Below are 87,468 nucleotides of genomic sequence, written 5' to 3'. Positions count from 1 at the left end.
ACTATATTTCCTACATTTTCTTTCTTCACTTGCGGCGATACTATATTTCCTACATTTTCTTTCTTCACTTGCGGCGATACTATATTTCCTACATTTTCTTTCTTCACTTGCGGCGATACTATATTGTTTTTTTTCGTTTGCGGAGAAATGATATTGTTAGGTTTCATTTTACTAATTTGAGGAGCAATTAACTCGCTTCCTTTTTTTATTACATCTGAAATTTTATATTCTTTTTTCGGTTTTATTGGTGGTTGTGGTGGCTGTGGCAATACATTTACCGAAAACTTCGTGTTTTCTTTTTCCGCCGGTTTTTGTTTTTCTATCACAGGTGGTTTTTGAATAACAGACGGTTTTTCAACTGGTTTCTCTTTTTGAATTGGCTGTTCTTTTTGCACCTCTTTTTGCGGTTTCACCTGTACTTCTTTTTGCGGCTTTACCTGCATTTCCTTCTGCGGTTTTACCTGCACTTCTTTTTGTGTTTGTTGCATAGCTGGCTGCTGTGTAATTGGTGCTGATTGATACGTAACTTCTTCTTCATCTTCTATTCCAAGCGGAGTTGGTGTTGCTGCAAATTCTTTTTGCTGCACTTCTTTTACGTATTGCTTTGGATGCGCTGAGCCTGCCCCAGCCTGTTGTTTCATGTGAACACTCTTGGATGGCACTTTAATTTTCATACCTGGCATAATTAAATCTGGATTACTAAGTTGTGTATTTGTTTTTTTCAACGTATCAAAATCCACTCCGTACTTTTTCGCAATTTTCCAAAGGGTATCCCCTTTTTGCACGATATGAATTTTCAAATTTTCCCCCTCCTGTATAACTTATCTATAAGTAACAAATCTCATGAAGTAACTCTTTCTAAATAACATTAACTTCTTTTCACTTTTAGCACTTCTTCGATTTTCAATATCATTCGAAGTGGAATAAGCATAAAGAACCACAATGATTTCTTCAAAACAATGTATGCCCATTTTGTTCTCGTTATGATTATATGTATGAAAAAAAGCAACGGGAATACCGTTGCTTTACACACGCTCTAACATACGATTTAAGGCAAGAACCGCTTCTGCCGTTACTTGTTTATCTACGCTAATAACGTTAATTTCTGCTCCTCTTTCTATCGTTTCAAGTACCCATAATAAGTGAGGCAGATCAATTCGGTTCATCGTTAAGCATGGACACATAAATGGATTAAGTGAAACAATTTCTTTATCTGGATGTTGCTGAATAATTCGGTTCACTAAATTCATTTCTGTACCAATCGCCCATTTGCTACCAGATGGCGCTGATTCAATCATATCAATAATATACTTCGTTGAGCCTGCATAATCTGAAGCAGCTACCACTTCATAGCAACATTCTGGATGTACAATAATATTCATATCAGGATGATTTTTTCGTACGCTCTCAATGTTCTTCACTGTAAAATTTTGATGAACAGAACAATGCCCTTTCCATAAAATCACTTGAATTTCTTCTATATCCCCATCGTACTCTAATGAATCTGTGTGTGGGTCCCATACTGCCATTTTATCTAACGGGATACCTAAATCGTACGCTGTATTTCTTCCTAAATGTTGGTCTGGTAAAAAGACGAGACGTTCTTTTTGAGTAAACGCCCAAGATACCATTTGCTTTGCATTAGAAGAAGTTACTGTTGCTCCTCCGTTACGACCACAAAACGCTTTAATTGCAGCTGTAGAGTTCACATATGTTAACGGAATCATCGTATCTCCAAATAATTTCTTTAGCTCTTTCCATGCTCTTTCTGTTTGTTCAATATCTGCCATATCCGCCATCGAACAACCTGCACGCATATCTGGTAAGATGACAACTTGATCATCTGTCGTTAACATATCTGCTGTTTCCGCCATAAAGTGCACCCCGCAAAACACAATATATTTTGCGTCTTTATTGCTCGCTGCAACTTGCGCAAGCTGAAGTGAATCCCCTGCTGCATCTGAAAATTGTACCACTTCATCTTTTTGATAATGATGCCCTGGAATGAATAACATTTTCCCCATCTTCTCTTTAATTTCACGAACACGCTTTTCCATATCTTCCGTTGACATCGTGTAATAACGCTCTGGTAACATCGTTTCAATTGGCTGTACTTGTTCTAAAATACTCATATACGTTTCTCCCCCTCTAAGCCACTTTCCTTACCCTTCAATATTGAAACTAATATCAAGTGCTTTCACTGAATGTGTTAACGCTCCAAGTGAAATATAATCTACCCCTGTTTTTCCGTATTTCGATAAATCTTCAATTGTGATGCCCCCTGAAGCTTCTGTAACGATAGCGCTCGGTACAATTTTCGAAAACTCCCGGATTTCATCTGGCGTACGATTATCGAACATAATAATATCCGCACCAGCAGCAACAGCCTCTCTCACCTGTTCCTCAGTTTCTGTTTCTACTTCTACTTTCACCATATGTCCTAACTTTTCTTTCACTGATGTAACAGCTTTTGTAATAGAACCAGCAAACGCAATATGATTGTCTTTAATCATGACACCATCATATAAACCGAAACGATGATTAAATCCACCACCACACACGACCGCATACTTATCAAACATACGTAGTCCTGGCATCGTTTTTCGCGTATCACAAATACGAGTATGGCTACTATCTAAAGCAAGAACCGCTTTACGCGTCATCGTCGCTATTCCGCTCATACGCTGAATAACGTTTAATATAACGCGCTCTGCTGTTAATAACGATGCAATTGGCCCTTGCACAGTGGCAATGATTTCGCCTTTTTCTACAAGATCCCCATCTTTTTTATGAAGCTCTACTTCAATTCTCTCATCAATTAATTTAAATCCTGATTCAATTACTAAACGTCCTGCAAAGACCCCTGTATCCTTCGCAAGAAACGTTCCTTTCGAAAGTAAGTTATCTGGAAAAATAAGCTGAGATGTTACATCTCTTTCTCCTATATCTTCTAAAAAAAATCTATTTAATGCTTCTTTAACTTTTATCGTGTTCATAAAGCCCCTCTTCCCCTCATCACACAAGTTGTAGTTTTCTCTTTACTCGAACAATCTCTTTCTTTCCTATATTTCTATCTGGATAATCACTTCGGTAATGCCCGCCAATACTTTCTTCTCTTTGCAGGGCTGACACAACTATAAGCTCACAAACTGTTAACATATTAATAAGCGTTATCTCTTCATTCGTAAGAACATCATGTTGTAATATCATATTTCGAACACCGTACTTACTAAGCCATCTCTTCGCATAAGATAAACTTTGCTCTGTTCGCACAATCCCAACATATTTCATCATGCATTTTTGTATTTCTTCTTTCGTCGGTAAATGATTCAGAACGATAAACTTTGCTTCTTTTTCGGCTAGCATGTTCACCTTTTCTTTTGTCTCTCTAGATAAAATGTGTCTTCCGATTCTTCCTCCAAACACAAGACCTTCTAATAATGAATTACTCGCTAATCTATTTGCACCATGAACCCCATTACAAGCTACTTCCCCGACTGCGTATAGGTTCGGAATAGACGTCTCTCCATCACAGTTCGTTTTCACGCCACCCATGTGAAAATGAGTACCGGGCACGACTGGAATAAGGTTTTTATTTATATCGACTCCATTCGTTTTACATATCAATGACACGGTCGGAAAGCGTTGTTCAAAGTTTTGAATCATTTCGATGTTTAAGTACACTTTTTCACCCGCAAGTAGCTGTTCATGAATAGCCCTTGCGACTACATCACGAGGCGCTAAATCCTGTTCGGAATGTATATCCATCATAAAACGCTGCCCTTTGCCATTTATAAGGACAGCTCCTTCTCCGCGAACAGCTTCGGACACGAGGCCGGAACAACGCCCACCCGCGTATAACATCGTCGGATGAAATTGTATAAACTCTAAATCTACAAGCTCTCCGCCTGCACGGTACACCATTGCAAGTCCATCGCCTGTAATTGTCTCATCATTAGAAGTAAAGGCGTATAAACCGCCAATACCGCCTGAAGCTAACACCGTATAATCTGCATTGTAACGTTTCAGTTCTCCTTTATTGTTGCGAGTTAAAGCCCCAACACATTTATCTTTTTCTATAATAAAATCGAGCACCATTTCCTGTTCCACTACCGTAACGTTTGGAGCTACTTCTTGAATAAGATGCTCTAATAAATTCTTTCCTGTTGCATCGCCACCTGCATGTAAAATACGACGTTTTCGATGCGCTCCTTCTTTTCCAAGATGAGGACCTGTTTCATCTCCATCAAATTTCATTCCATTTTCAATAAGGTTATTAATTTCTTTCGGTCCTTCCTCGACTAAATAACGGACCACTTCTTCATTGTTATAATGACACCCTGCTACTAACGTATCTTCAAAATGATCATTAGGATTGTCATATGTAGCTACCGCTGCGGCAATTCCACCTTGAGCTAAATGTGTATTATTATTACGTTCCGTCTCCTTTGTGATAATAATCACATTCTTTTCGTGACAAATCTCTTTTGCAACACGAAGTGCCGCAACGCCACTTCCAATAATTAAGACATCTGCACTTGGCATAATTGTTGCCTCCTACTTTACACTTTTCAACTGTCTTGACACCTATATTTACATAGTTTTAAAATAATGACAAGAGTTTTTTTATAATTTATTTTCACTACCATTTAAAAAGTAAAAGAAATGTAACTCTTACGAGAGAGAGGAACTTACATGATGATATATCTTGACTATGCAGCTACTACACCTATGAGCGAGGAAGCGTTACAAACATATATGAAAGCAGCGTCGCAATACTTCGGAAATGAACAAAGTTTACATGATATTGGAGGAACGGCTTCTTCTTTATTACAAGTTTGCCGAAAAACATTTGCGGAAATGATTGGAGGCAAAGAACAAGGAGTATTTTTCACAAGCGGTGGATCGGAATCGAACTATCTTGCGATTCAATCACTTCTAAATGCCCGAAATAAGAAGCATATTATTACGACACCTATGGAACATGCATCCATTCGAAGTTATTTTCAATCTCTAAAATCAAAAGGCTATACGATCACTGAAATTCCTATTGATAAAAGTGGACTCATTTGTTTAGTAGATTTAGAGGCAGCTATTACAGAAGATACTGTGCTAGCAAGCATACAGCACGGAAACTCTGAAATTGGAACCGTTCAAAACATTGCAGAAATCGGGGCACTGTTAAAAAAATATAACGTTTTATTTCATTCGGATTGTGTGCAAACATTTGGTAAACTTCCTATCAATGTTTTTGAGATGGGAATTGATAGTCTTTCTGTTTCAGCACATAAAATATACGGACCAAAAGGTGTCGGCGCTTGCTATATAAATCCGCAAGTTCGCTGGGCACAAATATTCCCGGGAACTTCTCACGAAAAAGGGTTTCGCCCAGGTACAGTAAACGTTCCTGGCATCGCATCTTTTTTAACAGCTGCTGAGAATATATTAAACTATCAACAGGAAGAAAGCTTACGTTGTAAAGAGTTACGATCCTACTTTTTAGAGCGATTACAAACACTTTCTCTAGAAATTCAAATAGAAGGTCATTCTACTTCTTGTTTACCACATATTATTGGGGTTACAATAAAAGGAATAGAAGGTCAATATACAATGCTAGAATGTAATCGCCATGGTATTGCCATTTCCACCGGAAGTGCTTGCCAAGTCGGTAAACAAGAACCTTCGAAAACAATGCTTGCAATTGGAAAAACGTATGAAGAGGCGAAACAATATGTCCGCTTCTCTTTCGGGCAACAAACAACGAAAGATCAAATTGATACTACTATTCATGCACTACACACAATTGGAAATCAATTTTATAGAGGTGTTAAATCATAATGAAACAAAATGAACAAAAAAAGATTTTAGGCGAAGAAAGACGACAGCTTATCCTTCAGTGGCTTCTTGCTGCAAATGAACCGTTATCTGGGAATGAACTATCGAAAAAAACAAACGTAAGTCGACAAGTGATCGTGCAAGACATTTCCTTACTTAAAGCACGAAACGAACCGATTATTGCAACTGCTCAAGGATATTTATATTTAAAACCACAAGAGAAACAACAAGCTTTCGAACGCGTAATCGTATGCCAACATAAACCAGCGGAAGTACGTCAGGAACTTACAATGCTTGTTGACCACGGCGTTACGATTAAAGATGTAAAAGTTGAGCATCCTGTATACGGTGACTTAACAGCATCCATTATGGTAAGCAATCGCTTTGATGTAGAGCAATATTTACAAAAAATCGAAAACACAAATGCTTCCTATCTTTCACAACTAACAGATGGTATTCACTTACATACAATCGAGGCAGATTCTAAAGAAAAATTAGATGCTGCTTGTGAGGCACTGGATAAAGCAGGATTTCTCGTTTATTAATGTAAAGCACAGAGTTTTTATAATTCTCTGTGCTTTTTTAATGCTATAATATTGTAATCAATCGTAAAGGAGATCACATATGGGAATTGAACTCGTTCACTTTAGTACTGGTAAACCGAAACAAATGAAATATGGCGAAGATAAAGAAATGATAACAGGTATATGTAAAGATCCTACAAAAGAGGCCTTTCTCTCAAAAGACGGATTCCTTGGTGATGACGTAGCGGATTTAAAACATCACGGGGGACCTGATCGCGCTGTTTGTGTGTACCCACACGAGCATTACGCACTATGGGAAGAGGAATTTCAAACTACGCTTCCAGCTTCCACATTTGGCGAAAACATTACCGTAACAAATATGTTAGAGCGTGATGTTTGCATCGGAGATACATATCAACTAGGTGAAGCAATCATTCAAGTGACACAAGCTCGCGTTCCTTGTAGCACAATTTCAAAACGTCTTGGCATCCCTGGCATACTGCCGCGCATTGTAGCAACTGGATTTACTGGCTACCTATGCCGTGTTCTTCAAGAAGGTACTGTACGTAAAGATTCTAAAATTACATTACTAGAACGTCAACCGAGCAATGTTTCTGTTTTGTTCTCTAACGAAATTTATTTTCATAATAGAAAAGATAAAGATGGCATTGAAAAAATTCTTGCTGTCCCAGAACTAGCTGATATTTGGCGTGGTCAGTTAGAAGATCGTCTTGCGAAGTTAAAATAAAATGAAACTTTAATCAGTGGGGGTTTTGTTAATTCCCCACTGATTATCAGCCCTCACCAATCGGGCTTTTATGGGCAGCCCGATTCCCACTTAACTTCTTCGCTTTCGCTGAGTTTTGAGGTGGGGATCTTACTGCCCGGCAAATAGCGGGATAAAGAATCCCACCTTTTGCAGGTGAGATTTTATTAATCTATCCAAAAATACACTAGACACTGAAATGATATTGACGATTAGACAAATACCAATATTCCATCTACATCTTACAACCAATAAGAAGAATAACTCCCCAGCACTGTAACAGAAAAACCGAGCGCTTCAAGTTCCATCGTTACACCTGGCAATAATACGTCATCGTACGCTTTATCGACATCGATTAAGAAAAAATAATTTCCAAGACCTGTTTTCATCGGACGCGATTCGATTTTTGATAAGTTTAATTTTCTCCATGCGAAAGCTGATAACACTTGATATAGGGCACCTGCATAATCAGCAGGTAACGTTATCATAAGCGTCGTTTTCTCTCCGCGGTTTTCTCCGTTATTCGGGAGTATTGCTTTCTTTTTCTTATGGAGAATGAGGAAGCGTGTATGGTTATTTTTATGCGTATGAATGCTACGTCTTACAATTGTTAATCCGTATTTTTCTGCAGCTGCTTCATTTGCAATAGCGGCAATTTTTTCTTCAGGATGTTCTTTCACATATTGCGCAGCGGCACTTGTGGATGTCATATCTCGAACAGTTACTCCTTTTAATTCTTCATTTAAAAACTTATGGCACTGTGCAATGGCATGCGGATGAGAATGCACCGCATATACTTCATCCCACACTTCTGCATACTGCGGATGTACAAGTAAATGCTGCTGAATTGGTACTGTAATTTCTCCTACAATGGAAAGTGGCTGCTCATGTACAAGATAATCAACCGTTATATTCACTGAACCTTCTATTGCATTTTCTAACGGTACGACTGCAAAGTCTACATTTTCATTTGCAGCTGCATCTATACAATCTGGAATCGTTCGATACGGTACATGATCTGCTTCCGGAAAAAAACGACTCACCGCCATATTTGTAAATGTTGCTTCTGGTCCTAAATATCCTACTCGAATCATCGTCTTTTCCCCTCTTTTTCGTTTTCTTACTGTTATACCATACTTTTTTATATTCTTCTATGTAAATTTCGAATATTAAAAAAAGACTAGCATTTGCTAGTCTAAATGTTTCTTATATTCTCTTTGAGCGAAGAAGAAATAAATGATACATGCTACGATATAAAACAGAATGAACAAGCCTACTTTTTTTAATGATCCATCCATAAAGAAAGTATTATGAAACGTATATAACGCAACTGCACTATGCATACTCCCTACTATAATTGGCGCAAAAAATAGCATACATAATTGCCAACGAGAAATTTTCCATACTTCTTCCTTCGTCATTCCAAGTTTAGAGAGTGCACCATACTGCTTTCGGTCCGATGCAATATTATGGAACCATTTAAAATACACGATACTACATGAAGTAAGAAAGAATAATATACTAATAAACGAGCCTACAAATAGAGTAATATCGCCGCCTTCTTTCATACTTACATATAACTCCATATTACTTCGAAATGCATTATTATTATCTTGTTTCATATGTTTCCGTAAATCTTCATTCAATTTCTTCGTCTTTTCGATATTTGATAATGTGTAGCCTCTATATATCATCTTTTCAGAATCAGGAACCTTATCTGCTATATTGTCAAAGTCTTCATCATTCATAACGAAGAACAGACCATTAATGTACGAAGGGTGATAGTTAAATTGAACCCCTTCTTTCTGACCGTTAAATACGAATTGATATGGTTGATTCATTACTTGCAATTGAATCTCTTTTTGATTATATACATTCGAATTATTGTATTTATTATAATAAACGAGTGTCACTGTACCTTTTTTAGGATGATATGTTTTCTGTTTTTGTTTCCTCGCTTCTTGGTTATAATCACTTTCTTTTATAAGCGGTGCTATTGTTGTTTCTCCTTTATTAGACTGAAAGGATGCATACACTCCAACAAAACTCATATATTGAAAATCATCATACCCATATTGATTCAGTAATTTTTCAACCGCACCTTCTTCAAAGACTTCATAAGTAGAAATACCTTTTTCTATGTACGAAAACGAGTGTACCCCTCCAGTTCGCCACATATCCTGCATGCTAGAAAAATACAAGAACACCGTACCTGTTGCCGTAACTACAAATGTCGTTGCCATAGACATCAGAAAGAAAAAGCGACCATTTTCCTTCATTCGATGTGACAATTGATTCACTATAAATAAATACGGATATGTATACATAATCTTTTTATTTCGTTTAATCATTTCTAACAATTGGATTGTACCGTGTGTAAAAGAAAAGTACGTTCCGAAAAAGACAAGTATAGACACAGGGAAAAAGCATATTGCTATCGTAGCCATCGTCACTTGTAGCGCCAACGCATACCCGCCCACTAAACAAGCAAAACCGAATAAACAAAGCCACTTTGATGTTTTCTTCTCTTTTTTATCTGTTCGAAATTCTTTCAATAACCGAATGATTTTTATATTCCATATACGTAAAGCACTTATAAAAGATAACAGAATAAAAACGACCATATATGTAATAAATGTTACACCAATCGCACTTACGTCAAATATAACAGGGAGTTCTTTCGGAAGCCCCAGTAACATACTAAACACCATGAAGAAGAGCTTTAAAAAGATCATGCCCAGCCCTATACCGAAAATATTAGCAAAAATTCCAATTAATATTTGCTCGGTCATAATTACTCCTATTACGTTAGACTTCGTTGCTCCCATTAACATATATAGTCCTAATTCTTTCTTACGTGCTTCTATGAAAATAGAAGTAGAGTACAAAATAAATATGACGAAAAAAGAAATAATTATAATGTTACATATGATAAGTCCCCAGCGTACGTTTTGATACCACATCGTCTCTTGCATATACGGATGTACAATAACAGACATATATGCAAAAGATGCAAATATTGCAAAACAACTACTTAAGAAAAACACTTTATAATTACGCCAATTTCCTTTTATATTTTGCAGCGCTAGTTGCCGAATGTTCATCTATCGTCCTCCTGTAACTTACTACATAGGCAAAAAGCTAGAGGTTCCCCTAGCTTTTTACGTGTTTTAAATATCCTCTTTGCGCGATCATAAAGTAAATGGCAGAAGCTAAAATGTATGCTCCAATTACAAGCGCACCTGATTTCCACAAATCAATATAAAGCATTTTCCCTAACGTATGAAGAGCAAATCCACTATGAATGGAACCGATTAAAATTGGTATAAAGAAGATAACTCCCATTTGTCGAATCGCAATTTTGCGAATTTCTTTATCTGTCATACCGATTCTCTTTAACGATTTAAATTGAATACGATCTTGTTCTTTATCGTTAAACCATTTAAAGTATGTCATACTACAAGCGAAGAAGAAGAACAGTACCGCTACGAAGAAACCGATGAACATTGTAATTGCTCCACCTTCTCTTATATCCTTATACGCAAACACTGAATTTCTCAATTCTCCTTGCTTTTCTGGTGCAATTTCATTTTTCAAATCTAATACAAGATCTTCTGTACTTTTCCAATCCTCAATATAATAACCGTAATATTTCGTCTTTTCTTCATCTGGTACGAGTTTTGCATATTTCTCAAAATCTTGATCATTTAAAACGAGATATTCATTATCATTAAAAACAGAATACTGCGTTGGATTATTTAATTGAACAGACTGCTTTTGTCCGTTAATTGTAAATTCATACGGTTTCGTGCGGTCTATCTTCATCAGTTCATTTGACATATCAACCATAACCATTGTTGCACTACCTGGTGCATTATGAACTTCTGTAGGTTGCTCTCTCTTTTGTTTGCGCACTTCCGTATTATATTCTTTTTCTGAAATAATCGTCATCGGTACTTCATGTTCACTATTAAACAACGTTATTTTCTGTGTTGCCGGTAGTTTAACGTAGGTTACTTTTCGTGCATCTTCAAACCCACGTCTCTTCACAAGCTCCTGTACCTTTTCTTCATTAATAAGGCTATGCGTATTTAACCCCTTTTCCTCATATGAAATAGCGTGTGGTGTAAGTTCTACCGTTTTCGCACTCAAATTTTCAAAATATACGTAAAGCGTGCCAACTGCCGAGGATACAACCGCCGTAATAATAGAAATTACAAATAGAAAACGAGCATTATCTTTCATTTTATAAATAAGGTTACTAAGGACGAACATATTTGGGTATGTATAAAAAGATTTTTTTCTTTTTTGCAATGCTTTTAATACGACTGTACTACCTTGTGTAAATAGCAAATAAGTTCCGCCTATCGTCAGCCCTACAATCGGTAAAAACAGAATGATAAAATTCATAAATGTTACTTGGAAGCTAAGTACATACGCAGCAATAATACATCCTATACCAACTACACATAACCATGTAAATGCAAACGGCTCTACTTTTTGCTTTCTTGCTTCTCTTAATAAATCAATAATTTGCAAGCGTCCGACTGTCCAAACACTAAACAACGATAGGATTAAAAATAGAATAAAGTATACACCAGCTGTAATAAGAATTGCTTTACTATTCCAAACGAGTGGAAGTGTCTTATCTATTTTCAATAATACGCTTAACGCTTGGAAAAATAATTTTGAACAAAGCATTCCAGCCCCAATACCAACTACAATTGCAATACTACCTAACATCAGTTGCTCTAATATAATCATTCGGCCGAGCTGCGATTTCGTTCCGCCTATTAATGTTAGTAGACCAAACTCTTTTTTTCTTGCTCGTAAAAACGTTGAATTTGCATATAAAATAAAGAGTGCCGAGAAGATGACCACAATATAATTCATCGATTCTAATCCTTTTGTAATCATCGTCCTCATACTAATATTACCGCTTACGACATCTGGATGATAAATAAAAGAAGCATACATGAAAAATACGACAATCGATAAACAACTACTTATAAGAAACGCTTTATAGTTACGCCAATTTCCTTTTACGTTATTAAGCGCGAGCTGGCGAAAGTTCATGATACTCTCCTCCTAGCATCGCAAGTACGTCCAGAATTTCTTGGAAAAAGGCTTGTTTCGTTCTTCCTTTATGTATTTCCGAGAAAATTTCTCCATCTCGTATGAAAAGGATACGTTCACAATAACTAGCCGCTACTGGATCGTGCGTAACCATTGCAATCGTTACTTTCTTTTGCTCGTGTAAATCTTGCAGAGCGCCCATTAGCGATTTCGCTGACTTTGAGTCTAAGTTTCCAGTTGGCTCATCTGCTAAAATTAATGTCGGTTCATGAATGATTGCTCTCGCTGCTGCTGCACGTTGTTGTTGTCCCCCAGATACTTCGTATACTTTTTTATTTAAAATTTCTTCGATGTTTAAAAACTTCGCAATCTCAAGCACTTTCGCATCGATTTCATTTACAGATTTCTTCGCCATTACAAGCGGTAAAATGATGTTTTCTTTAATGGATAACGTATCAAGTAAGTTAAAATCTTGGAAGATGAATCCTAAATGTGTACGGCGAAACTCTGCTAATTTTGCAGCACGCATTTGATTAATTTCTTCTCCATTTACAAGCACATGACCTGAAGTTTGCTTATCGATTGTTGCTAATAAATTTAAAAGCGTTGTTTTCCCGCTTCCTGAAGGACCCATAATCCCTACAAATTCGCCTTCTTCTATTTTAAAATTTATATCATTTAAAGCAGTCGTCGCTACTGAACCTTTCGATTGATACACCTTTGTTAATCCTTTTACTTCAAGAACACTCATTTCTAATCCCCCTATGCGTTTTCTTCTTACATTTACTATAAGAAAAATAAGAAAAAGAAACGAGTGATTTCCCTTACAAAACGTTTTGTTATCTTACAGTTTTGTCATTTTTCTCATTAATGTATGATATTCTTCATCTTTTGCAAATTGGAACGTGAATGTTGTCCCTTCTCCTTCAGCCGATTGAACACACATTCCATGATGTAAATTATCGCAAATTTCCTTCGTAATATATAAGCCCATCCCAGTCGCTTCTCTCGTTTTACGTCCATTTATTCCCGTAAAGAATGGATCAAATATGCGCTTTACGTCTTGCTCTGGAATACCAATTCCATTGTCCTTAATATGTAATAACACCTTTTGATTTTTCTCTTCAATTTGAAATTGAATTTCTTTTTTCTCTGCCGCTGAAATTTTTGTATACTTGATTGCGTTTACAACAATTTGACCTATAGCAATACTCAGCCATTTTCTATCAGATGCAACCATACAAGTATCTTCTTCAAACATCACTTTCGGAAATACAGACGATTGAATGAAGGATTTTCGATTTTCATTAATAATACCTCGCACGACATCTATAACATTTACTACTTCTACTTTATAATCCTTCGCGAACTGCTCTAGCCTTGCCATATGTAACGCTAAATCTAAACCATTTAGTATACGGTTATTTTCTTCACGAATACTTTCAACTGTTGCTCTTGCCTCACGATGCTCCTTGCCAAACTTCTGCAACAATAATTCAATAACAGATACTGGTGTTTTCATTTGGTGAATCCATTGGTTCATAAATATCATTTGCTGTTGCTCTTTCGCATGCTGTTTATGAACTTCATTCATATATTGCTGTCTTAATAACGTAAAAGATTCAACGACCATTTCTTGCTCTAATGTATAAGATTCATCAATAAGTAAAGAGTCATGTAATGTATTTCCGCCATTAACATACTTTTGGATCCTCTTTAAAAACACACTCCGTTTTCGATAATCGTAAATGAGGTATACAGTAAACACAACTGTTCCTAACAAAAGTCCATATAACCACGTACTCCAATCAATGGATTTCTTTTCTAAAAGACTTTGCAACTGCAAAACGAGCCCAAATAAACAAAGGCTAACAATATAAGAAAGAATTAAAGAAAAGCGGTCCATAAGGTAATTTTTAACCTTCATGCCCTTCGCCCCACTCTGTAAGAAGCGCATAACCATATCCACGTTTCGTTACAATTGCATTTTTAATGCCTAGCTCCTCTAGCTTCTTCCTTACACGTTTTACATTTACGGTTAATGTATTATCATCCACAAATGCTACTTCATCCCATAGGGCTTCTAACAGTTCTTCGCGCGTTACATATTGATTCACCTGTTTCATTAAACACTCTAATAAGTAAAACTCATTTTTTGTCAGTTCAGTTTGTTGTCCCTGCCACTCAACAATATGCTGGGACGGGAATAACAACAGTCCATTTACACCTAAACAATCACTCTCAGCAGCAGAAGCATACTCTCCATAACCACGGCGAAGTGCACTCTTCACCTTTGCCATTACGATATCTAAATGGAATGGCTTCGTAATATAATCATCCCCGCCATTTTCAATCGCCATTACTTGATCCATTTCCCCTGTTCTTGCAGAAACAAAAATAATCGGCGCATTCGATACAGTACGAATTTGACGACACCAATAAAAACCGTCAAAGTACGGTAAATTAATATCAAGTAACACGAGATGAGGATTTACTTTTACAAACTCATCTTTTATATGACGTAAATCACTTGCTCTAAATAATTGATAGCCATACCTTTCTAAATGCTCTTCTAATATTCCCGCGATTTTCTCATCATCTTCTACAATTAATATTTTATACATGTTCGTTTTCTCCCCATAAAAGAATTCTTCTAAAACCACTCCCCTTTTTATTATAAATTGAAAATTTAATTAGTGGGGATTTTTTCCTATATAAATCTGATTTTTACGATATAAAAAAAAGACTGCCCTATTTCGGCAGTCTTAGTCGATAAATTCAAATTCATATTCAAGAATTTTTACAATATCTCCGTCTTTTGCACCACGTGCACGAAGCGCTTCATCAATACCCATTCCACGCATTTGGCGAGCGAAACGACGTATAGACTCATCACGTGAGAAGTCTGTCATTTTGAATGTCTTCTCGATATCGTAACCAGAAATAACAAACGTGCCGTCACTTTCACGTGTAATTTCAAATTTAAGACTTTCAGCATCAAATTTATACATTACACTTGCTTCAGACTCTTCGACAACATCGTACATTGGGAATTCTGGTGTTGTTTCTAATAAGTTCGCTACTTCAAATAGTAAATCACGAACACCTTGTTTCGTTACAGCTGAGATTGGGAAGATTTTTACTTCGTCTCCCACTTTCTCTTTAAATGCTTGTAAGTTCTCTTCTGCATCTGGCATATCCATTTTGTTTGCTACAACAACTTGTGGACGCTCTGTTAAACGCATATTGTATTCTTTTAATTCATTATTGATTGTAACATAATCTTCATATGGCTCACGGCCTTCTAAACCAGACATATCAATAACATGTACAATTACACGTGTACGCTCGATATGACGTAAGAATTGGTGTCCAAGTCCAACGCCAGCATGTGCGCCTTCAATTAGTCCAGGAAGGTCAGCCATCACGAAGCTGCGGTTATCACCAGTTTCAACAACACCAAGATTCGGAACGATTGTTGTAAAGTGATACTCTGCAATTTTCGGACGTGCTGATGATACAACAGATAATAATGTAGATTTACCTACACTTGGGAATCCAACAAGTCCAACATCTGCTAGTACTTTAAGTTCTAGAATGACATCACGTTCTTGACCTGGTTCTCCGTTCTCAGCGATTTCTGGTGCTGGGTTCGTAGCTGTTGCGAAACGTGAGTTACCACGGCCACCTCGGCCACCTCTTGCGATTACAGCAGTTTGTTCATGCGTTACTAAATCGGCAAGAATTTGACCAGTTTTTTCATCTTTTACTATTGTTCCTGGTGGAACCTTTACGATTAAATCTTCAGATTTACGTCCGTGCTGACCTTTACTCATTCCGTGCTGACCGCGATCAGCTTTGAAATGACGTTGGTAGCGGAAGTCCATTAATGTACGTAAGCCTTCCTCAACTACGAAAACAACATCTGCACCTTTACCGCCGTCGCCACCTGCTGGGCCACCTTTAGGAACATACTTCTCACGACGATACGCAACCATACCGTTACCACCGTCGCCGCCTTTTACATATATCTTGACCTGATCTACAAACATTATTTCACCACACTTTTTTCAATTGGTTGTAATATAACTGAGACTTCTTCGTCTCGCACTGTATAAGAAATGGAATACCATTTATTGTTTTGGGTCGCAAGCCAATTCTGTAGTTCTTCTACACTCGTTAGCTTACCACGAAAATCAAAAAAGAAACGAGCATTCTCCGCGTCACATTCAATTGTGATACAAACATAATTTTCAACATATACGTCTAAACTATGCTGAAGCATTGAGAAAAATTGATTCGTCCATGTACATACAGTCTCATCTAAGTGAGATAAGTTATGTAATTTCCCTAATACTTCGTACTCCAATAAGCACGGCTGCTGTTTCCAATTATATGTTAAAATCCACTCTGAAAATAAAGGCATTGATAACCCCATCAGATTGGATTCTTGTCTCGCTTCTTGGACAAAACGATCGATGAGACTATGAATTTCTTCCACTTTTCCAAGTGAAAGGTTTCCTTTCACCATCTGCATACGATTGAGCCAATCATGTCTTGAATGGCGCAATGCATCTATAATTGTCCATTTTTCATTCATTTAGATACCCCTTAATATAGAAAAACTCTAACCTGCACTCAGGTTAGAGTTTTCCGTGAGTTCTTATGCTTCTTGAGCAACAGGATATACGCTCACTTGTTTGCGGTCACGGCCAAGACGCTCAAAGCGTACTACGCCGTCAACTTTCGCGTATAAAGTGTCATCGCCACCACGACCAACGTTAACACCTGGATAAATTTTTGTACCGCGTTGACGGTAAAGAATTGAACCACCTGAAACCGTTTGACCATCTGCGCGTTTAGCACCAAGACGTTTTGACTGAGAGTCACGACCGTTCTTTGTACTACCTACACCTTTCTTAGATGCGAAAAACTGAAGATCTAATCTTAACATACGTTACACCTCCTGCACTTTTTCTATTAAACGGATATACTTTCCGTAATCAAGTTCGATCGTCTTAAGCGAAACAACCAATCCTTCTAAAAGTATCTGTGCTTTTTCTGCTGCATGAACGTCTAAATCATTAGGCAATTCATACGTTAAGAATCCGCCATCACTTCCGAGTTCAATAGTTGCCTGCACATTACAAAGTTCTTCCACTGCATTTATAGAACCAAACACAACCGCTGTAGTTCCAGCACAGACAAGGTCTTGTCCATGTGGCGCATAATCGGCATGTCCAGTCATTTTAAATGATTGGATACTTCCTAATTTCGTGCGACTTATCGTAATTTTAATCATGTTAACCAGAATTAAGCGTTGATAGCTTCAACAACTAGCTTAGTGTAAGGTTGACGATGACCTTGTTTCTTACGATTGTTCTTTTTCGCTTTGTATTTGAAAACGATGATTTTCTTAGCGCGACCTTGTTTTTCAACTTTCGCAGTAACTGTTGCACCTTCTACAACTGGGCTACCAACTTTAACGTTTTCGCCACCAACGAAAAGAACTTTGTCAAAAGTAACAGTTTCACCAGCTTCAACATCTAATTTTTCAATGTAGATTGCTTGACCAGCTTCAACTTTAATTTGTTTTCCACCTGTTTCGATAATTGCGTACATACTTGCACCTCCTCTTAATTACTAAGACTCGCCAAAAACGAGGTAGACATAAATGCCTTTAGGGAACCTGTCTTGTGCGGTTGTAGCATATAGCCGTTTAGGTGCTATAAACTATAACATAAAGATGTTACCATAATTCATTGAGTATTGTCAATGAATCTTCTACTAACTATTTTTTCCGTTCTACAATTTCTTTTTTACTTCCAAAACGGATAATAGCGTACTTTTCGATAATATCATCTTTGAAATAAATTTCAAATGGAATATTTTTTTGTAATTCTTTTTGCAAAAATTGTTTTTGCAGTTCTTTAGGCGCAGCGATTAATACTGCCTCATCCTCTATGTTGCCATATGTGATTAATTCTCTCTCTAGCTCATACGCAATTGTTTCATACGACATTACATAACCCGTCGCTTTGCAAGATACACACTCTTCTAGTAATACGTCACGTAAAGAATGTTTTTTACGTTTTCGTGTCATCTCCAAAATTCCTAACTCAGTAAATCCAAGCACTCTTGTATAAGTACGATCATCTTTCATAGCAGCTATGAGACATTCTCTTACCTTTTCTTTATCTTCTCTTTTTTTCATATTAATAAAATCAATTAATATCATACCACCAATATCACGAAGTCTTAATTGGCGTGCAATTTCTTCAGCTGCCATCTCATTTGTGCGAAGTACTGTATCTTGTAAATTTTGTTTTCCAGTAAACTTGCCCGTATTCACATCAATTACAGTCATCGTCTCCATTTGCTCTACAATTAAATAAGCACCATTTGGAAGCCACACAATTTTTTGGAGTGCTTTCTCAATTTCACGCTCTATTCCAAAATGGTTAAACATCGAAGACTTTTCATTATAAAAAGATACTTTTTCTTTTCCAACTTTGTCTTCTAATTCTTTTACTATACTTCTTGTATCTACAACTACTTTTTCAATTGTTTCAATTGGGTTCTCTTGAAATACACGATCTAAAAAGGTCGCCGGTCGATGAAGTAATAACGGCGCCTTTCCTTGATCCTCTTTTCTTTTTAACTCTTCATACAACTGTTGTAACCCTTGCATTTCAGCTTGTATTTCTTCAATTTCCCCTTTTTCAGAGGCAGAGCGGAAAATGTAACCTCCCGTTCCTTCTACTTCAATTTCAAGTAACTGTTGTCTTCTTTTATTATTTTTTATTTTCCGAGAAACAGCTCGCATCTCATCAAACGGCATATAAACGACATATTTCCCGGTAAATTCTATATTCGCTGTCAATTTAGGCCCTTTCGTATCAATTGCCTCTTTCACAACTTGTATGAGTATCGCTTGCCCTTCATGTATACGATAAGAAGCTGGTACATCATCGTATGAAAGATACGCATGTTTTTCTAAACCGATGTTTACAAAAGCTGCGTTCATTCCAGCAATTGTTCTTACGATACGTCCAACATAAATATGCCCAACAATTTCTTGCTCTTCATTACGTTTCCATAAAAACTCAACAATCTTGTTCTTCTCTTCAATTGCAACGCGCTTTTCCGAACCAGCGTAATTCACATATAACGTTTTCAAAATTATTTCCTCACTTTATAATCTTCTTTGCTTTTACAATAATAAAAGGTTAGTGCTATCGTCAACACTAACCGATTAATTCTTCAACTGATGAAGTTGTTCGTTTTTCAGTAAAATATGCATAGAGCAATTCATTTTCATCCAATGTGTAATGCTCTTTATATTTTCCACGGACGATAATAGAATGCTTATATCCTCTACGAAATTTTGTGAATATCTTATATAAATGATCTTCTGATTGCACTTCAATAGGTGCAATCTTTTCAATCCCTCTTTTATTTCCATAATAACGTTCTAATAAAAAACGCATAAATGCATACCGTCTTTGTTTCCACTCTTGATATAACGACACTGCCAAAAATATGAGTAGTACCCACATCATAATATTGTTACTATTCCAGAGCAACTGCCATCCTAATATTACACCAAAAAAAACACATGACAATTTCATCATCTTTTCATGTGCTTGTAAATAAGGAAAACGATATGATAGTATATTAAACAATACTTTCCCGCCATCTAACGGCCAAATAGGGAGTAAATTAAACGCTAAAATAATTATATTATTCCACATAAAGAAATAATATAAATCTGCATTCAGCCAACCGGCTTCAAACAACATATAACCTACCAGCATCATCCAAACATGTTGAATCGGTCCTGCAATTACGACAACAAGTTCCTCTTTCAATGACTTATTACCATGTTCCTCAAGCTCGGCGACACCACCAAACGGCAAAAGCTGAATTCTTTTTATACGCCAATTATAGTGTGCTGCTGCAAAAGCATGCCCAAGTTCATGAATAAGAACGATACAAAATAACAGTAGTAATTCTTTAAAACGTGCAGTAAAAATACCAATGACAATAATAACCCAAAATAATGGATGCACGGAAATTTTCGTTAAAACGTCCCTATATTTAATCAAATGATATCACCTGGATCGGATCAATAAATTTTTCATTCTTTTTTATCGCAAAATAAAACTTTCCATTTTTATCATTTGTATCATTACTCACCGTTCCAATTTTTTGTTTTTTTGAAACGTAATCATATAATTTCACTGACATATCGTTTAAGTTTGCATACCATGACTCCGTACCATCTGCATGTTGAATTTGAACTGTATTTCCAAGTTCCTCTTTCTTACCCGCAAAAACAACTAATCCTTCATTCACTGACTCAACTGTTGCATTTGTAGCTGTTTGGACAAATACACCTTGGCCATTTTTTTGAAACCCTTGCATTACCTTTCCAGAAGCAGGAATTGCATAATCTTTTTGCTGAATACTTCCTTCTTTTTTCTCGTTCGGCGAATAGAATACGAGCGGTTTTCCAAATTGCTTTTCGTACCATTTCGCTACAGTAGCAAACTGAAATTCCTCTTTCATCACTTTTTCTGTAACAGCTTTAGCTCCATTGAATGAAGAAGGAGCATTCTTATATAAAATAGCAACCGAAAGAACTAATATTACTGATAATAAAACTTTGAAGAAAAAGACTTCCTTTCGAAATAAAGGATGCATTTCCTTTTCTCCATCTTCAATAAATACTGTTTCGCTATCAAAATTCCCTCCGGTAAAATACTGCTCTTCCTCCATCCTTTCTTGCTCGGCCTTCCTTTTTGCAATCCGCTTTTTAATTTCTTCTACACGTCTATTCTTCATACTGTCTCCTTTCTTTCGTTAAGCTAATTTCAATAGAAACAGTTGTATACAGTTTGTACATATGTATGAGCTAAGAAAGAAAGATATTCGTGTGAAGAAAAAAGAAAGCACTTCGCATATGTGCGAAGTGCTCTTAACGGATTCCAAAGAAGTTTTTCACCTTTGCAAATACCGATACCTTTTCTTGTTCAAATGCTTGTAATGGTACATTCTCACCTAACAAGCGTCTTGCAATATTACGATAAGCCAACGCTGCTTTTCCGCTTGGTTGCAACGCCACAGGTTCACCTGTATTTGTAGCTCGAATAACTTCATCGTCATCTTCGACAACACCAAGAAGCTCGATTGACAATGTACGTACAATTTCATCAACATCTAACATATCCTGTTCATGAAGCATATGACTACGTACACGGTTAATAACAAGTTTCGGTGGTTCAATATCCTCTTTTTCTAAAAGCCCAATAATACGATCCGCATCGCGCATTGAGGATACTTCTGGCGTCGTAACAACGATTGCTTTATCCGCACCAGCTACCGCATTTTTAAATCCCTGCTCAATCCCCGCAGGACAATCAATTAATATGTAATCATAATCTTGACGTAATACTTGTATTAATTCATCCATTTGTTCAGGTGTTACCGCTGATTTATCACTCGTTTGTGCTGCAGGTAATAAATAAAGATCATCAAAACGTTTATCTTTAATAAGAGCCTGAGGTAAACGGCAACGCCCTTCAACGACATCAACAAGATCAAATACAATACGATTTTCCAGCCCCATTACTACGTCTAAATTTCGAAGACCGATATCTGTGTCAATTAAGCACACTTTCTTTCCAGATAACGCTAGGGCCGTACCAATGTTCGCAGACGTTGTAGTTTTACCTACTCCGCCTTTTCCAGATGTAATTACTATTGCCTCTCCCACAGCTATACAATTCCCCTTTCTAACTTTGTTAAATTAGGTCTAAGATGAGTGAGAAGTTGCAGGCGATCGACAACAATGTGATTGTTCTCATTAATATACGCACATTCTGCCGCCTCCGCTCCGTCTTCTTTCTCTTCCGGAGCCCGCATTGCCACATCACTAATTCGAAGTTGCATCGGGTTCATAACAGATGCAGCGATTACAGCATCCGAATCCCCATAATACCCAGCATGCGCAATTCCTCTTAATGATCCTACAACAAAAATATTCCCCCCAGCGATAACCGTTCCGCCTGGATTAACATCTCCAATTAACAACAAATTTCCTTTTACATGTAAAACTTGTCCAGAGCGAACAATTTTGGAAATAGGGACAATTTCTGTTTCTTCTTTCCAAGCTATTGCTTCTGCTTTAGTGATAACATCACTTTCAATTGAATCCACAACAAGATTCTTTTTATTACGAATTAACGTACGAATCTCTTCTTGTTGGACTTCTGTTAAATAACGATTTCCTACTTTCACATGCACTTCAATTAAAGAGCGCCCATCACCATCGTAGTAATGTGTAGAAAGTTTTTCGTCTAATTCCATCAATAATTCTGAGAATGAACAACAATCATCTAAATGAAGCGTTATCCCATCTTTTGTCCCTTTTATCGTTACATTTTGTTGCTTTTTTTCTTCCACTAAAGTTCACCCCACCGATTCAATTCGACATAAAATTAGAAAATCCTTTTTTCTTTTTCTTCCATCGCTTTTGAAAGACGCACTATATATCGTCTCAGTGGGAAACAAACTATCAATAAGAAAATAGCATTTAACAATAAAGTAGAAAGGAGACGATCTGTGAAAAAGACATGCGCTGGCATATGAGTACGTCCTAACAAAGTTAAGAATCCATACACATAATACTCTAGTGCTACAATGCTAGCTAATATGATAGAAACAACAATAAATAAATTCAATTGTAATACTTTCATCACACTATAAACTAAATAAGCTAAAATCGGATAAGCAAAAATATATATCCCGACAAGTTCTGTGTATACGGTATCAAATAAGAAGCCAAATAATAGTCCGTAATAAATCCCTTGGACCGGACTATAATACACTGTAATAAAACATAAGACGATTATAAAGAAATGCGGTGCTGCTATACTGTCTTTCCAAAACACATCCGTTGGAACAACAGTAGCAAACATATTTTCAAATAGAAACACAAAAAGGAGCAAAAGAGGAAGAGCTGCTCTTTTTAATATCTTCATCATCTCTTCTTCTCCTCCTATTCTAATGGCGCTGAAGGTGTTGCACGTTTAGCAACCGTAATATGCTCTACGTCATTTAAATCAGCGGCAGGTTTTACATAAGCTGTTTTTGTTAAGCCATATGCATCCGGCTGAACATCAACGATTTTTCCAATTACAAGACCTTTCGGGAAAATATCACCAAGTCCAGATGTTACAACTAGTTGATCTTTTGCTACCGGTGCATCAGAGCCAATCTTTGTGAAAAGAAGTAATTGTTTTTCTTTGTCATAACCTTCAATCAAACCAAAGATTTTCTCTTGCCCTTGTACAATAGCAGAAACGCGATTTGTTCGGCTCATAGAACTTAGTAATTCTACTGATGATGTAAACTGAGATACACTTTTCACTCTTCCAACTAACCCTTGTGAAGTTACTACAGCCATATCTTTTTTAATTCCTTGCTGTGCCCCTTTATCAATTCCAATTAAATCGTACCATTTATCTGGATTACGAGAAACAACAGTAGCTGGAATTTCAGTATACCCGCTATTTAACTCTTTCTTACCAGTTAGCTCTTGTAGCTTCTTGTTATCATCTTCTAATTGTTTTACTTTCCCTGATAGACCTGCATAATTATCTAATTTTGCTTTTAATTCTTTATTCTCTTCATACGTGCGCTTTACATCCTCTACATTTTCGAAGAATCCAGCTACGTATTTCGCTGGCTTTTGGAATACACGTTCTACAACACCGACAGTGTCTTTAACAAACTGCTCTGGCCATGTTAAACTGTTCCGTTCTTTCAATGAGATTCCAATCAATGCCACGAGAAGAATAATACTAACCAACAAAACAATTAATCTTTTGTTTAAGAAAAACTGTGGCACGTTCACACCCTCTTAATTTCACTGATTTTTATTTTGCAATATTATCGAGCAGCAGTTTTGAAAAGATCGATATTGTCTAATGCTTTACCCGTTCCAATTGCTACGCAATCTAATGGATCTTCTGCAACAAGAACTGGCATTTTTGTTTCTTCACTAATTACTTTATCTAAGTTACGTAGTAATGCCCCGCCACCTGTTAATACGATACCGCGGTCCATAATATCAGCCGCTAATTCCGGTGGAGTTTTTTCTAACGTATTTTTAACTGATTCTACAATCGCATCTACTGTATCTTTTAATGCATCCGCAATTTCTTCTGGCTGAATTAGTACTGTTTTTGGTAAACCACTTACTAAATCACGACCGCGAATTTCCATAGGCTCGATACCTTCTGGCTCGCCTGCAGAACCAATTTCTAATTTTAATGCTTCAGCTGTTCTTTCACCAATCATTAAGTTATAGCTTTTCTTAATGTACTGAATGATTGAATCGTCCATATCATCACCAGCAACACGAACTGATTGGCTTGTTACAATACCACCTAAAGAAATAATTGCAACTTCTGTTGTACCACCACCGATATCAACAACCATACTACCAGTTGGTTCCCAAACAGGTAAGTTTGCACCAATTGCTGCTGCAAATGGTTCTTCGATAGGATAAGCATCACGAGCACCCGCTTGACGAGTCGCATCGATTACTGCACGTCTTTCTACAGCTGTAATACCAGATGGTACACATACCATTACATACGGCTTACGTGAAAAGAAACCGTTTGATTTTTGAGCTTGTTGAATGTAATATTTCATCATTGTTGCAGTTGTTTCATAATCAGCAATTACACCGTCTTTCATCGGGCGAAGTGCCACAACGTTCCCTGGTGTACGACCAATCATTTGTTTTGCGTCGCTACCTACAGCAACGATTTGTTTCGTATCAGTTTGTAACGCAACTACTGAAGGTTCACGTAAAACTACACCTTTTCCTTTTACATATACAAGCGTGTTCGCAGTTCCTAAGTCTATTCCAAGATCGCGAGTAAATCCACCAAATCCAAACATATTATTTATCTTCCTTTCTTGTTTTCACGGACTCATTTTTTCTTACTTTATATTATAAAAACAGTACGTTTTTTATATCTTTATCCTTTTTGTAGATAAATTTCTACAAAAAACTCATAAATCACATTATAAAACAAAATAAGTAAAAAGCATAGTCTTAAATATGACCTTTTTCCTTTAAACTCACGAATTTATGGTCACCTATTATAATATGATCAAGCACTTCAATTCCGATAATCTGGCCACATTCTACTAAGCGTTTTGTTACTTCAATATCTTCACGGCTCGGCGTGGGGTCTCCTGAGGGATGGTTATGGAGACATATGATAGAGGCTGCTGCACGACGGAAGGCTTCTTTAAAAACTTCCCTTGGGTGTACAATTGACGTGTTTAAACTTCCAATAAAGATCGTTTGCCTATGTATAACTTGATTTTTTGTATTTAAATATAAACAAACAAAATGCTCTTGTTGTAAAAAACGCATTTCTTCCATCATGTATTTCGCACAATCTTCTGGACTTCGAATACTATATCTATTTTGATATTCTAAACGTACCATTCTTCTACCTAGTTCAAAGGCCGCCATAAGTTGCGATGCCTTTGAAATCCCAACACCATGTATACTAATTAGCTCTTCTAATGTTGCATCTTTCAACATACGCAAGCCATCAAATTGGTGTAAAATTTTATCCGACAACTTTAAAACTGTTTCTTCTTTAGAACCTGTTCTGAGTAACACTGCGAGAAGCTCTCGATTTGATAAACTTCCAGCACCTTCTAACAATAAACGCTCCCGTGGTTGTTCTTCTCTTACAACATCACGAATACCGTTCATCTCTCCACCCCTTTATTTGTTCTCTCAAAGAAAACCCCATGCAATTTTACGCATGGGTTACATCAATATCAAATTGTTTTAATTCCCGAACGAGACGTGCAATTGGTAAGCCAACTACACTATAGTAGTCCCCTTGAATATGTTGAACGAAAATAGACCCTTTACCTTGAATCCCATAACTACCTGCTTTATCAAGAGGTTCTTTCGACGCGACGTATGTATCAATTTCCTCTTCTGTTAATTCCCAAAACGTAACTTCTGTACGCTCATAAAAAGTAACCGTTTTTTCTTTTGATATAATCGCAACACCTGTATACACTTCATGTGTTTTCCCTGATAGTAATTGTAACATCTCTTTCGCCTCATCCTCATTAGAAGGCTTACCAAGAATACGCGACTCATATGTAACAATTGTATCTGCACCTAACACAATGTGATCACTATTATTTTCTGCAACCGCTGATGCTTTTTGCAAGGCAAGCGACATTACAATATCAGAAGGCGATGAATATGCACCAATTGTTTCCTCTACTTCACTTACAACGATTTCAAATGGTACGCTAGCTAACTCAAGCAATTCCTTCCTCCGAGGTGACCCTGAAGCTAAAATTATTTTTTTCATATTTTCTCCTTCCTTTCTCACATGAAGCAGAACAATTTATATCAATCGTATCAAAGGAATAGTTTGCCCACAAATGAAAGAAATATTAATTTCTCTAACTAAAAATAACACTTCTTTATTGCATACGATTATATTCCTGTCATAGAGAAAGCACTTTGCTCTAAATTCAAAAGAAAAGAAAGAAGTACATGTACTTCTTTCTTACTCATTTTATTATCCTATCATTTCACTTTCTACGAAACAATTTTTTCATACGAGAGTAAGCCATCAATAATAACTTGATTTAATTTCGCCAAAGATTCCTTATCCATTTTCCCATCTTTTACTGTTTGTACAGCTACCGACGTATACATATACAGTTTCTTTGCTTCTTCTCGCTTCATACTTTTCCCTTCTTTTTCAATCACTTTCCATTCTTTTTCAATCGCTTCTATATCTTTTGCGCTGCTTTTTCCACCAACTTGTACGCTAGAAGCATATTTTGCTAAATGAGTGTATAATGGCTGCACTTTTGTTAAAAATGTTCCTACTTCTTTATCATCTTTCAGCAATGCTTTATCTGTTATATCCCAGTTCTTCTTTAAAACGGAGACACCATCATTTTTATACTTAGTCATTAATTGATTTATAGCCTGTTCATCGCTAGCAATACCAACAACTATTGCATACTTATCCCCGCTCGGTCTCAAAGCACCAATGCCCCCATTGCCTTTCCATTCTTCAAGAGCTGCCTGTCCTTTTTCTTCAGAAGAATAAAGCCCCCCTTGAACAAAAAATAATTTCATCGGATCCAATGACGTTCCTGCCTGCGCCTTTTGTTTTTCTTCTTTCGGTGCTGGTGTTTGTTCTGCCGTTCCACCCACCTTTGATTCTCCATTTCCAGTCGGCCTTGAAGCAGTTACTTCACTTCCTCCTGTTGTTCCTTGTCCAGTAAGTAAATGAAGCATCCCCATTCCAAACGCCGTACCGATAATAATTGCGGTTGCAACGATTGCAATTAATGTATTACTCCACTTCTTTCGGTATTTTTCCACAGACATTGATTTCGCTTTTTGAAACGGAACAACATTTTTCGGTCGTTCACTTTCTACTACCATCCATTCAAATTCATCTTTCTTCTTTTCCTCATACTTCGCTTCTGTTCCATTCACTTTCACTGAGATCGTTCGTGATTGCTTGTCCATACACTCACACCTCACCTCTTATCGTTGTCCGCATCATATCATATTCATTTCACAAAAAAACGAGATATTTGTCAGAGGAATTCGCCAAATAACCCTATATATTTATCTTATATGTATGCATTTGACTTCATTTGTAGAACAAAAAAACTAGATAGCAAAGACTATCTAGTTTTTCTCTCGAATATATTTTCGAACTTCAGAAATGAAATAAAGAGAACCTGTTATGATAAAAACATCATTTTTCCCTATCATTTCAACTTTTGTATCAATTGCCTCTTTCCAATTTTCAAAAACTAGTTTTGATTCTTTTTGCGAATATGATGCAAGCTTGTCGGCAGAAATAGCACGATCAAAGGCGAATGTTGTAAAAATAATTTCATCTGCAATGGTTTCTAATTGGCCTACCATGTTATGCAATTGTTTATCACCAAGGGCAGTAAATAAAACTATTACATTTTTATCTTTATAATGCGCTTCTACTGTTTTCACAAGGCTTTCAATACCTTCTGGATTATGAGCACCATCTATAATAATATCCGGGTTACTTTGTAGCTTTTCAAAGCGCCCAATCCAATACGCTTCCCGTAATCCCGTTCTTATTACCTCTTCCTCAATTAAAAATGATAAATATGTTTTTACATACATTACTGCCATAAGTGCTAGCGCTGCATTTCCTACTTGATGAAGGCCTTTCATTGAGATTTGCAAATCTTCAAATGCGGAAAAAGGACAAGTAAAATCAAACTGTTCCCCATCTTCGTTAGACTGTTTATGTAACACTGTAAAATGATTGCCAAGTTCGTATAAGTTTGCATGATTTTCCTTTGCAACATTTTGAATGACTTGCAAAGCTTCTTCATCTTGTACACCAGTAATTACCGGCACGCCAGACTTAATAATCCCCGCCTTTTCATATGCAATTTCTCCTAGTGTATTCCCTAAAATATGCATATGATCGTGACCGATATTCGTAATAATCGTGAGAACAGGGTGTATAACATTGGTAGAATCAAAACGTCCACCAAGCCCTGTTTCAAATAAAACAACATCACAGAAATTGACTTTACCGAAATAGCAAATTGCCATAACAGTAATAATTTCAAACTCAGTCGCTTCCCCTAAATCTGTCTCATCTAGCTTTTCAACGACTGGCTTTACCATCTTTACGAGTTCAGTAATCTCTTCATCTGCAATTGGTGTTCCATTCACACTAATGCGCTCATTAAATGTTTCGATGTAAGGAGAGGTAAACGTTCCTACCTTATATTTCGCGCCTTCTAACATATAGCGCATATATGTTAACGTTGAACCTTTTCCATTTGTACCAGCAAGATGAACACATTTTATATGACGCTCTGGATTTCCGAGCTCTTCTAGCATCCAACTCATTCTTTCTAATCCTGGTTTAATACCAAATTTCAACCGGGTATGAATCCACCCTATCGCTTCTTCGTATGTATGTATCACGTATGCTTTTCCCCTTTCAAAAGACAACTTTCATAGTTCTATTATACGCAAAGAAAAGAGACTCACCAATATAGTGAGTCTCTAAAAACATTTTTACTTTTCAAGATCTGCTAGACGTTGACGAACTGCTTCGCGTTTTTCTAGGTAATCTTGCTCTTTCGCACGCTCTCCTTCAATAACCGCTGCAGGAGCTTTCGCTACGAAACCTTGGTTAGAAAGTTTCTTCTGTACACGTTCTACTTCTTTATCAAACTTCTCAAGTTCTTTCTCAAGACGAGCTCTCTCTTCATCAAGATTGATAAGATCAGCTAACGGTAAGAATAACTCCGCACCTGATACGATTGCAGTCATCGCTTTTTCTGGCGCTTGTAAATCCGTTTGAATTGTTAATTCACTTGGGTTACAGAAACGCTCAATGTAAGAGCTATTTTTCGTAAGTTGAGCAAGTACAGCCTCATCTTTTGCTTTAATTTGCATTTGAACTTTTTTGCTCATTGGCGTATTAACTTCTGCACGGATGTTACGAACAGAACGAATGATATCAACTAGAAGGTGCATTTCTGCTGCCGCTTCCGTATCTTGTAAATCTTCGCGAACTGTTGGCCACGCAGCTACTGTAATAGATTCGCCTTCATGCGGTAAATGTTGCCAAATTTTCTCTGTTACGAATGGCATGAATGGGTGTAATAGACGCATTGTTTGATCTAATACATAAGCTAAAATAGAACGAGTTGTTTTCTTAGCTGCTTCATCTTCACCGTATAGTGGAAGTTTCGCCATTTCAATGTACCAGTCACAGAAATCGTCCCAAATGAAGTTGTATAATGAACGACCAGCTTCACCGAACTCATATTTATCCATGTTACGTGTTACACTCTCGATCGTTTCGTTTAAGCGAGTTAAGATCCACTTATCTGCAACTGATTTTTCACCAGTTAAATCGATTTCTTCATACTTCATGTCATCCATGTTCATTAATACGAAACGTGATGCGTTCCAAATTTTATTAATGAAGTTCCAAGTAGATTCTACTTTTTCCATGCTGAAACGTAAATCTTGACCTGGTGCACTTCCTGTTGATAAGAAATAGCGCATTGCATCTGCACCGTACTTCTCGATAACATCCATTGGGTCAATACCGTTACCAAGAGATTTACTCATCTTACGACCTTGCTCATCACGAACTAAACCGTGAATTAATACATCTTTAAATGGACGCTCGCCTGTAAACTCTAAACCTTGGAAAATCATACGAGATACCCAGAAGAAGATGATGTCATAACCAGTTACTAGTGCATCTGTTGAATAGTAACGTTTGAAGTCTGCTGAATCTTCATTTGGCCAACCAAGTGTTGAGAATGGCCATAACGCTGAACTGAACCATGTATCAAGTACGTCGTTATCTTGATTCCAGTTTTCAATATCTGCTGGTGCTTCTGTACCTACGTATACTTCACCAGTTTCTTTATGATACCAAGCTGGGATGCGGTGTCCCCACCATAATTGACGAGAAATACACCAGTCATGAATGTTTTCCATCCAGCGTAAGTATGTGTTTTCAAAACGCTCTGGTACGAACGTTACTTTTTCTTCTTCTTTTTGTTGAAGTGCTACTGCTTTTTCTGCAAGTGGAGCCATTTTTACGAACCATTGTGTTGATAAGTAAGGCTCAACTACTGCACCGCTACGCTCACTATGACCTACTGAATGCATATGAGGCTCGATTTCTACTAATACGCCAGCTTCTTGTAAGTCTTTCACTAATTCTTTACGGCATTCGAAACGATCCATACCGTTATACTTACCAGCTTTTTCGTTCATCGATCCATCTTCGTTCATTACTAAGATGCGTGGTAAGTCATGACGGTTACCCACTTCAAAGTCGTTCGGGTCATGAGCTGGTGTAATTTTTACAACGCCTGTTCCGAAGTCTTTTTCTACGTACTCATCAGCAATAATCGGAATCTCACGGCCTACGATTGGAAGTGTAACTGTTTTTCCGATTAAATGTTTGTAACGATCATCTTCTGGATGAACTGCTACCGCTGTATCACCAAGCATCGTTTCTGGACGAGTAGTAGCAAGGCGAATGTGACCTGAACCGTCTGTTAACGGATAGTTCATATGGTAGAATGCACCTTGAACTTCTTTATGAATTACTTCAATATCAGAAAGAGCTGTGCGTGTTGCTGGATCCCAGTTGATAATATATTCACCGCGATAAATTAAGCCTTTTTCGTATAATTGAACGAATACTTTATTAACCGCATCAGATAAACCTTCGTCTAATGTGAAACGTTCGCGAGAATAGTCTAGTCCTAAACCAACTTTCCCCCATTGTTGACGAATGTGAGAAGCGTACTCTTCTTTCCACTCCCAAGCTTTTTCAAGGAATTTCTCACGGCCAAGATCGTAACGTGAAATACCTTCTTCACGAAGTTTTCCTTCTACTTTCGCTTGTGTTGCGATACCAGCATGGTCCATTCCTGGAAGCCATAACACATCGTATCCTTGCATACGCTTCGTACGAGTTAAAATATCTTGAAGAGTTGTATCCCAAGCATGACCTAAGTGTAACTTACCAGTTACGTTCGGAGGTGGAATTACAATTGTATACGGTTGTTTCTTCTCGTCTCCTGTTGCTTCAAAATACTTGCCTTCAAGCCACCATTGATAAAGGCCTTCTTCAACGGACATATGATCATATTTAGTTGGTAAATTCTTTTCCGTGTTTGACATTATTTTCCCTCCTTAAAATAAAAAATGTCCCTCATCCAAAAAGGACGAGGGACATCGCGGTACCACCTTTATTTACAAACAAATTCATAATTTGCTTATACTCTTAATTTGATAACGGACAAATCCGTCTTTTCCTAATGAGAACTATTCCGTTCAGAAAAGATGCTCCAGGGCTACCTTCTAACATAACTATCTAGAGAATCTCCCAGCTAATGATTCTCCTCTCTGAAGACGTTTCATGTTATACTCTTCCCCTTCAAGGCATTTATATGATTGTTAATTATTATATACAATAGTGTAAAAAACGAAACCTTATTCGTCAAGATAAATTTAAAACTATGGCTTTTCGGGTGAATACAAAAAAGATAAGTAGCATTCTCTACTTATCTTCTTTATCCCGCTATTTGCGGGCAGTAAGACCCCCACCTCAAAATTCAACTGAAGCAAAGAAGTTAGATGGGAGCCACCCACTGATTAAAGTTTCACTTTACCCGTTCCCTTGCTGGGCAGCTTGTAATTGTGACAGGAAATATTCTATATTGCTAACGAGCCAATGCGATTGTTGCAAACTCTTTACTTCGCGCAGTTCATTTTCCTCGCTGCGATTATCTTTTCTTTTCCTATAAGACCCGATTTGTCGAATAAATTGTGATGGATACGTCATATAAGCAAACATGAGAAGTTGCTCTTCTTTCGTAAATGGAAAATTTTTTTGATACATTTGATACCATTCAAACCGATCACTTCTTGCGATTGGATATGTGTTTAAAGACCGCGAATAAAAACCTACTATATCTTGCACAGGCGTTGCAAACTTCGATTTTTCCAAACTAATAAAATAGCCATTCCGCTCATAGTCAAATAAAAAATGATTAAGCGACACGTTACCATGCACAAAAGTAATACGTGTTTTCTCTTTTTCTTTCATCGCATCGTTCCACTCATTTAATTGCTTCGTTGCAAATTCACGCGCTCTCATTACATGATGATAGTACGTACAATATTGTAATTCAAACGGAGACATATACCATTTCGATTCAGATTCTACGAGAAACTCTTCTAACATCTCACCATCATTTTCCCAGCGATCGGATATAGTTGTATAATGTTTTTCTAAATCTTCTTCCGTATATGTTTCTTCCTTCACAGTTTTTTGATGCAACGTTCCGAGTGTCTGAAACATTTTATGGTATTGATCATTGTCTTCGCCGTTTCCTTCTGCACGTTCTAACCAAGGCATTAAATAATAATTATACGTCCCGTCACTTAAAATATAATTTCCATCCGTCGCATGGTATATAGGTACATAATTTGAAAAACCTTTCTCCTTCAAATATTGAATATGATGCAGAAAATTATTCCGCTCTAACTTTCTGCCTTCTATTTTCTTGAGTGCATATGGACCTTGATTCGTATAAATTTTCATTACACTTCCGTGCTCTTCCATATGCTGCGTATCCAATCTATATTGCCTCACGATAGGTTCATAGTGATTTCGTAATTCAATATCCATACGAATAACCCTTTCTATTCAAAACATAGCCTCTAAGAAAAGAAGCGAGTGAAAACACTCACTTCCTTATTTCGCCTTTACCCTTGAAACGGGAATATAAATAATTTGCCCCGTATTTAAAAATATATCTTCTGTTTGATTGACACGGTACACATTTTGTACAGACGTTTCATAACGTTCTGCAATAGATTCAATTGTATCCCCTTCTTGCACGAAATACATTCTTAACTTTGTAAATTCTTCTTCCGGTTCTTTCGTAAATAGTTTTGTTAAATAAAGCGCATTTTCATCTCGCTGTGAGTACTCTTCTTCTTGTTCTGCCTGCTTTTTCGCTTTTTCTTTCTTGAAATCTTTTCGCCCAAACAATTCAAATTGCGGCGTTGTTTCTTGCTCCGCTTCACGCTCCACAAATTCATGTTCTTCTATTTTCTCTTCTTCTAATTCCTGTTCTTTTCTTTCCTCTAACTGGAACGGTTCAAATGCGTAATCTTCCCACTCATCTGATTCCTTATATGTTGGTTCTTCTACATGCGGCGCCGGTCTATTTTCATCCTCTTGCGCTGAATCTTCTTCTAATTCCGCATACACCGTCTCTTCCTCTTCAGCTTCATCCTCGCTTCTCTCTTCATCACATAAACCGGTAATAGATATATCCGCTAATAATTGTAAGCAACCATTTTCCTTTAATTCATAATCAAATTCCTCAATTGATACATATAGTTCTTCAATTACTTTCACTCGATTTCTCGGAATTGATATTTCAAGCGGAAAGGAATGAACAAGTTCATTAACCCCATCTTCCCTTGTTTCTACATAATCAATTGACTTTGCTGGCGATAGTTCTCTTAATGAATACGCCGAATCATCTTTTCGTGCAACATACTCTCCCGTTAAATCTAATTGCCCTCTCACAATTACTTCATGATCAAGCTCTTCTATCTCAACGTCTGGATCTAACGAAATTGACAAAAGTTCATCGACTTCCTGTCCCTTTTGGAACCAAACAGATTCTTTTAATGAAAATCGTAACGAATGATCTGCAGCCACTTCTTTTCCCCCTCCCAAACTATATGTCATTACAGATTTATGTAGGGAAAGCTTACTTTATGAATAAAAAAAATCGCTCCCCTTATGGAGAGCGATTTTTCTCTAATACATTATTTTAATTTTGACATTGCAATTTCAGCTGCTGCAATCGTCGCCTCAATATCTGCGTCACTATGTGCTGTCGATAAGAATAAACCTTCGAATTGAGATGGCGGTAAGAATACACCTTGTTCTACCATTTCACGATAGTAAGCCGCAAAGAATTCTAAGTTTGAAGATTTTGCTGCATCGTAATTAATAACGAGCTCATCTGTAAAGAAAATACCAATCATAGAACCTGCACGGTTAATATGATGCGGAATGCCATGTTTTTCAGCTGCTTTACGTAATCCAGCTTCTAACATTTCAGCTTTACGCTCAAATTCTACATATGATTCTGGCGTTAACTGTACTAACGTTTCATAACCTGCTGCCATTGCAAGTGGGTTACCTGATAAAGTACCAGCTTGGTAAATCGGTCCGCTTGGCGCAACTTGGCGCATAATTTCTGCTTTACCACCGTACGCTCCTACTGGTAAGCCACCACCGATTACTTTACCTAAACAAGTTAAATCAGGTGTTACACCGTAGTAACCTTGTCCACAGTTATAAGCAACACGGAACCCTGTCATTACTTCATCAAAAATAAGCAGTGCACCGTTTTGTTCTGTTACTTCACGAAGCCCCTCTAAAAATCCTGGTTGCGGAGGAACTACACCCATATTCCCTGCCACTGGTTCTACAATTACACAAGCAATATCATCACCGAATTGTTCAAAAGCGTATTTCACACTTTCTAAATCATTATAAGCTACTGTAATCGTATTTTTCGCTACACCTTCTGGTACACCAGGGCTATCTGGTAAACCTAAAGTCGCCACACCAGAACCAGCTTTAATTAATAACGAATCACCATGACCGTGGTAACAACCGATAAATTTCAAGATTTTATTTCGACCTGTATAACCACGAGCTAGACGTAGTGCACTCATTGTCGCTTCCGTTCCAGAGTTAACCATACGCACAATCTCAATTGATGGTACGCGCTCAATAACAAGTTTCGCTAATTTATTTTCAATTTCTGTTGGTGCACCGAAGCTTGTACCTCTTTCAGCAACTGATTTTAACGCTTCTACCACACGATCATTTGCATGCCCATGAATTAAAGGTCCCCATGATAATACGTAGTCGATGTATTCATTCCCATCAATATCATATACTTTAGAGCCTTTTCCACGCTCCATAAACAACGGATTCATCCCAACAGATTTAAAAGCACGAACCGGGCTATTTACGCCACCAGGCATTAAGTCTTGTGCCTCTTCAAACGCCGCAATCGACTTATCAAACTTTTTCATTATTTAGCGCCTCCTTCTTGTAACCATTTTGCTGCATCTTTCGCATGATACGTAATAATTAAGTCTGCTCCTGCACGTTTCATACTAATTAATTTTTCAAGAACAACTTCTTTTTCATTAATCCAGCCATTTTGCGCTGCCGCTTTAATCATCGAATATTCACCACTTACGTTGTAAGCAACGATTGGTAAATTGAAGTTATTTTTCACATCACGAATGATATCTAAGTAAGAAAGAGCTGGCTTTACAATTAAGAAATCAGCACCTTCCATTACATCTGATTCTGCTTCACGGAATGCTTCCATACGGTTCGCTGGGTCCATTTGATATGTTTTACGGTCACCAAATTGCGGTGCACCGTGCGCAGCATCACGGAATGGCCCATAAAATGCTGATGAATATTTCACAGCGTACGACATAACTGGCACGTGTCCAAAACCATTTTCATCTAATGCATGGCGAATTGCTGTTACGAAGCCGTCCATCATGTTTGATGGCGCAATAATGTCCGCTCCTGCTTTCGCTTGACTTACAGCTGTTTTCGCAAGAACTGCAAGAGACTCGTCATTTAAAATAATACCATCTTCAATTACACCGCAATGACCATGGCTTGTAAATTGACATAAACATGTATCCGCAACTACTACTAGCTCAGGGAAATCACCTTTAATTTGTTGAATAGCACGTTGTACAATTCCATGATCACAATATGCTGATGATCCAACTTCATCCTTTTCAGCAGGTAAACCAAATACAATAACAGAACGAATACCTAAATCAACAACTTCTTGCATTTCAGCTTGCAATAAATCTAAAGACATTTGATATACGCCTGGCATAGAAGGAACTTCATTACGAACATTTTCACCTTCTAATACAAAAATAGGGTAAATAAAATCTTCCGTATGTAAAAACGTTTCACGTACAAGCGCACGCATGCCCCCGCTTTGTCTTAAACGACGATGACGATTAAATTGTAAAGAGCTCATAGATTTCTGTCCCCATTCTTTCATTTTATAGATTCACAAACACATTGTAGCAATGCTTCTACAGTGTACTCTTTCGGCACAATAACAGACGGAAAATAACGAATTGCCTCTTTTTCCGTAATAGGTCCTATACAAGCAATTGTACATTTTTTTGTCCATTCTCTCCAGTTTGTACCCTCAAGTAAACGAACAAAACTAGTAACAGTTGAAGGGCTCGTAAATGTAATAATGTCTACTTCTCCTAACTTCAACGCTGCTATAAGCTCTTGCTTTTTTTCTATATTCACTTTCGTACCGTATACGATTAACTCATCTAGAGAAACACCAATTTCCCGAAGTTTAACTGGTATTACATCTCTTGCTAAATTTCCTTTTGGAAATAAAATACGTTCATTTCCACTTAATTCTTTTAGAAACTCTTCTGCAAATGCTTCTGCAACAAATGAAGTTGGAACAAAATGAACTTGATAGCCCCTTTTTTCTAACTCTAATTTTGTTTTCACACCTACCGCAGCGATTTTAATGGTTAGTGGTAGTTTCTTTTTCAAACTATCTAGAAAAAAAGCTACACCATTTCTGCTCGTAAAAATAACCCAGTCATACGAATGTAGCTGCCCTTCAATATGTTGAATTTGCCTATGAGACATACCTTCCATACGCAAAAGCGGAATTTCCAATGGAATTCCGCTCTTTTCTTTCACTGCTACACTCATTTGTTTCGCTTGATGCTGGGCACGTGTAATCAATACCGTTTTTCCAGCGAGAGCGTTCATATTTATTGTTGCTCCTTATTTGCAGCAAGAATGAGTTCTTTGGCGCCTTGTTTAATTAAACGGTCCGCGGCCTCTAACCCTACTTCTTCAGGATTAGTACCCACTACTGTTTCTTTTAATAAAACAGAACCATCCATAGAGCCGACAAGAGCTGTTAATTCGATTGCATCGTTTTCTGTAAGGGTTGCATATCCAGCGATTGGAACTTGGCATCCACCTTCAAGTTTATGAAGAAATACTCGCTCCGCTGCCACTGTTCTTTCTGTTATCGCATCATTAATATGCGCTAACAACTGCAATAAATCCTTATCATCCTCACGACATTCAATCGCTAATGCACCTTGTCCTACAGCAGGTACACATAACGTTTCATCTAAATGTTCTGTAATAACTTCATCATCCCAGCCCATTCTTTGTAATCCAGCTGTCGCTAAAATAATCGCATCGTAATCCTCTTCTTTTAATTTACGTAAACGTGTATCGATATTTCCGCGAATCCACTTCACTTGTAAATCTGGTCTCGCAGCGAGTAGCTGTGCACTACGTCTTAAACTACTCGTACCTAAAATAGCACCTTCCGCTAACTCTTTAAACGATGCTCCATTTTTTGAGATAAAAGCATCACGAGGGTCAACACGCTTTGGTGTACAGCCAATCATTAACCCTTCTGGAAGTACGGCTGGCATATCTTTCATACTATGTACAGCCATATCGATTTCTTTCGTAAGTAACGCATGCTCAATTTCTTTAACGAACAAACCTTTTCCGCCTACTTTTGAAAGAGTAACATCTAAAATCACATCACCTTTAGTGACAATTTCTTTCACTTCAAATTCATATGGTAAGCCAAGTGCTTTTAACTGATCAATAAACCAGTTTGTTTGCGTTAATGCTAGCTTACTCTTTCGTGAACCTACAATAATTTTGCGCATAATTCTCTCTCCTCATTATAAATACCAAAAGTGGAAATTAGATAAACTACTTAATAGAAAAATGTTAACTAACATTACGAGAAAGGCCCCTACATTCCACAGTACTATTTTCTTCCCTTGCAACACATCAGCCGCTCTTAAATACAAGCCCGCACAATATACAAATAGAACGACAAACGAACCAATTACTTTCGTATCATACCAATGAAAATTATCCAATTTTGTATATCCCCATATGCACCCTAATAAAATTGCTAGTAAGAAAAATGGAACAGAAAATAAATTTAATCCGTAAGACGTAGATTCAAGCTTCGGTAAATTCCCTAACCTTCTTAATCTCGCATTCCACTTTTTCTTTTTTAATAGGCGATATTGCAGTAAATACATAATAGAAAAAATAAACGATACCGTAAACGTTGCATAAGAAATAATCGCCATTCCAACATGCACGTATACAAGTTCTGAAACTAATTGCTCTGCAAGTACTGGCGACATCTTTCCGAGCGGTGTAAAAATAGAAAAAGCGCTTACGCCAAATGCAACAACATTTGTAAAGAAGACTAAAAAGTCAACGCGCATAAATCGATTTATGACTAACGACATCGTAATCAATAACCAAACATAAAAATAAATCCCTGATAATAAAGTTAAAATGGGATTCGTTTCTGAATCTGTCGCCCTAAGCAACATAAAAATAGACTGCAATACCCACACAATCGAAAGTAACCAAAAAGCAAATCGGTTCGCCTTTCGGTTACTTTGGAAATAATCTATAAAATATAAACTAATGCTACAAGCATATAAAATAATTGCAATATGATAAATAATACTGTTATTTAAAAAACTCATCCGATCATCCTTCCAAATTATAAAGATGGAACGGATGGTGTCCACACTCTTTTATGTTCTACTTCTTCCGCACGACTCTCTACTTCTTCCGTTTCTAAATCGAAAATCTTCGCAAATAACGCTAATTTTTCGCTCGCTCCCTCTTCAGCAGCTATTTCTTTCGCTACTAAAATTGGGTCTTTTAATAATTGATTAATAATACTTTTCGTATGCTTACTAATGACTTTTTTCTCACGATCACTAAGGTTTGGTATTTTTCGTTCAAGACTTTCCATCGTTTCGCTTTGGATTACAAGTGCCTTATCACGAAGAGCTGCTATTAACGGAACAACACCAAGTGTACTTAACCACGTTTTAAATAGAACAATTTCCTCTTCAATCATAAATTGAATTTTCTCTGCTTCTTTCAAACGCTCAGCACGATTTGCTTCCACTACTCCTTGCAGATCATCAATGTCATATAAGAAAGAACCTTCTAACTCATCAATCGCTGGATCAATATCACGTGGTACTGCAATATCAACCATAAATAAAGGACGACCAGAGCGCATTTTCTCTACCTTTGTCATCATCTCTTTCGTAATGACATACTCTGATGCACCAGTTGAACTAATTAAAATATCTGCTTCTAATAATGCACATTGTAGTTCGCTTAACGATTTTGCATGTCCCATATATTTCTCAGCCATTACTTCTGCTTTCGAAAGCGTCCTATTCATAACTGTTACTTTACGAGCACCACTTCCATATAAGTTTTGCAATGCAAGTTCGCCCATTTTACCAGCACCAAGAATAAGCACGTGACAATCCGTTAACTCGCCAAATATTTTCTTTCCAAGCTCAACAGCAGCATAACTAACAGACATCGCACTTTCACCAATTGTTGTTTCTGAGTGGGCACGTTTTGCTAATGTAATGACTTGCTTAAACAATTCATTAAAAATTGTGCCTGTTGCTTTAACTTGTTGTGCTTCTAAAAAGCTATCTTTTATTTGGCCTAAAATCTGTGTTTCTCCAACTACCATAGAATCTAAACCGCACGTTACGCGGAATAAATGGTCTATTGCACCATCTTGTTCAAAAATAGTTAAATATGGTGCGACTTCTTCTATTTCAAGCTGAAACCAATCAGCTAAAAATTTCTTAATATAATACCGTCCCGTGTGTAATTGATCGACAACAGCATAAATCTCAGTGCGATTACAAGTTGATACAATGACATTCTCTAACACGCTCTTTTGATTTTGTAATGTAGTCATCGCTCGCTCTAGCTCTGCTGCCTGAAATGTGAGTTTCTCACGAAATTCTACAGGGGCTGTTCGATAATTTACACTAACAACAAGAATATGCACGCAGCATGTCCCCCTTCACCCGTTTTATCACTTTATCTACTATCATAATACAACTTTCCTCTTATGAATCTGACAATCGTGTGAACAACCGATTATTTTTTAATTATTCTCCGTATGTAATAAAGGAGATTCAGCAAACTAATAAAAAAAATCCTACTTTATAATGATTATAAATTAACAACTCTATTTGTACGTTACCAAAAAAAGTCCTCATAATCAAGTGATGGAAACTATTCCATATAAATTATAACATCATCTTTCCTATCTTCTTTCATCATGAAGGAAAATATGTATGATTGTTCCAAAATGTAGCAAACACTTTCTCAATACAATGTATTTGACATTTTATTTCTTTTTCGTTATATTGATTTTACAAAATTAAATTGTGCACAACTCAATCAGAAGGGAGTTATGTATGACAGAGGACTCTTTGCATCTAGATAACCAACTTTGTTTTTCTATTTACGCCTGTTCTAGAGAGGTTACTCGTTTTTATCGACCTTATTTAGAAGAAATGGGTATTACGTATCCCCAGTACATTACTTTACTCGTACTATGGGAGCAAGATGGACTAACAGTAAAAGAAATTGGAGAACGTCTATTTTTAGATTCCGGTACGTTAACACCTATGTTAAAACGAATGGAATCATTAACACTTGTAAAACGTGTTCGTTCCAAAGAAGACGAGCGAAAAGTTTGTATTGAATTAACAGAACAAGGCAAAAATTTAAAGGAAAAGGCTTGTTCATTACCGACAACAATGGCTACAAACTTAGGAATTACAGAACAAGAATATCGCTCTTTATTAATTCAACTAAATAAACTAATTGAAACAATGAAAACAATTAATGATGGAAAAGGGGAATAAATATGGATAAATTATATACTGCTTCAGTAACAGCAACAGGTGGAAGAAATGGGAAAGTAGTTTCAGATGATGGCATATTAAATCTTGATGTGAAAATGCCGAAAGCACTAGGTGGTGCAGGCGGAGAAGCAACAAATCCAGAACAACTATTTGCAGCTGGTTATGCAGCTTGTTTCGATAGTGCATTACAACTTGTCATTCGTACAAAACGTGTGAAAGTAGAAAGTACAGAAGTAACTGCTCACGTTTCTATCGGAAAAGATACAGACGGTGGTTTTGGCCTATCTGCCGTGCTTGATGTACATGTCGCTGGCGTTTCACATAGCGAAGCACAAGAACTTGTAGAAGCGGCTCACGGTGTATGTCCTTACTCTAAAGCAACACGAGGTAATATTGAAGTTACATTAAACGTACGTTAACAGCTTATATAAAGAAAAAAACGCGCGACATTCGTCACGCGTTTTTTGTTTTTGTCATTTTATGAATTGCCTTCCACGCTTCTTCTTTTCCAAGTCCTGTTTCAGAAGAGAATAGAACGATTTCATCGCCAATTTCAACAGCAAGCGTTTCTTTTACAACTTTTAAATGCTTTTGCCATTTCCCTTTCGGGATTTTATCAGCTTTCGTCGCAATAATAATTGTTGGGATTTCATAATGCTTTAAGAAATCATACATCATCACGTCATCACTTGTTGGTTGGTGACGTAAATCAACTACTAATACAGCTGCGTCTAATTGCTTACGCGTTGTAAAGTACGTTTCAATCATTTTCCCCCATGCCGCGCGCTCCGACTTAGACACTTTCGCATATCCATAACCTGGAACGTCAACAAAATGCATCATCTCATTGATTAAGAAAAAGTTCAGCGTTTGCGTTTTTCCTGGTTTAGAAGAAATACGCACTAACTTTTTACGATTTAAAATTTTATTAATAAAGGAAGACTTCCCGACATTTGAACGACCTGCTAATGCAATTTCTGGTAAATCACTGTCTGGATATTGTTCTGGTTTAACAGCACTAATTACAATATCTGCTTTTGTTACTTTCATTGTTTCACTCCTACTAATGCGTGCTCCAATACTTCATCTAAATGAGATGCAAGCACAAACGTAAGGTTTTCTTTTACGCTCTCTGGAATATCATCTAAATCTTTCTCGTTTTCTGCTGGCAAAATAATTTTTGTTAAGCCTGCGCGGTGAGCACTTAATGTTTTTTCTTTTAAGCCACCAATTGGTAATACACGACCACGAAGTGTAATTTCACCTGTCATACCTACTTCTTTACTTACAGGAATACCTGTTAGTGCAGAAATAAGTGCCGTTGCCATCGTAATACCTGCTGACGGTCCATCTTTCGGAACTGCTCCTTCTGGAACATGAATATGAATATCATTTTTCTCATGGAAATTCGGATCAATCTGAAGCTCTTCTGCACGAGAACGTATATAACTAAACGCAGCTTGTGCTGATTCTTTCATAACATCCCCAAGTTTCCCTGTTAAAATTAGTTTCCCTTTTCCTGGCGCTACAGAAACTTCAATTGCAAGTGTATCGCCGCCTGCTGCTGTGTAAGCTAGACCTGTTGCCATACCAACTTGGTCTGTTTTTTCAGCTTGCCCATAACGGAATATGTGTTTACCAAGTAAATCAACAATCTTTTTCTCTGTCACAACGATACGTTTACGTTCTGCTGTAACGATAATTTTCGCTACTTTACGGCAAACTTTTGCAATTTGGCGTTCTAGCGTACGAACACCAGCCTCACGTGTATAATAACGAATAATTTCAAGAAGTGCTTCATCGCGCACTTGTAAATTACCTTTTCGTAAGCCATGCTCTTTTAATTGTTTCGGCAGTAAATGCTCGCGAGCAATGTGTACTTTTTCAAGTTCTGTATAGCCAGCAATCGAAATGATTTCCATACGGTCAAGTAATGGACCTGGAATACTTGAAAGTGTATTAGCAGTTGCTACAAACATAACTTTCGATAGATCATATGGTTCTTCAATGTAATGATCACTGAAGTTATGGTTTTGTTCTGGATCTAATACTTCAAGTAATGCTGCTGATGGATCTCCACGGAAATCGTTAGACATTTTATCAATCTCATCTAATAAGAAGACTGGATTAACTGTTTTCGCCTTTTTCATACCTTGAATAATGCGTCCTGGCATTGCTCCAACATATGTACGGCGGTGACCACGAACTTCAGATTCATCACGCACACCACCAAGAGATACACGGACAAAGTTACGATTCAATGATGTTGCAATTGAACGTGCTAACGAAGTTTTTCCGACCCCAGGAGGGCCTACTAAACAAAGGATAGGTCCTTTTAATGAATTCGTTAACTTCTGTACAGCTAAATATTCAAGTACACGCTCTTTCACTTTTTCAAGACCGTAATGATCGTTATTTAAAATCTCTTCCGAATGAGCAAGATCAATTATATCTTCTGTTGCCTCTGTCCACGGAAGCGCTAATAACCAATCGATATAATTGCGAATAACACCACTCTCCGCAGAACTTGCTGGTAACTTTTCATAACGATCTAATTCTTTCTGCGCAGCCTTCATTGTTTCTTCAGGCATTCCTGACTGTTCAATTTTTTCACGAAGTTCTTCTACTTCTCCGCCCTTACCTTCTTTGTCGCCAAGTTCAGTTTGAATCGCCTTCATTTGCTCACGTAAGAAATATTCTTTTTGCGTGCGCTCCATTGAACGTTTCACTTGTTGCCCAATTTTCTTTTCTAGGCTAAGTAACTCTTGTTCATCTTGAATAATTGAAATAAGTGTATGTAATCGTTCTTTTACAGATACAATCTCTAGAATCTCTTGTTTCTGCTTCGTTTTAATCGGCAAGTGAGAAGCAATTAAATCAGCTAATCTCCCTGGTTCCTCTACATCAGCTACCGTTGCAAATGTTTCATTTGAAACTTTTTTCGAAACTTTAATATATTGTTCGAAATGCTCCAGTAACGTACGCATAAGAGCTTTCTCTTCTAAATCATCTTCTACTTCTTCAGTTACCGTTTTAATAGACACTTGTACTACATTTTCTTCTTCGATAAACTCTATTACTTCTGCTCTATGTAAACCTTCCACAAGGACACGAAGCGTACCGTTCGGCAATTTTAGCATTTGCTTTACTTTCGCCACTGTACCTACACTATATATGTCATCTTCTTTCGGATCATCGATATTCATTTCTTTTTGCATTGCTAAAAAGATGATATTTTCATCCATTGCCGCCTGCTCTAGTGCTTGTATCGATTTATCACGTCCTACATCAAGATGCAAAACCATCGTTGGATATACGAGAACGCCTCTTAATGGTAGGAGGGGCACGATTCTTTCGTTCGTATTCATACTAGACATAGCACCTCCATAATAAATTAAACTCCTGTTCAACTATTTTATATTACAATACACCTAGATGCAATTGCTGAGATTCCTCGCAATTGTAAATAGCTTGTTTTTCTATCTCACGAAAAGAAAAAAGACTCCGATTAAGCATACAAACTTAAACGAAGTCTGGCAAATTTTATTATTGTTTATTTTTACATAGATTGTGCATCTGTTTCGTCTACGTTAGTACGTACATCTAGCTCTCTATGCATATTTTCTTGCATAAACGTTAACTCAAATACTTCTTTTAACTTACGGACAGGAATAATTTCAATTCCCTTTATCGTATACAAAAATGGTTGCATATTTTCAGCAGGAATAATGACTTTCTTAGCTCCCGCTTTTTTCGCAGCTTTTATTTTTGCGTACACGCCACCAATAGGCTTTACTTCTCCGTGTATACTTATTTCACCTGTCATCGCTACTTCATTATTTACATATGTGCGATGCACCGCAGAATATACACCTGTTGCCATAGCGATTCCTGCAGAAGGTCCATCAATTGGGATACCACCTGGAAAATTAATATGTATATCGTATCCTTCTGGCAACACATCTAAAGAACGAAGTACTGTTAATACATTATCAACAGAGCCTTTTGCCATACTTTTACGGCGAATCGATTTCGTTTGACTACCAATACTTTCTTCTTCTACAATTCCGGTAACATTTACCGATCCTTTATCTTTCGCCGGAATTGCTGTTACTTCAATTTCTAATAACGCACCTGTATTTGGTCCGTATACAGCAAGACCATTTACAAGACCAATCCTTGGAATCGGATAAATGTGCTTTTCGTATTTCGGTGTAAGCTGACTTGAGTGAACAACCCACTCTATATCTTCATCTTTAATGAAAGAACGTTCTTCATTTATCGCCATACCAGCAGAGATTTGCACAAGATTAATCGCTTCTCGTCCATTTCTTGCATACATCCCAATCATTTCAATACCATTTTCACCTATTTGCATTTCTACTTTTTCCGCGGCATTTTTCGCTACTTTTTGAATTTCTTCCGTATCTAATTCACGGAAAAATACTTCTAAGCAACGTGACCGAATAGCAGGAGGAATTTCCTCTGGCGAACGTGTCGTTGCTCCAACTAAGCGAAAATCTGCCGGTAAGCCTTTTTGAAAAATATCATGTATATATGTTGGGATCATCGTATTTTCTTCACTATAGTACGCACTTTCTAAAAATACTTTTCGATCTTCTAACACCTTTAACATTTTGTTCATTTGAATCGGATGGAGTTCGCCAATCTCATCAATAAACAAAATACCACCATGCGCATCTGTTACAGCACCTTTTTTCGGTTGCGGAATACCTGCTTGCCCCATCGCCCCAGCACCTTGATAAATCGGATCATGCACCGAACCAATTAAAGGGTCTGCGATACCACGTTCATCAAACCGAGCTGTCGTCGCATCAAGTTCAATAAATGTTGCATTCGTACGAAATGGAGATTTAGGATTTCGTTTCGCTTCTTCTAATACAAGACGTGCTGCCGCTGTTTTCCCAACACCTGGCGGGCCATATATGATTACATGTTGCGGATTCGGACCACAAAGAGCCGCTTTTAACGACTTAATCCCGTCCTCTTGCCCTACAATATCTAAAAAGGATGTAGGACGCACCTTTTCTGCTAGCGGCTCTGTTAAAGAAATCTCACGCATTTTACGAAGCTGTTCTAATTCTTTTTTCGATTCTCGATCAATTGAAACTTTTTGTGTTCGTTGATTTCGAAGTAAATGCCAGAAATACAATCCGACAATTACACCAAAAACAAGTTGAACAACTAAAAATATATTTGTCCAGCTCATTATTTATTTCCTCCCGCAATATTTTATCTCTTAGTATTTCCGCGGAGGAACATAGCTAAACATAAAGAAAAACAGCAATTATAAAAATTGCTGTTTCCCTTTCGCATTATGCAGATGTTTTTGTATCAAGTACAGTACCGTCTTGTAACACCAATTTTGGCGGCTCATTATCAGCTACTGTTTCTTTTGTAAGAATACACTTCTCGATATCTTTACGAGATGGAAGTTCGAACATTACATCAAGCATTAAGCCTTCAATAATAGAACGAAGTCCACGAGCACCCGTTTTACGTTCAATTGCTTTTTTCGCAATTTCGATTAGTGCACCTTCTTCAAACTCTAACTCAACATCGTCAAGCTCCAATAGTTTTTGGAATTGCTTAACAAGTGCATTTTTCGGTTTCGTTAAAATATCAACAAGAGCATCTTCATCAAGTGGCTCTAGGTTCGCAATAACTGGAAGACGACCGATAAACTCTGGAATTAAACCAAATCTTAAAAGATCTTCTGGTAATACGTGAGATAAAACATGCTTCTCATTTACATCAGCATTTTTCTTCTCAGAACCAAATCCAATTACTTTTTCACCAAGACGACGTTTAATAATCGGCTCAATGCCATCAAACGCTCCACCACAAATGAATAAGATGTTCGTTGTATCAATTTGAATAAACTCTTGGTGCGGATGCTTACGACCACCTTGAGGTGGAACGCTTGCTACAGTACCTTCTAAAATTTTCAGAAGTGCCTGCTGCACACCTTCACCAGATACATCACGTGTAATTGATGGATTTTCGGACTTACGTGCCACTTTATCAATCTCATCAATATAAATGATTCCTTTTTCCGCTTTCTCTACATCATAATCAGCTGCTTGAATTAATTTTAGTAAGATATTTTCTACATCTTCCCCAACATATCCAGCTTCTGTTAAAGATGTTGCGTCCGCGATTGCAAATGGAACATTTAAAATACGCGCTAACGTTTGTGCCAGTAATGTTTTACCACTACCTGTTGGCCCGATAAGTGCGATATTACTCTTCGCTAATTCTACATCATCAATTTTGCTGTTAGAATTAATGCGTTTGTAATGGTTATATACCGCTACCGCTAGTGCTTTTTTCGCGCTATCTTGCCCGATGACATACTCATCTAAGATTTCACGAATTTCTACCGGTTTCGGTACATCTTTGAATTCTACTTCTTCGTCCTTCGCAAGCTCCTCTTGTACAATTTCAGTACAAAGTTCGATACACTCGTCACAAATGTAAACACCTGGACCTGCCACTAACTTTCGAACTTGCGTTTGTGTTTTACCACAGAAAGAACATTTTAATTGCCCTTTTTCATCATTAAATTTAAACATATTTTCACACCCCTTACAAAGTGCTAACCTCTTGCCTTCGTATGTACACGATAAATGTATCGTATGTAAATACATATTATGTCACTACGTGGCGAGAAATACAAATAATATGACTAGTTATGTACAAATAAAAAAATTTAAAACTTTTGAAATATGTATATTCGACTTGTAAAGGAACTTTTCCTTCTCCATCGAAAAGTTTTATAAATATATTTCTATATTTATAAAACAAGGCACGATTAAAATCGTGCCTTGTTATTTTATTATGCAGCGTTTTCTACTAAGAAGTCTACAGCTTTACGTACTTTAAGATCTTCAGCTAAAGCGTCTACGCTTCCAAGAGCTTGCTTGATAGCGTCTACTGGCATACCGTACATTTCAGCCATTTTTTCAACTTCTGCAGTTACTTCTTCTTCAGTAACTTCGATGTTTTCAGCTTCAATGATAGCTTCAAGAACAAGATTGATTCTTACACGTTTTTGTGCATCTTCTTTCATTTGCTCTTTTAATTTGTCAGCGTCAGTACCTGTGAATTGGTAGTAAAGCTCAAGGTTCATACCTTGTTGGCTTAAACGTTGCTCGAATTCACGAACCATACGATCTAACTCAGTGTTGATCATAGCTTCTGGAATTTCGATTTCAGCGTTAGCAGCAGCTAATTCTACTACTTCGTCACGTACTTTGTGCTCAGCTTCGTGCTTTTTGCCTTCTTCTAAGTTTGTGCGAAGTTTTGCTTTTAATTCATCAAGAGTTGCAACTTCTTCGTCAGCTTCTTTAGCGAACTCGTCGTTTAACTCAGGAAGTTCTTTTGTTTTGATTTCGTGAATTGTTACTTTGAATGTTGCTGGTTTGCCAGCTAATTCAGCAGCATGGTACTCTTCTGGGAATGATACTTCAACGTCTTTAGACTCACCAGATTTAAGACCGATTACTTGCTCTTCGAAACCTGGGATGAATGTACCAGAACCGATTGCTAGAGAGTAGTTTTCGCCTTTTCCGCCTTCAAATGCTTCGCCATCAACGAAACCTTCGAAGTCGATTACAGCTGTATCACCGTTTCCAACAGTTCCTTCTTCTTTAACAACTAGTTCAGCTTGACGCTCTTGTAAAGATTTTAATTCGTTCTCTACATCTTCGTCAGTTACAGTTGTTTCAACTTTTTCTACTGCTAAACCTTTGTACTCACCTAATTTAACTTCAGGTTTCACTGTAACTTTTGCAGTGAAGATAAGGTTAGTATTTTTTTCGAACTTCTCGATGTCGATTTCAGGATGATCAACTGGGAAGATACCAGCTTCTTCAATCGCTTCACCGTATGCTTTTGGTAAAATGATATCTAAAGCATCTTGGTATAAAGATTCAATACCAAAGCGTTGTTCGAATAATGGACGAGGCATTTTTCCTTTACGGAAACCTGGTACGTTAATTGTTTTTACTACTTTTTTGAACGCAGCGTCGATAGAGTTGTTTACTTCTTTAGCATCAACTTCGATTGTTAAAACGCCAACGTTACCTTCTAATTTTTCCCATTTTGTAGACATTTATTCTTTCCCTCCAACTATAATAATGTATGCACATACCTCTATAGATTAAGATCTTCATTATCTCTTTTTTGAAATAACAAATACACAAATAATCCTCTAGCAAAAGCTTTCAGATATAATGTTCCAATCTACTAATTGCCCAGAAGACAACTACGGTATATTTTGTTCGAGAATAATATGAAACATATTAAGTAAGAGAATTACACTTCTCTTCTCTTACAAACAGGCAGATTTCTGCCTTTTGCAACCCTTACATTATAACATAGAATATGCTCGTTTCAAGAACTGAACGATTCTTTTTCATAATTATACGGGCAAATATCCTTCTCTTTCAACACGTAATAACCATTGATAGGCAATATGAAACTCTTCCAATTCGATATTATATGCTGCCATAAGCTCTTCTTCATCTATAGCCAATCCGAAACGCTTTCTTCCAATTCTCTCTAAAACAGCTGACCAAATCTCTTCTTTATCCATTAATAGAGCGAATGGGAAAATGCTAATTTGCAACTCTTTCCAATATGTAACCATTGCTTCAAATATATCGGGATAATTTTGCTCTAATCGGCTTGATAATTTATGTATAATGTTATTGGATTGCTCCTCATTATGACCTGTAAATGCTGGAATCACCTTAATCGTATTTCCAAACTTTTCTACCTCTATTTCTTCTTCTACCTGACTTTCTATCATTTTATACAAAATAGAAGTTTTCAAATAGGGGTGCTGCTCTTCGTCTATTAAAAATTTCTTTAAAACAGGTAATGCAAGATCTAAGTCTTTTAACGAAAGTCGCTGAATCGCTCTTAGCTTCTGTCCAAAGTTTTCTCCAAAAATTTCATTAGTAAACTCTTCCAATTCAAAATTTGAATCCACTAGCGATGCGTCTCCCTCATTTAGCATACCTTCTGCAAATAAAGCAAGCTGCGCTAATTTTTCCTTTTGATCAGGCATTATATCTTTCGTTTGTAAAACCTTTTCAACAGTTTCAATAACACCTTCATAATCATTTGTTTGAACTAAAATAGTTACGTACGTTTCAAGAATATCACCAAATAAGACAACTCCTGTTTTAAGCAACTGTTCACATTTGTCTTTCGCTTCTTCCATACGTTTTAATTCGAGTAAACAAATAACTGAAGCTAATTCCGTTTGTTCCGTTTCCGCATTATACTGACGTAATATTTCAAAGCAACGCAATGCATCTTCGAATTCCCGCTCTTTCAGCGCTAAAAAACCTTCATCAATATAGCGCTCTGATAGTTGCGGAAACAATACGACCGTATTTTCTTTTTTATCCATACGTCCGCCTCTTTTTCTTGATTTTAATTATGTTCAAAGTAAATATATCAAATGCGTAATGAGAACACAACATCCCTAAATCATTTGTTTGAAATATGAAAATATTTAATTTTTACATTCCAATACGAATAAATTTCTATTAAAAATTAAAATTGTACAAATAAAAATCCCCAGCAACAAGCGCAGAGGATTCATCATTAATGGAAAGCTTTTATAATTGTGGGGTATATTACAAGGGTAATAATTTGGAGAACAATAATTGCCATAACAATCATGCTAAAATAGAAGATTGGTTTACTTCGCTTCATTAAAAACATAATAATAAGCATCGTACAAGCAAACAAACTTAAGAAGAACAAACTTGTTGTCGAACTAAGTATACCACTTGGGACAAAGAACAATAACACTACACTACAAGTACCTATAATTCCAAATAACCATTCCATTCATTCACTCATTCCCTTTCCCTCTCATAGCTGTTTTCTCTAAGCGATCAAATGTTTCACAACATCAACTACATACGTTAATTTCTCATACGCTACAAATCCAAAAGCAACCGTTAAGCCCGTTACAACTAATCCTTTCATCATTTCTTCCTCCTCGTTTTATCGTTGTTATCTTCATTATAAAAGATTAGCAGTTTCTTACCATCGAACTACCTTACAGTTACCTTACAGAATTGTAAGATTTCAAAAAGAGATTTAAAAACACCTCATATCGCTTGAGGTGCTTTCACGGAATTCCTCTATAATCACTTGTAAAATTAACTTTTTTCTCTTAGTTATTTTTCGGCGAATCGATTCTTAAACTAATAGATTTACTAAATAATTTAGGATCAAAATAATTATTCATTACTTTTCTTAACTTACCTTCAGATATTTTCGTATTACAAGAAAACAAAGGATGAAAATCATGTTAATATATTTTTGTACAATTAAGAATTTAATTTACAAGGGGGATTATATATGTTTAAAAAAATGGCGGCAGATGTATTAGGACTAAGCGATGTAGGTTCTGTCATTACACCTAAAGACTATGATAAGGTCGATGCTGATGATTATGTGATGCATGAAGATGGGGAGAAAATTTATTTTCTAATTAAATCGAAATCAGATGAATATTGCTTTACAAACAAAGGGTTAATTCACTTAGACGGTACAAGCGCAACAAGCAAAAAACGTACACTGCGCCGCTATAGCTATAGTAAATATCAAATTAAAAACGTAGCACTTGAAACTGCAGGAACGATTGATTTAGATGTAGAAATTAAGTTTCAAATGGGCGATGAGTATTACTCAATTGATGTTCATAAAAAACATATTCAAGAATTAAAAGATTTATATAAAGCTTTACTTAAAATCGAAGAAATTTCATACGACAACGACATTACATTACAATATGCACATAAAAGTTTAGATATGGCATCTAATGCTTTTAGCCGTATTTCAAATGCACAAGTAAACTTAGCAGAACAATTTAAAGAGATTAACGAGATCGCCTTTAACTGGCTTGTTGATACGAAGAAACAATATAATGTGAAAGATTATGGTTTTGTATTTGAGAAGTTTATTAATAACTAAACAAAAAACCTTGTTATCAACAAGATAACAAGGTTTTCTTACCGTCCCAGGAGAGGTTCGAACTCCCGCTCCGCCCATTTCCGTACTATTTTATATATTTTGATCGCAGTCTTAATATATCTTCTCCTTCGCGAATGCCTGCTGATCCCTTCCTCACATTTTTTACAACAGTCCAATTCGGGTTAGTTTCATCACCGATGTTCTGTACTGTAAAGTTGCCGTCACCATATTTCCGTTGACCTTCTGCCAATTTCTCCGTTAAATTATTCTCGTTTGATCTCGCCATCTTTGCGCCATCTCCCTTTTTATACAACCTTCTTAAACTGTCCAATCAATCACACGTCCAGTCAATTGGAGATCCTCGCTTTCCACTTCGGTTAATTGTAACACACCGTCGGAGATAAGTTCCGATAACTGCTGTTCAATCGTACTAGAATGGTAAAAACTTTTATAACATTGTAAGTGAACAATTAGGAGAATCTGGCTGTTGATTTGAGTTCCACCATAAGCCTATTGATTCTTTAAATTAAATATGAGGAACAGGGCGCATAAAGTGAAACTTTAATCAGCCCTCACCAATCGGGCTGCCCGCTAATGCGGGATAAACAGCGCTCTTTTTATTTAAGAAAAAGAAGTACATATGCAACTGCTTAATATCGAAAGAAAGGTCGCAGATATTAAGAATGAACTACACTTATAACCCAAACATCAATTTTTAGACAAACAAAAAACCTTGTTATCAAAAGATAACAAGGTTTTGTTAGCGTCCCAGGAGAGATTCGAACTCCCGACCGTACGCTTAGAAGGCGTATGCTCTATCCGGCTGAGCTACTGGGACATGGAGCGGGTGAAGAGAATCGAACTCTCGACCAGAGCTTGGAAGGCTCTTGTTTTACCACTAAACTACACCCGCATATGTTATTTTATTTTCTCTTCGTTAGCGCCGTTGCCCTATCGACAATATTTATTATATGTATAACCACACATAAAGTCAACACCTTTTTTAAAAGAGGATAATTTGTCTTATCCTCTTTTAAAAACTGCTTGTTCAACTAGCTGTCCGTCTAGTGTTTCAAAACGAACTTCCATTTGATTTTCATCCATTTCTAATAAAGCAAATGTCTTCTCTACACGCTGACGTGGTAATAAAATACTGCCTGGATTAATAAATAAAACGCCGTCGATTAATTCCGCACCTAATACGTGAGAATGTCCGAAGCATGCAACTTGCGCTCCCACTTCTTCAGCATGGTACGCTAGCGTTTGTAATGTCATTTTCACATTATGACGATGTCCATGCGCAACTAAGAAGCGAATTCCATCTACATCAGTTACAATTTCATCTTGAAAGTTAGTATAATCACAGTTTCCTTTTACAACATGGAAACCTTGCAGTTCTTCATGAGCAGGCGTTAGCTCTGAATCACCGCAATGAATCATGATGTCTACTTCCCCTTCATATTTCTCTTTCAACTGCTGTAATTCCTTCACAGAGCTATGACTATCGCTTACGATTAAAGCTTTCATCATTCTCTCTCCCTTATTCTCCTAAAAACCATTCCGGAATTTTTTCTTCTAACTTACGAAGAGCGCGGCCACGGTGGCTAATAGCATTTTTCTCATCTGAACTTAATTCCGCCATTGCTTTTTTGTATTCTTCCACATAAAAGATCGGATCGTATCCAAAACCATTTTCTCCTCGGCGTTGTTCTAAAATAAATCCTTCACATGTCCCATTTACAATGACAGGCTTTTTATCACCTTCAGGGAAAGCAACTGCTAATGCACAATAGAAACGCGCTTTACGCTTTTCAAAGTCCACACCATTTAATTCTTGTAACACTTTATCGATATTTGCTTGATCATTTTTCGGTTCACCAGCAAAACGCGCTGAATACACTCCTGGTTTTCCATTTAAAGCATCTACAATAAGACCCGAATCATCCGCAATTACGATAGAATTCAACTGTCTACTCAAACTATCCGCTTTTAAGATCGCATTTTCTTCAAATGTTTCACCAGTTTCTTCGACTTCTTCAATATGAGGAAAATCGTGTAATGATTTCACTTCTAAATCAAATCGCTCAAATAACTCAGCAAACTCACGTACTTTTCCCATATTTTTTGTCGCTACAACAACTTGTTTCATACTTTCCACCTCTACTCTATATGAGATACGATGTTACCTAAAGCTTCTTTTTGCATATCAATCAGTTGGAAAATGCCTTTTTCCGCAGCATCAAGTAGTTCATTTAACTGCGCTCTACTAAACGTCGCTTCTTCTCCAGTTCCTTGCACTTCAACAAATTGGCCTTTTCCAGTCATAATTACGTTCATATCAACGTCTGCTTTAGAATCTTCTGCATAGTTTAAATCTAAAACAACACCTTGCTCTTCAACAATTCCTACTGACGTTGCTGCTAAATAATCTTTTACTGGAATTTTAGATACTTTTTCTGCTTGTAATAATTTCTCGAAAGCTAATACCATCGCTACATATGCACCTGTAATAGACGCTGTTCTCGTTCCACCATCTGCTTGGATAACATCACAGTCAATCCAAACTGTTCTCTCGCCAAGCGCTTCTAAATCAACTACCGCACGTAATGCTCGTCCAATTAGACGTTGAATTTCCATTGTACGTCCTGTTACTTTCCCTTTGCTTGACTCCCTAATTGTACGTTGTTCTGTTGCACGCGGAATCATCGCGTATTCAGCTGTTACCCATCCTTTTCCTTCTCCACGCATAAACGGTGGTACACGCTCTTCAATTGTTGCTGAGCAAATCACCTTTGTATCCCCAACTTCAATTAATACAGATCCCTCTGGATGTTTTAAATAATTCGTATGAATATGTATATGGCGTAATTCTGTTTTCTCTCTACCATCTACTCGCATAAAAATAACCTCCTCTTAATTACTACTCGTTAGTATAGCCAAATTTAAATGTATGATATGTATACAATAAAAGAAGGAGAACCCAAAAAGCAATTCTCCTTTCTTACTTAAGTATATCAAATTATTCAAGATTAAAAACTACCTGTATTCACGTTTTCTGGACGATCTACAGGTTTTATTAACTTTCCGCCCTTTTCATCTATAAGATTTGCTTTTCCATTCACTTCAATAGAAACATTTTTCACACCTTTCTTTTCTGTTAAAGATAAAACTAACGACTTCAATACGTAATTTGAAATCATATTTTTATCTGGGTTTACAAATATATTTTCATTAAAGTTTAATGTAAGATTTCCGTCTTGTAATTTCGGATTCGTAATAAGCTTAACGCCTGGATTAAAATCATTCAGGAGCGATTGATGAATCGGACCTTTTACAAGTTCATCTATAATTGCTGCATAATCATTTTCTTTTCCTTCCGCAACGCGGCGTGTGACTGGTACGTAGTATTGCTGTTTATTATTATTTTGCGCCATGAAATATAGTGTGACTGGTTTTGTATTCGTTACATCTGCTACTTGTTCATCATCGAAGTTAATACCATTTGCACGGCTCACTCCTTCACCAAGCGGTGTACCAGCAACCGGCATCTTCGCCAATTTCTCACCATTTATTTGGAACTGCACTTGTTTTATCTCTGTAAATTGCGTCAACGTCCACGCTATAGATTCAATGATTTGACGCTCTTCTTCTTTCGCATAGTTTTTCATTTCTTTAGAGAAATCAATAACTGCCGTCCCGTCCTTTTTCAAATCTAAAGTCATCGTTGTATTCGCCGGAATGACTGCACGAAACCCATTCGGTAATAAATTCGTTACCGGTCCATCTTTCACAAGGTATTCTAACGTTTGCTTCACAGTCTCATTTGCTTTCGGAGTAGGTATAGCTAACGTTTGTGGTACAACATAACCATTTTTATCAACAAGGTATAGTTCTCTATTTACCATTTGCCCTTGCTTATCTTTTTTAGCTACTTCTTTCTTCCCACCCTCTGTATACGTAACTTGTTTTGGCGGATCAATTTGTTCAGTTGCTTTCTCCTGATTTATAAAGCCACACCCTGTTAGTAAAACAGCGCTCACAGTAGCACCAACAACCCATTTAAAAGTGGATTTAGGCATGCCATTCCCCCCTAAAATCTAAGTTTGTACTATTATGTATACGAGCCGTTTCACATTTTAGAACAAGCTGTGCCTCTTATAAAGTGAAACTTTAATCAGTGGAGGTTCTAACTGCCCAGCAAATAGCAAGATAAAACAAAAAAACTCCTGATTTCTCAGGAGCTCACTTATATGAATTCTACTATTATTCTTTTTCTAAATGAATATGCTTCACATTTTCAATCGGTTGACCGAACCATTTTGATGCAATTTCTTTAAACAAGCCTATTTTTCCTGTTGTTAAGAAGAGATGATCGCTTTGTTCTTCTCCTTCATTCAACATTTTACTATGATATAAGATTGTACTTACTTCACGTGCTGTTTCATCACCAGAACTAATTAGTTGTACTTTATCTCCCATTACTTTTTTAATAACAGGTCCTAAAATTGGATAGTGTGTACACCCTAATATAAGTGTATCAATATCGGTACTTTTCAGTGGTTGCAGCGTTTCTCTTACAACTTCATACGCCATTTCACTTTCGAAATTCCCACTCTCTACAAGTTCAACGAAAGGTGGACAAGCTAAACTTTCTACCATAACACGGTTATTAATAGACTTTAACGCCTCTTCGTATGCACCACTTTTCACAGTTCCAATCGTTCCAATAATCCCAACATGATACGTGTTTGTCACTTTTAAAGCTGTACGTGATCCTGGGTGAATAACTCCCACTACTGGAATTGGTAATTGTTTTTGCATCTCTTCTAATACAACCGCAGTTGCTGTATTACACGCAATAACTAACATTTTGATATTTAAATCTAGTAAATGCTCCGTCATTTCCCACGTAAATTGACGCACTTCTTCTCGAGAACGCGGACCATAAGGACAACGTGCTGTATCTCCTAAATATATGATACGTTCTTTCGGCAACTGACGAATTAATTCCTTCGCTACTGTTAAACCGCCAACTCCTGAATCGATAACACCGATTGCTCTATTCAACTTCATCACCCGTTTTCTCATTCATCATCTTTTATGTTTATCATTATATTTTACACACTTTAAGTTCGCTCACTTCAAATGCTTCTGTATGAAAATTTTCATTTGCCCATGTATAGACTAGGACCTTTTTTATTTTGCTCCTTTTTTTCATAATTTGCAAGATAGAAAAATAACCGACCTTCTATAAGAAAGTCGGTTTCTTCTATATAAAGTGCATATTCATTGCTCCATCTTTTTTTGAAAAGAAGACATTCCCATTAATAAGACGAAATGAACAGAAATTAAAATGACGATCAAAATAAAATTCAATCGATAACTATTTGTAGATTCCATAATTTTGCTCGCTACAGCTGGTCCGAATGCCATACCGAAAAAGTTAATTAAATTATATAAACCAAGGCCAACTCCAACTTTAGCTGGATTTAATGTTTTCGGAATAAATGTGTTTAATGATACTTGAATTGCCAAATAACTCATAAATGTTAAAATAACCGCAAATAAAATAAAGAGTAAGTTCCCGTCTGGAATAATCCCTAAAATTAAAAAGCCAATGATCATAACTACAGACGCTACATACATCATCCTCACATTCCCAAACGCAGGAATAATCTTTCCGGTAATAAAACTAGATACAATACCAAAGAGAGATGCAACAAACAATACAATTCCAATAACGAACGGAGACAATCCGTGCCCTCTTCCTAACAGTAATGGTAATAATAATAAACTAGCACATAACCCACATTAATGATAAATCCGACCGCTATTAAACGCAGTAATGGTTTATTTGTAAACAACTCAATATCAATAAACGGCGACTCTGCTCTCTTCATATGAGCCTTGAATAAAAATAGGAAAGCAACAGATAACACAAAAAGCCAACTATTAATATTCACTCCTAATAAAACGGTCGTAATCAATACAAATAATAAAAATGCTCCAATGAAATCAAAGTGGAACACTTCATCGGTATGTTGCACCTCTTCTGGCATAAATTTTACGAGCAAGAAAATACCAACCATTGAAATAACCATAAATAAAAATAAATACGGCCACCCTAACGTATTTGTAATTGCCCCACCAACTAAAGGTCCAATACCAACCGCTAATGCAATAGAAGAACTAATCATTGCTAACGCACCCGGTTTTTTAGCTGGAGCAACTAATTTAGCCACCGCAATCATACTAAGCGCAATAAACGCTGCTCCTCCGCTCGCCTGCACTAGCCTTGCGAAAATGATAATCTCATAAGATTGATTCACAAACCCAACAATAGAACCAGCTACAAATATGATAATAGAAATAATTAATAGCCTTTTTACACTGTAACGATCAGCCAGTTTTCCATATATCATCGAACCGATACCGACGACTAAAGAATACCCTACTACAACCCAACTTACTTTCGATTGACTAATTGATAAATCATTAGCAATATCCTCTAGCGCTACATTAAATAACACAGCGTTCATCGGTCCTAACAAAACAATAAAACATAATGTAAAAACAAACCATTTCGAATGGTTACTTATATCTTTCCCCATGTGTAACACTCTCCTGATTGCAATTTTAAAACTGTCAAACTATAGATAAAAAAATGAAGTTATTTAAATGTTGTATCACCACTAAACAACTTCATTAAATGTATAAATGGTGCTAATTTATCGTGCAATAAATTGAATTCGAAACGAAACACGTATATTGTTCGATATTCATGGAACTATCATAGTTTCAGCATTACAGTTTGTCAACGAAAAACATACAAAGTAAACTAATTTAGTTTTTTTAGTTTACTTTGTTCAAAAGTTATTATACACTAATTTCGAAGCTGATATAAGGAGGACTGGCATGATTATTCAAATTTGCATTTTTTAACTTAATAAAATGAAACGAATACAGAACTTTTATATAGAAGAGACATTATAGGAGGATTATGATGAAGAAAAAAATGTTAGTTGTATTAACAAGCGTAGAAAAATACCCAAATTTAAATAGGGCTACCGGACTTTGGCTCGGTGAAGCTGTACATTTCGTAAAAAAAGTAGAAGAAGCGGGTTACGAAGTTGATTACGTCAGTCCACAAGGCGGTTATACACCAATTGATCCACATAGTTTAGCAATGGCGGAGAGCATCGATTGGGAATGGTACCAAAAGAAAGAGTTTATGAATCGCCTCGGTTCTACAATGAAACCAAGTGAAGTGAATCCAGAAGACTACGCTGTTATTTATTACGCAGGTGGTCACGGGGTTATTTGGGACTTCTCAGAAAATAAAGAACTTCAAAATATTAGCCGCAATATTTATGAAAACGGCGGTATTGTTTCTTCCGTTTGTCATGGAGCTGCTGGTTTATTTCATATTACATTAAGTAATGGGGATCGTTTAATTAGCGGTAAGAAGGTAACAGGCTTTTCAAATGAAGAAGAAAAATTAGCTGAATTAGATCAATTCGTTCCATTTTTAACAGAAGATGAACTCATTAAAAATGGAGGACTTTACGAAAAAGCTGCACAGCCTTGGGAAGCTTTTGCTCTAGAAGATAATCGTGTTATCACTGGTCAAAACCCAGCTTCAGGTGGTCCAGTAGCCGAATTAGTATTAAAACAGTTGCAAAAATAATATGTACTAAAAAAAGCAGATTTCCCTCTATTAAGGGAGATCTGCTTTTTTACGAAATCATTTGCAAAATAGCAATAACTTCTTTTTCAATTTCAGAATCATCAATTGCTTCTATATACTCTGGTTTAAAAAGTTGATACTTCTTTAATTGATAAAAATCAAGTATCGCTTTCTTTAAAGTAATATCGTACTGAATACAAAAAGAATGATCTATAATACGTCGTAACATCACATCATCTTGTACCATAAATAATTGTGCATTCATTTTATTAAAATAACCTTGTTCCATACCCGCTTCAAAAAACATTTGCAAATTATGATTACGATTTTGTTGTGCAGCGACTAATTGATCTGACAAATGCGGATATGCTTCTTTCAAATCTTGCAAAAAAACATCCGAAATATATGTCACACATTTTAAAGAGTGGATAAACGTCTTTTGGAAACGTTCTGCAAAAGACATGCTTTCATCTTGATTATCCACATCACCTTCGAGTAGATAATTCATGAAATCCTCTACTACCGCCTCAATAATTTCATCTTTCGAAGAAAAACGTTTATATAAAGTAGCTTTACTAATATCCATATATTTCGCAATTTCATCTATTTTCAATTGGCTAAAACTCGTCTTTCTAATAACGGGCTTTATTTTATTAATATAAGTATTTGCACATGCGACTTTTCTCATTTAAAAGAGCCTCCCCTTTTGTCCATACAAAATAGTATAGCAAATTCACGAATGATTATAAATGAAGTTATTATACTTATTACGCCTTTTTAGTTTATTACATTTTCATATACTATACATAAAAAACTATAATCCATTATCACCAACTGGACGGTTACAAACCAATTTTGAGGGGGGAATTTTAGGATAAAGTGAAACTTTAATCAACCCTCACCAATTGGGCTTTTACGGGCTGCTCGGCAAATAGCGGGATAAAAATACCCACTACCTTTGTTAGTAGCGGGTACTTTTTCTATAATTTATTTACAGCCCTTTTTATAGCCTTACCTATTTCCACGCTAGACTGTGGATTTTGTCCTGTAATTAAATGCCCATCTACTACCACATGCGGCGTAAAATTGGGAGCTACATAAAACAAAGCTCCTTCTTCTTTCAACTTACTTTCTAACAAAAACGGAACGTGCTTTTCTAAATGTACAGCTTTTTCTTCATCGTTTGTATAACCTGTTATACGCTTACCGGCAACAAAAAACGAGCCATCCTTATTTTTCACACCGACTAAGGAGCTTACTCCGTGACAAACAGCCGCTACAATCCGGTTATTGTTATACATATTCTCAATTAAATTTGCTACATATGGATTACCTGGAAAATCTACAATCGCCCCGTGCCCACCACCAAATAAAACCGCATCATAATCCGAAAAATGAACATTCGAAATCGGCCTCGTATTTTGCAATAAAGAAGCTACGTGCTTGAATTCGCGAGGTATACCATTCGGAATAGACACTCTATCTATAGGTACTCTCCCACCTTTTATTGACACAATATCAACATCAAACTTAGACTTTTTAAATAATTGATAAGGAGCTGCGAGCTCTTCAAGCCACAAACCAGTCGGGTGTCCATTCATATCATGAGCACTTGTTGAAACTAACAGTATCCTTTTCAACATATCCCCTCCTTATTACCTATTTATGTATGGAGTGTTCTTATCATTCATATAGCAAGTGAAGCAAACAGAAAAATAGCCGACTCTTTGTATAAAAGTCGGCTGCTTTCTTATAGTTCGAGCTCTCCCATACGAAGAAGCTCCACAACTGCTTGTGAACGTCCTTTAACCCCTAGCTTTTGCATTGCGTTTGAGATGTGGTTGCGAACTGTCTTTTCACTTATAAAAAGTTCACCTGCAATTTCCTTCGTTGTTTTATCTTGAACCAGTAATTCAAATACTTCTCTTTCTCTCTTTGTGAGTAAAGGTTTAGATTGATACGCTTTTTCCTTCAACTGGTATAACCCTCCTTGCTTAAGCCAGAGCTGTGTATGTGTAAGTTGGGTGTTTATTTAGTCAAGATATTGTATGAACGAAATGTGCAGGTGGTGAATGAAAATGGGCTTTATTTCCTATGTTATTTTAGACTTTTATACAGTGCGTACACTCTTTTTATCCACTTACTTTCCAGCGCGCCATATTTGTTCTAGCAATATACTTACAACTGTACCTACAAATAAACCATTACCGAATATATATTGCATAACAGACGGCAAGGATTGGAGTGCTCCAGACGGTAAAAACATAACGCCGCTGCCAAATAATACTGCAACGCCTAAAATCGTTACATTCCTTTCACTCATCGGCACTTGTTTTATATTATTAAATCCAATTCCAACTAACTGTACGAACGAAGCCATTAAAACAGCCGATGCGACAGCAGATGGTAAAGATGCTAAGTAACGAATAATACTTGGAAAAAGAGACATTACGACTAGTAACGCACATGCCATTAAGAACGATCGTATATACTTTTGTTTTGTTAAACGTATAAATCCTGCCGTTGCTGGTAACGGAACGACACCTACAGTTGAAAATACGGAAGAGATGATATGTGAAATCCCCCCAACCCACGTCCCATCCTTCAACTGTTTTTGTTCAATAGTCGCTTTATGAATAGTTGCTTGATTAATTGCTATAATAGCTGCCACCGTATTCGAAACTAAAATACATACCATAACGAAACTGGATGCTGCCATACCTGTATTCCATTTTGGAAGTCCCCAAGCAAATATATGTGGAAGTTGCACAAAATGAGTTACTTGAGATGGGATTGTCACTTTCCCTGCAATGAGAAAAATAATCCATCCACTAATTAATCCTATTAAAACTGCATAACTTTTGACAAAGCCTTTTCCAAAATTAGATAGTATAATAACGAACAGAAATATACTAAACGCGATTATTGCTGTAAATCCGTCGATTTGAGAAATAGTAGCTGTAATTCCTAGCATTCCTTTTAAAAACACACCACTTAATTGTAAACATAATAAAAGTAAAAACGTCCCTGTCACAAGCCGCGTAAATAAAAATAAAATACGCCCTATAAAACCAGTTACTCCCAATCCTATTAAAATAACACCGGAGATTATCATTCCTAATTCTAAAATTTGCAGTGTACTATGTAATTGATCCTGTCCGGCCGTTGCATAAGCAAGTACGGTAAATACACCAACCCAAGATCCAGCCGGCCCATCCGCAATTGGCAGTCTATGCCCAAGCCATCCTTGTAAAAAAGAAGATATACCAACTACAAAAAACGTACGCTGCATTAAATAAAATATTTCTTCCGTCGTAAGATGAAATAATCCGCCAACGACAATTGGTAATGCGATTGAATTTGCTAATAAAAATATAAACCATTGCAAAGTTCCCATAATATGTTTTTGGTTATGTTGATTGTCCAAAATTTTCATCCCTTCTAGCTTTCCTATAAAAAATATATTGTAAGAATAAAAAAGAAGAGTTCTAGACTTACCATTAGAACCCTCCTCAAAATATTTAAACGATTCTTCTACACAAGATTATTTAATTCCACCTCATTTAAACTTCCAACAACAATATTTCCTTTATACACGACTAAACGTTTTTCTGTTTGACGCGCTACTGCTTCAGCAGCGCATGTCGCATTTGTCAAAACAAAACTCGCTTCATCCCCTACATTCGGCCATACTCGCTTCCCTTCATTATTTAACGTTTCTTTTCCTCCTGTAATAAAGCGAAGTGCTTTTCCTAAAGACCTTTCGTCACTCCACCCAAAACGCTCTGCTAATCGATTCGCCTTTTGAAGCATATCACCTGTTCCAAACGGTGACCAATGATCTGTAATACTATCATTTCCTAATGAAACCTTAACACCTTTTTTATCTAATAACGGAATTGGGATTACTTGTTTACCAATTGGCACCGTAGAAGTAATATCAATATTTACATTTGCGAGTGTTTCTGCCACTTCTTCAGCCTCTTTCTCAGTAACACCACCAAGTCCAAGTGCATGACTAATAGTTACACGGCCTTGCCATCCTGCTTCTTCTGTTAAACTTGCCAATCTCTTCATCGTAAACGTTCCAAGATTATTCGCATCGTGCAAATGAATATCAACATCCGCATTAAATTCGACTGCGATATCCATAATTGTATGTAATGATTTTTCAATGTCATTATCCACTGTAGCTGGATCCACTCCTCCGACTAGATGCGCACCCATACGCATCGCATCTTTCACGAGTTGCACAGAATTACTGCGTAATAATCCATGTTGCGGAAACGCAACAATTCTACTAGACACTCGATTTTTATATGTTTCTAATGCCGCTAACGTCGCCTCCAAATTACCAAGCCCAATAATTGGATCAACATTACAATGCGTTCTAATATTCGTTGCACCATTTTGCAGTAGTAACTCTAGCATATTTTCCGCTCTATTTTGGGCAGTTGCTAATTGCTTTGGTAAAATTTTTTCTTCTTCATTAAAACGTGTAAAAATACTTTCTGCTGGCATACAAGCTTTCCATGGGCCACTATAATATGTTTTATCAATGTGAATGTGCATCTCTTTGAAAGATGGCAACATTAATAAGTGCTTAGCATCAAAAGTTACTATATCTTCCTCTTGAACAATCCCTTTTATAATTTTTTTAATTCGACCATCTTCAATAAGTAAACTGCATAATTCTGTTTCTGTTTGTGAAATTCTCCCCTCTTCATATGTATACCCCGATTCAAGCGTTACATTAGTCAACCAATATACCGTCATCTCTATTTCCCCACCCTTTATTAAAAGTTACCTCTTACTATAATTTTAATATCAACTGAAAATTAAGACAATTAATATGACTGTTCCCTAAAAAAATGTCATACAACCTCATAGTCTCCTCATAGATTTCCATATAGAATAGAAGTATAGAGTTTGCTATAAAAAGGAGTGTATTGGAAGATGTCAAAAAGATTATGTAAATCCGAAACTGATAAAATGCTATTTGGTATATGCGGTGGTTTAGGAGAATATTTTGATATTAGCTCTACTCTCATTCGCATACTTTGGGTCATTGCAGTTTTATGTTTTGGGACGGGGTTTTTAGTTTATTTTATTTGTTTATTACTTATGCCACGCTCTTACTAATAACATTCTTTCATATATTTGAGCATAGTGTATACAAAACCCCCTATAGATTTTTCTATAGGGGATTTTTTCATGAAGAATATTTCATCGTTAAATGTAATACCGCCACTTCTTCTTCTTCATTTTTATAAATATGCTTCTTATTCGCTTCAAATTGAATGGAATCAAACTCATTTAATTCATATACATCATTCTCCACTTGAATAGACACTTTCCCTTTCATTACCGTTACAAGCTCAATCGCACCTTCATGATGAGCTTCTGGTTCATATATACTATTTGATCGTAAACAAGCACGATGCATTTCCATCCCTGTTTCTTTCGTATAACGGAACATCGTTTCTAAATGCCATGCTTGTCCTACATCTACTGCAAATCCTTCTCCACAGCGCGCAACGGCTACAGGTTCTCCGACAACCATTAATCTGGATAAAGGAATTGATAACCCTTTCGTTATTTTCCAAATGACAGCTAGCGTCGGATTTGTTTCTCCTCTTTCGATCTTTCCTAATGTTAATTTACTAACTCCTGTTTTATGAGCTAATTCTTCTAAACTTAATTTCTGCTCATTTCGAATTTGTCTCAATAACTGTCCAACTTGTTGAATGACTTCTTTCGTTTGCATATCTTCATTTTCTTTCATATATAAAACCACCTCAAAGTATAAAATAGTTTACTTTTATTCAATTAAAGTATATCATACTATACATAATTATTTATTTTCGAAAGGAGTGCTATACTTCATGCGCGCAATTTTATTAGGTCTTTTATCATCGGCCTTTTTTTCTGCAACCTTTATTATTAATAGAGCAATGAATGTATCTGGAACAAGCTGGGCTTGGACAGCTTCCTTCCGTTTTTTATTTGCTCTCCCTATTTTATTCCTTATCGTTTTATTTCGCAAAAACTTTAGGGGATTATGGAAAGAGTTAAAAAAACATCCATTGGCGTGGATCGGATGGGGTTCTGTTGCCGGTATTGGTTTTTATTCTTTATTAAGTTTCGCAGCTGTCTTTTCTCCAGCTTGGCTCGTTGCTGGAACTTGGCAAGTTACGATTTTAGCTGGTTTACTACTATCACCACTATTTTTTGTGAAAATAGAAACAAAATCAGGTACGAAACTTGTACGTGGAAAAATTCCACTTCGTAGCTTATATGTTGCTTTATTTATTTTACTTGGTGTAATTTGTATGCAAGCAACTGCCGCAGGCCATATTACAATGACTCAGTTCATTTCAGGTTTTTTACCTGTCGTATTAGCCGCTTTCTTATATCCGTTCGGTAACCGAAAAATGATGGAGCTTGTTGGCGGACGCCTTGATACGTTCCAACGTGTATTAGGAATGGCAATTGGAAGTCTTCCTATAACAATTTTGCTTGGTGTATACGGATTTTCTACTACGGGTATTCCAACATCTAGCCAAATGCTTCAAGGATTTTTGTTAGCATTATGTTCCGGCGTTATTGCAACGATGACATTTTTCTTTGCTACTGACTTAGCAAAAGATAACCTGGCTTTACTTGGAGCTGTTGAAGCAACGCAAGCTGGAACGATGGTCTTTACCGTACTTGGAGAAATTGTTTTCTTGAATGGTTCGTTTCCTGGCGGGCTTTCCCTACTTGGAATGATTATTATTATGTTAGGAATGGTTGCAAATAGTATTTTAAACCGATCTATTCCAGCCGTTAAACAGAAAAAATCAGCATAAAAAAAAGAGTATGGTTCTATAGAGATGAACCATACTCTTTTTTATTGTCCCCCTATTTCGCCTTATCAGAATAGTATTTCATTGGCTGTTTATACTAAAACGTATGTTATAATACGTTTCATGCGCATTAATAGGAGGTAAATTATGTTAAAAAAAGCAATCGCTGAATTTATTGGTACATTTGTACTTGTATTATTCGGAACTGGAGTAGCTGTCACTGGCGGCGGAATCGAAGGAATTGGAACATTAGGAATCGCTATGGCTTTCGGCTTATCTATTGTAGCTATGGCATATAGCATCGGAACAATTTCTGGATGTCACATTAACCCAGCAGTATCAGTAGCTATGTTCATCAACAAACGAATGAACGCTATGGAACTTTGTTATTATGTATTAGCTCAAATTTTAGGTGGTTTATTAGGAACTGCAACGTTAGTAACAATTTTAAAATCTGCTAAAACACCTTTAGATAATTTAGGACAAAATGGTTTCGGAACTCTTGGTTTATCTGGAGCATTTTTAGTTGAGTTCATTTTAACTTTCGTATTTATTTTAGTTATCGTCGCTGTAACAGGTAAAAAAGGAAGTTCTTCTTTAGCTGGACTAGTAATTGGTTTCACATTAGTTTTAATCCACTTATTAGGAATTCCGTTAACTGGAACATCTGTTAACCCAGCTCGTAGTATCGCACCAGCTTTATTTGTTGGTGGAGAAGCACTTTCTCAACTATGGGTATTCATCGTAGCACCAATTCTTGGTGGTATCTTCGCAGCTATCGTAGGTAAATTCATTTTAAATACTGAAAAATAGAATTTTCAATATTTCTGAATAAAAAAAAGCGAGCCCTCATTATGAGGAAGCTCGCTTTTTTATTCTTTCATTTTAGACTTTAAATTTGTAACTAATTGATCTACCGTTACATTTGCAAGCACGTTTTCCATCGCTTCTTGCGCTTGCATTAAAATAATTTCTAATACTGATTGAATATTAGCTCCTACTGGACATTCAATGTTGGGATTTTCATGGAAGGAAAATAGCTGTCCTTCTTCTACAACTTCCACCGCTTTATATACATCAAGTAATGTAATTTCTTCTAAATCTCGAGCAAGTGTCGTACCACCTTTACCAGCTTGTACATCAACAAGCCCTGCTCTCTTCAACATTCCTGTAATGCGACGAATCACAACTGGATTTGTATTCACACTACCGGCAATCCATTCAGAGGTACAGCGAGAGTTTCGATCTATCGCAAGTAATGTCAGCATATGAACACCTACTGTAAAACGACTACTAATCCCCATCTGCACACCCTCCTTTTTATTCATTCTATTAAAAGACGACTCTTATTATTATATACTATTTTTAATTTATACATAAAGAAAAAGCATGATTTCAATAGGAAATCATGCTTTTCTCTCATTATTGACGCTTTATAAATTTCGCTAAATCTTTAAATTTCACTTTGTCGGAGTAATTCATTACACCATTTACGTAAATGCGGCTTGTAACAGCATTTAATATCGCAATTGTCGCCAATAAGACTGCTAATGTTATCGTAATTTCTAGCATACCTGCTTCACCAGCTACAATACGTGAGAAGGTAACCATCGGTGTAAAAAATGGAACGTAAGAACTTACAACAACGATAGTACTATTCGGATCACTTAATGATTTAATACTAATGAAGAATGCAGCCATAATTAAAATCATTACCGGGAAAGATACAGCTTGTAAATCCTCCGTCTTAGACACGACAGCTCCAGCAGCAGCATACATCATTGCATAAAGTAAATATCCCGTAATGAAATAAACAAGAAACATGCTTATAACCTTTGCATCTAATTTCGTAAAGTCAATTGGAATACCAAATAGTGAGGCACTTTCTAAATCGACCCAACCTAACAAATATGGAATAAGATAACCACACGCCAATATGACAAGTTGCAATAAAGCCGTTGAAACAACCGCTAAAATTTTCGCATACATCATCGTAAGAGGCTTCACTTTCGGAAGCATTACTTCCATTACACGTGACGCCTTCTCAGATGCAATATTCATTGCGATTGTATTTCCGAACGCTACAATAAACATATATAAAGCAAATGTAAAGAAATAGGCAATTCCGAAAGAAGATGTACGATCTTTTATCGCTTCTTGCTTTACTTGAATTTCTGTTTGTAATTGCTGTGCAATTTCTGGTGAAACATTATTTTTGGCAATCGTCACCATCGTATATTGTTGCTTTAAATATCCTGCCATAATTGCAGAAGTTGCTTGGCTTGGAAATCCATTATACATATATGTAATCGATGGAGCCCCACCCTTTTCTGTCACATGGAATAGACCATCTAAATCGCCTTCTTCTACTTGCTTATGCAGTTTATCAAAATCATCCTTTGAACCAAGTGTTATTTTTGCTGATGGCAATAGCTTATTTAGCTCATCTTTTTGTACTTTATATGTGGAACTCTCTACTACAACTGCAATTTTATCTTTATCCTTATTTTTATCATCGCCTGAAGTAAAATGATTAAATGCAAAAATCCCAAACACAACTAAAAATAAAATCGCACTCGTAATTAATGATTTTTTAGATAAAAACGCTTCCCTAAAATAAAATGAAAATACGTGAGAAAATTTACGCATCGTTATTTCGCCCTCTCTACAAAGATTTCATTTAACGTCGGCTCTAACATTTTGAATTGTCGTAAGCTAACACCTTGCTCTTGCAACTGTTGCAAAATCTTGAGAGCTTCCGCATCGTCTTGTACTTTCACATAAAGAAGGCCTTGTTGTTTTTCATACGATACATGTATAGCTTCTAATCCTTTTTCATTCTCTACTGTATCTTCAATCGTTAAATTACGGAAACCGTATTCTTTCTTAATATCACTTAGCTGTCCTTTTACGACTGCTTCACCTTTTTTCAAAATACATACATGTTGGCAAAAAGCCTCTACTTGTTCCATACGATGACTTGATAAAATAATCGTCTTTCCGATCTGTACTTGTTCTTCAATAATACTAGCTAACATCCCGGCATTAACTGGATCAAGGCCGCTGAATGGTTCATCTAAAATGAGAAGTTCCGGATTATGAAGAAGAGCAGCAATTAATTGGATTTTTTGCTGATTCCCTTTTGAAAGCTCTCCAGCCGTTTTAAATTTATATTCTGGTATCGCTAAACGCTCTAACCAATGATCAATAGCTTGATCTACTTCTTTCTTCGACATTCCTTCTAATCTACCAAAATATCGTAACTGATCTATTACTCTACTTTTTGTATATAAACCTCTTTCTTCTGGTAAATACCCAATTGTTACGCCACTACCCCCAAATGTTTTTCCATCCCACGTAATCGAACCTTCATTAGGCGTTAATAATCCGAGAAGCATTTTGATTGTTGTTGTTTTCCCTGCACCATTTCGTCCAAGTAATCCTAGTACTTCACCTTTTGGTAACGAAATTTGTAAACCGTTAACTGCTTTTGATTCCCCAAATTGTTTCGTTAAGTTTTGAATTTGTAAACTCAAAGTATAAAGCCTCCCCTTTAGTATCATTCGTATTCTCTTTCAAAGACTATGTTTATTCAAGACAAAATATAGCACTACACTTCATCCCCTTATATGTAAACACCGTCATTAATCCATCATTTGTTCTATTTAGTTAAAATTGTAAATAACAAAACTCTTTTTGTCAATTATAATTGTCATTACGACAATAAAACTTGTCAAAATAACTATTATTATTTTGCTCATCTTTCTAATATAGGACATACTACTATATATACAAAAGACAATATGCAAATGTTCATATAAAAATATTATATTTTAATATATAATATAAAATGATTTTCTAACATCAAGGAGGATACATATGAAGATGAAGAGGGGCATTACCACTTTATTATCTGTAGCGGTTCTATCTACATCACTTGTAGCATGTTCAGGAACACCAGAGAAAACAGTGGCGAAAGAAGAGAAAGTAAAATTAACAGAACAGCAATTAATGGCTGATTTATGGTATCAAACAGCTGGCGAAACGAAAGCACTTTACTACCAAGGGTACAATATCGGTCAATTAAAGCTTGATGCAGTCCTTGCAAAAGGGACAGAGAAAAAACCTGCTATCGTACTTGATTTAGACGAAACTGTTTTAGATAACAGTCCTCATCAAGCAATGAGCGTAAAAACAGGCAAAGGCTATCCTTACAAATGGGATGATTGGATTAATAAAGCTGAGGCTGAAGCCCTTCCAGGCGCAATTGATTTCTTAAAATATACAGAGTCTAAAGGTGTAGATATTTACTACATCTCAAATCGTAAAACGAATCAACTAGATGCAACAATTAAAAATCTTGAGCGTGTAGGTGCTCCTCAAGCAACGAAAGAACATATATTACTACAAGATCCGAAAGAAAAAGGAAAAGAAAAACGTCGTGAACTCGTTTCTCAAACTCATGATATTGTCTTATTCTTCGGTGATAACTTATCTGATTTCACAGGTTTTGATGGAAAATCTGTAAAAGATCGTAACCAAACAGTAGAAGATTCAAAAGCACAATTTGGTGAGAAATTCATTATTTTCCCGAATCCAATGTATGGCGATTGGGAAGGCGCTTTATATGATTATGATTTCAAAAAATCAGATACGGAAAAAGATAAAATCCGTCGCGACAATTTAAAATCATTTGATGCAAAATAAAGAGGATGGCATTCGCCATCCTCTTTATTTTGCTTTCTCTGTTAAAGGTAAGATAAACACTTCCACACGTCTATTCTTTGCCTTTCCTTCTTGTGTATCGTTCGGAGCAATTGAACGGTATTCTCCGTAACCAATCGCACTAAATTTTTCTGGTTGTAATTCTTTATTTTGTAGTAATACTTGCATAAAATTAACTGCCCGCTGCGTACTTAATTCCCAATTCGACGCAAACTGTGCATTGGCAATTGGGACATTATCCGTATGACCGGATACTGTAATTTCACGAGGTGACGCTGAAACAAGTAAGCTAGACATCTCTTTTGCAATCCCTAAAGATTCTAATTTCACATCTGCTTTCCCCGAATCAAACAGTATATTTTCTAATATTGTCACCATTAATCCCTTTTCAGTTAATTTAGTTTGAAAAGAAGAGGATAATTGTTTTTCATTAATATATTGATCAATCTTTTTTTGTAATGCTTTCAATTCATCCATCTCTTTTTTTTCTTTAGCTCTAGCTTCTTCTTGTTTCTTTGCTTGTTCTGCCTCAAGGCTACTTGCTGATAATTCTTTTTCCTCATTTGGCTTTTGATCACTTAAAAATTCTTTGTTACCTGTTCCCCCAGCTAATTCACTTCGAAAAGCAACTGCCATCTGTTTAAACTTCGCAGCATCTATACTACTCATTGCGAATAAAACGATAAACAATGCAAATAACAACGTTAACATATCAGAATATGGAATTAACCACGTTTCATCGATATGCTCATCATGTTTTTTCTTTTTGCCTCTTCTATTTTTCTTACTCCGCATTTTTTTCTGCTCCTTTTTCTAGCTTTTTACGCTCAGTTGCAGAAAGTGCACCTAAAATGCGGTTCTTCATAATAAACGGATATGTACCTTCTTGTAACATTAATAAACAATCAATGATTAAACGTTTTTTCTCAATTTCAGCTGAAGATTTTTGCTTTAACTTATTTGCAAATGGATGCCATAATACATAACCTGAAAAAATACCAAAAATCGTTGCAATAAACGCACCCGAAATAGCATGACCTAACTTTTCAATATCAGTTAAGTTACCAAGCGCAGCTACAAGACCGATAACAGCACCTAAAACTCCTAATGTCGGTGCATACGTACCAGCTTGTGAAAAAATAGCAGCTCCTTTTGCATGTCTTTCTTCAATTGCCTCTAATTCAGATTCCAAAATCTGCTCTAAATCTTCTGCGGATACGCCATCAATCACAAATTTCATACCGCGCAAAAGAAATTCATCTTGAATTTTGTCTAATTGTTGCTCTAAAGACAAAATACCGTATTTTCTACTTTCAGATGTCCAATGAACAAATAATTCTAGCAACTGTTCATAACTTAAATCCTTTTTATTTGAACCAAAAAGAACTTTAAATAGTTTTGGAACCCTTTTTAGTTGATTCATCGGAAATGCAATACATACTGCAGCAAATGTACCGATAAAAATAATTAATGCTGCGGCAGGATTTAATAAGGCTGTTACGTCAGCGCCCTTGACGACCATCCCTACTACCACTGCTAAAAATCCTAAAACAAGTCCAATAATTGTTGCAAAATCCATTCCCATTCACTCCTAGTCTATACAAGAAGTTCTTTATTCTCGATAATCGCTACATCTTCTTATGTATATATATTACATAAAAAATGCAATTCATGAAAGATAAGAAATGAATTATATAAAAAAATACTACAAATTTACACATTTTCTGACATTTTCTTTGCATTTCTATTACTTTATGACTCTTATATTCCTTTTCCAACAAACTAGATTTATAATAAAAAACGATACACATTTTATTAAGAAGGGACTGTGATTACAAGGCATTATGAAAAAGATAATAATTATTTCTGCCACTACTATTGTAATCGGTATCACATCTTTCACTTACTTTGGTTCTAAATCACCACTACACAATGAAGCGAAAGCTGTCGAAAGTCAAAAACATACTAACCACCCAAAAGAAGAAATCCCTGATTTTCCAAAAGCTGATCATAATGCAAAGAAAATAGACAATGACTTTTCAGTTGTAACAAATCAAAAATCGAATCTTGTCTTAATTAATAAACATCGAAAACTGCCAGATGGATACACTCCTGAGGACTTAACAAGACCAAACGTACCATTTACTAGTCCAAAAGATAAAGAAAAAACATTACTACGCAAAGATGCTGCAGAGGCACTTGAAAACATGTTCAAAGCTGCGAAAAAAGAAGGGCTTGATCTTACAGCTGTATCTGGTTATCGTTCATACAAACGCCAAAAATCGTTGCATGATACATACGTTAGACGTCAAGGAAAAGCTGAGGCTAATTCAGTAAGCGCAATTCCTGGTACAAGTGAACACCAAACAGGTTTAGCAATGGATATTAGTTCAAAAACAGCTAAATTTCAATTAGAGCCTATCTTTGGAGAGACAGCAGAAGGAAAATGGGTCGCGGAACACGCTCATGAATTCGGCTTTGTCATCCGTTACTTAGAAGATAAAACAGATACAACAGAATATGCATATGAACCATGGCACTTACGCTACGTTGGTAATCCATACGCTACATACCTATATAAACATCACTTAACATTAGAAGAAGCGATGGAAGACAAAAAATAAGAGAGCAAATTGCTCTCTTATTTTTCTTTCACTCTATCATTGTAGTAATTTCTTCTTCCATTCTTCAGGCCATGGTTCGCCTCTTCCTGTTTTTTTTGACGCTTGAACCATCATTCCACGACCTACTAAACAAACCTCTCCTTCTGCATTCTTCACCATATAATGTAAATCTAAAGAAGAATTCCCAACCGATCCTGCCTTTACATACACCTTCAACTGTTCATCAAAATATATTTGCTTAATAAAATTACATTGTAAATCCGCAACAACGATCATCGTTTCTGATGATGCATGTGTCCACTCTTGCATAAATCCAAGTTCTTTAAACAACGCGATACGAGCTTCTTCAAAATAAGTAAAAGCAACGACATTATTTACATGTCCAAACATATCTACTTCACCAAAACGGACCTTTACAGGATTGTAAAATGAAAATCCACTTTCCCATTTCTCGAAATCTTCAATATAAGAAATTCTCTTCAACGCTATCTCCCCTTCCTATCAAAAAACAGAATAAACTGAAAAATATAATTATAAATATTGCCTCTTCAAGATGAAGAGGCAATATTTATTAATAGTTATTATCGCTACCAAAGAAATCTTTGAACGATTGAATTGTTGTATCACGGTTTAATGCCGCAATTGAAGTTGTTAAAGGAATACCCTTCGGACATGATTGCACACAGTTTTGAGAGTTACCACAGTTTGCTAGTCCTCCATCTCCCATAATTGCACGTAAGCGATCTGCTTTATGCATTTCACCCGTTGGATGTGAGTTGAATAAGCGAGCTTGTGATAACGGCGCTGGTCCAATAAAGTCAGACTTACTGTTTACATTTGGACATGATTCTAAGCAAACACCACATGTCATACATTTTGAAAGCTCATAAGCCCATTGACGCTTTTTCTCAGGCATTCTTGGTCCTGGACCTAAGTCATACGTACCATCAATTGGAATCCAAGCTTTAACGCGTTTTAGAGCATTAAACATGCGACTGCGGTCAACTTGTAAATCACGTACAACTGGGAATGTCTTCATCGGCTTTAAGCGAATTGGCTGTTCTAATTGATCAATAAGAGCCGTACATGATTGACGTGGCTTTCCGTTAATAACCATCGAACATGCTCCGCATACTTCCTCTAAGCAGTTCATATCCCATGCAATCGGAGTTGTTTGGTTTCCTTTTGAATCAACAGGATTACGACGAATTTCCATAAGCGCCGAAATAATATTCATATTAGGACGATATGGAATTTCAAACTCTTGGTCAAACTCTTGTGCATCTGGTCCATCTTGTCTCGTAATGATGAGGCGGATTGTTTTCTCAGACATGTTGTTTATCCCCCTTCTCTTCACCCTTAGCAGCTACATCATGTTTTGAAGAATAATCACGTTTACGTGGTTTAATTAATGAAACATCAACGTCTTCGTAATGGAATGCTGGTGCATTTCCTTCTCCTTCAAATTTTGCCATAGTAGTTTTTAAGAAGTTTGCATCATCACGATTTGGGAATTCAGGTTTGTAATGCGCACCGCGGCTCTCATTACGGTTATATGCGCCAATTGTAATAACACGTGCTAACTCAAACATATTTGCAAGTTGACGTGTAAATGAAGCACCTTGGTTACTCCATCTCGCTGTATCGTTAATGTTAATACGTTTGTAACGATCCATTAACTCTTCAATTTTCGCATCTGTTTCTAATAACTTTTTATTTTCACGAACTACTGTAACGTTATCTGTCATCCATTCTCCAAGCTCTTTATGAAGAACATATGCATTTTCATTACCATCCATCGTTAAAATATTGTTAAATTTCTCTGTTTCGATTAATTCATTTTGCTCATATACAGTAGATGAAACAGCATCTGATGATTTAGAAAGACCTTTCATATATTCAATTGCGTTTGGTCCTGCTACCATACCACCGTAAATTGCTGATAATAGTGAGTTTGCACCAAGGCGGTTACCACCGTGCATAGAATAATCACACTCACCTGCTGCAAATAAACCTGGAATACTCGTCATTTGCTTATAGTCAACCCATAGTCCACCCATTGAATAGTGAACAGCTGGGAAGATTTTCATTGGTAGTTTACGAGGATCATCCCCTGTAAATTTCTCATAGATTTCAATGATTCCACCAAGTTTAATATCTAGTTCTTTCGGATCTTTATGAGAAAGATCTAAGTACACCATGTTTTCACCGTTAATACCTAGTTTTTGCTCTACGCAAACATCAAAGATTTCACGCGTTGCGATATCACGAGGTACAAGGTTTCCGTAAGCCGGATATTTTTCTTCTAAGAAGTACCATGGTTTACCATCTTTATATGTCCAAACACGTCCACCTTCACCACGTGCAGATTCACTCATAAGACGTAATTTATCGTCTCCAGGAATTGCCGTTGGGTGAATTTGAATGAACTCACCATTTGCATAATATGCACCTTGTTGATATACAGCAGAAGCTGCTGTACCTGTATTAATAATGGAGTTTGTTGATTTTCCGAAAATGATACCAGGGCCCCCTGTTGCCATAATCACGGCATCAGCTCCGAAACTTTTAATCTCCATAGTTTGTAAGTCTTGTGCAACGATTCCTCGGCACACACCTTCATCATCAACAACAGCTCGTAAGAAATCCCAACCTTCATATTTCGTTACAAGTCCTGCTACTTCGTGACGACGTACTTGCTCATCTAATGCGTAAAGTAATTGCTGTCCAGTTGTTGCACCAGCAAATGCTGTACGGTGATGTTGTGTTCCACCAAATCGACGGAAATCAAGAAGCCCTTCTTCCGTACGGTTGAACATAACACCCATACGGTCCATTAAATGAATGATACCAGGTGCTGCTTCACACATTGCTTTAACTGGTGGTTGGTTCGCTAAGAAGTCTCCACCATAAATTGTATCGTCAAAGTGGATCCATGGAGAATCCCCTTCACCTTTCGTATTTACGGCACCGTTAATTCCGCCCTGAGCACATACAGAATGTGAACGTTTTACTGGTACTAAAGAAAACAGTTCAACATTTACTCCTGCTTCTGCCGCTTTAATCGTTGCCATTAAGCCAGCCAAGCCACCGCCGACTACTATAAGTTTCCCTTTCATGCTCTCCCACTCCTTACTGATTTGCTAGCTGTGGATCGATGAACGCTAATAATGCACTCACACCTACATAAGATAGACCTAAGAAAATAGCTAATGTTACATAAGTAGAGATTCTTTGTGAACGTGGAGATACTGTAATTCCCCAGCTGATGCAGAATGTCCATAGTCCATTTGCAAAGTGGAAAATTGTTGAAACAACACCAACTAAGTAGAATGCAAACATAGCTGGATTGTTTAAAATATCTGCCATCATATCATAGTTTACCTCTTTACCTAACATTGCTTGAATACGAGTTTCCCAGACGTGCCAAGAAATGAAGATCAGCGTAACGATACCTGAAATTCTTTGGAAAACGAACATCCAGTTACGGAAATAACCGTAAGAAACCGCATTGTTCTTAGCTGTAAATGCAATATATAAGCCATATATAGCATGGTACAGTATCGGTAAAAAGATGATGAAAATTTCTAGCGCATACCGGAATGGAAGGAGCTCCATAAAGCCTGCAGCTTTGTTAAAAGCCTCTGCTCCTCTTGTTGCAAAGTTGTTTACAATTAGATGTTGCGTCAAAAAGACACCAACCGGGATGACCCCCATTAATGAGTGCCACTTACGAAACGTATACTCGCGGCCTTTCATGTCCCCATTACCCCCTTGAATGTTTGACTGCTGTTTTCAGATTAATTTATAACAATAATGTTTTTTCACTATTGGCATAAGAAAAACTGAAAAAATTATTCGAAATATTTCAGCATAATTTGATAACAAGTTCATTTTACCCCTATTTTTGTCGAAGCGTCAAGAAAACGTATACATAATTTGCATATAATTTGCCAATTCTTTTTTTCTTCTTAGATATTCAGATTTCCCTAAAGAAAAATCTGTTTTTATAAATGAAAAATGTTATATAATAATCCCTATAGAAAGAGGGGAATATTGTGAGTAAAAATACAATCGATATAACATCTTTAGAAGATGTTTCATTGAACGCCTTCGCTTATGAATTGCTACGTGAAGAATTACTACCTGATTTAATCGGCAACGATTTAGATGGTATTTTATACTGGTCTGGTAGAAACCTTGCAAGAAAATATCCGCTAGAAACAATTGAAGAAGTCATTCAGTTCTTTGAAAAAGCTGGCTGGGGCACTTTAAGCATTATTGAACATAAGCGTCGTGAAATGCAGTTCCAACTTAAAGGCACACTCATTGCAGAACGTCAAAAACAAAAACGACATTCTTCTTATCAACTAGAAGCTGGATTCATCGCTGAACAAATTCAAAAGCAACGGAACGTCGTTGCAGAGTCATACGAAGAAAAGAAAAAACGTTCTGACTCTATTACATTTCTTGTAAAATGGGATATAAAAGATCTCATTGAAGTGTAAGCATTACCTACAGTCAACTAGACATATCAGTTTAGTTGACTTTTTTGTATTTTCATTCAGATTCGTTTATTTTAAATCTTCAGAAATTATACCAAAAAACAGAAGACGTTGTAAACTACAACGTCTTCTTATCTGTTAAATACGTATAAATCGTCTCCGCGACATTTTTCGGCATACCCGCTTCGACAAATTCCTCTATAGAAGCTTCTTTCATCTTCTTTAATGAACCAAAATGTTTTAACAATACCTTTTTCCGTTTATCACCTATTCCTGGAATGTCATCCAATGCTGATTGAATGACAGATTTCCCATGTAATTGACGATGGAATGTAATCGCAAATCGATGCACCTCATCTTGAATACGCTGCAATAAATAAAATTCTTGGCTATTTCTCTCAAGCATCACAGGTTCCGGTGGGTCCCCAATAATTAAATGGGAGGTTTTATGTTTATCATCTTTCACAAGACCTGCCATCGGAATATATAATCCGAGCTCATTCTCTAGAATATCACTTGCAGCCGCTAGATGGCCTTTTCCTCCATCAATAATAATCAAATCAGGTAAGGGTGAATTTTCTTTAAGTGCCCTTGTATAACGGCGCCTCACAACTTCTCTCATAGACTCATAATCGTCTGGTCCTTGAACCGTTTTAATTTTATATTTTCGATACTCTTTCTTCGCCGGTTTCCCATCGATAAAAGCAATCATTGCAGAAACAGGATTTGTTCCTTGAATATTTGAGTTATCAAACGCTTCAATACGATACGGCGTTTCAATCCCAAGCTGCTTCCCTAAATGATCTACTGCTTTAATCGTTCGTTCTTCATCACGTTCAATTAAGTAAAACTTCTCTTCAAGAGCAATTTTTGCGTTTTTATTTGCTAATTCTACAAGATCTTTTTTCTTACCACGTTTCGGCTGTGTTGCTTCTACTTCTAAAAAGCGCTCTACTAATTCCGAGTCTATACTTCCTGGAACGACAATTTCCTTCGGCTTAAAATGACTACTGTTTTCATAAAATTGGCCGATAAACGTTAAAAAGCCCTCTTCTGGTTCATCGTAAATTGGAAACATAGAAACATCACGTTCAATTAGCTTTCCTTTTCGAACGAAGAAAACTTGAACACACATCCATCCTTTATCCACTGCATATCCAAACACATCACGATCCACTAAGTCACTCATAATCATCTTTTGTTTTTCCATAATCGCATCAATATGAGCAATTTGATCACGCAACTCTTTTGCACGTTCAAACTCTAGTTTCTCTGAGGCCTCATACATTTTTATTTCTAATTCTGAACGAACTTCTTTATGTCCACCATTTAAAAACTTAATAATTTCATCTACAATTTCTTTATTTTGTTCTTCCGTCACTTCTTTCACACACGGCGCTAAACATTGACCCATATGATAATACAAACAAACTTTATCTGGCATATTCGTACATTTCCGCAGCGGATACATACGATCTAGCAGTTTTTTCGTTTCATGAGCAGATTGTGCATTTGGATAAGGACCAAAATACTTTCCTTTATCCTTTTTTACATTTCGAGTAATGAGTAAGCGTGGTTGCTTCTCCGCCGTAATTTTAATAAAAGGATATGTTTTATCATCTTTTAATTGAATATTATATTTCGGATCATATTTTTTAATTAAATTTAACTCTAAAATAAGTGCTTCTAAATTCGAAGAGGTTACAATATATTCAAAATCAACAATTTCGCCTACAAGCCGCAGTGTTTTCCCATCATGTGAACCAGTAAAGTACGAGCGCACACGATTTTTAAGCACTTTTGCCTTTCCAACATATATAACCGTTCCTTGCTTATCTTTCATCAAATAACAACCAGGTTGATCTGGTAAAATAGCCAACTTCTCTTTCAAATGTTCGTGCACTCGTCTCCCTCCATTTCTACATACTTAGCATTTTTATTTTCCCTTGAAAACATACTATGCCCAAACACCCAACATACGTTCTTTTATTGTAACGGAAAGACTGTAAAAAAGAAAATAAAAAAGCTACCAACTGGTAGCTTTTTTATTTTAGAAATGTTTAGAAACTAATTCTACTAACGCTTCTTTCGGTTTGTAACCTAACGTTTGATCAACTACTTTACCGTCTTTTAATACGAAAAGAGCTGGAATGCTCATTACTTCGAATTGACGAGCAGTTTCTTGGTTCTCATCAACATCTACTTTTACTACTTTTACTTTTTCGCCTAGTTCTGCATCGATTTCCTCTAATACAGGAGCGATCATTTTACAAGGTCCACACCAAGGTGCCCAGAAATCTAATAATACAACACCTTCGCTAGTTTCAGCTGCGAAGCTTTGGTCATTTGCGTTTACAATTGCCATTTTATTTCCTCCTTCAAGTATATTCTACCAAGAGTATATCATTAACTTATATACGTGGCGAATAATATGTATCGTTATGTATTGTAACAAAAAAATGTTCCTTTATACTATATAAAAATACGGATTAAATACTAAAAAGATGAGAGACAGGGGATCTCTCACCTTTTTCTATATATAGGGGTACTTCACTTGGAACTCAAGGGTACTTAAATCATGAATGTACTTTTAACTTTTTAAACTCTTCTGTTAAAAGAGGTACAACTTCGAACAAGTCACCGACAATACCGTAGTCAGCTACTTTGAAGATACTTGCTTCTGGATCTTTATTAATCGCAACGATTATTTTTGAGTTAGACATACCTGCTAAATGCTGAATCGCACCAGAAATACCACATGCAATGTATAAGTCTGGCGTAACAACTTTACCAGTTTGACCAATTTGTAATGAGTACTCACAGTATTCAGCGTCACAAGCACCACGAGATGCCCCAACAGCGCCGCCTAGTACGTCAGCTAACTCTTTTAATGGTTTAAATCCTTCTTCACTCTTCACACCGCGTCCGCCAGCGATAATAACTTTCGCTTCAGAAAGATCCACACCTTCTGCTGTTTTACGGACAACATCTTGAATGATTGTACGTAAATCTTTCACATCAACTGTAATAGAAGATACGTCACCGCTGCGAGACTCATCTTTTTCCAGAGTTGCAATGTTATTTGGACGCACTGTCGCAAATAAGATGCCGTCTGTTACAATCTTCTTCTCGAATGCTTTACCAGAGTAAATTGGACGAGTGAAGATAACATTTCCACCTTCAACCTCTAAAGCAGTTACGTCAGAAACTAAACCAGCTTCAAGCTTTGCTGCTAATTTTGGTGATAAATCTTTACCAAGTGCTGTATGTCCAAAAACAATACCTTCTGGATTTTCTTCAGCATGTACAGCTAAAAACGCTTGTGCATAACCATCAGATGTATATGATTTTAATTTATCATTTTCAACTGTCACAACGCGATCTGCACCGTAATGAATCAATTCATTTGCAAAAGAGGCAACGCTGTCTCCAATTAGAAGACCTACTACTTCACCGCCTTCTGCAATTGTTTTTGCTGCTGCTACCGCTTCAAACGAAACGTTACGTAGCGATCCATCACGAACTTCACCCATTACTAATACTTTACGAGCCATAGATTTTCCCTCCTGCATATATAATTTCGTATTTTATTAGATTACTTTCGCTTCTGTATGGAGCAACGATACAAGTTCTTTTACTTGATCTTGCAGCTCGCCTTGTAACACTTTTCCTGCATCTTTCTTAGGAGGCAAATAGATTTCAATTGTTTTTGTCTTTGCTTCCACATCATCTTCTTCTAAATCTAAATCATCTAATTCTACTTCTTCTAGTGGCTTTTTCTTCGCTTTCATAATACCTGGTAGCGATGGATAACGAGGTTCATTTAAACCTTGCTGTGCTGTTACTAAAACTGGTAATGAAGTTGCAATCACTTCTGTATCACCTTCAACATCACGCTCAATCTTCACATTTGTACCGTCAATTTCAAGTTTTGTAATTGTCGTTACATATGGAATATTTAACGCTTCAGCTACGCGTGGCCCTACTTGTCCAGATGCACCATCAATTGCAACGTTTCCGCCTAAAATTAAATCTGCATCTTTATCTTTTAAATATTCAGCAAGCACTTTTGCTGTCGTGAACTGGTCACCATTTTCTACATCATCTTCAATATTAATTAATACCGCTTTATCACAGCCCATTGCTAATGCAGTACGAAGTTCTTTCTCACTATCTTCGCCACCGACTGTTACAACTGTAACTTCTCCACCTTGTGCGTCTCTTACTTGAATTGCTTCTTCAATTGCATATTCATCGTAAGGGTTGATGATGAATTCCGCTTCGCCATCGTAAATTGCACCGTTTTTAATTACGATTTTTTCTTCTGTATCAAATGTTCGTTTCATGAGTACGTAGATGTTCATTCCATTTACCCCCTTGTTTTTCAGAAAGATTCTATCAATTTTAATTTTCTGTTAATTTATATTAAAAAAATAATTGAACTACCTGCCACTAAATGAAGGTTTACGCTTTTCTAAAAATGCGGCTACACCTTCTCTTCCATCTTCACTCGTAAATACTTCACCAAAAATTTGTGATTCACGTTGTACACCTTCATAGTAATGAGACGATTTTGTCGTTTGCAATAACTCTAGTACAGCACGAGTTGTTGCTGGACTTTTTCCAGCAATTTGTTTTGCAACTTTAAGCGTATCATCTAAAAATGATTCTTCAGAGAACAATCCGTTAACAAGTCCCCACTTTAATGCTTCTGCACCAGTAATTGGTGTACTTGTTAACATCATTTCACAAGCTTTCGCTTTCCCAACATAACGTGGTAAGCGCTGTGTACCTGCAAAGCCAGGAATTAATCCAAGTGTTAATTCAGGTAAACCAAGTTTTGCACCTTCAGTTGCAAAGCGCATGTGGCAAGACATAGCAAACTCAAGGCCGCCGCCCAGTGCCGCTCCATGAATTGCCGCAATAACTGGTTTTGAACATTTTTCAACACGCTCAAACGTAACTTGTCCAAGCTGTGCTAATTCTGTTGCTTGCTTCGCTTCAGTAACAGATGTAAATTCTTTAATATCTGCTCCTGCTGAGAAGAAACGTCCTTCACCGTGAATAACAACAACACGAATGTTATCATCCTTTTCCACTTGATCAATTAATTCAGTAACGTCATGCATAACTTGTGAAGACATCGCATTCGCTGGTGCGTGATTTAACGTCGCCACCGCGATATGATCTTCAACTCTTACAGATAGGAATTTCAACATGATCCCTCCCATTATTGACGATAACCACAAGCTGCAATAAGTAGCCCGTGTACCGTTTTTGAAAGTGCGACCAGATCATACTTATGATCGCTCATTACCCAATTGGTCACAACTTCATCTACTGTTCCAAAGATCATTTGTCTTGCCACGCGAACATTTAAATCTGCTTGAAATTCACCTTGTTTTATACCAGTCTCTAAAATCTCATCCATAACTTGTAAGTAGCCTTTTAATACTTCATTTATTTTAAGGCGCAAGTCTTGATTGGACTGCCTCAGCTCTAATTGCGTAACGATAGCAAGCGGATCATTTTGCGACAACAGCAAGAAGTGCGTTTCTACCAACATGAATAACTTCGATACAGCGCTTTCAATTCCTGCTGTTTTTTGACGAATTGTTTCGACAAATTCTCCCATCTTCTCTTGGAATAAGGATATTAATATATCTTCTTTATTTTTAAAATATAAATAAATCGTGCCATCAGCTACCCCAGCTTGCTTTGCGATTTTAGAAACTTGCGCTTGGTGATACCCATTCTCTGCAATCACAATGACTGCCGCATCAATAATTTGATTGTATTTCGGTCTATTTTTCTTCACTTTACTGTCCCCTTCAAGAAGATGACTGAATGAATAGTCATTCATATTCTTATAATACTGACTATTTAGAAAAGTGTCAATCCTATTTTTCAAAAAGAAAGGGCCTTAGCCCGTTTGCTCATCCTCATTCTTTCTCTTCTCTTCATCTATTAGAACACGGCGTAAAATTTTCCCTACTGTCGTTTTCGGCAATTCATCTCTAAACTCATATACTTTCGGCACTTTATAAGCCGCTAAATATTTACGTGCAAACTGATTTAATTCTTCCTCAGAGCATTCCGTACCTTCTTTTAACACAACAAATGCTTTAACTGTCTCTCCTCGGTACGGATCTGGAACTCCAATTGTCACTACTTCTTGCACTTTTTCATGCTCATATAATACTTCTTCAACTTCACGAGGATACACATTAAATCCACTCGCGACAATCATATCTTTCTTGCGATCTTTTACATAGAAGAAGCCATCTTCATCCATATAGCCAACATCACCTGTATGGAGCCAGCCATCTTGCAATACAGCCGCTGTTTCCTCTGGCTTATTCCAATATCCTTTCATAATTTGAGGGCCTTTCACTACAATTTCACCTATTTCTCCTGGCGGTAATGCCTCACCAGTTTCAAGCGACATAATGATTGCTTCTGTATCTGGCCACGGAACTCCGATGCTACCTGGCACTCGCTTTTCCCATAAAAAATTACTATGTGTAACCGGAGAGGATTCTGTTAAACCATATCCCTCTACTAGTTTACCACCTGTAACTGTTTCGAACTTTTCCTGTACTTCTACTGGCAGTGGTGCTGATCCACTAATACAAGCACGGATAGAAGAAATATCGTATTCTTTTAAAAGCGGACTATTTAAAAGAGCGATATAAATAGTTGGTGCCCCTGGAAACAATGTCACTTTATGCTTCTTAATCGCTTCAAAAACCATTTTCATATCAAACTTTGGAATAAGGACCATTTTGTATCCTTGCATAATACTTAAATTCATAACAGCTGTCATACCATAAACATGGAAAAATGGAAGAACCCCAAGGACGACTTCTTCACCTTCGTTACAGTTATATAACCAATGCACTCCCATCAAAGTGTTAGAAACAAGGTTTTTATGCGTTAACATAACTCCTTTCGGAAATCCGGTTGTTCCTCCTGTGTACTGTAAAAGAGCTAGATCATTTTCAGGATCACAAGGCACCTCAACATTCGTATTCACTTCTTTTTCTACTGAATTCCAAAGATGAATCGTTTCACTCTCTGATACTTTCACAACTAAATTCGACTGTTTTTTCTGCACAAATGGATACAATAGATTTTTAGGGAATGGTAAAAAGTCTGCAATACGAGTTACGATAATATGCTCAATTTTTGTAGCAGATTGAACATTCGTTACTCTTGGAAACACTAAATCGAGACAAAGAATTACTTTTGCTCCCGAGTCATGAAGCTGATATTCTAATTCCCTTTCTGTATACAGTGGATTGGTTTGTACTACGATACCTCCCGCAAGTAATGTACCGTAATAACCAATTACAGCTTGCGGACAATTCGGCAACATAATAGCAACTCGATCACCCTTTTCCACACCGAGCTTTTGAAGATAATTTGCAAACCTCTTCACCTTATCATGGAAGTCCGAAAACGTAATATCCTTCCCTAAAAAGTGAAGCGCTTTCTTTTCTGGGTAGCGAGAAGCCATCTGTTCTACATATCTATGAAGCGGCTGAATATCATAAGAAATCGTACTCGGAATTTCCTCTGGATAACTTTTCAACCATGGTTTTTCCACCTTCATTCCCCCTTCAAATACATAAAAAATAAATGAATGTTCATTCATGATGGTTATTTTCATTATATTATAGTCACCATAACGTTACAATCATAATATTCTGACTTTTATATAACTATGCTTTACTTCATTAACTTCTTATTATATGTAGAAACTCTCTTAATCTTAAAAGAGTAAGAGAGTTATAGTTTAACTCAATCTTATTATCGTTAACACTGCTCCTGGAGTAGTTGTTGATAATGTTGCGACAGCTAACAAACCAAATAATTGCAAGCTAATAGCATCTCCTGCTGCAAGAGTTGTAATGATTGTTGCGCTAAATGATGTAGTTGCTAACGCAGGAGCATTAATCGTCCCAGCAAGTGGTGCTCCATTAATTGTAATCCGTGAACTAACTAATAATGAAGCCGTTATATTAATCGTATATGAAATATAATAATTCCCAGCATTTGCAACCGTAAATACTGTATTCCCACCAGAAACAGTAATTCCTGGACCAATGTTTTGATTATTTGGAAGCGGGACATTCGTTCCACCAAGAAGGACCGATATCGCTGTTCCCGACGTATTATTTGCAAATGCATATGTCGCCGTGATACTTGTACCTGTTGGACCGGTTGCACCCGTTGGGCCTGTTGCTCCTGTTATTCCTGTCGCTCCCGTTGGACCTGTTGCTCCTGTTATTCCTGTCGCTCCCGTTGG

Annotated in this window: 84 protein-coding genes, 2 tRNA genes, 2 pseudogenes and 2 other annotated features; of the genes and pseudogenes, 13 read left to right on the top strand and 75 right to left on the bottom strand. The window is 36.7% G+C overall.

Features of this window, described 5'->3' with window-relative positions; all coding sequences use genetic code 11:
- The 4 genes and pseudogenes from exsA to nadB form a co-directional block, all read right to left on the bottom strand.
- Positions 1–800, bottom strand: a pseudogene (gene exsA / locus MR170_RS07690) (spore coat assembly protein ExsA); the annotation flags it as partial.
- Between the two features lie 225 nt (positions 801–1,025).
- The gene (nadA, locus tag MR170_RS07685; RefSeq protein ID WP_016080191.1) at positions 1,026–2,132 is read right to left on the bottom strand and encodes a quinolinate synthase NadA; all 1,107 of its coding nucleotides are present in this window, start codon (positions 2,130–2,132) and stop codon (positions 1,026–1,028) included.
- A 30-nt stretch (positions 2,133–2,162) separates the two neighbouring features.
- Positions 2,163–2,996, bottom strand: a complete 834-nt coding sequence (gene nadC, locus MR170_RS07680) for a carboxylating nicotinate-nucleotide diphosphorylase (RefSeq protein WP_029443359.1) — start codon at positions 2,994–2,996, stop codon at positions 2,163–2,165.
- Between the two features lie 19 nt (positions 2,997–3,015).
- Positions 3,016–4,545: an L-aspartate oxidase gene (gene nadB / locus MR170_RS07675; protein WP_242307873.1), complete on the bottom strand. Its 1,530-nt coding sequence runs from the start codon at positions 4,543–4,545 to the stop codon at positions 3,016–3,018.
- A gap of 150 nt (positions 4,546–4,695) precedes the next feature.
- Between nadB and MR170_RS07670 the strand changes: the two genes are divergently transcribed.
- The 3 genes from MR170_RS07670 (at position 4,696) to MR170_RS07660 (ending at position 7,107) form a co-directional block, all read left to right on the top strand.
- The gene (locus MR170_RS07670; RefSeq protein ID WP_242307871.1) at positions 4,696–5,838 is read left to right on the top strand and encodes an IscS subfamily cysteine desulfurase; all 1,143 of its coding nucleotides are present in this window, start codon (positions 4,696–4,698) and stop codon (positions 5,836–5,838) included.
- Positions 5,838–6,380, top strand: coding sequence for a transcription repressor NadR (locus MR170_RS07665; RefSeq protein ID WP_000812272.1), 543 nt, complete (start codon positions 5,838–5,840; stop codon positions 6,378–6,380). The genes MR170_RS07670 and MR170_RS07665 overlap by 1 nt, the downstream gene beginning before the upstream one ends.
- Positions 6,381–6,459: 79 nt before the next feature.
- The gene (locus MR170_RS07660) at positions 6,460–7,107 is read left to right on the top strand and encodes an MOSC domain-containing protein (protein WP_048564867.1); all 648 of its coding nucleotides are present in this window, start codon (positions 6,460–6,462) and stop codon (positions 7,105–7,107) included.
- Positions 7,108–7,367: 260 nt separating this feature from the next.
- Here the strand turns inward: MR170_RS07660 and pheA are convergent, their stop codons facing one another.
- From pheA to hemA, 32 genes are all read right to left on the bottom strand, one after another.
- Positions 7,368–8,219, bottom strand: coding sequence for a prephenate dehydratase (pheA, locus tag MR170_RS07655; RefSeq protein ID WP_242307869.1), 852 nt, complete (start codon positions 8,217–8,219; stop codon positions 7,368–7,370).
- Positions 8,220–8,315: 96 nt separating this feature from the next.
- Complete coding sequence (locus tag MR170_RS07650; protein WP_242307867.1) at positions 8,316–10,229, bottom strand: ABC transporter permease; 1,914 nt, start codon at positions 10,227–10,229, stop codon at positions 8,316–8,318.
- A gap of 49 nt (positions 10,230–10,278) precedes the next feature.
- The gene (locus MR170_RS07645) at positions 10,279–12,201 is read right to left on the bottom strand and encodes an FtsX-like permease family protein (RefSeq protein WP_242307864.1); all 1,923 of its coding nucleotides are present in this window, start codon (positions 12,199–12,201) and stop codon (positions 10,279–10,281) included.
- On the bottom strand, positions 12,176–12,952 hold the full coding sequence (locus MR170_RS07640; protein WP_000114529.1) for an ABC transporter ATP-binding protein: 777 nt from the start codon (positions 12,950–12,952) through the stop codon (positions 12,176–12,178). Before MR170_RS07640 ends, MR170_RS07645 begins: the two co-directional genes overlap by 26 nt.
- Positions 12,953–13,045: 93 nt before the next feature.
- Positions 13,046–14,128 (bottom strand): HAMP domain-containing histidine kinase, encoded by a 1,083-nt coding sequence (locus MR170_RS07635; protein ID WP_029443364.1) that lies wholly within the window; start codon positions 14,126–14,128, stop codon positions 13,046–13,048.
- Complete coding sequence (locus MR170_RS07630) at positions 14,118–14,825, bottom strand: winged helix-turn-helix domain-containing protein (RefSeq protein ID WP_242307861.1); 708 nt, start codon at positions 14,823–14,825, stop codon at positions 14,118–14,120. The genes MR170_RS07635 and MR170_RS07630 overlap by 11 nt, the downstream gene beginning before the upstream one ends.
- 141 nt (positions 14,826–14,966) lie before the next feature.
- Entirely contained in the window at positions 14,967–16,253 is a 1,287-nt protein-coding gene (gene obgE / locus MR170_RS07625; protein ID WP_000497121.1) for a GTPase ObgE, read from the bottom strand.
- Positions 16,253–16,801 (bottom strand): sporulation initiation phosphotransferase B, encoded by a 549-nt coding sequence (locus tag MR170_RS07620; RefSeq protein WP_001003587.1) that lies wholly within the window; start codon positions 16,799–16,801, stop codon positions 16,253–16,255. The genes obgE and MR170_RS07620 overlap by 1 nt, the downstream gene beginning before the upstream one ends.
- A gap of 63 nt (positions 16,802–16,864) precedes the next feature.
- Positions 16,865–17,155, bottom strand: coding sequence for a 50S ribosomal protein L27 (gene rpmA, locus MR170_RS07615; RefSeq protein WP_000944957.1), 291 nt, complete (start codon positions 17,153–17,155; stop codon positions 16,865–16,867).
- A 3-nt stretch (positions 17,156–17,158) separates the two neighbouring features.
- Complete coding sequence (locus MR170_RS07610; protein ID WP_002094147.1) at positions 17,159–17,503, bottom strand: ribosomal-processing cysteine protease Prp; 345 nt, start codon at positions 17,501–17,503, stop codon at positions 17,159–17,161.
- An 11-nt stretch (positions 17,504–17,514) separates the two neighbouring features.
- Positions 17,515–17,823 (bottom strand): 50S ribosomal protein L21, encoded by a 309-nt coding sequence (rplU, locus tag MR170_RS07605; protein WP_000270907.1) that lies wholly within the window; start codon positions 17,821–17,823, stop codon positions 17,515–17,517.
- Positions 17,824–17,837: 14 nt separating this feature from the next.
- Positions 17,838–17,915: a sequence feature (ribosomal protein L21 leader region), on the bottom strand.
- Between the two features lie 77 nt (positions 17,916–17,992).
- Positions 17,993–19,381 carry an Rne/Rng family ribonuclease gene (locus tag MR170_RS07600; protein WP_242307859.1) on the bottom strand — a complete coding sequence of 463 codons (1,389 nt, stop codon included), beginning with the start codon at positions 19,379–19,381 and terminating at the stop codon, positions 17,993–17,995.
- Between the two features lie 67 nt (positions 19,382–19,448).
- Positions 19,449–20,309, bottom strand: coding sequence for a stage IV sporulation intramembrane metalloprotease SpoIVFB (spoIVFB, locus tag MR170_RS07595; RefSeq protein WP_016080180.1), 861 nt, complete (start codon positions 20,307–20,309; stop codon positions 19,449–19,451).
- On the bottom strand, positions 20,302–21,048 hold the full coding sequence (gene spoIVFA, locus MR170_RS07590; RefSeq protein WP_242307856.1) for a stage IV sporulation protein SpoIVFA: 747 nt from the start codon (positions 21,046–21,048) through the stop codon (positions 20,302–20,304). The genes spoIVFB and spoIVFA overlap by 8 nt, the downstream gene beginning before the upstream one ends.
- 133 nt (positions 21,049–21,181) lie before the next feature.
- Entirely contained in the window at positions 21,182–21,979 is a 798-nt protein-coding gene (gene minD, locus MR170_RS07585) for a septum site-determining protein MinD (RefSeq protein ID WP_000503309.1), read from the bottom strand.
- 2 nt (positions 21,980–21,981) lie between these two features.
- Complete coding sequence (minC, locus tag MR170_RS07580) at positions 21,982–22,668, bottom strand: septum site-determining protein MinC (protein WP_000391521.1); 687 nt, start codon at positions 22,666–22,668, stop codon at positions 21,982–21,984.
- A gap of 35 nt (positions 22,669–22,703) precedes the next feature.
- Positions 22,704–23,249 carry a rod shape-determining protein MreD gene (gene mreD, locus MR170_RS07575; protein WP_000975765.1) on the bottom strand — a complete coding sequence of 182 codons (546 nt, stop codon included), beginning with the start codon at positions 23,247–23,249 and terminating at the stop codon, positions 22,704–22,706.
- Between the two features lie 14 nt (positions 23,250–23,263).
- Positions 23,264–24,115, bottom strand: coding sequence for a rod shape-determining protein MreC (mreC, locus tag MR170_RS07570; RefSeq protein WP_016080178.1), 852 nt, complete (start codon positions 24,113–24,115; stop codon positions 23,264–23,266).
- Positions 24,116–24,156: 41 nt separating this feature from the next.
- Entirely contained in the window at positions 24,157–25,176 is a 1,020-nt protein-coding gene (mreB, locus tag MR170_RS07565) for a cell shape-determining protein MreB (RefSeq protein ID WP_000466736.1), read from the bottom strand.
- A gap of 157 nt (positions 25,177–25,333) precedes the next feature.
- Complete coding sequence (gene radC, locus MR170_RS07560; protein ID WP_016080177.1) at positions 25,334–26,011, bottom strand: DNA repair protein RadC; 678 nt, start codon at positions 26,009–26,011, stop codon at positions 25,334–25,336.
- 46 nt (positions 26,012–26,057) lie between these two features.
- The gene (locus tag MR170_RS07555; RefSeq protein WP_029443367.1) at positions 26,058–26,633 is read right to left on the bottom strand and encodes a Maf family protein; all 576 of its coding nucleotides are present in this window, start codon (positions 26,631–26,633) and stop codon (positions 26,058–26,060) included.
- Between the two features lie 233 nt (positions 26,634–26,866).
- Positions 26,867–27,817, bottom strand: coding sequence for a hypothetical protein (locus MR170_RS07550; RefSeq protein ID WP_016080175.1), 951 nt, complete (start codon positions 27,815–27,817; stop codon positions 26,867–26,869).
- A 165-nt stretch (positions 27,818–27,982) separates the two neighbouring features.
- The gene (locus MR170_RS07545; protein ID WP_016080174.1) at positions 27,983–29,284 is read right to left on the bottom strand and encodes a bifunctional folylpolyglutamate synthase/dihydrofolate synthase; all 1,302 of its coding nucleotides are present in this window, start codon (positions 29,282–29,284) and stop codon (positions 27,983–27,985) included.
- A gap of 93 nt (positions 29,285–29,377) precedes the next feature.
- A complete protein-coding gene (locus tag MR170_RS07540; RefSeq protein WP_000072222.1) occupies positions 29,378–32,023 on the bottom strand; it encodes a valine--tRNA ligase in 2,646 nt (881 codons plus the stop codon).
- 37 nt (positions 32,024–32,060) lie between these two features.
- Positions 32,061–32,292 (bottom strand) — a binding site (T-box leader).
- A 218-nt stretch (positions 32,293–32,510) separates the two neighbouring features.
- Positions 32,511–33,536: a spore coat protein YsxE gene (ysxE, locus tag MR170_RS07535; RefSeq protein ID WP_016080172.1), complete on the bottom strand. Its 1,026-nt coding sequence runs from the start codon at positions 33,534–33,536 to the stop codon at positions 32,511–32,513.
- A 66-nt stretch (positions 33,537–33,602) separates the two neighbouring features.
- Positions 33,603–34,613, bottom strand: coding sequence for a stage VI sporulation protein D (spoVID, locus tag MR170_RS07530; protein WP_242307854.1), 1,011 nt, complete (start codon positions 34,611–34,613; stop codon positions 33,603–33,605).
- Positions 34,614–34,693: 80 nt separating this feature from the next.
- On the bottom strand, positions 34,694–35,980 hold the full coding sequence (gene hemL, locus MR170_RS07525) for a glutamate-1-semialdehyde 2,1-aminomutase (protein ID WP_242307852.1): 1,287 nt from the start codon (positions 35,978–35,980) through the stop codon (positions 34,694–34,696).
- On the bottom strand, positions 35,980–36,969 hold the full coding sequence (gene hemB / locus MR170_RS07520; RefSeq protein ID WP_242307850.1) for a porphobilinogen synthase: 990 nt from the start codon (positions 36,967–36,969) through the stop codon (positions 35,980–35,982). Before hemB ends, hemL begins: the two co-directional genes overlap by 1 nt.
- Before the next feature lie 20 nt (positions 36,970–36,989).
- Positions 36,990–37,742, bottom strand: coding sequence for a uroporphyrinogen-III synthase (gene hemD, locus MR170_RS07515; protein ID WP_016080169.1), 753 nt, complete (start codon positions 37,740–37,742; stop codon positions 36,990–36,992).
- 2 nt (positions 37,743–37,744) lie between these two features.
- Positions 37,745–38,674, bottom strand: coding sequence for a hydroxymethylbilane synthase (gene hemC, locus MR170_RS07510; RefSeq protein WP_016080168.1), 930 nt, complete (start codon positions 38,672–38,674; stop codon positions 37,745–37,747).
- 15 nt (positions 38,675–38,689) lie between these two features.
- A complete protein-coding gene (locus tag MR170_RS07505) occupies positions 38,690–39,523 on the bottom strand; it encodes a cytochrome c biogenesis protein (protein ID WP_000009002.1) in 834 nt (277 codons plus the stop codon).
- A 17-nt stretch (positions 39,524–39,540) separates the two neighbouring features.
- Entirely contained in the window at positions 39,541–40,875 is a 1,335-nt protein-coding gene (gene hemA, locus MR170_RS07500) for a glutamyl-tRNA reductase (protein WP_016080167.1), read from the bottom strand.
- Between the two features lie 415 nt (positions 40,876–41,290).
- Here hemA and MR170_RS07495 point away from each other — a divergent pair, with 415 nt between their 5' ends.
- Positions 41,291–41,743 (top strand): MarR family winged helix-turn-helix transcriptional regulator, encoded by a 453-nt coding sequence (locus MR170_RS07495; protein WP_016080166.1) that lies wholly within the window; start codon positions 41,291–41,293, stop codon positions 41,741–41,743.
- A 2-nt stretch (positions 41,744–41,745) separates the two neighbouring features.
- Positions 41,746–42,162: an organic hydroperoxide resistance protein gene (locus MR170_RS07490; protein ID WP_000359781.1), complete on the top strand. Its 417-nt coding sequence runs from the start codon at positions 41,746–41,748 to the stop codon at positions 42,160–42,162.
- A gap of 34 nt (positions 42,163–42,196) precedes the next feature.
- Here the strand turns inward: MR170_RS07490 and ysxC are convergent, their stop codons facing one another.
- The 7 genes from ysxC to MR170_RS07455 all read right to left on the bottom strand — a co-directional run bounded on the left by ysxC (position 42,197) and on the right by MR170_RS07455 (position 51,634).
- On the bottom strand, positions 42,197–42,793 hold the full coding sequence (gene ysxC, locus MR170_RS07485) for a ribosome biogenesis GTP-binding protein YsxC (protein ID WP_000869118.1): 597 nt from the start codon (positions 42,791–42,793) through the stop codon (positions 42,197–42,199).
- Positions 42,790–45,120, bottom strand: coding sequence for an endopeptidase La (gene lon / locus MR170_RS07480; protein ID WP_242307849.1), 2,331 nt, complete (start codon positions 45,118–45,120; stop codon positions 42,790–42,792). Before lon ends, ysxC begins: the two co-directional genes overlap by 4 nt.
- A gap of 182 nt (positions 45,121–45,302) precedes the next feature.
- The gene (gene lonB / locus MR170_RS07475; RefSeq protein ID WP_242307848.1) at positions 45,303–46,973 is read right to left on the bottom strand and encodes an ATP-dependent protease LonB; all 1,671 of its coding nucleotides are present in this window, start codon (positions 46,971–46,973) and stop codon (positions 45,303–45,305) included.
- A gap of 106 nt (positions 46,974–47,079) precedes the next feature.
- Positions 47,080–48,339: an ATP-dependent protease ATP-binding subunit ClpX gene (gene clpX, locus MR170_RS07470; RefSeq protein ID WP_000472289.1), complete on the bottom strand. Its 1,260-nt coding sequence runs from the start codon at positions 48,337–48,339 to the stop codon at positions 47,080–47,082.
- 263 nt (positions 48,340–48,602) lie between these two features.
- A complete protein-coding gene (tig, locus tag MR170_RS07465) occupies positions 48,603–49,880 on the bottom strand; it encodes a trigger factor (protein ID WP_016080163.1) in 1,278 nt (425 codons plus the stop codon).
- Between the two features lie 309 nt (positions 49,881–50,189).
- Positions 50,190–51,188 carry a hypothetical protein gene (locus MR170_RS07460; RefSeq protein ID WP_016080162.1) on the bottom strand — a complete coding sequence of 333 codons (999 nt, stop codon included), beginning with the start codon at positions 51,186–51,188 and terminating at the stop codon, positions 50,190–50,192.
- Between the two features lie 197 nt (positions 51,189–51,385).
- Positions 51,386–51,634 carry a hypothetical protein gene (locus tag MR170_RS07455; protein WP_001983650.1) on the bottom strand — a complete coding sequence of 83 codons (249 nt, stop codon included), beginning with the start codon at positions 51,632–51,634 and terminating at the stop codon, positions 51,386–51,388.
- Positions 51,635–52,153: 519 nt separating this feature from the next.
- Between MR170_RS07455 and MR170_RS07450 the strand changes: the two genes are divergently transcribed.
- Positions 52,154–52,768 (top strand): PH domain-containing protein, encoded by a 615-nt coding sequence (locus MR170_RS07450; protein ID WP_242307847.1) that lies wholly within the window; start codon positions 52,154–52,156, stop codon positions 52,766–52,768.
- Between the two features lie 85 nt (positions 52,769–52,853).
- On the opposite strand, the gene MR170_RS07445 is transcribed toward MR170_RS07450, so the two are convergent.
- The 9 genes and pseudogenes from MR170_RS07445 to MR170_RS07405 all read right to left on the bottom strand — a co-directional run bounded on the left by MR170_RS07445 (position 52,854) and on the right by MR170_RS07405 (position 59,379).
- Positions 52,854–53,054, bottom strand: a complete 201-nt coding sequence (locus MR170_RS07445) for a hypothetical protein (protein WP_016080160.1) — start codon at positions 53,052–53,054, stop codon at positions 52,854–52,856.
- A 478-nt stretch (positions 53,055–53,532) separates the two neighbouring features.
- Positions 53,533–53,606 (bottom strand) — tRNA-Arg (locus tag MR170_RS07440).
- Position 53,607: 1 nt separating this feature from the next.
- Positions 53,608–53,681: transfer RNA gene (locus tag MR170_RS07435), tRNA-Gly, on the bottom strand.
- A 110-nt stretch (positions 53,682–53,791) separates the two neighbouring features.
- Positions 53,792–54,295 (bottom strand): metallophosphoesterase, encoded by a 504-nt coding sequence (locus MR170_RS07430; protein ID WP_029443375.1) that lies wholly within the window; start codon positions 54,293–54,295, stop codon positions 53,792–53,794.
- Positions 54,296–54,308: 13 nt separating this feature from the next.
- Positions 54,309–54,917 carry an XTP/dITP diphosphatase gene (locus MR170_RS07425; protein WP_000815949.1) on the bottom strand — a complete coding sequence of 203 codons (609 nt, stop codon included), beginning with the start codon at positions 54,915–54,917 and terminating at the stop codon, positions 54,309–54,311.
- 11 nt (positions 54,918–54,928) lie between these two features.
- Positions 54,929–55,666, bottom strand: coding sequence for a ribonuclease PH (gene rph / locus MR170_RS07420; protein ID WP_016080158.1), 738 nt, complete (start codon positions 55,664–55,666; stop codon positions 54,929–54,931).
- Positions 55,667–55,797: 131 nt separating this feature from the next.
- Positions 55,798–56,847 (bottom strand): spore germination protein GerM, encoded by a 1,050-nt coding sequence (gerM, locus tag MR170_RS07415; protein WP_001126744.1) that lies wholly within the window; start codon positions 56,845–56,847, stop codon positions 55,798–55,800.
- Positions 56,848–57,031: 184 nt separating this feature from the next.
- A complete protein-coding gene (racE, locus tag MR170_RS07410) occupies positions 57,032–57,841 on the bottom strand; it encodes a glutamate racemase (RefSeq protein WP_000774005.1) in 810 nt (269 codons plus the stop codon).
- A gap of 213 nt (positions 57,842–58,054) precedes the next feature.
- Positions 58,055–59,379: pseudogene (locus MR170_RS07405) on the bottom strand (MFS transporter).
- A 392-nt stretch (positions 59,380–59,771) separates the two neighbouring features.
- On the opposite strand from MR170_RS07405, the gene MR170_RS07400 reads away from it, so the two are divergent.
- Positions 59,772–60,455 (top strand): type 1 glutamine amidotransferase domain-containing protein, encoded by a 684-nt coding sequence (locus MR170_RS07400; protein ID WP_029443377.1) that lies wholly within the window; start codon positions 59,772–59,774, stop codon positions 60,453–60,455.
- Between the two features lie 49 nt (positions 60,456–60,504).
- Here the strand turns inward: MR170_RS07400 and MR170_RS07395 are convergent, their stop codons facing one another.
- From MR170_RS07395 to MR170_RS07375, 5 genes are all read right to left on the bottom strand, one after another.
- A complete protein-coding gene (locus tag MR170_RS07395; RefSeq protein ID WP_001233034.1) occupies positions 60,505–61,143 on the bottom strand; it encodes a TetR/AcrR family transcriptional regulator in 639 nt (212 codons plus the stop codon).
- A gap of 292 nt (positions 61,144–61,435) precedes the next feature.
- Positions 61,436–62,098, bottom strand: a complete 663-nt coding sequence (locus MR170_RS07390; RefSeq protein ID WP_242307846.1) for a type 1 glutamine amidotransferase domain-containing protein — start codon at positions 62,096–62,098, stop codon at positions 61,436–61,438.
- 107 nt (positions 62,099–62,205) lie between these two features.
- Positions 62,206–62,430 carry a spore germination transcription factor GerE gene (gerE, locus tag MR170_RS07385; RefSeq protein WP_000659484.1) on the bottom strand — a complete coding sequence of 75 codons (225 nt, stop codon included), beginning with the start codon at positions 62,428–62,430 and terminating at the stop codon, positions 62,206–62,208.
- Positions 62,431–62,595: 165 nt separating this feature from the next.
- Positions 62,596–63,891 (bottom strand): purine/pyrimidine permease, encoded by a 1,296-nt coding sequence (locus MR170_RS07380; protein WP_242307843.1) that lies wholly within the window; start codon positions 63,889–63,891, stop codon positions 62,596–62,598.
- Positions 63,892–63,989: 98 nt separating this feature from the next.
- A complete protein-coding gene (locus MR170_RS07375) occupies positions 63,990–65,231 on the bottom strand; it encodes an amidohydrolase family protein (protein ID WP_048564854.1) in 1,242 nt (413 codons plus the stop codon).
- 180 nt (positions 65,232–65,411) lie between these two features.
- Here MR170_RS07375 and MR170_RS07370 point away from each other — a divergent pair, with 180 nt between their 5' ends.
- Complete coding sequence (locus tag MR170_RS07370; protein WP_000044337.1) at positions 65,412–65,597, top strand: PspC domain-containing protein; 186 nt, start codon at positions 65,412–65,414, stop codon at positions 65,595–65,597.
- 70 nt (positions 65,598–65,667) lie between these two features.
- On the opposite strand, the gene MR170_RS07365 is transcribed toward MR170_RS07370, so the two are convergent.
- Positions 65,668–66,240, bottom strand: a complete 573-nt coding sequence (locus tag MR170_RS07365; protein WP_016080152.1) for a helix-turn-helix domain-containing protein — start codon at positions 66,238–66,240, stop codon at positions 65,668–65,670.
- Between the two features lie 100 nt (positions 66,241–66,340).
- Between MR170_RS07365 and MR170_RS07360 the strand changes: the two genes are divergently transcribed.
- Both MR170_RS07360 and MR170_RS07355 read left to right on the top strand, forming a co-directional pair.
- A complete protein-coding gene (locus tag MR170_RS07360; RefSeq protein WP_001201639.1) occupies positions 66,341–67,306 on the top strand; it encodes a DMT family transporter in 966 nt (321 codons plus the stop codon).
- Positions 67,307–67,450: 144 nt separating this feature from the next.
- Complete coding sequence (locus MR170_RS07355; protein WP_000913213.1) at positions 67,451–68,116, top strand: aquaporin; 666 nt, start codon at positions 67,451–67,453, stop codon at positions 68,114–68,116.
- Between the two features lie 59 nt (positions 68,117–68,175).
- On the opposite strand, the gene MR170_RS07350 is transcribed toward MR170_RS07355, so the two are convergent.
- The 3 genes from MR170_RS07350 to MR170_RS07340 form a co-directional block, all read right to left on the bottom strand.
- Positions 68,176–68,607, bottom strand: coding sequence for an Rrf2 family transcriptional regulator (locus MR170_RS07350; protein WP_000512998.1), 432 nt, complete (start codon positions 68,605–68,607; stop codon positions 68,176–68,178).
- Between the two features lie 118 nt (positions 68,608–68,725).
- Positions 68,726–69,952, bottom strand: a complete 1,227-nt coding sequence (locus tag MR170_RS07345) for an ABC transporter permease (protein WP_016080151.1) — start codon at positions 69,950–69,952, stop codon at positions 68,726–68,728.
- Positions 69,953–69,954: 2 nt separating this feature from the next.
- Positions 69,955–70,839, bottom strand: a complete 885-nt coding sequence (locus tag MR170_RS07340; protein ID WP_043935305.1) for an ABC transporter ATP-binding protein — start codon at positions 70,837–70,839, stop codon at positions 69,955–69,957.
- 343 nt (positions 70,840–71,182) lie between these two features.
- Here MR170_RS07340 and MR170_RS07335 point away from each other — a divergent pair, with 343 nt between their 5' ends.
- Positions 71,183–72,010, top strand: coding sequence for a 5'-nucleotidase, lipoprotein e(P4) family (locus tag MR170_RS07335; protein ID WP_016080149.1), 828 nt, complete (start codon positions 71,183–71,185; stop codon positions 72,008–72,010).
- Between the two features lie 24 nt (positions 72,011–72,034).
- Here the strand turns inward: MR170_RS07335 and motB are convergent, their stop codons facing one another.
- Positions 72,035–72,823, bottom strand: a complete 789-nt coding sequence (motB, locus tag MR170_RS07330; protein ID WP_016080148.1) for a flagellar motor protein MotB — start codon at positions 72,821–72,823, stop codon at positions 72,035–72,037.
- A complete protein-coding gene (motA, locus tag MR170_RS07325) occupies positions 72,813–73,607 on the bottom strand; it encodes a flagellar motor stator protein MotA (RefSeq protein WP_000344862.1) in 795 nt (264 codons plus the stop codon). The genes motB and motA overlap by 11 nt, the downstream gene beginning before the upstream one ends.
- Positions 73,608–73,872: 265 nt before the next feature.
- Here motA and MR170_RS07320 point away from each other — a divergent pair, with 265 nt between their 5' ends.
- Positions 73,873–74,652: a M15 family metallopeptidase gene (locus MR170_RS07320; RefSeq protein WP_016080147.1), complete on the top strand. Its 780-nt coding sequence runs from the start codon at positions 73,873–73,875 to the stop codon at positions 74,650–74,652.
- A gap of 36 nt (positions 74,653–74,688) precedes the next feature.
- Here MR170_RS07320 and MR170_RS07315 read toward each other — a convergent pair whose 3' ends face one another.
- From MR170_RS07315 to sdhC, 4 genes are all read right to left on the bottom strand, one after another.
- Positions 74,689–75,135, bottom strand: coding sequence for an acyl-CoA thioesterase (locus MR170_RS07315; protein WP_000822727.1), 447 nt, complete (start codon positions 75,133–75,135; stop codon positions 74,689–74,691).
- An 88-nt stretch (positions 75,136–75,223) separates the two neighbouring features.
- A complete protein-coding gene (gene sdhB / locus MR170_RS07310) occupies positions 75,224–75,985 on the bottom strand; it encodes a succinate dehydrogenase iron-sulfur subunit (protein WP_001291830.1) in 762 nt (253 codons plus the stop codon).
- Positions 75,978–77,771: a succinate dehydrogenase flavoprotein subunit gene (sdhA, locus tag MR170_RS07305; protein WP_000676743.1), complete on the bottom strand. Its 1,794-nt coding sequence runs from the start codon at positions 77,769–77,771 to the stop codon at positions 75,978–75,980. Before sdhA ends, sdhB begins: the two co-directional genes overlap by 8 nt.
- Before the next feature lie 13 nt (positions 77,772–77,784).
- Entirely contained in the window at positions 77,785–78,411 is a 627-nt protein-coding gene (gene sdhC / locus MR170_RS07300; protein ID WP_000678354.1) for a succinate dehydrogenase cytochrome B558, read from the bottom strand.
- Positions 78,412–78,710: 299 nt separating this feature from the next.
- On the opposite strand from sdhC, the gene MR170_RS07295 reads away from it, so the two are divergent.
- Complete coding sequence (locus MR170_RS07295; RefSeq protein WP_000042214.1) at positions 78,711–79,160, top strand: YslB family protein; 450 nt, start codon at positions 78,711–78,713, stop codon at positions 79,158–79,160.
- A gap of 115 nt (positions 79,161–79,275) precedes the next feature.
- On the opposite strand, the gene uvrC is transcribed toward MR170_RS07295, so the two are convergent.
- The 8 genes from uvrC to MR170_RS07255 form a co-directional block, all read right to left on the bottom strand.
- The gene (uvrC, locus tag MR170_RS07290; RefSeq protein WP_000544296.1) at positions 79,276–81,060 is read right to left on the bottom strand and encodes an excinuclease ABC subunit C; all 1,785 of its coding nucleotides are present in this window, start codon (positions 81,058–81,060) and stop codon (positions 79,276–79,278) included.
- Between the two features lie 147 nt (positions 81,061–81,207).
- Positions 81,208–81,522: a thioredoxin gene (gene trxA / locus MR170_RS07285; protein ID WP_001018944.1), complete on the bottom strand. Its 315-nt coding sequence runs from the start codon at positions 81,520–81,522 to the stop codon at positions 81,208–81,210.
- Between the two features lie 211 nt (positions 81,523–81,733).
- Positions 81,734–82,711 carry an electron transfer flavoprotein subunit alpha gene (gene etfA / locus MR170_RS07280; protein WP_000101946.1) on the bottom strand — a complete coding sequence of 326 codons (978 nt, stop codon included), beginning with the start codon at positions 82,709–82,711 and terminating at the stop codon, positions 81,734–81,736.
- Between the two features lie 36 nt (positions 82,712–82,747).
- Positions 82,748–83,521 (bottom strand): electron transfer flavoprotein subunit beta, encoded by a 774-nt coding sequence (gene etfB / locus MR170_RS07275; protein WP_016080146.1) that lies wholly within the window; start codon positions 83,519–83,521, stop codon positions 82,748–82,750.
- Between the two features lie 78 nt (positions 83,522–83,599).
- Positions 83,600–84,376 (bottom strand): enoyl-CoA hydratase, encoded by a 777-nt coding sequence (locus tag MR170_RS07270; RefSeq protein ID WP_016080145.1) that lies wholly within the window; start codon positions 84,374–84,376, stop codon positions 83,600–83,602.
- A gap of 11 nt (positions 84,377–84,387) precedes the next feature.
- Positions 84,388–84,975 (bottom strand): TetR/AcrR family transcriptional regulator, encoded by a 588-nt coding sequence (locus MR170_RS07265; RefSeq protein ID WP_000742223.1) that lies wholly within the window; start codon positions 84,973–84,975, stop codon positions 84,388–84,390.
- Between the two features lie 105 nt (positions 84,976–85,080).
- Positions 85,081–86,766 carry a long-chain-fatty-acid--CoA ligase gene (locus tag MR170_RS07260; RefSeq protein WP_029443384.1) on the bottom strand — a complete coding sequence of 562 codons (1,686 nt, stop codon included), beginning with the start codon at positions 86,764–86,766 and terminating at the stop codon, positions 85,081–85,083.
- 189 nt (positions 86,767–86,955) lie between these two features.
- Positions 86,956–87,468: BclA C-terminal domain-containing protein (locus MR170_RS07255; protein WP_481746780.1), on the bottom strand; the 513-nt coding region annotated here is incomplete at its 5' end.

The organism is Bacillus cereus group sp. BfR-BA-01524 (assembly GCF_022662595.1).
In the GTDB taxonomy this organism is placed as follows: domain Bacteria; phylum Bacillota; class Bacilli; order Bacillales; family Bacillaceae_G; genus Bacillus_A; species Bacillus_A thuringiensis_S.
The sequence above is the reverse complement of the archived record's forward strand: the minus strand, read 5'-3'. Positions and strand labels throughout refer to the sequence as shown.

Bases quoted from the DNA above. Each gene is read 5' to 3' on its own strand.
- radC (WP_016080177.1), bottom strand. From the start codon at position 26,011: ATGAACGGTATTCGTGATGTTGTAAGAGAAGAACAACCACGGGAGCGT.
- MR170_RS07360 (WP_001201639.1), top strand. From the start codon at position 66,341: ATGCGCGCAATTTTATTAGGTCTTTTATCATCGGCCTTTTTTTCTGCA.
- MR170_RS07640 (WP_000114529.1), bottom strand. From the start codon at position 12,952: ATGAGTGTTCTTGAAGTAAAAGGATTAACAAAGGTGTATCAATCGAAA.
- pheA (WP_242307869.1), bottom strand. From the start codon at position 8,219: ATGATTCGAGTAGGATATTTAGGACCAGAAGCAACATTTACAAATATG.
- MR170_RS07335 (WP_016080149.1), top strand. From the start codon at position 71,183: ATGAAGATGAAGAGGGGCATTACCACTTTATTATCTGTAGCGGTTCTA.
- rph (WP_016080158.1), bottom strand. From the start codon at position 55,666: ATGCGAGTAGATGGTAGAGAGAAAACAGAATTACGCCATATACATATT.
- MR170_RS07665 (WP_000812272.1), top strand. From the start codon at position 5,838: ATGAAACAAAATGAACAAAAAAAGATTTTAGGCGAAGAAAGACGACAG.
- MR170_RS07660 (WP_048564867.1), top strand. From the start codon at position 6,460: ATGGGAATTGAACTCGTTCACTTTAGTACTGGTAAACCGAAACAAATG.
- MR170_RS07650 (WP_242307867.1), bottom strand. From the start codon at position 10,229: ATGAACATTCGGCAACTAGCGCTGCAAAATATAAAAGGAAATTGGCGT.
- spoVID (WP_242307854.1), bottom strand. From the start codon at position 34,613: ATGACATATAGTTTGGGAGGGGGAAAAGAAGTGGCTGCAGATCATTCG.
- MR170_RS07505 (WP_000009002.1), bottom strand. From the start codon at position 39,523: ATGAGTTTTTTAAATAACAGTATTATTTATCATATTGCAATTATTTTA.
- MR170_RS07450 (WP_242307847.1), top strand. From the start codon at position 52,154: ATGTTTAAAAAAATGGCGGCAGATGTATTAGGACTAAGCGATGTAGGT.
- MR170_RS07490 (WP_000359781.1), top strand. From the start codon at position 41,746: ATGGATAAATTATATACTGCTTCAGTAACAGCAACAGGTGGAAGAAAT.
- etfA (WP_000101946.1), bottom strand. From the start codon at position 82,711: ATGGCTCGTAAAGTATTAGTAATGGGTGAAGTTCGTGATGGATCGCTA.
- lonB (WP_242307848.1), bottom strand. From the start codon at position 46,973: ATGAGCTGGACAAATATATTTTTAGTTGTTCAACTTGTTTTTGGTGTA.
- MR170_RS07630 (WP_242307861.1), bottom strand. From the start codon at position 14,825: ATGTATAAAATATTAATTGTAGAAGATGATGAGAAAATCGCGGGAATA.
- MR170_RS07620 (WP_001003587.1), bottom strand. From the start codon at position 16,801: ATGAATGAAAAATGGACAATTATAGATGCATTGCGCCATTCAAGACAT.
- tig (WP_016080163.1), bottom strand. From the start codon at position 49,880: ATGTCTACAAAATGGGAAAAATTAGAAGGTAACGTTGGCGTTTTAACA.
- sdhA (WP_000676743.1), bottom strand. From the start codon at position 77,771: ATGAAAGGGAAACTTATAGTAGTCGGCGGTGGCTTGGCTGGCTTAATG.
- racE (WP_000774005.1), bottom strand. From the start codon at position 57,841: ATGAAGTTGAATAGAGCAATCGGTGTTATCGATTCAGGAGTTGGCGGT.
- MR170_RS07645 (WP_242307864.1), bottom strand. From the start codon at position 12,201: ATGAACTTTCGCCAGCTCGCGCTTAATAACGTAAAAGGAAATTGGCGT.
- MR170_RS07395 (WP_001233034.1), bottom strand. From the start codon at position 61,143: ATGAGAAAAGTCGCATGTGCAAATACTTATATTAATAAAATAAAGCCC.
- sdhC (WP_000678354.1), bottom strand. From the start codon at position 78,411: ATGAAAGGCCGCGAGTATACGTTTCGTAAGTGGCACTCATTAATGGGG.
- MR170_RS07555 (WP_029443367.1), bottom strand. From the start codon at position 26,633: ATGAAAAAAATAATTTTAGCTTCAGGGTCACCTCGGAGGAAGGAATTG.
- trxA (WP_001018944.1), bottom strand. From the start codon at position 81,522: ATGGCAATTGTAAACGCAAATGACCAAAGCTTCGCAGCTGAAACTAGC.
- obgE (WP_000497121.1), bottom strand. From the start codon at position 16,253: ATGTTTGTAGATCAGGTCAAGATATATGTAAAAGGCGGCGACGGTGGT.
- MR170_RS07380 (WP_242307843.1), bottom strand. From the start codon at position 63,891: ATGAAAATTTTGGACAATCAACATAACCAAAAACATATTATGGGAACT.
- nadA (WP_016080191.1), bottom strand. From the start codon at position 2,132: ATGAGTATTTTAGAACAAGTACAGCCAATTGAAACGATGTTACCAGAG.
- sdhB (WP_001291830.1), bottom strand. From the start codon at position 75,985: ATGTCTGAGAAAACAATCCGCCTCATCATTACGAGACAAGATGGACCA.
- MR170_RS07345 (WP_016080151.1), bottom strand. From the start codon at position 69,952: ATGCGTAAATTTTCTCACGTATTTTCATTTTATTTTAGGGAAGCGTTT.
- MR170_RS07430 (WP_029443375.1), bottom strand. From the start codon at position 54,295: ATGAAAGCTTTAATCGTAAGCGATAGTCATAGCTCTGTGAAGGAATTA.
- etfB (WP_016080146.1), bottom strand. From the start codon at position 83,521: ATGAACATCTACGTACTCATGAAACGAACATTTGATACAGAAGAAAAA.
- MR170_RS07320 (WP_016080147.1), top strand. From the start codon at position 73,873: ATGAAAAAGATAATAATTATTTCTGCCACTACTATTGTAATCGGTATC.
- MR170_RS07400 (WP_029443377.1), top strand. From the start codon at position 59,772: ATGAAGAAAAAAATGTTAGTTGTATTAACAAGCGTAGAAAAATACCCA.
- MR170_RS07460 (WP_016080162.1), bottom strand. From the start codon at position 51,188: ATGGATAAAAAAGAAAATACGGTCGTATTGTTTCCGCAACTATCAGAG.
- lon (WP_242307849.1), bottom strand. From the start codon at position 45,120: ATGTCTAGTATGAATACGAACGAAAGAATCGTGCCCCTCCTACCATTA.
- MR170_RS07445 (WP_016080160.1), bottom strand. From the start codon at position 53,054: ATGGCGAGATCAAACGAGAATAATTTAACGGAGAAATTGGCAGAAGGT.
- hemD (WP_016080169.1), bottom strand. From the start codon at position 37,742: ATGAACGCTCTCGCTGGAAAAACGGTATTGATTACACGTGCCCAGCAT.
- hemL (WP_242307852.1), bottom strand. From the start codon at position 35,980: ATGAAAAAGTTTGATAAGTCGATTGCGGCGTTTGAAGAGGCACAAGAC.
- MR170_RS07455 (WP_001983650.1), bottom strand. From the start codon at position 51,634: ATGGAATGGTTATTTGGAATTATAGGTACTTGTAGTGTAGTGTTATTG.
- MR170_RS07370 (WP_000044337.1), top strand. From the start codon at position 65,412: ATGTCAAAAAGATTATGTAAATCCGAAACTGATAAAATGCTATTTGGT.
- mreD (WP_000975765.1), bottom strand. From the start codon at position 23,249: ATGATGAAGATATTAAAAAGAGCAGCTCTTCCTCTTTTGCTCCTTTTT.
- mreB (WP_000466736.1), bottom strand. From the start codon at position 25,176: ATGTTTGGATTTGGTGGATTTACTCGCGATCTTGGAATAGACTTAGGA.
- MR170_RS07355 (WP_000913213.1), top strand. From the start codon at position 67,451: ATGTTAAAAAAAGCAATCGCTGAATTTATTGGTACATTTGTACTTGTA.
- spoIVFA (WP_242307856.1), bottom strand. From the start codon at position 21,048: ATGAAGAATAGACGTGTAGAAGAAATTAAAAAGCGGATTGCAAAAAGG.
- clpX (WP_000472289.1), bottom strand. From the start codon at position 48,339: ATGTTTAAATTTAATGATGAAAAAGGGCAATTAAAATGTTCTTTCTGT.
- MR170_RS07390 (WP_242307846.1), bottom strand. From the start codon at position 62,098: ATGTTGAAAAGGATACTGTTAGTTTCAACAAGTGCTCATGATATGAAT.
- MR170_RS07270 (WP_016080145.1), bottom strand. From the start codon at position 84,376: ATGTTGAAATTCCTATCTGTAAGAGTTGAAGATCATATCGCGGTGGCG.
- nadC (WP_029443359.1), bottom strand. From the start codon at position 2,996: ATGAACACGATAAAAGTTAAAGAAGCATTAAATAGATTTTTTTTAGAA.
- hemC (WP_016080168.1), bottom strand. From the start codon at position 38,674: ATGCGCAAAATTATTGTAGGTTCACGAAAGAGTAAGCTAGCATTAACG.
- MR170_RS07375 (WP_048564854.1), bottom strand. From the start codon at position 65,231: ATGACGGTATATTGGTTGACTAATGTAACGCTTGAATCGGGGTATACA.
- MR170_RS07365 (WP_016080152.1), bottom strand. From the start codon at position 66,240: ATGAAAGAAAATGAAGATATGCAAACGAAAGAAGTCATTCAACAAGTT.
- MR170_RS07350 (WP_000512998.1), bottom strand. From the start codon at position 68,607: ATGGGGATTAGTAGTCGTTTTACAGTAGGTGTTCATATGCTGACATTA.
- gerM (WP_001126744.1), bottom strand. From the start codon at position 56,847: ATGCCTAAATCCACTTTTAAATGGGTTGTTGGTGCTACTGTGAGCGCT.
- ysxE (WP_016080172.1), bottom strand. From the start codon at position 33,536: ATGGATATTGAATTACGAAATCACTATGAACCTATCGTGAGGCAATAT.
- MR170_RS07425 (WP_000815949.1), bottom strand. From the start codon at position 54,917: ATGAAACAAGTTGTTGTAGCGACAAAAAATATGGGAAAAGTACGTGAG.
- nadB (WP_242307873.1), bottom strand. From the start codon at position 4,545: ATGCCAAGTGCAGATGTCTTAATTATTGGAAGTGGCGTTGCGGCACTT.
- motA (WP_000344862.1), bottom strand. From the start codon at position 73,607: ATGGATTTTGCAACAATTATTGGACTTGTTTTAGGATTTTTAGCAGTG.
- MR170_RS07610 (WP_002094147.1), bottom strand. From the start codon at position 17,503: ATGATTAAAATTACGATAAGTCGCACGAAATTAGGAAGTATCCAATCA.
- MR170_RS07495 (WP_016080166.1), top strand. From the start codon at position 41,291: ATGACAGAGGACTCTTTGCATCTAGATAACCAACTTTGTTTTTCTATT.
- rpmA (WP_000944957.1), bottom strand. From the start codon at position 17,155: ATGTTAAGATTAGATCTTCAGTTTTTCGCATCTAAGAAAGGTGTAGGT.
- MR170_RS07670 (WP_242307871.1), top strand. From the start codon at position 4,696: ATGATGATATATCTTGACTATGCAGCTACTACACCTATGAGCGAGGAA.
- ysxC (WP_000869118.1), bottom strand. From the start codon at position 42,793: ATGAAAGTAACAAAAGCAGATATTGTAATTAGTGCTGTTAAACCAGAA.
- rplU (WP_000270907.1), bottom strand. From the start codon at position 17,823: ATGTACGCAATTATCGAAACAGGTGGAAAACAAATTAAAGTTGAAGCT.
- MR170_RS07550 (WP_016080175.1), bottom strand. From the start codon at position 27,817: ATGGACAAGCAATCACGAACGATCTCAGTGAAAGTGAATGGAACAGAA.
- MR170_RS07635 (WP_029443364.1), bottom strand. From the start codon at position 14,128: ATGAAGGTTAAAAATTACCTTATGGACCGCTTTTCTTTAATTCTTTCT.
- hemB (WP_242307850.1), bottom strand. From the start codon at position 36,969: ATGAGCTCTTTACAATTTAATCGTCATCGTCGTTTAAGACAAAGCGGG.
- MR170_RS07540 (WP_000072222.1), bottom strand. From the start codon at position 32,023: ATGTCAAACACGGAAAAGAATTTACCAACTAAATATGATCATATGTCC.
- motB (WP_016080148.1), bottom strand. From the start codon at position 72,823: ATGCGGAGTAAGAAAAATAGAAGAGGCAAAAAGAAAAAACATGATGAG.